We start from the raw sequence: 93,060 nt of genomic DNA, 5'->3' as shown, positions 1-93,060 counted from the left end.
TCAACTGGCCCGTCTGCTTCACTGCCATCGCGATTCCCTCAGACCGTCCACCTCAGAGAATCACAATCAGCGAATTACGCAACAGGCCCCTTGTGGGAGAAGGGGCGCCCGCAACGCTGGCGCTCTCTCCTCACGACGATCCGAAGCACGGGTTGAGACCCGCAGCTCAACCCCTTAAGGGTGGGGCAGCAGAAATCTCGAACGGAATGGTCTCTCATGCCGACAGTCGCCCCGCTCGATCTCGAAGGCCACTGCCTCGCCGCCGTGTTCCTTGGCGACGTGCCGCATTTCGCGCTGGCCGACGGCACAATCCATCGGCTCGACCATGGCCACAAGACGGTGCAGGCCAATGACGGGCTGCTCGCCGCCCTTCACGATGGCGCAAACGACCGGCTGATCACCGGCGGTGAGGACGGCAAGATCTTTGCCGTGACCGCAGGCGGCAATACTGCGGAATTGGCGACCGCAGGCAAAAAATGGATCACCAGCGTCGCCGCCGGGCCGCAAGGCGCTGTTGCCTATGCTTCGGGCAAAATTGCCTATGTGCGTTTTGCTGACGGCAAGACCAGGGAATTCTCGCATCCGCGCTCGGTCGAGGGGCTGGCCTTCTCGCCCAAGGGCATGCGCTTCGGCGTTGCCCGCTACAATGGCGCGACGCTGCATTTCCCGGCCGCCGACGGCAAGCCGGTCGAGCTCGAATGGGCCGGCGCCCACACCGGCATCACGTTTTCGCCGGACGGCGGCTTCGTCGTCACCACAATGCAGGAAAACGCGCTGCATGGCTGGAAACTCGCCGACGGCAAGCACATGCGGATGTCCGGCTATCCCGGCAAGGTCAAAAGCCTGTCGTGGAGCGCCAAGGGCAAATGGCTGGCGAGTTCCGGCGCGCCGGCGGCGATCGTCTGGCCGTTTTCGGGCAAGGATGGGCCGATGGGCAAGGCGCCGCTGGAACTCGGCACGCGCGGCAATGCGATGGTCACCTCCGTCGCCTGCCATCCGAGCCAAGATGTAGTGGCGGTAGGGTATGATGACGGCATGGTGATGGCGGTGCGCTTCGCCGACGCCAGGGAAGTGCTGCTGCGCCGGCCAGGCAAGGGCGCCATCACATCGATGATGTGGGACAAGGAAGAGCGCCGCGTCGCGTTCGGCAGCGCCGCCGGCGATTGCGGCGTCATCGACATTTCCGCCTAGCCCGTTAGTCGGCTCCGCAAGATACTTTGCCGGTCAATTCAGCCGGCTTGCCATCCTTTTCGGCATCGTCCGTTACATCATAGATTGAGAGCAAATAGCGGCCGTCATAGACGCCTTCGTCGCTGGCCTTGGTCAGGATCGCCAGTTCGACATAGTCGTAGGCGTTTTCGACCTGCCGTTCGCGATAGACGAGCAGCCGCAATTCCTTGTTGTCGAGCCAATATTGCGTGAGGTTCTGATCCTCGAACACAGTCTTGCGCAGACTGTCGCCGACTGGCCTGCCCAGAATTTCGAGCTCGCCGCGAAAATTGAAGGTCGGCCCGCCCATGCCTCTGGTGACCCCGGCATCGACCTCAAATTTGACCGCTGCATCCTCGGCGGAACACCAGATGCCGCCGGATGCCAAAGCCGCACCAACCGACGACAGCAGCGTTGCCGCGCAGATGATCGCCCGCACCATCGTGCCCCCTCCAGCCGAAGTGCCATTGGCGCCCGAAGGCGGCTCGCGGTCAAGCGCCTGTTCCATTCAAATGACCGCTGACCCAACACAGGGCAGCCGCCCGCCAATTGCGGTGGCGGATGCCGATTGTCTAAAGTGCGGCGGAGAGGGCCGCCATGAACGTCATCGACCATTCAAAGACCTCCATCGGCGGCATCGGCCCGGCCCGGATTGCCGAGTTGCGCGAGACCGAGGCAGAAGCCTTCCGCCAGGCGCGGCCGAAATCGATGGAGAAAATCGGCAATGGCCTGCCCGGCTTCTTCGGCGGCGTGCCGATGCACTGGATGAACGACTGGCCGACGCCGTTCCCGATCCTCGTTGATAAGGCCAAAGGCACCACCATCAGAGATATCGACGGCAACCGGCTCGACGATTTCTGCCTCGGCGACACCGGCTCGATGTTCGGTCATTCGCCGCCGCCGGTCGCCCGCGCCATCCGCCGGCAGGCCGGACGCGGTCTGACCTACATGCTGCCTGCCGAGGACGCGCTCGCCATCGGCCCGCTGCTGCAACAGCGCTTCGGTCTGCCGTTGTGGCAGATCGCGACGACGGCAACCGACGCCAACCGCTTCGCGCTGCGGGTTGCCCGTGCCGTTACCGGCCGGGAGAAGATCCTGGTCTTCAACGGCTGCTATCATGGCTCGGTCGACGAGACGATGGTCCGGCTGGTCGACGGCAAAGCGGTGAACCGACCGGGACTGGCCGGCGAATTCCGCGACCTGACGCGGGCAACTGATATCGTCGAGTTCAACGATCTGCCGGCGCTTGAGGCCGCACTTCAGGGCAACGATCTCGCCTGCGTCATCGCCGAGCCGGTGCTGACCAATTCCTGCATGGTGCTGCCCGAAGCCGGCTTTCATGACGGCTTGCGGCGTCTCACCCGTGCGACCGGCACGCTGCTTCTAATCGACGAGACGCATACGATCTCGACCGGTCCCGGCGGCTATACAAGCAAATACGGGCTGGAGCCGGACCTGTTCGTGCTCGGCAAGCCGATTGCCGGCGGCATACCGGCGAGTGTGTGGGGCATGAGCGAAGGCGTTGCGGCGCGCTATGCCGCTTATATCAGCCGGAAAGAGCCCGGCTATTCCGGCATGGGGACAACGCTGTCGGCCAATCCGCTGCAATTCGCGGCGATGCGTGCCACGCTCGAAGACGTCATGACCGACGAGAACTACAGCCATATGGACCATCTGGCGCGGCGGCTCGACGCCGGGCTGACTGCCGTTATCGATCGCTATCGCCTGCCCTGGCATGTTGCTCGGGTCGGCGCCCGCGTCGAGTTCATCTGCGCGCCAGGCCCGCTGAGGAATGGCGGCGAAGCCGAGAGGGCGCATGCGCCGGAGCTCGAAGCGGCGATGCATGTCGCGCTGGTCAATCGCGGCGTGCTGATCGCACCGTTCCACAATATGATGCTGATCTCGCCGGCAACTCGCGCCGCCCAGGTGAACCGGCTGATCACCGCCTTCGGCGCGGTTGCGGCAAAGCTTACGGCATGAGACAAGCTGGCAGCATGAAACAAGCGCCCAAGCAAAGTTTGAACCTGGTCACGGCATCCCCTTCGGGCTCGACGCCCACCGAGGCGCAGGCCTTTCTCGACGCCCATCCGGAGATCGAAGCGTTCGACATCGTGCTGACCGACGCCAATGGCGTGGGGCGCGGCAAGATCGTGCGCCGACATGAGTTGATGAGCATCTTCGAGGGCGGCCGGCACATGCCGATCTCGATCCTCGGCCTCGACATCACCGGCGAGGATGTTCACGAGACCGGGCTGATCTGGACGACCGGCGACGGCGACCTGCGGGCGTGGCCGATCCCCGGCACGCTGGTGCCGCTGTTCGGCACCCAGCCGCCGCGCGGCCAGGTGTTGATGGCGATGTACCATCTCGATGGCCAGCCGATGTCGTCCGACCCGCGGCTGGCGCTCGCCCGCCAGGTAGATATCCTCGCGGCCAAGGGCCTGCATCCGGCCGGCGCCTTCGAGCTCGAGTTCTTCCTGCTCGCCAATGAGCGCGATGCCGAAGGCAAGGTGCAGCCGGCGCATGCGGTGCTCGACGGCCGCCGCTCGGCCAAGACAGAGGTCTATTCCGTCGACCATCTGCACGGCATGGAGCCGCTGTTTTCCGACATCTATGCCGCGGCCAAGGTGCAAGGCATCCCGGCCGAGACGGTCATCTCGGAATATGCGCCCGGCCAGTACGAACTGACGCTCAATTACCGCAAGGACGTGATGCGGGCGGCCGACGATCTCGTCATGCTCAAGCGGCTGGTGCGGGCGCAGGCACGCCGTCATGGTGTCACCGCTTGCTTCATGGCCAAGCCGATCGAGAAGTATGCCGGCTCTGGCATGCATTTTCATGTCTCGCTGCTGGATGATGCCGGCAAGAACGTCTTTGCCGAAGCCGGCGGCGAAAGCTGGTCGCTTCCGCTGCTGCGCGGTCTCGGCGGACTGATCCAGACGATGGCGGAATCGATGCTGGTGTTCGCGCCGCACGCCAATTCATGGCGGCGCTTCGTATCGCAATCCTATGCGCCGGTGGCGCCGACCTGGGGCGTCAACAACCGTTCGGTGGCGCTGCGTGTGCCAGCCGGCGATGCCAAGAACCGCCGCATCGAGCACCGGCCATCGGGCGTCGACGCCAACCCTTATCTAGTCGCGGCAACGGTGCTGGCCGGCATCACTAGGGGTCTCGACGAAGGTCTTGACCCCGGCCCTGAAACCACCGGCAATGGCTACGAATCCGCCGTCACGCGCACGACGATGCCGGTCGACTGGCGTGCCGCGATCGAGGCGGCAAGGGCGTCGACCTTCCTCAAGGGCGCATTGGGCGAAGACCTGCACCGGACATTCGTGGCGATCAAGCAGTCGGAATATCTGCGCGTGGCGCGCACGGTCAGCGAACTGGATTATCACCTCTATCTGCACGAGGTTTAGGGCTTCACATCGTCGGCCATCTGCCGGTGAAGGCCCATGCGGAATAATTTCAGCGGAACCTTCGGCGGGCTTTGCTCATTGCGTGTCTGATTGCAGGAGCGAACAAGGCCGCCTTAGTCATGATCGCCAGGATGCAGACAACCCCGACGCCGCACCATGCCAAGGTGCAGTCGAGAGGCTTGCCTGCAAGCAAGTCCCCGGACACGACAGAAATCGACGCCAGGACGATTCCTGAACTGCGCGAAACGGCCAAGATCTGCCGCCGCTGTCCGCTATGGCGCGATGCCACGCAGACCGTGTTCGGTGAGGGTCCTGATAAAGCCAAGGTGATCTTCGTCGGCGAACAGCCGGGCGACCAGGAGGACCTGGCGGGCAAGCCTTTCGTCGGTCCGGCCGGCAAAGTGTTCGACGCGATCCTGGATGATGCCGGCGTCGATCGGCTGAAAGTCTACGTCACCAACGCGGTTAAGCATTTCAAGTTCGAGCCGCGCGGCAAGCGGCGCATCCACTCCAAGCCGAATGCCGGCGAGGTGCAGGCTTGCCGCTGGTGGCTGGACAAAGAGATCGATCTGATCAAGCCCAACCTGGCGGTGGCACTCGGCGCCACTGCAGCGCAGGCGCTGCTCGGCAAGGTGGTGCCGATCATGAAGATGCGCGGGGCGGTAGTGGAGCGCGACGATGGCTTGCGTGTCTTCGTCACCATCCACCCGTCCTTCATTCTGCGCATTCGCGAGCCGGCGGACAAGCGGGCCGAACGCGAGCGGTTCCTGCAGGATATGAGAGCGGTGAAAAGGCTGATGGCGGCCTGAGCTATTTGATCAATATCGCCCGGAGATCGTTGATGTTTGTGCCGGTCGGACCGGGTACGAAAAGGTCATCTACGGCATTGAATGCCGTCCAGGCGTTGTTGCCGGCAAGCATGGCCTTGGCATCGACGCCCGCCGCGCGCATCCGCGAAACTGTCGAGCCGTCGGCGAAGGCGCCGGCATTGTCTTCCGAACCGTCAATGCCGTCGGTGTCGGCGGCCAGTGCGTGCACGCCCGCCATGCCGGTGATGCCGATGGCGAAGGCGAGCAGGAATTCCGAGTTGCGGCCGCCTTTGCCTTTCGCGCGCAGGGTCACCGTCGTCTCGCCGCCCGACAGGATCAGCACCGGCTTTGCAAATGGCCGGCTGCGCGTCGCCACCTCGCGCGCGATTGCGGCGTGGATGCCACCGACCTCGCGTGCCTCGCCCTCGATGGAATCGGAGAGAATGACGGCCTGAATACCTCGGCGCTTCGCTTCGGCCGCTGCTGCTTCCAGCGAGACGCCGGCCGAAGCGATCAGATGCACCTCGTTGCGGATAAAACGCGGATCGTCCGGACGTGGCGCATCGGCCGCCGGCGACTTGATATGCGCCATGACCGAAGCCGGCAGCTTCATGCCATAGGCAGCGATCGACGCCAGTGCGTCCTCACGGCTGCCTATGTCCGGCACGGTCGGACCAGAAGCGACCAGAGCCGGATTGTCGCCCGGAATGTCTGATACCACCAGCGAGACCACCTTGGCCGGATATGCGGCGGCCGCCAGCCTGCCGCCCTTGATGGTGGAAAGGTGCTTACGGATCGTGTTCATCGCGGTGATCGGCGCACCGGAGGCGAGCAGCGCCTCGTTGACGGCGATCTCATCGGCCAGCGTCAGACCTTCGGCGGGTGACGGCAGCAGCGCCGAGCCGCCGCCGGAAATGAGCGCCACGACAAGGTCGTCCGCAGTCAGTCCCTGGACTTTTTCGAGCAGCCGCCGCGAAGCTTCCAGCCCGGCGGCATCCGGCACCGGATGCGCCGCCTCGATGATCTCGATGCGCCGGCAGACCGCGCCATAGCCGTAGCGGGTGACGACCAGCCCTTCGATCGGCCCGTCCCACGCTTCCTCGAAAGCAGCCGCCATCTGCGCCGAGCCTTTTCCTGCACCGATGACGATCGTGCGGCCCTTCGGCCTTGCCGGCAAATGATTCTTGATCGTCCTCTGGGGATCGGCGGCGGCAACGGCGGCGTTGAAGATGGATATAAGGAAGGATTTCGGGTCGAGAATGGTCATACTGAGCTGCCACCGACGTTCTGCGAACTTCTGCGGCGTCTGCGCTGCCCCTCACCCTTACCCTCTCCCCGTCTAGAGACGGGGAGAGGGGGTAGCCAGCGTTGGAGCGCTTCCCTTCTCCCAGTCGCTAGACGGGGAGAAGGTGCCGGCAGGCGGATGAGGGGCGGCGCCAACGTCACGATGTTGCTTCCGGCGGCAGGACCAACTCCTGGTTATCGACGCCCAAATAGGCACAGAGCGCATCGACGACCACACCATGGTCCTCACGCTCCGGCAGGCCCGAGACGGCGATCACGCCGATGACACCGGCGCCCTTGACAGTGATGGGAAAGCCGCCGCCGGCCAGCACGTAGTCGACAATGTCCAGCCCCTCGCCAGGCTTGAAGCTGCGGTCGGGGCGCTGCTGCTCCAGCACCATGCGGTAGGTGCTTTTCAGGAACCGCCGCACGACGTTGATCTTGCGCCGCGCCCAGTCCGGATTGGAAGCGTTCGAGCCGGGCATTGCCGCATAGAACAGCGGCCGATCGAAGGTTCTGATATCGATGATGATCGGCAGGTTCTCGGTCAAAGCCCGGTCGCGGATCGCCGAGCCGATCTCGAAAGCGACAGCCTCGTCGAAGGCGGAGAAAACAAGCGCGGCTTCCTGTTTCTTGATCAGAGCGATGTCGTCCGCAACGGCCATGTCGTTCCCCTGTCAATCTCGCCGCACGCTTTGGCCGATGGCTGCCGTTCGGTCAAGCCGGGACGCCGGGACCAGCTAGGTCGCCATGTCCGCCTTAGCTGCCCGACCGGCGACATAGACCTCGTGCATGGCGCGGTCGTCGCCGAGCGTCTGCAGCAGAAACAATTCCTCGGCGAGCGTGTCCGCCGTCTCCACCCGCAGCCGCATCGCCGGCGTGGCGCGGGCGTCGAGCACGACGATATCGGCGTCGCTGCCTTCCTCCAGAGTGCCGATCTTTTCCACAAGCGACAGCGCCTCAGCATTGCCGCGGGTCAGTTGCCAGAATGACTGAAACGGATTGAGCTTCTCGCCATTCAGCGCGATCACCTTGTAGCCCTCGTCCATGGTGCGCAGCATCGAATAGTTGGTGCCACCGCCGACATCGGTGGCGGCGGCGATGCGGAGCGGCTTCTCGCGGCGGCGATAGCGCTGATAATCGAACAGGCCCGAGCCGAGAAACAGGTTGGAGGTCGGGCAGAACACCGCCACCGAGCCGCTATCGGAAAGCGCATCCGCCTCGCGTTCCGACAGATGGATGCAATGGCCGAACAGGCTTCTGCGCCCGAGCAGCCCGTAATGCTCATAAACATCGGTATAGTCGCGCGCCTGCGGATGAAGCTGCTGCGTGAAGGCGATCTCGGCGTGGTTTTCCGACAGATGCGTCTGCATATGCAATTGCGGATATTCGCGGCAGAGCGCGCCCGCCGTTTCCAATTGCTCGGGTGACGAGGTGATGGCGAAGCGCGGGGTGATGGCATAGTGCTGGCGCCCCTTGCCGTGCCACTCCTCGATCAGCGCCTTGCTGTCGTCATAACCCGATTGCGGCGTGTCGAGCACGCCGTCCGGCGCGTTGCGGTCCATCATCACCTTGCCGGCGATGTTGAGCATGTTGCGGTCATGCGACTCGGCAAAGAACGCCTCGGCCGATTCCTTGTGTACCGAGCAATAGGCGGCGACAGTCGTCGTGCCATGACGCAATACTTCATCCAGGAACAGCCTGGCGATACGGCGGCCATGCTGAGCGTTCCCGAATTTTGTCTCTTCCGGAAAAGTGTAGGTGTTCAGCCAGTCGAGCAGCTCGGCGCCGAAGGAAGCGATGACCTGCATCTGCGGAAAATGCGCGTGCGCATCGATAAACCCGGGCAGCAGCAGATGCGGCCGATGGTCGACCTTTCTTGTTCCCTCGCCCGCCTTTTTCTCGACCTCGGCATAGGCGCCGGCGGCAATGATCCTACCATCGCGGAGCAGCAGGCCGCCATCTTGCTCGTAGCGCCAGGCGGAATGGTCGTCGACGGTTTCGGGCCAGCGCAAAAACGACAGCGTGCGGCCGCGCAGGAGCGTGCTGGTCATTTCCTTGCGCCTTCGAACCATGCCACCAGCAGCGCCCGTTCCTTGTCGGTGATCTGGGTGACGTTGGCGGGCGGCATGGCGTGGCTGCGGCCGGCCTGCAGGTAGATCTCGCCGGCGTGCTCGGCGATGCCGGCATCGGTGTCGAGCATCACGCCCTTCGGCGCGTGGTAGATGCCCTCGTAGGACGGCTCCGCGGCGTGGCACATCGAACAGCGGCCAAGCACCGTATCGCGCACGGCAGGGAAATGCGCCGAGGCAACGTAGACCTGGGCCGCCGCCGACGCCTTCGCCTCGCCGGTCAGCAACTTCGGCACCGTCGACAGCCAGATGATGACCAAGAACAGCACGGCCGCCGCCAGCCAGGTCCAGGTCGGATTGCCTTTGCGCGCATGCCTGGTGTTGAAATAGTGCCGGATCAGCACGCCGATGATGAACACCAGCGAGGCGATGACCCAGTTGAACTCTGTCCCGAACGCCAGCGGATAATGGTTCGACAGCATCAGGAACAAAACGGGCAGCGTCAGGTAGTTGTTGTGCAGCGAGCGCTGCTTGGCGATCTTGCCGTATTTCGGATCGGGCTTACGGCCGGCGATCAGGTCGGCGACGACGATCTTCTGGTTGGGGATGATGACCATGAAGACGTTGGCCGACATGATCGTCGCGGTGATGGCGCCAAGATGCAGGAAGGCGGCGCGGCCGGTGAACAGGTGGGTCAGTCCCCAGGCCATGAATACCAGCACCCCATACAGCACCAGCATCAGGCCGGTGTCGCTGTTGCCGAGCGGCGAACGGCACAGGAGATCGTAGACCACCCAGCCGACGCCGATCGTCGCCAGCGACAGCAAGATGCCTGTAGGCACCGACATGGCAAGCACATTCGGATCGATCAGGAACAGGTCCGCCCCGGCATAATAGACCACGCACAGCATCGCGAAGCCTGACAGCCAGGTGGCGTAGGATTCCCACTTGAACCAGGTCAGGTGCTCGGGCATTTCGGCCGGTGCCACCAGATATTTCTGCACGTGGTAGAAGCCGCCGCCATGCACCTGCCATTCCTCGCCGAAAGCGCCTGCAGGCATGCCCGGGCGTTGGCGCAGGCCGAGGTCGAGCGCGACGAAATAAAAGGACGAGCCGATCCAGGCGATGCCGGTGACGACGTGCAGCCAGCGCACGGCGAAACTCAGCCAATCCCAGAATATCGCGAAATCCATCATGAAAAATCGTCCCTGCCGATCGACTGACTTTACGGACTGGAGCGCAAACGGAAAGGGCTGAGGTGCACGATGACTTTCAAAAAAAATTGGAAAATACTAGGCTGATCATACGCAGCCACATGAGAGCCCCGAAAGCCGCATGGCCTATCTCGATAACATCGCCGTTTTTGTTCGCGTCGTCGAACTCGGCAATTTGTCGGCGGCTGGGCGCGACATGCGCATTTCGCCGGCGGTCGCTTCCAACCGGATCAAGGAGCTCGAGAAGCATCTCGGTGTCAGGCTGTTCAACCGCACGACGCGGCAGTTGATGCCGACCGAGCACGGCACGGTGTTCTATTCCGGCGCCAAGCAGGTGCTCGAGGCGGTCACCGAGGCCGAAGCTGCGGTCAGCGCGTTATCCGGCCAGCCGCGCGGCACCATAAAGGTGACAGCGCCGCTCGGCCTCGGGCGGAGACTGGTGGCATCCGGCATCCCGGATTTCCACGACAGATACCCAGATATCGAGGTGCGGCTCCGGCTTTCCGACCACAATGTCGATATCATGAAGGAAGGCATCGACGTTGCGTTCCGGCTGGGCATCATCGAGGATTCCAGCCTCAGGATGCGCGGCATCATGGACTGCGAGCGAGTGCTGGTGGCGGCTCCGCAATATCTGGAGGCGCGCGGCGAGCCGAGCGAGCCGAGCGAGTTGATCGGCAAGAAGCACGATTGCCTGATGCTGCGCTATTCCGGCGCGCGCGAATATGTCTGGACCCTGCAGACGCGGAACGGGCCGCAAAAGTTCGAGGTGCACGGCCCCTACGATACCGATGACGGCGACGTGCTGACCGGCTGGGCGCTGTCCGGCCGCGGCATCATCAACAAGCCGCGCTTCGAGGTCGAGCCGTTTATCCGCGACCAGCGGCTGAAGGTGATCCTGAGCAAAACGCCGCCGACGCCGGTGCAATTCGCCGCCGTCTACCCGCATAAGAAGCTGCAGGATCCGAAGGTGCGGCTGCTGCTCGACTTCATGGCCGAGCGCTGCCAGCGGCTGATCAGGGATATTCTGGCCGGCAAATGATCGCCGGCTGGCCGGTTGCTTTCCGTCCAGCCGGTGAAGATATTTCTTATGGAATCTCACTCACCAGGGAAGACCGATGGCCAGCGGCGCCACAATGCATCTAGCCGTTTCACTAGCTCCGGAAACTGCTCCCTCCTCTCCGTCCGACGTCGTTCCGGATTTCAGTCTGCTGACGCGGTCCGTGCAAAAAGCCGAAGCGGCCGGCCTGGATATGGTGTTGCTCGCCGATTCCGCGCCGGTTGCAGGCGGACCGAACCGGCAAATGCGCTTCGAAGCAACGACCTTGCTGGCAGCGCTGGCGACGGTGACAAGCAGGATCGGTCTCATCGCCGCGGCGTCAATGGTCGCCCACCAGCCCTATAATCTCGCGCGCCGTTTCGCTTCGCTCGACATTATCAGCCATGGCCGCGCCGGCTGGAACGCCAGCATGATGCCCGACCCGCGCGAGGCGGCCAATTTCAGCCGACCGGAAGGGTTTTCCGGCGACGCATTCCGCCTGCGCGCCGAGGAATTCGTCGGCATCGTGCAAGGCTTGTGGAAAGGCTGGGACGCAGACGCGCTTCTGTTCGACAAAAGTGGCGGCCGCTTCTTCGATCCCGAGAAGATGCACCTTCTCGACCACAGGGGCGAATATTTTTCTGTGCGCGGGCCGCTCAACGTGGCGCGGTCGCCGCAGGACACGCCGGTGCTGGTCATGTCCGGCCTGTCCGAGCCCGACATGGATATCGCAGCCCGCACCGCCGATGTTGTCCTGCTAGACCAGCGATCGATCGACTGGGCTGACGATCTGAAGCGCCGTGCGCTTGGCTTCGGGCGCAGGCCGGAGGGGCTGAAGGTGCTGATGAATGTTGTCACGGATGGCGAGATGGCCGCCATGCCGGATATGTTTGCGGATAGGCTCGAAGAGTGCTTTCGCTCGAAAGCCTGCGACGGTTTCAACATCGCCGTGCCGCTCACGTCGGCGCTCGACGATTTCATCGGTCTCGTGCTGCCGGAGCTTCGCCGCCGCGGCCTTGTCCGGTCCGGCTACAGCGCGGCGACACTGCGGGCCCATCTCGGGCTTGCAGGGGAGGATCGGCAATGAGCGCCGGTCGAGGCCAGATGAAGCTCGGCGCCTTCCTATGGGCGACAGGCCACCACATCGCCGCCTGGCGCCATCCGCAGGCGCATGTCACGGCTGGCATCGACATCGATCATTACATCCAGCTGGCGCGGACGGCGGAAGCGGCGAAGTTCGACATGATCTTCTGCGAGGACGCCGCCGGTGTGCGCGAGGCCAATGTCGACATCGCCAGCCAAACGTCGCGCTCGATTGGCTTCGAGCCGATCAGCCTGCTTGCGGCGCTCGCGGTGCAGACGGAGCGCATCGGCCTCGTCTCCACGGCATCGACGAGTTACAACGAGCCTTACGGGCTGGCGCGGACCTTCCTGTCGCTCGACCATCTGAGCGGCGGGCGTGCCGGCTGGAACCTTGTCACTTCGGCCAGCCAGATCGAGGCCGCCAATTTCGGCTCGACCGGTCTGCGCCCGCATGCGGACCGTTACGGGCGGGCGCGCGAATTCGCTGCCGTGGTTGCCGGCCTTTGGCGAGGCCAGGGTGGACACGAAGGCAGAAGTTTTTCGGTGCGTGACCCGCTCGATCTGCCGCGCTCGCCACAAGGTGCACCGGTCATGGTGCAAGCGGGAGCGTCGGACGAGGGTCGTGACCTCGCCGCCCGGACCGCCGACGTGGTCTTTACGGCGGCGCAGACATTCGAGGAAGCGAAGGCCTTCTACGACGACCTCAAGGGACGGCTGGCTGCCTATGGGCGCAAGCCGGACGACCTCAAGATCATGCCTGGGGTGGCGCCGGTCGTCGCGGCAAGCGAAGCGGAAGCCCGGGCAAAACATGATGAACTGCAGGAGCTGATACCGGACGATGTCGGCGTTGCGCTGCTTTCCAGCTATCTCAGCATATCCGATCTCTCGCGCTATCCCATCGACGGACCGCTGCCGCAGCTGCCGGCCAGCGAAGGCATGCAGAGCCGGCAGGCGCTCGTCATCGAGCAATCGCGCCGCGACAACCTGTCTATTCGCCAGCTTGCCCGTCATTTCGCCGGCGCGCGCGGCCATTGGCGCGTCGTCGGAACTCCGGCCCAGATCGCCGACCAGCTCGCAGCACGCTTCGAGGGCGGCGCGGCAGACGGTTTCAACGTGATGCCATCCTATTTTCCCGGCGAACTCGATGCCTTTGCCACGCTTGTCGTGCCGGAGCTGCAGCGGCGCGGTCTGTTCCGTACGGATTATGACGGCAGCACGCTGCGCGACCATCTGGGCTTGAAAAGGCCGGCGTAAACGACGAGCGGAACGAAAGTCGGAGATCGCCGTTTTGGGATGCTGTGCCGCGGCGATGAGGGCGTCTGCGCGCATGTTCGATTGACCTTCCACAAACTTCGCCCTCTTCAAACCACGCGGACGCAACCGCCACAGGAGCCGATCATGGATGCCATCGCCACCCGCAACGACCTGCAATCCAATGCCAAGAAAGAGTGTATCGATCTTCTCAACGCCCGCCTCGCCGACGCCATAGATCTGGCCTTGATCACCAAGCAGGCGCACTGGAACGTCAAGGGGCCGCAATTCATCGCCATCCATGAGATGCTCGACACGTTCCGCGAGGAGATCGACGGACATGTCGACACCATTGCCGAGCGCGCCGTACAGCTCGGCGGCACGGCGCTCGGCACATCGCAGGAGGTGTCGAAGGCGACTATGCTCGAGGCCTATCCGACCGACATCCACAAGACCCGAGATCATCTGGCGGCGCTGATCGACCGCTATGCCGCGACCGCCAAGCGGGCCCGCGCGGCGATCGACGAAGCGGCGGGAGCGGGCGACGCCGACACCGCCGACATCTTCACCGCCTATTCACGCTCGCTCGACAAATTGCTGTGGTTCCTCGAGGCACACACGCAGGAACAGGAATAGAAGGAAACGTCAGCCCGCCATCGCCTTGCCACGACGTGCTTTGGACGGAGCTGCCGGTTCTATCGCGTGGGCGGCCAACGCCGTCATGATCTCGGCTGCGGCGAGTGCGGCGATCACTTGCGGGCGCTTGTCCTTGACGGCATCGCCGCCGATCGGCGAGACGAGGCGGTCAAATTCCGCCTCGCTTCCGTCCGCCGACTTAAGGAACCAGTTCCGAAACGTCGCCTTCTTGGTTCTGGAGCCTATCATGCCGACATAGGCGGCATCCCGGCGTTTCAGCGCCTCGGCGACGATCAGGAAATCCAGCGCGTGGTCATGGGTAAGGACGACGAAGGCGGATCCAGCCGGGGCTTCGCGCACCATCGCCTCAGGCATCGGCGTCAAACAGGTTTCGACCGTGTCTGGCATGCCCTCCAGCGCTTCGGCTCGCGTCTCGACAATGACGACATGCACCGGCAGCAAAGCCACCGCCGAGGCCAGCGCATGGCCGACATGGCCGCCGCCGAAGATGTAGACATGCGGCAGCTGCGCCTCCTCGGCTTCCGCCGCCGCGACCAACTTGGCCTCAAGCGCGGCGTCAACCAGCCGGATCAGCACCTCGACCCTGCCGCCGCAGCACTGCCCGATCTCCGGGCCGAGCGCGACGTCGAGCGTCGCGACAGCGTTGCGGCCAGCCCCCTTCTCCCCGTAACTATACGGGGAGAAGGGGCCGGCAGGCGGATGAGGGGCGGCGCCAGCCTCGACAGATTCGCCAGAACCTGAGGCCGATCGACCAAGCATCTGCCGCGCTTTGTCGATCGCCATATATTCGAGCTGGCCGCCGCCGATCGTGCCGAAAGTGGCCGATCCTGAGACGAGCATGAAGGCACCCCTCTCGCGCGGCGTCGAGCCTTTTGTCCCGGCCACCTCAACCAAGGCGACCCGGCAGGCACCGGCAAGAAAGGCTTTCAGGCTCTGCATTTTCGCGTTCATCATTCGCGTTCCCTGTTGGGAAATATAGAGTTTTTCGGCCTGAATTGCACGTTTTCCGGGATTCAAGTGCCGGTCCTGGCTTCTCGCTTCAGCCGTTCGATCGCCATCAGCACCCGTTCCGGCGTGGCAGGCGGGTCAAGGCGCGGGCAGATCTTGTGGCCAGCAACGCTCGCCACCGCATCCGACAGCGCATGCAGCACCGACATTGCGAGCGGAAAGGGCGGCTCGCCGACCGCCTTGGAGCGGTGCACCGTCGGCTCGCCTGCTTCCGCCCAGTCGGCCAACGTGATGTTGAAAATCTTCGGCCGGTCCGAAGCGAGCGGGATCTTGTAGGTCGACGGCGCATGGGTGCGCAGCCGCCCCTTGTCGTCCCACCACAGTTCCTCCGTGGTCAGCCAGCCCATGCCCTGGATGAAGCCGCCCTCGATCTGGCCGAGGTCGATGGCGCGGTTCAGCGAACGCCCGGTTTCGTGCAGAATATCGGTGCGCTCGACGACATATTCGCCGGTCAGCGTGTCGACCGAAACTTCCGAGCAAGCCGCGCCATAGGCGAAATAATAGAAGGGGCGACCCTCGCCCTTGTCGCGGTCCCAATGGATTTTCGGCGTCTTGTAAAAGCCAGCCGCCGAAAGCTGGATGCGCGCCATATAGGCCTGCCTGACGAGATCGGCGAAGGCGATCTCCTGGTTACCGATGCGCACCCGGTTTGGCAGGAACAGCACCTGGTCGCGCGGCACCTGGAATTTCTCGGCGGCGAAATTGGTCAGCCGGTCCTTGATCTGGCGGGCGGCGTTCTGCGCCGCCATGCCGTTGAGGTCGGAGCCGGAAGACGCGGCAGTGGCCGAGGTGTTCGGCACCTTGCCGGTCGTCGTCGCGGTGATCTTGACCTGATCGAGGTCGATCTGGAACTCTTCCGCCACAACCTGCGCCACCTTGACATAGAGGCCCTGCCCCATCTCGGTGCCGCCGTGGTTCAGGTGCACTGAACCATCGGTATAGACATGCACCAGCGCGCCGGCCTGGTTGTAATGGGTGGCGGTGAACGAGATGCCAAACTTGACCGGCGTCAGCGCCAGTCCCCGCTTGATGAAGCGGCTGTTGGCATTGAAAGCATCGATGGTGCGGCGGCGCCTTGCATAGTCGGAACTCGCCTCCAGCTCGGCGACGATGCGGTGGATGATGTTGTCCTCGACCGTCTGGTGGTAGGGCGTGATGTTGCGGTCGCAGGTGCCGTAGAAATTCTTCTTGCGGATTTCGAGCGGGTCCTTGCCGACGGCAAACGCGACTTCGTCGATGACGCGCTCGGCGCCGACCATGCCTTGCGGGCCGCCGAAGCCGCGAAAGGCGGTGTTCGATACCGTATTGGTGTAGAGCGGCGCCGATTGCGCGTGCACCGCCGGCCAGAAATAGGTGTTGTCGCAATGGAACAGCGCGCGGTCGGTGACCGGGCCGGAGAGGTCGGCCGAGAAGCCGCAGCGCGCCGCGAACATGAAATCTACGCCGAGAATATTGCCCTCATCGTCGAAGCCGACCTCGTAGTCGACGAGGAAATCGTGGCGTTTGCCGGTGGCGATCATGTCGTCGTCGCGGTCGGGCCGGATTTTCACGGCCCGATGATGTTTCTTCGCGGCGATAGCGGCCAATGCCGCAAACTGATTGCCTTGCGTTTCCTTGCCGCCGAAAGCGCCCCCCATCCGGCGGATTTCCACCGTCACCGCGTGGCTCGGAACACCGAGCGCATGGCTGACCATGTGCTGGATTTCGCTCGGGTGCTGGGTCGAGGAATAGATGGTGACGTCGTGGTCCTCGCCAGGGATGGCCAAGGCGATATGACCCTCGAGATAGAAATGCTCCTGGCCGCCGATGCGCATCTGCCCTTTCAGCCGGCGTGGCGCTGCCTTGATCGCAGCCGCTGCATCACCGCGCTTCAGGGTCAGCGGCGGCGTGACCAGCTTGTCTTTCCGGGGATCGAGCTCGCCAATATCGGCGACGAACGGCAATTCCTTGTATTCGACCTTGGCCAGCCTCGTCGCCCGGCGCGCCTGCTCGCGGGTTTCGGCGATGACGCAGAAGATCGGCTGGCCGAAGAATTGCACCTTGCCGTCGGCAAGCACCGGCTCGTCGTGGCGGCCGGTCGGCGAAATATCGTTTTCGCCGGGCACGTCGCTCGCCGTCAGCACGTCGATGACGCCGGGTGCGGCGCGGACCCCCGACAGGTCCATGCTGGTGACGGTGGCATGCGTCGCCGCCGAAAGCCCAAGACAGCCGTGCAGCGTGCCGGCCGGTTCCGGCATGTCGTCGATATAGACGGCCGTGCCACTGACATGCTTGTGCGCGGAATCATGGCGCTGATCGGTGGCGACGCCGCCGGCGATTTTTTGCGCCTTCAAGTTCGGAGTGGCGTGCTTGTTCATCATGCCGCCTCGTGCCGTGATACCTGGATCGGCGCCCGGGTGCCCATGGTTTCGGCAAAGAAGCGCAGCAGCAGGTTGCGCGCCGCCAGCGCCCGGTATTCGGCGCTTGCCCGCATGTCGGTCAGCGGGGTGAAATCGCCGGCGTACGCGGCCATCGCCGCCTCGACCGTCGCTTCCGTCCAGGGCTTGCCAAGCAATGCCTTTTCTACGCCAAAGGCGCGCTTCGGCGTTGCCGCCATGCCGCCATAGGCGATGCGTATCTCCGCCACCGTGCCGTCCGCGGCCAGCGTCAGGAAAAACGCGCCTAGCGCTGCGGTGATGTCTTCGTCGCGGCGCTTGGTGATCTTGTAGACGGCAAATTTCGTCTCGCTGCCCGGCAGTGGAACATGCACGGCCTCGACGAATTCGCCGGGCTGCCGGTCCTGTCGGCCATAGGCGATGAAAAAATCTTCGAGTGGGATCGTCCGCCGCTTGTGGCCGCGACGCAGCGTCATGCGGGCGCCGAGTGCGATCAGCGGCGGCGGCGTGTCGCCAATCGGCGAACCGTTAGCGATATTGCCGCCGATGGTGCCCATGTTGCGCACCTGATCGCCGCCGATGCGATCGAACAGCGGGCCTAGCGCCGGGATGCATTTTGCCAGCGTCGAGAAGGCTTCGCTATAGGTGACACCGGCGCCGATCGAGATGACGCCCTTGTCCTCGGACATCCCGCACAGACCATCGAGATTGCCGATGAAAACCGCCGGCGAAATATCGCGCATGTGCTTGGTCACCCAAAGGCCGATATCGGTCGAACCGGCGACGATAGTGGCGCCCGGCTCCTCGACCAGCACGCTGGCGAGATCGTCGGCATTGGCCGGCACGATCAGCCGCTTGTTGCCGGAGCCGATCTCAATGCGCGAACCGTCCTTCATCGCGTCGAGCTTGGCCGTGACTGCCTTGCGCTCGGCCGCCAACGGGTCCTTTGCCGCCTTGCCGTAGCTGGAGATGGCACGTGCGGCGCGCATGATCGCCTCGTAGCCGGTGCAGCGGCAGAGATTGCCTTGCAGTGCCTTTTCGATGGCGGCGTCCGACGGCTCCGGCGACCGCATCCACAGCGCATAAAGCGACATGACGAAACCCGGCGTGCAGAAGCCGCATTGCGAGCCGTGGAAATCGATCATCGCCTGCTGCACGGGGTGCAGTTTTCCTGCGTCGCCGCGCAGATGCTCGATGGTCACGACATGCGTGCCGTCTAGCGAGCCAAGGAAGCGGATACAGGCATTGACGCTTTCATAGACCAGTGTTCCACCGGAGAGCCTGCCGACCAGCACCGTGCAGGCGCCGCAGTCGCCCTCGGCGCAACCTTCCTTGGTGCCGCGCAGCGAGCGGTCGAGCCGCAGCCAGTCGAGCAGTGTCTGGTCGGGTGCAACCGTGCCGAGCGCGACGTCCTCGCCATTGAGGATGAACCGGATTTCGTTGCGTGTCTTGATCCCGGCCATCTCAGCTTCCCCGGTAGGTCGAATAGCCGTACGGCGACAGAAGCAGCGGCACATGATAGTGCATCGGCTCGGCCATACCGAAGCGGATGGGCACATGGTCGAGAAAGGCCGGTTCCGGCAGTTTTGTCCCCTGCCGGCGCAGATAATCGCCGGCCGCAAAGACCAATTCGTATTCGCCGGTACGGAACTCCGCGCCGGCAAGCAACGGAGCATCGCAACGGCCGTCATCATTGGTGACGACCGTTTTCAGATGCGTCCGGGCCTGGCCGTCAAGATGATAGAGCTCAATCGACAGACCGGCCGCCGGTTTGCCGGCCGCGGTGTCGAGGACATGGGTCGTCAGGCGCCCGCCTTCGGCTTTCGACGTTTCCGCCACTGGCTGCTCCATTCCCTGCACAGTCGAACACTATTCATGAATTGTGCGCCAATTAAAGGCGATGCATAAGTCCCGGTCGAGCGGAGCGCGACAAAAACACTTTCAAAAATTTCGGGGGAATGCGCAGGCACTCCTTTCGACTATCCTGATCACAATTTCCGGCAGGAGCGAGAATGCGTTACGAACGAGACATGCGCGGCTACGGAGCCAATCCGCCGGATCCGAAATGGCCCGGCGGGGCGCATGTCGCGGTCCAGTTCGTCGTCAATTACGAAGAGGGCGGCGAGAATTGCGTCCTGCACGGCGACAAGGCCTCGGAGGCTTTCCTGTCGGAGATCGTCGGCGCCGCGCCCTGGCCCGGCCAGCGCCACTGGAACATGGAATCGATCTACGAATACGGCGCCCGCGCCGGCTTCTGGCGATTGCTGCGCCTGTTCAGCGCGGCACAGGTGCCGGTCACCTGCTACGGCGTCGCCACGGCCCTGGCGCGCTCGCCCGACCAGGTCGCAGCGATGCAGGAGGCCGGCTGGGAGATCGCCTCGCACGGGCTGAAATGGATCGACTACCGCGACCACGCGCCAGAAGACGAGCGCCGCGACATGGAAGCGGCGATACGGCTGCATTATGAGGTGACAGGCGCGCGGCCGACCGGCTGGTACACCGGCCGCACGTCGATCAACACGGTGCGTCTGGCGGCGGAAGAAGGCGGCTTCGACTATGTGTCGGACACCTATGACGACGAACTGCCCTACTGGTTCGAGCATGTGACACCGAACGGGTCGGCGAAGCCGCAGCTGGTCATCCCCTATACGCTCGACGCCAACGACATGCGCTTTGCCACGCCGCAGGGCTTCAACTCCGGCGACCAGTTCTTTGCCTATCTCAGGGATAGTTTCGACACGCTCTATGCCGAGGGCAAGGCAGGGCGGCCGCGCATGATGAATATCGGCCTGCACTGCCGCCTGGTTGGGCGGCCGGGCCGGGTCGCGGCACTGAAGCGCTTCATCGACTACGTCAAATCACACGACAAGGTCTGGCTGGCACGGCGCATCGACATTGCAAAACATTGGCAGGAGACGCATCCGTTCCGGTTGCCGGCATTGCGCCCGTCGAAAATGGAATTCGAGGCCTTCGTCCACGCATTCGGCGGCGTCTTCGAACATTCGCCGTGGATTGCCGAGCGCGCCTACGAGTTGGAACTCGGCCCGGCGCATGACAGTGCCGGCGGCCTGCACAACGCGCTCTGCCGCGTCTTTCGCGCGGCCAGCGAGGCCGAGCGGCTTTCCGTGCTCAATGCCCACCCCGACCTTGCCGGAAAACTGGCGCAGGCCAAGCGGCTAACCGCGGAATCCTCCAGGGAACAGGCTTCGGCCGGGCTAGACGCGCTGACCGACAACGAGCGCGAGCTGTTCGCAAAGCTCAATGCCGCCTACGTCACCGGTTTCGGTTTCCCGTTCATCATTGCGGTGAAGGGCAAGACCAAGGAGGACATCCTGGCCGAGTTCGAAACGCGTATCGGCAACAGCCGCGATGTCGAATTCGAAACCGCCTGCAGACAGGTCGAGCGCATCGCGCTGCTTCGTCTCAAGGACATGCTTCCACAATAGGCTTTGGCTGCCGCGATGGGCCCTGGCTTCCGCAACAGGCTTGAATTTATGGATATGATGAAAATGGCCGAGCGAACCTATTATGCGCCGCAGGGCGGACATCCCGGCCAGAGTGAATTGCTGACCGGACGCGCCGTGTTCACACAGGCCTATGCCGTAATCCCCAAAGGCGTGATGCAGGACATCGTCACCAGCGCCTTGCCGTTCTGGGATGGGACACGGGTCTGGGTGCTGTCGCGGCCGCTGTCGGGTTTTGCCGAGACGTTTTCGCAATACATCGTCGAGCTCGCGCCCGGCGGCGGCAGCGACCGGCCAGAACCGGATGATGATGCCGAGGGCGCGATATTCGTGGTTGAAGGCGAGCTGAGCGTGTCGCTAGCCGGAAAGAAGCATGTGCTCAGGCCGGGCGGGTTCGCGTTTCTGCCGCCAGCGAGCGGGTGGACGGTGCGCAACGAAAGCGGCGCTGCCGTCCGCTTCCACTGGATCCGAAAGGCTTACGATGCGGTCGACGGCATCGAGCTGCCGCAAGCGTTCTTCGCCAACGAACAGGATATCGTACCGACGCCGATGCCAGGTACCGAAGGCCGCTGGGCAACAACGCGCTTCGTCGATCCTGAAGACATCCGCCACGACATGCATGTCACCATCGTGACGCTCGAGCCGGGCGCGGTCATTCCCTTCGCCGAGACGCATGTCATGGAGCACGGGCTTTATGTGCTGGAGGGCAAGGCGGTCTACCGTCTCAACCAGGACTGGGTCGAAGTCGAGGCCGGCGACTATATGTGGCTGCGCGCCTTCTGCCCGCAGGCTTGTTATGCCGGCGGGCCAGGCAAATTCCGCTACCTCCTCTACAAGGACGTGAACCGCCACGCCAAGCTCGGCGGTGTGGGCATCGAGGGTCGCGCGCGGTGATCCGCATCGTCGCGCGGCCGCTGACCCGCGAGAATTTCGCCGAATTCGGCGACGTCATCGATATGGGCGGCGACAACCATTATCCGATCAATGGCGGCAAGGCCGAGCGCTATCACGATCTCGCCACCGCTGAAGCACGAGGGCCGAATGCGCACGTGCTGATCTCGATGGTGCGTGGCACGCCCTATGAGCTGCCGTTGAAGCTTACCATGGTCGAGCGCCATCCGTTTGGCAGCCAGGCCTTCATTCCGCTGTCACCACGGCCGTTCCTGGTCATCGTCTGCCATGACGGCGAGGAAGGCCCGGGCGAGCCGCATGCGTTCATCACCGCGCCCGGGCAAGGCGTCAACTATCCGCGCAATTTGTGGCACGGCGTGCTGACGCCGATCGGCGAGCCCCAGGACTTCCTGGTCGTCGACCGGGGCGGCGACGGCTCCAACCTCGAAGAGTGCCACTTCTCGCACGCCTATGAGATTCATCTTCCCGATGGGAGCCGGTGATGGCTGACATTTCGCTGATCGACCGCCTGCTCGACGTCATCGAGCACGACATCGTGCCGAAGACCGCCGAAGGCGTCGCGCACGGCAACAAGCTGTTCGGCGCGGCGATCCTGCGCAAGGACGACTGCTCAGTGGTGCTTGCCGAAACCAATAACGAGACGGGAAACCCGCTCTGGCATGGCGAGGTGCATTGTCTCAAGCGTTTCTACGAACTGCCGAAGGCCGAGCGCGTCGACACCAAGGAAGCCATTTTTCTCGCCACGCACGAACCTTGCTCGCTCTGCCTGTCGGCGATCACCTGGACCGGCTTCGACAATTTCTACTATCTGTTCAGCCACGAGGATTCGCGCGACAGTTTCGCTATCCCGCACGATTTGAAGATCCTGAAAGAGGTCTTCACCCTCGATCCCGGCGGCTACAATGCCGAGAATGCCTATTGGAAGAGCTTTTCGATCCGCAGACTGGTACGATCGCTGTCGGGGCCTGAGCGCGAGCGGCTGGAGGCGCGGATCAGCGCCATCTCGGCAATCTACGACGAACTGTCCGGCGCTTACCAGGCGAGCAAGGCCGAAAACGACATCCCGTTGAATTGACGCGGATTGACCAGCCGAATTCGTTGGCTGGCCCACGACGACATCCTGCGGACTCCATCATCTGGCGCTCCTGGAGTCTGCCGGCATGAAAATCGTCACTGAATTCCCACGAAAGATCGTCGAATTTCCGGATATGGGGATCGTCATGCCGGACGGCTGCCGGCTGTCGGCGCGGGTGTGGATGCCGGCCGATGCCGCCGACGATCCGGTGCCGGCAATCCTCGAACATCTGCCCTATCGCAAGCGCGACGGCACGATCTATCGTGATCAGCTGACGCATCCCTATTTCGCAGGCCACGGCTACGCCTCGATCCGCGTCGACATGCGCGGCAACGGCGATTCCGAAGGGCTGATGGACGATGAATATTCCGAGCAGGAATTGCAGGACGCTTGCGACGTCATAGCCTGGGCGGCGGCGCAGCCCTGGTGCAACGGCAATGTCGGCATGATGGGCATTTCGTGGGGCGGCTTCAACTGCCTGCAGGTAGCAGCCAAGCAGCCGGCGGCGCTGAAGGCGGTTATCAGTCTCTGTTCGACAGTCGACCGCTACGCCGACGACATCCACTACAAGGGCGGCTGCCTGCTGATCGAGAATTTCGGCTGGGCTTCGACCATGCTGTCCTATTCGTCGCGGCCGCCGGATCCGTTGCTGGCCGGCGACAACAGATGGCGCGAGCTGTGGCTGACCCGGCTGGAGAACCAGCCCTTCCTGGCGCCGCTGTGGTTGAAGCACCAGCATCGCGACGCCTATTGGAAGCGCGGCTCGATCTGCGAGGACTATTCCGCCATTCATGCCGCGGTGCTGTCGATCGGCGGCTGGCATGACGGTTATCGCAATACGATTTCCCATCTCGCCGCCAATATCGAGGCGCCGGTCAAGGGCATCGTCGGCCCGTGGATCCACAAATACCCGCATTACGCCGCGCCCGAACCGCGCATCGGCTTCCTGCAGGAGGCGTTGCGCTGGTGGGACCGCTGGCTGAAGGACCTCGACACCGGCGTAGAGGCCGACCCGGCCTACCGCGCCTATGTGATGGACAGCGTGCGTCCGGCGCGCTGGCATCCCGAGCGGCCGGGCCGCTGGGTCGCTGAAACGGAATGGCCGTCACCCAACATCAAGACGCAAGAGGTTGAGCTTATCGCTGAAGGCAACCACGCTATCGTCACTTCGCCGCAAAGCTGCGGCCTTGCCGGTGGCGAATATTTCCCCTTCACCTTTGGACCGGAACTGCCGGGTGACCAGCGCACCGACGATGCGCTGTCGGTGTGCTTCGACCAGCCGGTGCTGACCGAAGCGGTCGACATCGTCGGTGCTCCCGAAGTTGTGGTCAGGGTCTCGTCGGACCGGCGCCAGGCGAACATCGCGGTTCGGCTGTGCGACGTCCATCCGGACGGAGCGTCGGAGTTGATCTCCTACGGCGTGCTCAACCTGACGCATCGCAACTCGCACGAATTTCCCGAAGCGCTGGTGCCCGGCGAAACCGTCAGCGCCCGGGTGGTCCTCGACCAATGCGCCTATCGCGTGCCGGCCGGCCACCGCTTGCGTGTGGCCATTTCCAACAGCTATTGGCCGATGATCTGGCCGTCGCCGGAGCCGGTCCGGCTGGAATTGTCGGCCGCGACATTGATGCTGCCGCTGCGCCCGCCGGCGACAGGCGACGAGGTCACCTTCCCCGCCCCCGAAGGCGCCACGCCCTGGGCAACCGAAACGGTCCGCGCCGCCAATTCCGAGCGTCATGTCGATCGCGACGAAAAGACCGGAATGATCACGCTTTCCATCGTCGACGATTTCGGTGAGGTGCGCGACCTGGAACACAGCCTTGCCAATGGCAGCATCGCGAGAGAGACGTGGGCGATCCATCCTGACGATCCGCTGTCAGCCTTGGGCAAGACGCATTGGACCCAGACGCTGTCGCGAAATGAATGGTCGGTGCGCACCGAAACCTTCGCCGAAATGCGCTCCGACGCGCAAAGCTTCATGGTTAGCGCCAGAATTGAAGCCTATGAAGGCGAGAAACTGGTCTTCGAGCGCGACTTCGAGGAGAATATCCCGCGGGTACTGCTTTGAGCACTTATAGCGATTGGTCCAATTGCGACGCACGATTTACGCCACGGCATGTCGCATTCGGTCTTGCTTACCCCTTTCCCTTACGGTCATTATTCTCCCGATTGAAATGAGAAAAAACGACCATAAGGTCGGACCAACAGAGTGAGGAACTCAACATGTCGAACGAACTGGAATATCTGAGCCGGCGCGTTGCGTCCGGCAAGCTGAGCCGTCGCGATTTTCTCGGCCGGGCGGCAGCGCTCGGCGTCACCGCAACCTTCGCCAATTCGCTGCTTTCCAGCGCTTCCCGCGCGGCGGGTCCGGTCAAGGGCGGCACGCTCAAGGCCGGCCTCGTCGGTGGCGAATCCACCAACAGCCTCGATCCGGCGCTGTTCATGACGCAGGTGCCGTTCGCCTTCGGCAAGATGTGGGGCGAACTGATCGTCGAGCTGTCTCCCGAAGGCAAGCTCGAGAACCGCATTGCCGAGGAGATCGGCTCGTCGGACGACGCCAAGACCTGGACGCTAAAGATCCGCGACGGCGTCGAGTTCCACAACGGCAAGAAAGTGACTGCAGAGGACGTGGCCGCCACCCTCGAACGCCATTCGGACGAGAAGTCGAAATCCGGCGCGCTCGGCTATATGAAAGGCATCGAGAGCATCAAGGCCAGCGGCAAGGAAGTGGTGTTGACGCTGAAGGAGCCGAATGCCGATCTTCCCTATCTGCTTAGCGACTATCACCTGATCATCCAGCCGAACGGCGGCAAGGACAAGGCCGATGCCGGCATCTCGGCGGGTCCTTACAAGGTCACCACCAACGAGCCCGGCGTGCGCCATGGCGGCGAGCGCTTCGCCAACTACTGGCAGGGCGACAAGATGGGCCATGCCGACCAGATCGAGATCATCGTCATCAACGACGCCACGGCGCGTACGGCGGCCCTGCAGGGCGGCCAGGTCCACATGATCAACCGCGTCGAGCCGAAGATCGTCGACCTGATCAAGCGTGTGCCCGGCGTCACCATCCGCAACCATTCGGGACCCGGCCACTACGTCTTCATCATGCACTGCAACACCGCGCCGTTCGACAACAACGATTTGCGCATGGCGCTGAAGCTGGCGATCGACCGCGAGGAGATGCTGAACAAGGTGCTGCGTGGCTATGGCTCGCTCGGCAACGACTTCCCGATCAATGCATCGTACCCGCTATTCACCGAGATCGAGCAGCGCAAATACGATCCCGACAAGGCCAAGTTCCACTACAAGAAGTCGGGCCATGACGGTGCAGTCCTGCTCCGGACGTCGGACGTCGCCTTCCCCGGTGCCGTCGATGCCGCACAGCTGTTCCAGCAAAGCGCGGCCAAGGCCGGCATCAAGCTGGAGATCAAGCGCGAACCGGGCGACGGCTACTGGTCGGAAGTCTGGAACAAGCAGCCCTTCTGCGCCTCCTACTGGGGCGGCCGGTCGACGCAGGACCAGATGTACTCGACTGCCTATCTGTCGACGGCCGACTGGAACGACACACGGTTCAAGCGTCCGGATTTCGACAAGATGGTGCTGGCGGCTCGCGCCGAGCTCGACGAGGCCAAGCGCAAGGCAATGTACCACGACATGGCTGTGATGGTGCGCGACGAGGGCGGCCTGATCCTGCCGATGTTCAATCAGTTCATCGACGCGACGGGCGCCAAGGTTGCCGGCTGGGTGGATGATCCGCATCAGGAGTTGATGAACGGATATGCTCTCGCGAAGTGCTGGCTCGAAGCCTGAGCCCGGCCTTGCGGATATGTCCTCACCCATCGTGAAACTGGTGGCCCAGCGCATTGCGCTGGGCATCATCCTTCTATTGGCCGTTTCGGTCCTGATCTTCGCCGGCACCCAGATCCTGCCCGGCGATGTTGCGCAAGCCATTCTCGGGCAGTCGGCGACACCGGAGTCGCTCGCCAATCTGCGCGAACAGCTCGGGCTCAACGATCCGGCTTACATCCGTTATTTTCGCTGGCTCGGCGGCATTCTGACCGGTGATCTCGGCACGGCTATGTCGAGCGGTCAGGATATCGCAACCTCTATCAAGGGAAGGCTGTGGAACACGCTGTTCCTCGCCTTCTGGGCGGCGGTCGTCGCGGTGCCGCTGGCGATCATCCTCGGGCTGATCGCGGTGCGCTACCGCAATGGCTGGGTCGACAAGCTGATCTCGGGACTGGCGCTGGCCTCGACGTCCTTCCCGGAATTCTTCGTCGGCTATGTGCTCGTCTTTTTCTTCGCGGTGCAACATCAATGGTTTCCCGCCATTTCCACCGTCTATGACGGAATGCCGTTCGGCGAGCGCATCCAGGCCATAGCACTGCCGGCGGCGGCGCTGACCTTGGTGGTGCTCGCCCATATGATGCGCATGACGCGCGCCGCGATCCTCAATGTCATGCAGTCGGCCTATGTCGAAACCGCCGAACTCAAGGGGCTTTCGGCCTTCGCCGTCATCCGCAGGCATGCCTTCCCCAATGCGATTGCGCCGATCATCAACGTCGTCATGCTCAATCTCGCCTACCTCATCGTCGGCGTCGTCGTTGTCGAAGTGATCTTCGTCTATCCAGGCATGGGACAATACCTCGTCGACCACGTCACCAAGCGCGACGTGCCGGTGGTTCAGGCGGTTGGGCTGATCTTCGCCGCCGTCTACATCAGCCTGAACATCATCGCGGACATAGCGGCGATAGTCGCCAATCCGCGCCTTAGACATCCGAAATGAAGGGGTCGGGTATGCTCGTCATCAAACGCATCCCCATCCCGGCATTGATCGGCATTGTGCTGACGGCGCTGTTCGTTCTGGCGGCGATTTTTGCACCGTGGATCGCGCCGCATGGCAATGCCGAGATCGTCAGCGACGTCCCTTGGGAACCGATGTCGGCGGCGCATTGGCTGGGCACCGACAATCTGGGCCGCGATCTGTTGTCGCGCATGATCTATGGCGCCCGCATCACCCTGTTCATCGCGGTGCTGGCGACCGCGCTATCGTTCTCGCTCGGCGCCATACTCGGCTTCTCGGCGGCGGTTTTCGGCGGCTGGTTCGACACGCTTCTGTCGCGTCTCGTCGATCTCCTGATGTCGATCCCGACGCTGATCATGGCCCTTGTCGTGCTTTCGGTGCTGCCATCCAATCTGGTGACGCTGATCCTGGTCATGGGCGTTCTGGATTCGACCCGCGTCTACCGCCTGTCGAGGGCGGTCGCCGTCGACATCAACGTCATGGATTACGTCGAGGCGGCCAAATTGCGCGGCGAAGGCAGCGGCTGGATCATCTTCCGCGAAATCCTGCCCAATGCGCTGTCGCCGCTGGTTTCGGAACTCGGCCTGCGCTTCATCTATGCCGTGCTGTTCCTGTCGACGCTGTCCTTCCTTGGGCTTGGCGTACAGCCGCCGGACGCCGATTGGGGCGGTATGGTCAAGGAAAACAAGGATGGTATCGTCTTCGGCATAGGCGCCGCCCTCATTCCGGCGGCGGCGATCGCAGCGCTAGCGATTTCCGTCAATCTCGTCGCCGACTGGGTGCTCAACCGCACGACAAGCCTGAAGGGAGGACGCGGGTAATGGCTGACAAGCAACCTAAGCCCGGGCAACCGAGGTCCGGCGTGCTGCTCGACATCCGCAATCTGCGCATCGAGGCCACGGTATATCCGCCGGGCGAGGCGCCGAAGAACATCGTGCTGGTGCACGATGTCTCGCTGACGCTCGAAAAGGGCAAGGTGCTCGGATTGATCGGCGAGTCCGGCGCCGGCAAATCGACCATCGGCCTGTCGTCGATGGGCTACGGCCGCGGCGGCGTGCGCATCACCGGCGGCGAGGTCATCCTCAATGGCCGCGACATCCTGAAGGGCGGCAACGAAGGGTTCCGCAAATTGCGCGGCCGCGAGGTCTGCTATGTCGCGCAATCGGCGGCAGCTGCCTTCAACCCGGCGCACAGGCTGATGGACCAGGTGGTCGAGGCAGCACTGCTGCACGGCACGGCGACGCGGGCCGAAGCCGAAAAGCGCGCCGTGGCGCTGTTCAAGAAGCTCAGCCTGCCGAACCCCGAAAGCATCGGCGAGCGCTTCCCCCACCAGGTGTCGGGCGGTCAGCTGCAGCGCGTGATGACGGCAATGGCGCTGTGCTCGGAGCCCGACCTGATCGTCTTCGACGAGCCGACCACGGCGCTCGACGTGACGACGCAGATCGACGTCTTGGCGGCGATCAAGGATGCCATCCGCGACACGCATGTCGCGGCGCTCTACATCACCCACGATCTTGCCGTCGTCGCCCAGGTATCGGACGAGATCATGGTGCTGCGCCACGGCCGGCTGGTCGAATGGGGCGGCACGCGCCAGATCATCAAGGAGCCGCGCCAAGAATACACCAACGCGCTGGTTTCAGTGCATGAGATCGAACATCAGGAGCAGAAGCCCGGCACGAGCCCGTTCCTGTCGGTCAAGAACATCACCGCCGCCTATGGCCGCAGCCACATCAAGGTGTTGAAGAACGTCTCGGTCGATATTTTCCCGGGCCAGACGCTGGCGGTGGTCGGCGAGTCCGGCTCCGGCAAATCGACGCTGGCGCGCGCCATCACCGGCCTCTTGCCGCCCGAACAAGGCACCGTCACCTTCGACGGGCGGCCGCTCGCCAACCGGCTTGCCGACCGGCCGAAAGAGGATCTGCGCCAATTGCAGATGATCTACCAGATGGCCGATGTGGCGATGAACCCGCGCCAGACGGTCGGCACCATCATCGGCCGGCCGCTGGAATTCTATTTTGGGATGCGCGGGCGCGAGCGCGACAAACGCGTCGCCGAACTGCTCGACAAGATTGAAATGGGCAAAGGCTATATCGACCGCTATCCGGCCGAGCTTTCGGGCGGCCAGAAGCAGCGCGTCTGCATCGCCCGCTCGCTCGCCGCCAAGCCGAAGCTGATCATCTGCGACGAGGTGACCTCGGCGCTCGACCCGCTGGTCGCCCATGGCATACTGGAGCTGCTGCTCGGGCTGCAGAAAGAGGAAAACGTCGCCTATCTGTTCATCACCCACGACCTGGCCACGGTCAAGTCGATCGCCGATTCAATCGCGGTGATGTATCGCGGCGAGGTGGTGCGCTACGGCGCCAAGAGCACCGTGCTGACGCCACCCTTCGATGCCTACACCGATCTTTTGCTGTCGTCGGTGCCCGAAATGGAGATCGGCTGGCTGGAAAAGGCGATCAAGGGACGGCGCATGGCCAGCGCGGGAAATTAGACACTCCCGTGGCGCTCAAGACAAAACTTTTGGTCATCATCCTCGACGGCGTGCCTTACCGGAACTGGCGGCGGCTGATGGGCAATCTCGAAGGCTGGGTGCAATCAGGCGAAGCCCGCGTATGGAAAATGCGCTCCGTCCTGCCGTCGACCTCGGCATCCTGCTACGCCTCGATCCACACCGGCGTGCCGCCCCAAGTGCACGGTATCCTGTCGAACGAGAACCGGTTTCGCGTCGAACAGCCTGATATTTTTTCCGAAGTCAGCAGGGCCGGCGGCAAGACGGGTGCGGTCACCCATTCCTACTGGTCCGAATTCTTCCGGGCCTATCCGTTCGACCTGGTCGAGGACATGGAGTTCGACGAGCCGGGCGGGCCGATCGGCCACGGCCGGTTCCACACCATGACCGGCTATAATGCCAGGAACCAGATGACGCCGAGCGACGTCGACCTGTTCGCTACCTTGACCATGCTGACCAGGCGCTACGGCATCGACTACGGCATCCTGCACAGCTGCACGCTGGACTCGATGGGCCACCGCTTCGGCCATGACTGCCATGAGATGGATCATGCCGTCTATGCAATGGACGCCATGCTCGCCGGCTTCCTGCCGCGCTGGCGGGAGGCCGGCTACGAGGTGATCGTCACCGCCGATCATGGCCAGACCGATCGCGGCCATCATGGCGGCCACGACGAGGAGATGCAGGATTTCGCACTTTACTACTTCGGATCCGGCGAGGGTCCGGAAGCCAAGACGCTGCTCGATCAGCTGCAGCTCGCGCCAACGGTGCTTGCGCGCCTCGGCGTGCCGGTGCCGGCGACGATGAAGGCAAAGCCATTTCTCGACTGATTGGTGCCTGGCCTGCTTTGCTTGCGGAGAACATAAAGCCGGTCGAAATGCGCGACGCCAAATGGAGGCCAGATACAGGAGTCAAAGTTCGAGACAGACCTTGCCAAAATGCTTTTGGGACTCGTAGTGCTTGAAGGCATTGGCGATCTCCTGCAGGGGAAAACCGCGGTCGATCGCAGGCTTCAAACGGTTGGCCTCTATGGCACGGATCATGTCGTTCTGGTCTGCCCTGCTGCCAATCGAGATTCCGCTGATCCTGATCTGATTGGAAAACAGGGCCGGGATCGAAACTTGCCCGGCAAAACCAGTCAAGACACCGATCAGTGCGATGTGGCCGCCCATCTTGCAAGCTGTTATCGACTGCGCCAATGTGCCGGGCCCGCCAACCTCGATCACATGATCGACGCCGCGTCCGTCCGTCAATGCCCTTGCCTTCTGGCCCCAATCCGGCACCGCCTTGTAATTGACGACAATGTCGGCTCCAAATCGCTTTAACTTTTCCAGCTTCTCCTCCGATGAGGAGGTGGCAATAACCCGAGCGCCGGCAATTTTTGCGAATTGCAGCGCGAACAGCGATACACTTCCGGTGCCAAGGACCAGCACCGTATCACCAGGCTTCACCTGGCCGCACACCATCAGGGCTTTCCAGGCGGTGACGCCGGCACAAGTAAGCGTTGCCGCCTCCACATGCGTGAAGTCTGCCGGTGCCCTTGTGAAGGCATGCCAGGGCATGCACACATACTCGCGGGCATAGCCGTCAACATCATCTCCCAATTCGCCCTTCTTATTGGCCGGCGTCGGTTCGCCTGCCAGCCAATGGGGCCAATAGGTGCTGACGACGGCATCTCCGACCTTGAATTCTTGGACATCGTCTGAGACCGCAACCACCTCTCCGGCGCCATCGGACAGCGGGATACGGCCATCGGCGCACGGTTTCTTTCCCAGCGCCACCATACTGTCGTGGAAATTCAACGAACACGCTCGTATCCTGACAAGCAACTCACCCGGCCCTGGTTCTGGGCAATCTTCCTCGACCAGCTTGAGATTTTCCAAGCCTCCCGGCGCTTTCAGCCTAATCAATCTCATGGAAAGCTCCTTCCGACCGCGCAAGGCTTCATGCGCCCCACCACTCGCGTGGACGCTTGACCGCGTCGAACACCGCCATGGGCGACTGATCCACGAGAATCGCGGCCGCAAAGCTGTTGTTGGTCATAACATTTCGTTTCTTCAGGCTGGATTGCCATTTGCGATCGGGACCTTAGTCGCCCGGCAGCGGACTGTTGAGTTACAAAACTGTCGGGAATCCCTGCACGGCGATGGCGTCCAATTACGCCTCGCCCGAGGCTGAACGACTGCACCTTACCCGATGGTTATGAGCCGCCTTGTGGCCGCCGTCATTGCGAGCCTGACGGCCGAGACAGTATCGCTAAAAAGGGGGAGAACGGTACACTCTGGCAACCTCTCCGCTCTTCGGTTAGCCTCCGCAAATATCCGGCGGAGGCGGTGAATCCTTTTTGGGCCGATCAGCGACAGATGCCCGAAGTGGAGATCGGCGGGCTGGAGAAGGCGATCAAGGGACGGCGGATGGCAAGCGCGGGAAATTGAGCACCTAGGGATTCCCTCGCGTCACGGAAATGCCGAGGATCGGTGCGCGGATCACGTGCGAGAACGGGTACTTTCGGGAGGTCACGTCGCGGCGAGCTTTGCGAGCCGGCGATAATCGCAATCCACCAGATTGGGGAGGCGCTGAAGTTCCTCGACGTCAAACCACCGGATCTCGGTGTGTTCCTCGCAAATGTTGCTTGGATCCCCGCCTTCCCAGCCGATGACCTTGAAAACGTGGTGCAACGCCTTCCCATAGAGCTCGGGATGGCGCTCTCCAATGCACCGCATCCAACCGAAATCTGTTGGCGTCACTCCAATTTCTTCCTGAATCTCGCGAACGAGTGCCTCTTCCAGCGTCTCTCCGGCTTCAACGCGGCCGCCGATCGTGTCCCAATGCCCAGGCCACGCGCTCTTCCAGGCAGCGCGAAGACCCATCAAGACCTTCCGGTCGTGGTTCACCAGCAATGCACCGACCGTAACTGTGGGATTCCTGATCATTTGCGGAGCGTATTCGCTGCAGCGATGTTTGCAAAGGCGGCGTCTTCCCTCCCCCGCAGGGAGAAGGAGAAAGCGCACCTCTGGCAACCTCTCCGCTCTTCGGCTAGCCTCCGCAAATATCCGGCGGGGGCGGTGAACCTTTTTGGGCCGATCAGCGACAGAGCAGGCAGGAGCCAGGCGGCTCGACCGGCGATGACGGCCGCGGAGACCGATCGCGCGCTCGTCGAGCGGGTCGCGAAGGGCGACCGTGCCGCCGTGCGGCTCCTGTTCATGCGCCACCACGCGCGAGTCTACCGCTTCGTGGCACGCCAGACGGGATCGGAACTGATGGCCGACGATATCGCGAACGAGGTGTTCCTCGAACTCTGGCGGCAGGCGCCGGCCTTCGAGGGGCACTCGGAGGTCTCGACATGGCTGCTCGGCATTGCCCGCTTCAAGGCGCTGTCCCTGCTGCGCAAGAAGAAGGAAGACTGGATCGACGACGATGACGCGGCCCAGGTCGCCGACGGTGCCGACACGCCGGAAGTCGTGACGATGAAGGAAGACAAGGCCGCTGCCTTGCGACGCTTCATCGATGCCATGCCGGAAGAGCATCGCACGGTGATCGACCTTGCCTATTATCACGGGCAATCGGTGAGCGAGATCGGCGAGGTGCTCGGTATTCCGGTCGCCACGGTCAAGACCAGGATGTTCTACGCCCGCAAGAAACTCGGCGAAGCTCTCAGGGCCGCCGGTTACGACAGGGGGTGGCCATGAGCGCCGCTGAAAAAATGTCACGCCGCGACGAAATGGAAATGCTGCTGCCGTTTTATCTGAACGGCTCGCTGGAAGGCGCCGAGCTGGAAGCCATCGAGGAATGGCTGGAGAGCGATCCGGCGGCGATGGCCGCGCTTGGTGAGGCCGAGGCCGAATTCTCAGGCACTGCTGCCGCAAACGAGGCAATCCGCCCGCCGGCCGATGCGCTCAGCCGCTTTGCCAAGGCGCTCGACGCCGAGGCCGGCCCGGCCCGCGCGCCGGCGGCGTCGCCCTGGCTGGCGCAGGCCTGGAGCCGCTTCATGGCGGTGCCGGCCGGCGTCGCCTGGGCCGCGGCCGCGGTGCTGCTGGCCCTGGTCGTCGCGCAATCCTTTGTCCAGACCGGCAGCAGAGGTGGCGACTTCAAGATTGCCGGATCGGCAGACGATCTGGCCAAAATGCCGTTTGCACTGGTGAAGTTCAAACCGGATGCGAAGCTGTCCGACATCGTCGCTTTTCTCGACCAGAACCAGCTGAAAATCGCCGGCGGGCCGACCGCCGACGGCGTCTTCCGCCTCGGCGTTTCGGCCAAGACCGCCGCCGACTATCAGAAGCTGCTTGGCCTTATTGCCGCCCAGCCTTTCACCGAAGCTGCCCTGGAGGGAAGGAAACCGGCTGATGGCGGCTAAGGCGGTCATTCGATTGACGGCGGCGATGACAATCTTCGCCGCGTCCGCGATGGCGCAGACCAATGATCCGAACCTCACCCAGGCGGAGATCGACTGCCTGAACCGGGCAAGTGCTGCCGGCGCCGACTGCGCCAAGGACGGCGATGACGTGAAGGATAGCGGCGGCAAAACGCCGGCTAAGGCTTCAACGGCGAGTGCCGTGTTTCTTCCCGCGCTGATCGTCGACTTGTTCCCCAATCCTGCCGTGGTCGCCGAGGCGCCGATACCTCCCGGCAATACTGCGGCCCCGCCGACCGCTCCGCCTTCGGGCCTGCCGGCAATACCGGCGGCCGCGCCGGGCGGTCCGGTCGTAGCGCCCACCGATCTTGTCGCAACCGAGCCGCCGCGCGCCGTGATCGGCGATTTCGTGCCCGACGAGGTGCTGGTCACGGTCAATGGCGATGCCGGCGCGGTCCAGCAGATCGCCGCCTCGTTCGGCCTCGAAATACGCTCGCAGCGGCAGTCGCGGCTGCTCGGCAACACGCTGGTGCGCTTCGGCATTCCCGATGGCCGCCCAGTCGGCGTCGTGCTGGCGCAGCTTGCCGCCGACGGCCGCACTTTGCGGCGTGAGGCCAACCACGTCTATTCGCTGCAGCAGGCGGCCAGCATCGTCAATTATGCGTTCGAGCGCATCGCGCTCGACGCCAAGGAAGCCAGCGGCGAGAATGTCCGCGTCGGCGTCATCGACACCGGCATCGACGACAGCAATCCCGCGCTCTCCGGTGTCATCGCCGAGCAGTTCGATGCCATGCCCGACGTGCCGATCAAGGCGCGCGACCACGGTACTTCGGTCGATGGACTGATCGCCGGCACCGGCGCGTTCAAAGGCATGGCGCCGGGCGCCAGGATCTATCACGCCCGCGCCTTCGAGGGCGGCAAGTCGACCATGGACGTCATCCTTTCGGCGCTCGACTGGGCGGCGGAGCAGGATGTCCGTATCATCAATATGAGCTTCGTCGGCCCGAAGAACGACCTGCTCGGCATCGCCTGCCGCAATGCTCGCGCGCTTGGCATCGTGCTGGTCGCGGCCGCCGGCAATAACGGGCCGAAGGCGCCCTATGGTTATCCGGCCGCCTTCGACGGCGTGATCGCGGTGACGGCCACCGATGCCAAGGACGGGCTGATGCCGCAGGCCAATCGCGGCGCCTACGTCTTCATCTCCGCTCCCGGCGTCGAGATGGTGGCGCCAAGCGGCGCCGGCTCGGATGTGGTGACCGGGACGTCCTTTGCAGCGGCGATCGTGACCGGCGCGGTCGCCAACCTGTTGCATGCCGCGCCCGACCGTTCGGCCGACTGGGTCGAGAAAGCACTGGCCGCCACGGCAAAGGATCTCGGCCCCAAGGGGCGGGACAATGATTTCGGCTTTGGGCTGCTGGACACCAAGGCGGCCGAGGCGGCCAAGGACTAACTCTCGTGTTTGAACCGAGCCGTCTCATAACGCTGTCGCGAAACTTGTCTCACACCGTGCTATAATGACCAAGCCAACCTGCACTACGCCGCCGTAGGGAAAATGCTTCACCGCTGCGGGCGCACAGAATGTAGACCTGTGGTCGCCAGCCCGGATCAGAAATAAAAACGACAGGGAGGATGACGTGTCCCTCGACGCCAGTGGCTTCGATCAAGCAGTTGAAGAATACCACCTGGCTCTGGATGAGTTCATGAAAGGAAACCCCGCGCCAGCGAAGAAGCTCTTTTCCCAACGAGACGATGTAACACTGGGCAATCCCTTTGGCCCTTTCGCTCATGGATGGAAGCAGGTCGTTGAGACGATGGAGCAGGCGGCATCGAACTACAGGGACGGCGACGCTAGCGGCTTCGAGAACATAGCGAAGTGTGTGACGTCTGAGCTGGCATACATCGTCGAAGTGGAGCGGCTCAGGTCCAAGGTTGGCGGTCGGAGCGATGTCACGCCTCTTGCGTTACGCGCGACGAGCGTCTTTCGCCCAGAAGATGGTCTGTGGAAGATTGTGCATCGTCATGCCGATCCGATAACGACGGCTCAGCCGGCCGATTCGGTACTCCGATAGCGGTTGTGGTATTGGGGAAGCGATCGATCTCCTTTGCTGCTGCAGCGCGGCTATTCTTCAGTCCGTTTTCTGCTAAGGGTTGGCCAGCGTCATCGGGCTCGCAGGGTCGGACGGCCGCTCTGGGTCGAACTCGGTCGCCGGGAGTGATCGAGTTTTGACCTTTACATCGGCGCGCCGGCCCTGGATGCCCTGACCACTGGTCGAACGGCCAGACCTCGCCGCGCGCGGCCTGCTCCGGCCGGAGATTCGCGACGCCAGCCGTTCGGCAATGCGCGCCGGCCAGGCGGATCGACTACGATGGCTTAAGTCGCGTTTTGCCGAGGACGCGCCAGAAAATAGAATGCGGCGATGTGCGTTATCATCAGCAGCGGTACGTAGATGATCGGGATCGCGTAGGTTGCGCCCAGTTCCCCCGCGCGTGCAGGAAGGCCGATCTGAATGGCGTGGTAATAGTCGACGATGAGGTCGACCGTCCCGACGACGTTGAAGGCGACGACCAACGGCCAGAAGAGCGGGCGTATCCTCACTGTGAGCAGCGCCAGCATGGCCAGCACGCCAGTCGCGAAATCGCCGTAGGCGGCAAACACGGCGAAATCGGCGGGCAGATTGGGGCTTACGACGCCCGGAACGATGAAGACGAGCCCGAAGAAGCGGAAGCTGTGCAGCGTAGCGATAGCACGTTGCGCTGCGACCCGGTCCATCGACCTGAGCCACGGCAAACCGTATGCGCCGAAGCAAAGCAGCCACGCGACATAGCCGAGAACAAGATGGGTTTGGAACACTATTTCCGTGGACATTTGGCCTTCTCTCAACAGTTGATTCACGCGGCTTTAAGCCCGCTACCGCAATTCGACTATCCGGTGTAATCACAACAACCTATGAAGCAGAACTACACAGTCCGACATGGTGCGCTGGAGGGCGTCGAGGCGTTCCTGGCCGTCGCCAGGCGCCGCAACTTCCGCCGTGCTGCCGCCGATCTCGGCGTGACGCCGTCCGCTGTGAGCCAAGCGGTGCGCGCGCTGGAAGCTCGCCTGGGTACGGCGCTGTTCGTCCGCACGACGCGGAGCGTCGGTTTGACCGAGCCTGGCCAGCGGTTCCTAGACCGTGCCGGCCCGGCATTCGAAGAGCTTGTCGCGGCCGGCGAGGCCGCCCGCGATATCGGCCAGCGGCCGACAGGTCTGCTGCGCCTGTCTGTGCCCCGCGCTATCGTGCCGCTGATGTTGGAGCCGCTGTTCGCGTCGTTCTGCAAAGCCTATCCTGAGATCGAACTGGAGATCGCCGTGAGCGACCAGATGGTCGATCTGGCGACCGGCGGGTTCGATGCCGGCATCCGCCTCGGCCAGCTCATCGCCGCCGACATGGTCGCGGTGCGGCTGACAGCGCCGTTCTCGTTCGTGGTCGTCGGCAGCCCTGATTATCTCGAGCACCACGGCCGTCCCGAGCGTGTCGACGACTTGCGCCACCATGCCTGCTTACGCTTGCGCCGCTCGAATGGCGCTATCGCGCCCTGGTCCTTCGTCGACGGCAATGGCGCGATCGAAGCGATCGTCTCAGGCCCGCTGATCGCGCACGACTATTCGACATTGGTCGGGGCTGCGACGCGGGGCGTTGGGCTGGCGCAGACACCGCGACCACTCGCCGAAGGTCTGATAGAAGAAGGAAAACTCAAGTCGGTGCTGGACAGCATCGCCACGACGACGCCGGGTGTCTTCCTCTATCATCCAGGCAAGCGCCAAGTCCTGCCGAAGCTGCGCGCCTTCATCGATCACCTCAAATCTGCGGCCTGAGATCAGGACGCACTCGCTGGTGCTGGCCAACAGCCGCCAAGAGTCGACCTCGGCCGTTCAGAGTGATTGCCTCTAGGCCGGTGCGCCGGCGACCGATCCCCTGACCACCAGGTCGACCGGCCAGACCTCGCCGCGAGCCCCCTCCTCCAGGCCGGAAATCCGCGCCGCCAGCCGTTCGGCGATGCGCGCGCCGGCCAGGCGGATCGACGAACGCGTCGTCGACAGCGGCACCGAAAAATTCTCCGGCTTCAGCCAGGGAAAGACGTCGTCATGGGCGATCAGCGACAGGTCGCCCGGAATGGTCAGGCCGAGATCGCGCACCGCGCGCACCACGCCGAGCGCCATGATCAGGCTGGAGCAGGCGATCGCCGTTGGCGCGTCGCTTTGTTCCAGCAGACGCCTGGCGGCGCGGTAGCCGTTCTCCTCGGTCATGGTGAGGGAACAGACATGCTGATCACCAAGCACCAGGCCGCTTGCCGCTAGCGCGCGCCGAACGCCGCGCTCGCGGTGGATGGCGAATGTCTCGCGATCGTCGCCATTGATCAGCGCCAGACGCCTATGACCGAGCTGGACGAGAAGCCGCGCCGCCTCGTGGAAGGCGCCCTCATTGTCGATGTCGGTGAAGGGATAGTCGAAATCGAAGCCTTCGCTGCGGCCATGGACGATGAAAGGAATGCCGAGCGTATTGACCAGCGCCACCCGGCGGTCGGCCGGCCTCGGCGACGAGATATAGACCGCGTCGACCTGCCGGTTGGCGACAATACGGCGGTAGGTCGTCTCCTGGTCGTCGGCATCGGCCGGTGACAGCACCAGGTCGAGCTCGTGCGAACGCGCATAGTCGCCGAGGCCGGACAGGAACTCGACGAAATGCGGGTCGATGTCGACGGTCGTCCCCGTCGGCAGCACATAGCCGATCATGCCGGTCTTGCCGGTCGCCAGCCGGCGCGCGCTCGGATTGGGGCGATAGCCGTGACGCTTGGCGGCATCGACCACCCGCCGGCGCGTTTCCTCGTTGACTTCCGGGTAGCCGTTCAATGCGCGGCTGACCGTGGTCTGCGAAAGCGCCAGCATGTGGGAGAGCTGCTTGAGGTTCACCGGAGGCCTCCAAAACCTCAAAGCGCTTTTAATCTGAATCGAGCTGGCCGCTACGAACCGCCTTGCCGAGCGCAATGACCATACGCACGGTTCAGACCGGTTTGAAGCCGAATTTGCTGCTGCACCGCCAGAAAACTGTGCTGCAGCGCACTTTCGCTGGCACTCGGCCGCAGAAATCAAATCGATTAGCGTGGCTTTCTCTTGACTCCGGATCAATTCAGTGGCGTGATCAAAATCACCAAAGCGCTTTGGAAGACTCTACGAAAGGTTGCAGTTCCTTTCCGACTGAGTCACAGTCCTGCAGCGCCGGCGGACGGAATGGAGGTTTCGTTCGGTGTTTGTCACCACTGGGAGGGAATACCGATGAAGAAAATGCTTCTGCGGGGCGCTGCGTTTGCCACGCTCGCCCTGGCCATGCCGGCGCAAGCCGAACTGAAGTTCAAGCCGGGCGAAGATCCCCGTTTCAACTGGGCCAACTACGAGGAGCTCAAGAAGGTCGACCTCAAGGGCGAGACGCTGACGATCTTCGGACCGTGGCGCGGCGAGGACGAAGGGCTTGTCCGCACCGTTCTCGATTATTTCTCCGAAGCCACCGGCGCCGAGATCAAGTACTCCTCGTCGGAGAATTACGAGCAGCAGATCGTCATCGACACGCAGGCCGGCAGCCCGCCCAACATCGCCGTGCTGCCGCAGCCGGGTCTGATCCAGGATCTGGCATCGAAGGGGCTTTTGACGCCGCTCGGCGACGACACCGCCAACTGGGTCAAGGACAATTACGGCGCCGGCCAATCCTGGGTCGACCTCGGCACCTTCAAGGACAAGGACGGCAAGCCCGGTTTCTTCGCGTTCCCCTACAAGGCCGACGTGAAATCGCTAGTCTGGTACTCGCCGGATAATTTCGAGGAAGCCGGCTACAAGGTGCCGAAGACGCAGGAAGAGCTTGCCGAGCTGGAAAAGAAGATCATCGCCGACGGCGGCACGCCATGGTGCATCGGGCTTGGTTCGGGCGGCGCCACCGGCTGGCCGGCGACCGACTGGGTCGAAGACATCATGTTGCGCACCCAGACGCCCGAGACCTACGACAAATGGGTGAAGAACGAAATTCCGTTCAATGATCCGGCCGTGGTCAACGCCATCGACATTTTCGGCAAGATCGCGACCGACGACAAAATGGTCGAGGGCGGCGCCAAGGCGGTTGCGGCGACCGATTTCCGCGACAGCCCGAAGGGCCTCTTCTCGGTGCCGCCAAAATGCTATCTGCACCACCAGGCATCATTCATCCCGACCTTCTTCCCGCAAGGCACCAAGATCGGCGAGGATGCCGACTTCTTCTATTACCCGCCCTACGCCTCCAAGCCCGATCTCGGCACTCCGGTGCTGGGCGCCGGCACGCTCGCCATGATCACCAAGGATAGCAAGAGTGCCCGCGCGTTCATCGAATTCCTGAAGCTGCCGCTCGCTCATGAGATCTGGATGGCGCAGGGTGGCTTCGTGACGCCGTTCAAGTCGGTCAACAAGGACGCCTATGCCAGCGACGCGCTGAAGAAGCAGGGCGAAATCCTGGCCAACGCCTCGACCTTCCGCTTCGATGGGTCCGACCTGATGCCGGGCAAGATCGGCGCCGGCGCCTTCTGGACCGGCATGATCGACCTGGTCGGCGGCAAGTCCGCCCAGGACGTCGCCACCGATATCCAGAAAAGCTGGGACGCGATCAAGTAAGCGGCCGGCTTGCGTTCCCAATGTGATGCGGTCCGGGCCTCAAACGGCCCGGACCTTATCCGGTGCTTGGCGTCGCGTCGATTGTCGTGAGCACAACGCATTCCGGCATGATGCGCGCCCAGTGACCTGCTTTTCGGCTGGTCGCGCTCCAGACAACTGAATCGGCGCATGATCCCGTCGCCAAAGCCATTCTCGACTGGCGGATCCGTGCGCAGGGGGAGGGACCCATGGCGGCTCAGATTTTTTCGGCGATATTCGTCATCATCATCGGCGTGGGCGGCTGCGTCGCCTATTTCTGGGGCGCCAACAAGGCACTCGATACGATCTTTCCGGCACGCGGCGTTTCCGGCAAGGCGGCGATTAACAATCTGCGGCGGCAGGGGGTGATCCGGCCGTGGCTGTTCGTCGGGCCGGCGATGATCATCCTCACCATCTACCTGATCTACCCGGTGGTGGAGACGCTGAGGCTGTCGTTCCTCGATCGCGGCGGCGGCCATTTCGTCGGCTTGGCCAACTATCACTGGGCGTTCGGCGACCGCGAGTTCCGCAACTCGATCCTCAACAACATCATCTGGCTGGCAGTGGTGCCGGCCGCCTGCACCTTCCTCGGGCTGATCATCGCCGTGCTCACCGACAAGATCTGGTGGGGCACCATCGCCAAGAGCCTGATCTTCCTGCCGCTGGCCATCTCCTTCGTCGGCGCCAGCGTCATCTGGAAATTCATCTACGAGTATCGCGGCGACGGCCAGACGCAGATCGGTCTGCTCAACGCCATCATCCAGTATTTCGGCGGCCAGCCGCAGGTCTGGATATCGCTGCCGTTCTGGAACAACTTCTTCCTGATGGTCATCCTGATCTGGATCCAGACCGGCTTTGCCATGGTCATCCTGTCGTCGGCCTTGCGCGGCATTCCGGAAGAGACGCTGGAAGCCGCCGTCATCGACGGCGCCAATCCTTTCCAGATCTTCTGGAAGATCATGGTGCCGCAGATCTGGGGCACCATCGCCGTAGTCTGGACCACCATCACCATCCTGGTGCTGAAGGTTTTCGACATCGTGCTGACCATGACCAACGGCCAGTGGAACAGCCAGGTGCTGGCCAATCTGATGTTCGACTGGATGTTCCGCGGCGGCGGCGATTTCGGCCGCGGCGCCACCATCGCCATCATCATCATGATCGCGGTCATTCCGATCATGGTCTGGAACATCCGCCAGGCGAACAAAGAGACGGAGGGACATTGAGATGGCCGTGGCGACCGGAAAGTCCTTTGTCAGCCGTTTCGGCGTCCATATCGCCGTCTTCATCTTCGTTGCGATCTGGACGATCCCGACGCTCGGCATCCTGGTCTCGTCGCTGCGCGACAAGGACCAGATCATCGCTTCGGGCTGGTGGAACTCGTTCACCAGTTCCAGCCAGACGGAAGCCGGACGGCTGCCGCCCGCTTCGGCGCAGGTCGAGAAGGACGGCAAGTTCGTCCTGCAAGGCAATATCTTCGGCGACGGTCCTGCCCGCAACATCAGCGCCTTCGGCGTCAAGTCGGCAGCGCCGACGCAATATCCCGCCGGCACGACAGCCGATCTCGGGGACGGCGTGACCCTGCAGCTCAATGCCGACGGCAGTTTCGTCATGACCTCGCCGAAGGCTTTCGAAAGCGAACGCGGCCAGCGCGTCTATTACGCCTCGTCGGCGCCGCCGAAATTCACCACCGACAATTACGACACGGTGCTGTTTTCGGAAGGCATCGGCCGCTCCTTCATGAACTCGCTGACAGTCACTATTCCGGCGACCGTGATCCCGATCCTGATCGCCGCGTTCGCCGCCTACGCTTTGGCGTGGATGCGCTTTCCCGGCCGGGCGCTGCTCATCGCCGTCATCATCGGCCTCCTGGTCGTGCCGCTGCAGATGTCACTGATCCCGCTGTTGAAGCTCTACAACGGCGTCGGCAGTTTCTTCGGCGTGCCGTCGAAAACCTATCTCGGCATCTGGCTGGCGCATACCGGCTTCGGCCTGCCCTTCGCCATCTATCTGTTGAGGAGTTATATTGCCGGCCTGCCACGCGAGATCATGGAATCGGCGCGGATCGACGGCGCCAGCGATTTCGAGATCTTCGTCAAGATCGTCCTGCCATTGTCGTTCCCGGTGCTGGCCTCGTTCGCCATCTTCCAGTTTCTCTGGGTGTGGAACGATCTGCTGGTGGCGATGGTTTTCCTCGGTACCGAGGGCGACCAGATCGTGCTGACCGCCAAGCTCAATGCGTTGCTCGGTTCGCGCGGCGGCGACTGGGAGATCCTGACGACATCGGCCTTCGTCACCATCATCGTGCCGCTGATCGTGTTCTTCTCGCTGCAGCGCTATTTCGTCCGCGGGCTGCTTGCCGGCTCGGTGAAAGGAGGTTGAAATCATGCAATCCGCTTTGAAGGCGACCCCGAAGCCCGATCTCGCGATCGATCGCGACTGGTGGCGAGGTGCCGTGATCTACCAGATCTATCCGCGCAGCTATCAGGATTCGAACGGCGACGGCATCGGCGACCTCAGGGGCATCATCGGCCGGCTGCCGTACATCGCCTCGCTTGATGCCGACGCCATCTGGATCTCGCCATTTTTCAAATCGCCGATGAAGGATTTCGGCTACGACGTGTCGGATTATTGCGACGTCGATCCGATGTTCGGCACGCTGGCCGACTTCGACGCGCTGACCGCAGAGGCGCACCGGCTTGGCCTCAAGGTGATGATCGACGAGGTGCTCTCGCACACCGCCGACATCCATCCATGGTTCAAGGAAAGCCGTTCGAGCCGCAGCAATCCAAAAGCCGACTGGTATGTCTGGGCGGATGCCAAGCCGGACGGCACGCCGCCCAACAACTGGCTGTCGATCTTCGGCGGCTCGGCCTGGCAGTGGGACACCAGCCGCCAGCAATATTACCTGCATAATTTCCTGGCCGAGCAGCCCGACCTCAACTTCCACAGCCGCGCGGTCCAGGACGCGCTGCTCGATGTCACCCGCTTCTGGCTGGAGCGCGGCGTCGATGGCTTTCGCCTCGATACCATCAATTTCTACTTCCACAGCCAAGGCCTGGAAGACAATCCGCCGCTGCCGCCCGAGCAGCGCAACGACCAGACGGCGCCGGCCGTCAACCCCTACAACTACCAGGACCATCTCTACGACAAGAGCCGGCCTGAAAACCTCGGCTTCCTCGAACGCTTCCGCGCCTTGCTCGACGAATATCCGGCGACGGCCGCGGTTGGCGAAGTCGGCGATTCGCAGCGTGGGCTGGAAGTGGTGGCGGCCTATACGGCAGGCGGCAAACGCGTGCATATGTGCTACTCCTTCGACTTCCTGGCGCCGGAGAAGATCAGCGCGGCAAAGGTGCGCTCGGTGCTGGAAACCTTCGGCAAGGTGGCCAGCGACGGTTGGTCGTGCTGGGCCTTCTCCAACCATGACGTGATGCGCCCTGCCTCGCGCTGGGCTGCCGGCGAGCCCGACCCGACCGCCTACCTCAAGGTCATCTCGGCGCTGCTGATGTCGTTGCGCGGCTCGGTCTGCATCTATCAGGGCGAGGAGCTCGGGCTTAGCGAGGCCGAGCTCAGCTTCGAGGATCTGCAGGACCCATACGGCATCCGCTTCTGGCCGGAATTCAAGGGCCGCGATGGCTGCCGCACGCCGATGGTTTGGGACGGCGCTGCCCGCAATGGCGGCTTCTCGACGGCAAAGCCCTGGCTGCCGGTGCCCAGCAAGCATCTTGCGCAAGCGGTCAATGTGCAGCAGGGCGACGACGGCTCGCTGCTCGAGCACTATCGGCGCTTCCTGGCTTTCCGCCGCGCCCATCCGGCGCTGGCCAAGGGCGATATCGAGTTCATCGAAAGCGAGGGCGACACCGTCGCCTTCACGCGCCGCGAAGGCAACGAGCAGATCGTCTGCGCCTTCAATCTCGGAGCAAAGCCGGCCGAGGTCGATCTCGGCGGCCGCTCACTGCAGCCCTTGCCGGGACACGGGTTTTCGGGACAGACTGGCGCCGGCACTATCCGCCTCGGCGGCTACGGCGCCTGGTTCGGGCGTATCGACTGAATTCAAGGAAGAACTGGAGGGTACCATGGCCGATGTCACGCTAAGGCAAGTGAAGAAATCATACGGCAATCTCAACATTCTGCACGGCGTCGACCTCGACATAAAGTCGGGCGAATTCATCGTCTTCGTCGGTCCGTCTGGTTGCGGCAAGTCGACCTTGCTGCGCTGCATCGCCGGGCTGGAGGAGATCACCTCAGGCGAGCTCAAGATAGACGGCGAAATCGTCAACGACGTGCCGCCGTCGAAGCGCGGCATCGCCATGGTGTTCCAGTCCTATGCGCTCTATCCGCACATGACCGTCTACGACAACATGGCGTTCTCGATGAAGATCGGCAAGGAAAGCAAGGCCGAGATCGACAAGCGGGTGCGCCAGGCGGCCGAGATCCTGCAGCTGACCAAATATCTCGACCGTCTGCCCAAGGCGATGTCGGGCGGCCAGCGCCAGCGCGTCGCTATCGGCCGCGCCATCGTGCGCAATCCCAAGGTCTTCCTGTTCGACGAGCCGCTGTCCAACCTCGACGCGGCGCTGCGCGTCGCTACCCGCATCGAGATCGCCAAGCTCAAGGAATCGATGCCGGCCACAACGATGATCTACGTCACCCACGACCAGGTCGAGGCGATGACGCTGGCCGACCGCATCGTGGTTCTGAAGGAAGGCCATATCGAACAGGTCGGCACGCCGATGGAGCTCTACAAGCGGCCCGGCAATCTGTTCGTCGCCCAGTTCATCGGCTCGCCGGCGATGAACATCCTGCCGGCAACGATCGACAGGACCGGCGACCCCACCGTCGTCAGCCATGTCGGCGGCCGCAAGGCAACGGTGCCGATCACAACACCCGCCTCGGTGAAAGGCGCTGCGGTGAGCTTCGGCGTGCGGCCGGAGGATCTGATGATTGCCACCGGCGCCGACTATTTGTTCGAAGGGACGGTCGATTATGTCGAGCAGCTCGGCGAGGTCCAACTCGTCTATGTCGACATCGGCCGCGCCGACCTGCCGCTGGTGACCAAGCTGCCGGGCAATGTCGAGGTCAAGCGCGGAGCGACGCTGCGGCTGACGGCGGACGCAGGCGACCTGCATATTTTCGACGCCGACGGGCGCTCTTTCGCGCTCCATGAAGCAGAAGCAAAGGCGGCTTGAAGCAGGCGCTTTTCCGCCATGCAAAGACAAGAGCGGCGGGCATGGCCCGCCGCTCTTGTTTGGAATTCCAGTTCGGCTGTTAGAGCGGTTCATCGTTTCATGGAAACGCCGAACCGCTCTATCTCTTTGTTTTGACGCAATTCCGGACGGAAAACCGTTTCACACTTTTCCTGGAATTGCTCTAGTTGTTACCGAAGAGGTTGCGGTCGGCGCCCTGAGGCGCGGACTTGGGCACATCGCCAGACGAATTCAGCAGTTTGTAGATCGGCGAATTGCTGTCACGTACCGAAAACGTCTGCGTCTTGTCGACGTTGACGGTCGACTGCTTGTTGATGTCGGTCCCGCCAACATTGTCGTTGCGGGCATAGGCGCTGCCGGCGGCAATCAAGAGAGCGAAGGCAGTAAGAACAATCTTTTTCATTTGGGTACTCCTGGATTTTCGAATCAAGCGGCGGGCTCACCCGCCGCTTTGATGCTGGGATCGGCTATTAGTTGTTGCCGAAGAGGTTGCGGTCGGCGCCCTGGACGACCGGCTGCTTTTCAGCATGGTCCGACGTCTTGACGGAAGCCGTGTACGAGCTATCGACGGAAGGCGCAGGCTGGTTGGCACCGTTGGAACCATAATTGTCGCTAGCGGCGAAAGCGCTGCCGGTGATGGCCAGAACGGCGGCGGCAGCAAGAACGATCTTTTTCATTTTAATACTCCTGAATTTCTCGGGTCCCGGGCGGCGGATAATGCCCGCCGCCCTGATGCTGGGATCGGCTGTTAGTTGTTGCCGAAGAGGTTACGGTCGGCGCCCTGGACAGGCTGCTCGTCAGCATGAGCCGGCTTCTGAATGGAAGCCGTGTACGAGCTGTCGACCGAAGCGGCAGGCTGGTTCGCACCCTTGGAACCAAAGTTGTCGCTGCCAGCGAAGGCGCTGCCGGTGATGGCCAAAACGGCGACGGCGGCAAGAGCGATCTTTTTCATTTTAGTACTCCAGTATCTCAGTTTTTCCGTCCGGCGAGCGGCGTGTCTTGGGAGGAATTCGCGTCGTTCGGACAGCCCCGATGTGGGAAAGGCAATGGCCAGTTTCCAATCACGAAGTTGTTTGGTGTGGACCAAGAATCTACACCTTGAAATTGTGCCAGAGATTCCCTCCGCCACAATTTTATTGCTAAATATCAAGTAGATAGCCCATAGCATCGGTCTGGCTGCAAGGTGGCTTGGAGAGGCAGCGTTCACAGCGTCCTGCACGCATTGTCAACAGAAACGAACCGTTCGGTTCGATTTTTTAAACCGATAAAAGTAGCAGCAGCGGTTGTTTGTCGAATCGTTAACCATTTCAGCCAAACGCGACCTTGCCGTTCTACCTGTTTTCGGCCCGTTTATGCCGGGCAGCGAAGACTGCAACGGAGCAAGCAGAACCGGATCAGACCCCGTAGCGTTCGGTGCGGATGAGTGCCGCCGGGACGCCGGCATCGATCAGTGCCTCGGCGGCGGCCGTCACGAATGCGTTCGAGCCGCAGACGAAGGCCAGCTTCGGCGGCGCGGGCAGCCTCGTCATGGCTTGCACCATCATCGCGGCGTCGATCCGCCGCGCATAATCCGCCGGACGGCGGGCCGGCTCGCGCGTCAGCGTCAGCACCAGGTCGAAGCCATCCCGGCGCTCGGCGAGGTCGATCAACTCGTCGCGAAAGATCACCTCGTCCCAGACCCGCGCGGAAAATACCAAGGCGGCGGCGACCAGCGACCCCCGCATCGCCCGGTGACGGACCATCGACATCAGCGGCACTACGCCCGACCCGCCGCCGACGAGCAGGAGCGGTCCGCCATCGCTGTCGGACCAGACGAAATGGCCGCCGAGCGGCCCGCGCAATTCGACGTCGTCGCCCACCGCCGCAATCTCGTGAAAGAACGGCGAGACCTCGCCGTCCTCGAGTTTTTCAATCGCCAGTTCGATGGTCTCGCCGGTCTCCGGCGCCGAGGCGATGGAATAGGAGCGGCGCGCCTGATAACCGTCAGGCGCCGTCAGCCTGACGTCGACATGCTGTCCGGCACGGTAAGCGAAGGGCCGCGATGGCTGCAGGAAAAAGCTGGTGACGCGCGGCGTGCGCTTTTGGATGCGGGTGATGGTGACTGTCTGCCAGGGCGACTGCGCCGCCGGTGCGTCGCTCATGGATCGTTCGTGTAGCGCTGCTCGCGCCACGGGTCGCCATAGATATGATAGCCTCGCAACTCCCAGAAACCCGGCTCGTCACGCTCGGTGAACTGCAGCCCGTTCAGCCATTTGGCCGATTTCCAGAAATAGAGATGTGGAACGAGCAGCCGCGCCGGCCCGCCATGATCGGGGGTGATCGGCTTGCCCTCGTAAAGCAGTGCCACCATCGCCTTGCCGCCGGTGAGATCCTTCGTCGGCACGTTGGTGGAATAGCCGTCGAAACCCAGCGCCAGCGTGAAGGCGGTGGGCGGCTCGATGCCGGCGTCGGCAAGGATGTCGTCGACCAGCACGCCCTGCCACGCCGTGTCGAACTTGGTCCATGCGGTCACGCAATGGATGTCGCGCGTCATCTTGGTCAAGGACAGCGCATTGAACTCGGCCCAGTTCCACTTCTTGATCGGCCGCGGCCCGTGCTTAAGCGTGAACGACCAATCCTCGGTGCGCACATGCGGCGTCGGGCCGGCCGACAGGACCGGGAAACCTTGCTCGAGATACTGCCCCGGCGGGATACGTGCATTCGTATCCGTCGGGGGCTTTCGTCCGGAAGAGAAGCCTCGGGTAACCATCGAGAATATCCGTTTGCGCAAGGTCCAATCGACCCTTGTCAGTTTTCTCGAAGACGCGCCCGCGGGCAACCGAAATCTTGGCTCGGCCTGGCGGCAGTGCTCTACGTCGATCTTGGCAGCGCGGCGCGTGCCTCAGCCACTGGCAAAGGGCACGGCGACAAACATCTGGGCGTCGCCGCGCTCGACAAGCAGCAGCACCGATTTCTTGCCGGATTTGGCAGCCTGAGAAATCGCCTGGTTAGCCTGCCTGGCGCTCCTCACCGGATGCTGGTCGACGGCGACGATGATGTCGCCGGGCTGAATGCCGGAAGCCGATGCCGCCTTGTTCGGGTCGACGCGCTCGACCAGTGCGCCGTGCTGGTTGCCTGCCAGGTTCATTGCCTGGCGCACATCCGGGGTGACGTCCATCAGGCCGAGACCGAGCGTCGGTGCGCGAAGGCCCTGCCCCGTCGACGGCTGACCCTGATCGCCGGCCACCGATCCCGTCGCCATATCGTCTTCGTTGCGCCCGATCTCGACGGAGATCTGCAGGCCCTTCCCCTTGCGCCAGACATTGAGCGCTTCCCTCGTGCCGGGCGCAATGTCGGCGACGGCGCGTGACAGGTCCCTTGGATCCTTTATGTCCCGGCCGGCGAAGCTGGTAATGACATCGCCGGTCTCGATGCCGGCCTTGGCGGCCGGCGATCCGTCGCTGACCTGCGCGACCAGCACGCCGGCGGGGTGATCGAGGCCGATGGCGCTCGCCATATCAGGCGTCACCGGCTGGATCTGGACGCCGAGATAGCCGTACTGGATGGAGCCGCCCTTCATCAGCTTGGCGACGACCTTTTGCGCCTGGTCCGAGGGGATGGCGAAGCCGACGCCGACGCTGCCGCCATTCGGCGAAAAGATCGCCGTGTTGATGCCAACGACATTGCCGTTCACATCCGTCAGCGCGCCGCCGGAATTGCCCCGGTTGATCGGTGCGTCGATCTGGATGAAATCGTCAAACGGCCCGCTGTGCAGGTCGCGGCCGCGCGCCGAGACGATGCCGGCCGTGACGGTGGTGCCAAGGCCGAAAGGATTGCCGAAGGCGAGCACCTGATCGCCCGGCATGAGCTTGTCGGAATCGCCCCATTTGACGGTCGGCAAGGGCTTGCCGGCTTGGACCTCGAGCACGGCAAGATCGTTCTTGGCGTCATGGCCGATCAATTTGGCGGGAAGCTCGGTGCCGTCGTCGAGCGTCACCTTGATCGACTGGGCGCCGTCGACGACGTGATTGTTGGTGACGATGGTGCCGTCGGCGCCGACGATGAAGCCTGAACCGAGGGCCTCGGTGCGCGGCGCCTGCTCCGGCGGTGTTTTGGGGGCGGGCTGTCCCTGGTCATCGAAGAAATGGCGGAAATAATCGTCGAAAGGCGAGTTTCCGCCGAAGGGAGAGGCGTCGCTCATGGTGTCCGGCTGTTGGGCTTTCATGACCGTCGTGATGGTCACCACTGCCGGTTTGTCGGCCGCCACGACCGGAGCGAACGAACCGCTGGGAGCGGTCATGCCGGTGACAGGTGGCGTCACTGTTGCCGCCAGGACATCATTCAGCCTGGGAGCGAGAGGCAGGGCGAAGGGGCTGACGATCAGCGCGGCGCCCAGCAAAGCGGCGACGCGATGTCTGCGAAGGGTCTGGATTGGTGACATGGCCGTTGTCCGGGCGAGAGATTGATCGGGCGCCGCAGCGTTCCGTCACCGGAACGCTCCATCGGCGTGTCGGCCTTGCCTGTCTCGCCTGGCACGGCGGCCGACCGAATCGACAGCCCCGCATCTAGGGCGCCGATCGTGGTTTCCAGATAATATTACGAAGATTTAATTTCCGGCTGGCAGCCGCCTTGCCGGGCTGGCGCCGAAAGCCGAAAACAAAAACCCGCCTTGCGGCGGGTCGTTGGGGCAAATCAGCACCATACCCAAATTACTAGCATAGCTGCCGGCACAAAGCAAGAACAAAATAGCTACCCAAGAAAAATCGCCTCAGGTTTGTGCCGCCCCTCACCGCCCCTGCCGAGGCTTCCTATGCCGCTGTCCCGTCCGTTCGCCTGAGATACGCCGAGGCGATCTCGCGCATCCGCCTGCCGTCGAAGCTCGGTCCATGACCGCCATGGCCGATGCGGATCGGCAGATCGAGCAGCCGCTGCATCGTGTGGCGGTAGGCGGCACGATCCGAATCCGGCAGGTCGTCGATCAGCGTGGCGTCGTAGATGGCGTCGCCGGCGAAGAACAGGCCGTCGGCCTCGTCGAACAGCGCGATCGAATCAGGAGAGTGGCCGGGCAGATGCAGGACGCGGAATTGGCGGTCGCCGAGGTCGACCCTATCGCCCTCGTCCAGGGTCCTAGTCAGCGGCGCTGGCGGAATCCTGTAATCGGCGGCTTTCCAGCCCTCCGCCGGCAGCCTGGAGACAGCCCCTTCCAGATCATGGAACATGTAGGCGTAGGTCACTGCTTCATCCATGCTGCCGAACTGCGCGGCGCTGTGGCGCGGCCCTGCCCGCAACGGAAACTCGTGCAGCGAGCCGACATGATCGAGATGGATATGCGTGGCGACGGCGAGCAGCGGCTTGCCGGCCGGCGTGTCGATCTGCGGCGCCAGCGGGCAGATCCCCATGCCGGTGTCGACCAGCAGGTCGACGTCGCGGCCGCGCAAATGCCAGATATTGGCGCGCACGAATTCATGCACGAAGGGCTCGGTCAGCATGGTCGTCTCTGCGTCGACGATGGTTTTGCTGAACCAGTTGTCCATCAGATCAAGGCCGGCATCAGACGAACGGCTTGCCGACCTTGTATTTTTGCGGGACCAGCCGCTTCAGATAGGCCATCCCCGCATCGGACAGCCGGTTGACATCGGGCAGCATGAAATCATCCGGCATATGGCGCGTCTTGCCGGCGACGTTCTTCAGCGGCACCTTCTTCAGCACGGTTTTCTTGCCGTCATATTGCAGCGCCACCGAACCGCCGCCCTCGTCGGCGACCGTGACCGCGAAGGCGCCGGCGTCGAAGGCCTCCTGCGCGTCCACCGCGCTGATGGCGCCGACATAGCCGCGCGGCATGTAGCCGAGCGCATCGACGCGCGCCCGCTTGCCCGGCAATCCCTCGGCCAGCGCGCGCTCCAAGGCTGCCGGCAGGTCGCTGCCCGACAGCTTGACGTTGCCGTGCTGGTCGCGCTCCAGCCTTTCCGGCGGCACCAGGCTTTCGACCAGCGCCTTGCCGTCGGCGGTGCTGACGCCTTCGGAGACGGCAACGATGCAGCGCTTGTGGCGGTCGAGCGTGGCGCGCACGTCGTCGATGAAGCCGGCCGCCGAGAACGGCCGCTCCGGCACGTAGACGAGATGCGGGCCGCTGTCCTGGTCGAGCTGCCATGCCGCGGACGCGGCCGTCAGGAAACCGGCATGCCGCCCCATGACGATGCCGACATAGATGCCCGGCAGAGCGCGGAAATCGAGATCGACCGAAAGAAACGCCCCGGCGACGAACTCGGCCGCCGACATGAAGCCGGGCGTGTGGTCGTTCTCCTCGAGATCGTTGTCGATGGTTTTCGGCGCATGGACGAAGGCGATCTTGCCGCCGGCGGCGTCGGTCAGGATCTGCTGCGTGCCCGACGTGTCGTTGCCGCCGATGTAGATGAAGGCGTCGGCGCCGGCTTTCTTCAAGCCGTTGAGGATGAGGTCGCAATAGGCGGCATCCGGCTTGTCGCGCGTCGAACCAAGCGCGGCGCTCGGCGTCGCCGCGATCAGCCGCAAACGGTCCTCGGGGATGGCGGAAAGATCGACGTAATTGCCGTCACGAATGCCGCGCACGCCGTGGATGGATCCCAGCACCTTGGCGCCGGGATGCCGCTTGCGGATTTCGAGCGCGGCGCCGACCACCGTCTGGTTGATGACGGCGGTTGGGCCGCCGCCTTGCGCGATGACAAAAGTTCCGGCCATTGGTCACGTCTCCCGGGCGATGAAAATCGCAGGCACATTCGCCTGTCTTGCGGCATCGCGCAACGGCAGAGTGATCGCTGAAAGCGAAGCCGCCGGTCAGACGACGACGACCGGATTCTTCTTGGAGACGCGGCTGTAGAGATCGATGATGTCCTGGTTGATCAGGCGCACGCAGCCCGACGACATCGCCTGGCCGATGCTCCGCCATTCGGGCGAGCCGTGGATGCGATAGCCGGTATCGCTGCCGTTCTGATAGATGTAGAGGGCACGCGCGCCGAGCGGATTGTCGAGGCCGCCCGGCTGTCCGCTCTGCCATTTCACCAGCTCCGGCTTGCGGGCGATCATCTCGGGCGGTGGGGTCCAGACCGGCCATTCCTTGCCGTACTGGATGTTGGCGCGGCCCGACCAGCGGAATCCGTCCTTGCCGATGCCGACGCCGTAACGGATCGCTTCGCCGCCGGGCTGCACCAGATAGAGCAGCCGCTCCTGCGAGTGAACGACGATCGTGCCGGGTTGCTCGCCGGTCGGATCGACGACAATCTGGCGGCGGAACTCCGGCTTGACCTTGAGGTAGGGCACCTCCGGTACATTGAAGCCACCGTCGGTGAGCGAAGCGTACATCACGTCGGGGCTGGTGATGTTCTTGTCGACGCTGATGCTCGGACGCACGGGCCGGATCGAGCCGGTGGTGACGTCGTCGAGCTGGAGCGACGGCAGATCCAGCGTCTGGCTGCAGCCGGCGACGCCGAGCAGCGCCAGCGCACCGGCGCCGGACAGCACCGTGCGGCGGGAAAGCTGTATTTCGGTTTCGATTGCGTCGCCATTATGCGGCAGCGACAGACCGTGCGGCAACTCACGCATTTACCCAAACCCTACGCTATCGGCGGGAAACACGGTCCGGCCGGATAGCAGGCATTTTCACCAATCATGGTTGAAAAAGCGTGAAGGCCAGCCATCTGCCGTTAACGAGGGGCTTTTTCGGTTTTTGCCTCTTTACATCTTCGCGAGGCCAAGGATTTATCCTCTTCTTTGAGCTCAAGGAGAAGAAAATGTCCTTCGAAAACTGGGCCGCATTTGCCGCCGCCTCGGCAGTCCTTCTGGTCATTCCGGGCCCGACCATCCTGCTGGTGGTGTCCTATGCGCTCGGCCAGGGCTGGCGCACCGCGCTGCCGATGGCAGTCGGCGTGGCGCTCGGCGACTTCACCGCGATGACACTGTCGATGCTGGGCATCGGCGCGCTGCTGGCGGCGTCGGCCACCGTATTCACCGTGCTGAAGGTGATCGGCGCCGGCTATCTGATCTATCTCGGCATCAAGCTGTTTCGCGCCGGCGGCGCGCTGCGGGCCGAACCGCGCACCGATGCGGTGTCATCGGCCAAGATGACGGCACATGCCTGGCTGGTTACCGCGCTCAATCCGAAAAGCATCACCTTTTTTGTCGCCTTCCTGCCGCAGTTCCTCGACCGGCATGCGGATTTCTGGACACAGATGCTGATCTTCGAGACGACCTTCCTGGCGCTCGCCTTCGCCAATGCCTTCGGTTATGCGCTGATTGCGGCAAGGGCGCGCAACGTCGTGCGCAATCCCAAGGCGATCCGCATCTTCAACCGCACCGGCGGCACGCTGCTGGTCGGCGCCGGCATCGCCACGGTGGCGATGCGCTCGGGCAACTGAGGACAAGCCATGGCGGTCAGGGATGCATTTGGCCTAGCGCTGTCTGGCGCGACGGAGGCCGGGTTTTCGTCCTACAGCCAGGCTGTGCGCGAATTGCAGTGCTTCATCGGCGATCCTGTCGGTTCCGTTGACCGGGCAATCGCCGAAGATCCCGGCTTCGTCATGGCGCATGTGTTCAAGGGTTATCTCTTTGGCCTCGCCACCGAGCGTGAAGCGACGGCGGTGGCCAAGGCATGTCACGAGGCAGCGCTGCCGCTTGCCGCGACGACGCGCGAGCAGGCGCATGTCGCCGCGCTTGGCCACCTTGCGGAGGGCCGCTGGCACGAGGCCGCCCGCGTGCTGGAGGATATCGCCATCGAGTTCCCGCTCGATGCGCTGGCGCTGCAGACCGGCCACCAGATCGACTTCTTCACCGGCAACGCCCGCATGCTGCGCGACCGCATCGGCCGCGCGCTGCCGTCCTGGCAGAGCGGCATGCCGGGCTACCACGCCATACTCGGCATGCAGGCCTTTGGGCTGGAGGAAATGGGCGACTACGCGCGCGCCGAAAAACTTGGCCGCACGGCGGTCGATATCGAGCCGCGCGACGGCTGGGCCCAGCATGCCGTCGCCCACGTCATGGAGATGCAGAGCCGGCAGAAGGACGGCATTCTGTGGATGCGCGCCAACCCCGAAGCGTGGACGCGGGAAAGCTTTCTGCAGGTGCACAATTGGTGGCATCTGGCGCTGTTCCATTACGACCTCGGCGAGACCGACGACGTGCTGGCGCTCTACGACGGGCCGATCTATGGCGAGCGCTCGACGCTGGCGCTCAACATGGTCGATGCCTCGGCGATCCTGTGGCGCCTGCATCTCGGCGGCGTCGATGTCGGCGACCGCTGGACGGCACTGGCCGCCAACTGGTTGCCCAAGGCCAGCGCCGGCCATTATGCCTTCAACGACGCCCACGCAATGATGGCGTTTGTCGGCGCCGGCCTCGAAGCGCCGGCCCGCGGCTTGCTCGAGGCGCAGCGCGAGGCGATGCAGGGCAAAGACGACAACGCTGGTTTCACCAGGGATGTCGGCCATCCCCTGACGCTCGCCATCAAGGCATTCGGCGACGGTAATTATGCCGGGACGATCCGCCTGATCCGGCCGATCCGGGCGATCGCCCATCGCTTCGGCGGCAGCCACGCCCAACGCGACGTCATCGACCTGACGCTGATCGAAGCGGCATTGCGTTCCGGTGATGGCGCGCTGGCGCGGGCGCTTGCGGCGGAACGCGCGCTGGCACGGCCGGACAGCCCGCTATCGGCACTGTTTTCACGGCGCGCAACCGCTCTCGCGGCGAATTGACCAAGGCCACATCTTGCCTTAAAAACTGCCCCGACCAGATTTTTTCGAGCGTCGAAAAAATCTTCTCGTGTTGACCGGGGTGCGTTTCCGGCGGCACGATTGCCGGGATATCTTCGCCGCCCGTGTCACAGGACCGGGCGGGGAAGCAAGAAAGACCGTCGCCGCCAGGCATGACGGACATGGGAGGAAACATGTATCTCGGCCTCGATCTCGGCACGTCGGGTGTCAAGGCGCTGCTGATCGATGCAAGGCAGAGCATCGTCGGTTCCGGCCATGCGCCGCTCGACGTGTCGCGCCCGCATCCCGGCTGGTCCGAGCAGAACCCGGCCGACTGGATCCGCGCCTGCGAAGCGGCGGTCGGCGAGCTGCGGTCAATGCATGCGAAGGAACTCGCGGCGGTCAAAGGCATCGGCCTTTCCGGCCATATGCATGGCGCCACTCTGCTTGATGCCGCCGATCGGGTGCTGCGCCCTTGCATCCTGTGGAACGACACGCGAAGCCACGCCGAGGCGGCTGCACTCGATGCCGACCCGCGCTTTCGCAAGCTGACCGGCAACATCGTCTTTCCCGGTTTCACCGCGCCGAAGCTGGCCTGGGTCAGGAACAACGAACCGGCTGTTTTCGCCAAGGTGGCAAGGGTTCTGCTGCCGAAGGACTTTTTGCGGCTCTGGCTCGCCGGCGAGCATATTTCGGAAATGTCGGATTCGGCTGGCACGTCGTGGCTCGATGTCGGCAGACGAGCCTGGTCCGCCGAACTGCTCGCTGTCACGTCGCTCGACGAAAGCCAGATGCCGTCGTTGGTCGAAGGCACGGCCAAGGCCGGTGCCTTGCGCGCCGAACTGGCCGCGAAATGGGGCATGCAGGCGGGCATCCCGATCGCCGGCGGTGCCGGCGACAATGCGGCTTCGGCCTGCGGCATGGGCACGGTCGGCGCCGGGCAGGCGTTCGTCTCGCTCGGCACGTCGGGCGTGCTTTTTGCCGCCAACGCGTCCTATCTGCCCAATCCGGAAAGCGCCGTGCATACCTTCTGCCACGCACTGCCCGGCACCTGGCACCAGATGGGCGTCATCCTGTCGGCAACCGATTCGCTCAACTGGCTGTCGGGGATCGCTGGAAAAAGCGCCGGCGAGTTGACCGCCGAACTCGGCGATGCGCTGCAGGCGCCGACCGGTGTCTCCTTCCTGCCCTATCTCTCAGGCGAACGGACGCCGCACAATGATTCCGCCATTCGCGGCGCGTTTACGGGGCTTGCACACGAATCCGGCCGCGCGGCGCTGACCCAGGCCGTGCTCGAAGGCGTCGCTTTCGCTTTCCGCGACAGCCTGGAAGCTCTGGCCAAGGCCGGCACGACGCTGACCCGGGTGACGGCGATCGGCGGCGGCTCGCGTTCGCGCTACTGGTTGAAGGCCATCGCCACCGCGCTTGGCCTGCCCATCGATATTCCCGCCGACGGCGATTTCGGCGCCGCGTTCGGTGCGGCCCGGCTTGGCCTGATCGCGGCGACCGCTGCCGATCCGCGCGCCGTGTGCACGGCGCCGGCGACGGACGCCACGGTCGAGCCGGTCGCCGCCCTCGGCGATGCCTATGCGCAGGCCTATCAGCGCTACCGCCAGCTCTACCCGGCGATCAGGAGCGCCACGGCGTGAGCGGTTTCCCGCCCTCGCTGCGGCGTGCCGAAAAGGCCTCACTGCGCCGGCACCTTGTCGAGAAAGCCGGTGACGCTTTTCAGCCGGCCATTTTCGATGATGCCGATATCGGTGCCTTCGATGACGGACTCGACGCCTTCCGGCCCGAGGTTCCAGGAGAAACGGATGGTATCGGCGAAGCCGTCCGGCTTGCCTTTCAGCGAGAATCTGAAGCCGGCAAAGCGCTGCTGCACGCCGTCGATCAGCGCCGCGATGCCGTCATGGCCGTCGCCCTGCATGATCGGATCGCGGTAGCCGACATCCTCGGTGAAGATCGCCTTGAGCAAGGCTTTCCTGCGCGCGGCGTCGCTCTCGTTCCAGGCGGCGATGTAGTTTTCGGCAATGGTGTTGAGGTCGATCATGGTCTGTCTCCTTCGTTGGGTGGCTTTGACATGAGCCTTTTCGACCAGCGCCAGCGAGAAACCAATTACGCCTGAGGTAATCAGGCCGAACCATGCGAGAGGAAAAGAACATGACCAGCGGTTTTTTCGGCGACATCCAACAGATCAAATATGAGGGACCGGATTCGACCAATCCGCTGGCCTACCGGTTCTACAATCCCGACGAGATCGTCGCCGGCAAGCGGCTGGAAGACCATCTGCGCTTTGCCGTCGCCTATTGGCATTCCTTTGCCTGGCCGGGCGGCGATCCGTTCGGCGGCCAGACGTTTGACCGGCCGTGGTTCCCCAAGGCCGGCGGTATCGACACGATGGAGCTGGCCAAGCTCAAGGCCGACGTCGCCTTCGAGATGTTTTCGTTGCTGGGCGCGCCTTATTTCTGCTTCCACGATGCCGATGTGCGGCCGGAGGGCCGGGACTTTTCCGAAAGTGCGGCGCGGCTCGACGAGATCGCCGATTATTTCTCGGGAAAGATGAAGCAGACTGGCGTCAAGCTGTTGTGGGGCACGGCCAACCTGTTCTCCAACCGCCGCTTCATGTCGGGCGCCGCCACCAATCCCGATCCGGACGTCTTTGCCTATTCGGCCGCGACGGTGAAACACTGCATCGACATCACCAAGCGGCTGAACGGCGAGAACTACGTGCTGTGGGGCGGCCGCGAGGGCTATGAGACGCTGCTCAACACCGACCTTGCCCGCGAGCAGGAACAGGCCGGCCGCTTTCTCAATCTGGTCGTCGACTACAAGCACAGGATCGGCTTCGAAGGCACCATCCTGATCGAGCCGAAGCCTCAGGAACCGACCAAGCACCAGTATGATTACGACGTCGCCACCGTCTATGGCTTCCTCAAGCGTTTCGGACTGGAGAACGAGGTCAAGCTCAACATCGAGCAAGGCCACGCCATCCTGGCCGGCCATTCGTTCGAGCATGAACTGGCGCTGGCCAATGCGCTCGGCATTTTCGGCTCGATCGACATGAACCGCAACGACTACCAATCGGGCTGGGACACCGACCAGTTCCCAAACAATGTACCGGAGATGGCGCTCGCCTATTATCACGTACTGCAGGCGGGCGGCTTCAAGACCGGCGGCACCAATTTCGACGCCAAGCTCAGGAGCCAGTCGCTCGATCCGCAGGATCTGCTGATCGGTCATATCGGCGGCATGGATTGCTGCGCTCGAGGCCTCAAGGCAGCGGCACGCATGGTCGAGGACAAGGCGCTGTCGGCGCCGCTCGCCGAGCGCTATGCCGGCTGGGATTCGGCCGAGGCCAAGGCGATGCTTGCCGGCAAGCGCACGCTGGAGGAAATTGCTGATCGCGTCGTCAAGGAGAAGATCGAGCCGCAGCCCCGATCCGGCCGCCAGGAACTGCTCGAGAACATCGTCAACCGGTACGTCTGAGGCGTGCCGTTTCGCGGCCGCATTTTCAGCGGCCGCGGATAAAGGCGGCTTCCGCGGGGCCGAAACCGACAAGGTTTGCCCGGTGCGACACTTTCGGTCTGCTTGCTGACCGGGCCTGGCATATGTCCTAGCCGTGATCGAGGCCTCTTAGGTAGACGCAGAACATGTCGGCCATGGCGTCGGCGTAGGCTTCGATCTCCGCCGGGGTTCGGGGCGCCTCCGAGAACTGCTTCCCCACCGTGCTCAGCGTCGTCATGACCAGGTCGCCGGCCAATTCGCGCGTCGCTTGCGCGGCGTTGGGCAGCGCCTCCTGCATGAAGAGCTGGATGGTGCGGTCTCCGGACGCCCTTGCCGCCTGCGCCTCAGGCGCGTCGCGGTAAAGCGGTGCGGCGTCGTCAAGCGCCACACGCACCGCAGCCTCGTCACACTCCGAGCGGAGGAAGGCGTGGACCAGGCCGCGCAGCCGTTCAAGCGGCGGTTTCCTGATATCCTCGAGGATGTCGCGCAGCAAGTCGGTCGTCTGCCGCCATTCGTCGCTCTGGAGCCGAAACAGGATCGCCGCCTTGTTCGGAAAATACTGATACAGCGATCCGACGCTGACACCGGCCTTCTCGGCCACCCGCGCCGTGGTGAAGCGCTGCGCGCCTTCCCTCGCCAAAACCTGAACAGCAGCCTCCAAAATCGCAGCAACGAGCTCCGCCGAGCGGGCCTGCTTGGGCTGTTTTCGCGAGGAAATCCGCGGACTTCGGTGATCGCTCATTGAGAGGCGCGCCAATGCGATTAGTGAATGCGACTGATTAGTCGTATTTTGAATGCCGCACAAGAACGCATTCAATTTTGACTGGAGACCAATATGACCACACTGACGACAACGCCGCTGGCGCCCCTGCTGGACCGCCTGTTCGAGGAAGCCGCTGCGGCAACGAGCCATGCCGTGGCGGAGCTCTCCGCCGAGGAGCGGAGCCGCTTCATTCGGAGCAAGACCGAATACCTCGATTTCTACGGGCGGCTAAAGGATCTCTGGCTTCCCGTTTCGCGAGAGACCGGCACGCTGCTCTACATGCTGGCACGGAGCAGCGGCGCCCGGACGATCGTCGAATTTGGAACCTCGTTCGGCATCTCGACCCTGCACCTTGTCGCAGCCTTGCGGGACAATGGCGGCGGGCGCCTGATCACCAGCGAGTTCGAGCCATCCAAGGTGGCGCGCGCCAGGAGCAACCTCACAGCAGGCGGTCTCATCGACATGGTGGAAATCCGAGAGGGAGACGCGCTGCAAACATTAAGCGTCGATCTTCCCGAAACGGTCGACCTGCTGCTGCTCGATGGCGCCAAAGCGCTCTATCCCGAGGTCTTGACCCTAGTTGAAAGTCGCCTCAGGCCGGGCGCCTTGGTCGTTGCCGACAATGCCGATCTTTGCCCCGAATACCTCTCGCGGGTGCGCTCGACCGGAAGCGGCTACATGTCCACGCCGTTCGGCGAGGATGTCGAACTGTCCATGCGGCTCGGCTGACGCACCGCCTGATCTGTCGGAAAGATCGTGCCCAAGATGGGCGGCGGCGGACAAAACTTTGCCCGGCATCGCCCATCAATCGCCTCGCTCTTGCCTTCAAACAGCCGTCACGGAGTTCCTATAGTGTGGTTCGTGGCGGGAATCAGAAAGAAGGAGGCGAAACGATATGCAGCACGAACGCGAAATCGACGCCCTGCTCTCATCTGGCGAGGCCGGATCGATCATCGACCGGCTGATGGCGCTGCCGCACCCCAAGCATGGTGCGCTGAGTGCAAACGAATGGGATCGCGCGGTCGCCAGCCGCTTCGAGACCCATCTGGCGAGACAGATGCGCTCGCAGATCGACGGCAACAGCGTCCGCCAAGACGCTGCCTGATCCCCACTATCTCAGGCGCAGCCTGACCGGCGCTTCGCCGAACGCTCTTGAAAACGCTCTGGAAAATGCCGCGGCGGACGAAAACCCCGTTCGCCCGGCAATGTCCGCCATGGCGATGCGCGTATCGACCACCAGCCGGCGCGCGGCGCCGAGGCGCAGCCTGAGATAATAGGCGCCCGGCGTTTCGCCGATCGACTTGCGAAAGATACTTTCCAGCGTCCGCGCCGTCACCCCGGCGCGCTTGGCCACGGCGGCGACAGTCAGGGGCTGGTCGACATGCGCTTCCATCAGCCGGATGGCTTGCGCCAGCCTGGGATCGTAGCCGTCAAGACGGCCGAGCGAGACCAGCGGCTGCGCGTCCGTCGCGGCGCGCGCCTGGTCGTAGATGAAGACGCTCGCGACATCGAGCGCCACGGCCATGCCGAGCCGCGTGCGGATCAGATGCAGCATCAGGTCGAAGGTCGGCGAGGCGCCGCCAGAGGTGAATACGGGACCGTCGATGACGTAGCGGTCGGGGCGCACGTCGACGCCGGGAAAGGCCGAAGAAAAATCCTCCATATCCTCCCAGTGGGTGGTGGCGCTGCGCCCCTCCAGCAAGCCCGCGCGCGCCACCAGCCAGGTGCCGGCCTCGACGCCGCCGCAGGCGCGTGCCGCGCGCGCCGCCCGGCGCAGTCCGGAAAGCAAGGCTGAAGTGGCGTAGTTCTGCGTGCCGAAGCCGGCGACGACGACCAGCATGTCGGTTGTGTCAGCCGCATCGAAGCGGCCGCTGACCGCCACCGGCAGGCCGCATGTGGTGACCGGCGCCTCGCCTGTGACCGAGACCAGCCTGAAATCGAACAGCGTCTCGCCGGCAATACGGTTGGCGGCGCGCAACGGGTCGACGGCCGACGCAACACACATGATCGACGAGCCGGAGAATACCAGCAGCGTCACCTTGAGCGGCAAACGTTCGGCACGAAAGATCGTCGGTTTTTCGGTTTTGGTCACATGATCTTCCTAAAACGCAAAACAGTTTCCGGCAAGTCAGGCATTCTTGCCCTACGTTCTATTGGGAGAGAGTCCGATGCCGTTAGCGATGAACCGTGAGGTTTTCATTACCTGTGCCGTGACCGGGTCCGGCAGTTCGCAGGACCGCAGCCCGCACGTGCCGCGCTCGCCCAAGCAGATCGCCGATTCGGCCATCGAGGCGGCAAAGGCAGGGGCTGCGATCGTGCACTGCCATGTGCGCGATCCCGAGACCGGCAAGCCTAGGCGCGACGTGCATCTCTACCGCGAGGTAACCGAGCGCATCCGCGCGGCAAACGTTGATGTCGTTTTGAACCTGACCGCCGGCATGGGCGGCGACATGGTATTCGGCCCACCGGAAACCCCCCTGCCGCTGAACGAAAAAGGCACGGATATGGGCGGTGCGACCAACCGCGTGGAACATGTTCGCCAGTGCTTGCCGGAGATCTGCACGCTCGACTGCGGCACCATGAATTTCGCCGAAGCCGACTATGTCATGACCAACACGCCCGGCATGCTGCGCGCCATGGGCGGCATGATGACGGCGCTCGGCGTCAAGCCGGAGATCGAGGCCTTCGACACCGGGCATCTGTGGTTTGCCAAGCAGCTGGTCGAGGAAAAGGTGCTGGATCCGGATGCTCTCGTGCAATTGTGCATGGGCGTGCCGTGGGGGGCGCCAGATGATCTCAACACCTTCATGGCGATGGTCAACAACGTGCCGTCGAGCTGGACCTGGTCGGCCTTTTCCATCGGCCGCAACCAGATGGCCTATGCCGCTGCCGCGGTGCTGGCCGGCGGCAATGTCCGTGTCGGGCTCGAGGATAATCTCTGGCTCGACAAGGGTGTGCTGGCGACCAATGCGCAGTTGGTCGAGCGGGCGGTCAGCATCGTGTCGAACATGGGCGCAAGGGTCATCGGCCCGGACGAAGTCCGCAAGAAGCTGAACCTGACGAAGCGCGCACCGCTTTGAGCAAGGGCGGGAAGAACCCGGCTGGGAGGAGCCGCCGATGAAGACCGTGAAGTTCACCGCCATGAAGGACGGCGACCGCGAGGACTATGCCTTCCTCACCGAGCACGAGATCGACTATGCGGCAAAGACCGGTGAGCGTCTGCTCGACGCGCTTGTCCAGCTCGACGAAGGGCTGTCGGGCTACAAGATCACCCGGCTCGGCCATTCGGTGCAGGCGGCGACGCGGGCCTGGCGCGACGGCGCCGACACCGACTGGATTGCCTGCGCCTTGCTGCACGACATCGGCGACATCTACGCGCCCTATAATCACGACGAATATGCAGCGTCTATCCTGAAGCCCTTTGTACGCGAGCAATGCACCTGGGTGGTGGAAAAGCACGGCGACTTCCAGCGCCTCTATTACGCACATCACCTCGGCGGCAACCCGCACGCCCGCGACCGTTTCGCCGGGCACATCTACTTCGACGATTGCGATGAGTTTTGCGAGCGCTGGGACCAGTCGAGCTTCGACCCGGATTACGAGACATTGCCGATCGATTTCTTCCGGCCCTTCGTGCTCGAAGTGTTCGCGCGCAAGGCCTATGACGCGTCCGTGATCCGTGCCGGCGAGCGTGTCGCCCTCACCGACCCCGCAACAGCCAGCACAAGAACCGGAGCCTCCGCATGAGCATCATCAACAAGGCGGCAGCCATCGGCGGCGGCGTCATCGGCGCCGGCTGGGTCGCGCGGCTGCTGCTCAACGGCATCGACGTGTCGATCTTCGATCCCGACCCCGAGGCGTCACGCAAGGTCGGCGAGGTGATGAAGGGAGCGCGACGCGCCTACAAGCAGATGCTGCCCGGCGGCCTGCCGAAAGAGGGCAAGCTCACTTTCGCCAAGACGATCGCCGAGGCGGTCGCCGATGCCGACTTCATCCAGGAAAGCGTGCCGGAGCGGCTCGACCTCAAGCACCGCGTGCTGGCCGAGATCGACCTTTATGCGCCGGCCAACGCCATTGTCGGCTCCTCCACCTCCGGCATCAAGCCGACCGACATGCAGGTGGCGATGAAGAAGCATCCGGAGCGGTTGGTGGTCGGCCATCCGTTCAACCCCGTCTATCTCTTGCCACTGGTCGAAATCGTCGGCGGCGAACAGACCTTTCCCGAGGCGATCGAAGTCGCCAAGGAGATGTATGCCTCGATCGGCATGAAGCCGGTGGTGATCCGCAAGGAGATCGAAGCCTTTGTCGGCGACCGCCTGCTCGAAGCGGCCTGGCGCGAGGCGCTGTGGCTGGTCAAGGACGGCATCTGCACGGTCGAGGAGCTTGACGACATCATGCGCTATGGCTTCGGCCTGCGCTGGGCGCAGATGGGCATGTTCCAGGTCTATCGTGTCGCCGGCGGCGAGGCCGGCATGCGCCACTTCATGGCGCAGTTCGGCCCGTGCCTGAAATGGCCATGGACCAAGCTGATGGATGTGCCGGAGTTCAACGACGAATTGGTCGAGCTGATCGCGACCCAGTCGGACGACCAGGCGCACGGTCTGTCGATCCGCGAACTCGAAAAGATCCGCGACGACAATCTGGTCGCGATCATGGAGGCACTGTCGAAGCAGAACAAAGGCAAAGGCTGGGGCGCCGGCGCCCTGCATAAGGACTATACCAGGCAGCTGGCTAAGCTTGCGGCGAAGAAGCCCACCGCCTCCAAGGCTGCCGAGAAGGCCAAGGCTGAAAAGCCGAAGAAAAAGAAGAAAGGCTGAGACCATGGATTTTGGTCTTTCGGAGGAACAGAAGCTCATCGTCGAGACGACGCGGGCCTTCGTCGAGAACGAGCTTTACCCGCATGAGCGCGAAGTGGAGCGCACCGGCGTGCTGCGCCGTGAGCTGATCGAGGAGATCAAGGCCAAGGCGATCGAAGCTGGTCTCTATGCCGCCAACATGCCGGCCGATGTCGGCGGCGCCGGGCTCGATACGGTGACCTGGCTGCTCTATGAAAAGGAGCTCGGCCGCGCCAATTACGCGCTGCACTGGACCTGCGTGGCGCGGCCTTCCAACATCCTCCTTGCCGGCACGCCGGAGCAGCGCGAGAAGTATCTGTTCCCGTGCATTCGCGGCGAAAAATGGGATTGCCTTGCAATGACCGAGCCGGGCGCCGGCTCCGATTTGCGCGGCATGAAGGCAACCGCCGTGCAGGACGGCGACGACTGGGTGCTGAACGGCACCAAGCATTTCATAAGCCACGCCGACCTCGCCGATTTCGCCATCGTCTTCATGGCCTCGGGTGAAGAGGATTCTGCGCGCGGCAAGCGTAAGAAGATCACCGCCTTCTTCGTCGACAAGGGCACCAAGGGCTTTACCGTGCGCGACGGCTACCGCAACGTCTCGCATCGCGGCTACACCAATGCCATCCTCGAATTCGACGATTGCCGGTTGCCGGCAGGTCAGGTGCTCGGCGAGGTCCACAAGGGCTTCGACGTCGCCAATTCATGGCTCGGCGCGACGCGCCTGCAGGTCGGCGCCACCTGCCTCGGCCGCGCCGAGCGGGCGCTTGGCCACGCCATCGAATACGCCGCGCAGCGCCAGCAATTCGGCCAGCCGATCGGCAAGTTCCAAGGCGTGTCGTTCAAGCTCGCCGACATGGCGACCGAGCTGAAGGCCGCCGACCTGATGGTGTTCGAAGCCGGCTGGAAGTACGATCAGGGCACCGTTACCGACCAGGACATGGCCATGGCCAAGCTGAAGGCCACCGAGATGCTCGCCTTCGTCGCCGACGAGGCGATCCAGATCCATGGCGGCATGGGGCTGATGGACGATCTGCCGCTGGAACGCATCTGGCGCGACGCCCGCGTCGAGCGCATCTGGGAAGGCACCTCGGAAATCCAGCGCCACATCATCTCGCGGGCGCTGCTGCGCCCGTTCGGGGGCTAGAGCATGATCCCAAAAAGTGGAATCCGGTTTTTGGAAAAGATCATGCTCAAACGAAAAGATGACGATGCACAAACTTGAGCGGCTTTTGCGCCCACGAACGATCGCAGTCTTCGGTGGCGTGCAGGCTGCTGCCGTCGTCGCGCAGTCGATCAAGATGGGCTTTGCCGGCGAGATCTGGCCGGTGCATCCAAGCAAGGACGAGGTCGCCGGCCGCAAGGCCTATCGCTCGGTGGCCGAATTGCCCGGTGCGCCGGATGCCGCTTTCATCGGCGTCAACCGGCACTTGACCATCGAAGTGGTCAAGGCGCTGGCCGAGCGCGGCGCCGGCGGTGCGGTCTGCTTCGCCGCCGGCTTCCTCGAAACCGAGGCCTATGACGAGGACGGCGAGCGGCTGCAGGCCGAGCTGGTCGCGGCGGCGGGTCCCATGCCGATCATCGGGCCGAACTGCTATGGGCTGATCAATTACGCCGACGGCGCGCTTTTGTGGCCCGACCAGCATGGCGGCATCAGGCTGCCTGAAGGCGGTCGCGGCGTTGCCATCATCACCCAGTCGTCGAACATCGCCATCAACATGACGATGCAGAAGCGCGGCCTGCCGATCGCCTTTCTGATGACCGCCGGCAACCAGGCGCAGACCGGGCTTTCCGAAATGGCGCTCGGCCTGATCGAGGACGACCGCGTCACCGCGCTCGGCCTGCATATCGAGGCCTTCGACTCGGTAGCCGGCTTCGAAAGGCTGGCGGCACGGGCACGAGAGCTGAAGAAGCCTGTTATCGCCATGAAGGTCGGCCGCTCCGAGCAGGCGCGGCAGGCGACCGTCTCGCATACCGCGTCGCTGGCCGGCTCGGACGCAGCGTCCGGCGCGTTCCTGAAGCGGCTCGGCATCGCCCGCATCGATTCGATCCCGGCCTTCATCGAGGCGCTGAAGCTGCTGCACGTCACCGGTCCCCTGCCCGGCTACCGGCTGTCGTCGATGAGCTGTTCGGGCGGCGAGGCGTCCGTCATGGCCGACAGCGCCGAAGGCCGCTGGGTGACCTTTCCGCCTCTCACCGCCGAGCATCGCATTCAGGTCAAATCGACGCTCGGCCCGCTGGTCGCGGTGGCCAACCCGCTCGACTACCATACCTTCATCTGGAACAACGAGCCGGCGATGACCGCCACCTTCACCGCCATGGTGTCTGGCGGCTTCGACCTCAACATGCTGGTGCTCGACTTTCCGCGCCCCGACCGCTGCTCTGACACGGACTGGTGGGCGACGCTGCGCGCCTTCGAAGCAGCGCTGAAGACCAACAGCGCGCAAGGCGCGATCGTGTCCTCGCTGCCGGAGAACCTGCCCGAGGAATACACTGCAGGGCTGATGGCGCGGGGCATGGTGCCGCTGTTCGGCATTTCCGAGGCCATGGACGCCGCCCAGGCGGCAGCCTTCATCGGCTGGGCGTGGCGCGAGCCGCCGGCGCAGCCGATCGACACCTCGGCGTCCGGCGCGCCGGCCGGCGACCATGTCACCCCGGACGAGGCGGAGGCGAAAGCGCGGCTCATCGAGGCCGGGCTTTCGGTGCCGAAGGGCGAGCGCGCCGGCAATGCGGTCGAGGCTGTGATCTCCTCGATGGCGCTCGGCTTCCCGGTGGCGCTGAAGGCTCTTGGCGTCATCCACAAATCCGAGCTCGACGCGGTGCGGCTCAATTTGAGGGATGCCGAATCCGTCAGCACCGCCGCCCATGATCTCGGCCCGCTCGGCACCGGCCTTTATGTTGAGCGCATGGTGCGCGATGGCGTCGCCGAGCTGCTGGTCGGCTTCACCCGCGACCCGATGTTCGGCGCGGTGATGACGCTCGGCACCGGCGGCGTGCTGGTCGAGTTGTTGCGCGACAGCGTCACGCTCATGCTGCCGGCGACCCGCGATGATATCGAGGCCGCTTTGCGCGGGCTGAAACTGTTCCCGCTGCTCGACGGCTATCGCGGCCGGCCGAAGGCCGATGTCACGGCGGCAATCGAGGCGATATCGGGCATTGCCGGCTTCGTGCAGCAAAATGCCGGCGAGATCGAGGAACTCGACATCAATCCGCTGATCGTCTGCGCCGAGGGCAAGGGCGCCTGGATCGCCGACGCGCTGATGGTGCTGGGAGGCAAGAAGAATGGCTGAAATCATCACCACCCGCCGCGAGGGCACGATCTTCGAAGTCACGCTTGACCGGCCCAAGGCCAATGCCATCGACCTGAACACGTCGCGGCTTATGGGCGAGACTTTCAAGGCGTTTCGCGACGATCCCGAGCTGCGCGTCGCCATCGTCAAGACCGCCGGTGACAAGTTCTTCTGCGCCGGCTGGGACCTGAAGGCTGCTGCCGGCGGCGACGCGGTTGACGGCGACTATGGCGTCGGCGGCTTCGGCGGGCTGCAGGAATTGCGCGACCTCAACAAGCCGGTGATAGCCTGCGTCAACGGCATGGCGGTCGGCGGCGGCTTCGAGCTGGCCCTATCCTGCGACCTCATCTATGCGTCGGACCACTCCTCCTTCGCGCTGCCCGAAATCCGTGCCGGCACGCTGGCCGATGCGGCGACGATCAAGCTGCCGAAGCGCATCCCCTACCATGTCGCCATGGACCTTTTGCTCACCGGCCGCTGGATGGATGTCGCCGAGGCGCATCGCTGGGGCCTGGTCAACGAGGTGCTGCCCAAGGACAGGCTGGAGGACCGCGTCTGGGAGATCGCGCGGCTGCTCGCCAGCGGCCCGCCGCTGGTCTTCGCCGCGATCAAGGAAACGGCCAGGGTCGCAGAATCGCTGACGTTCCAGGACGCGATGAACCGGGTGACGCGCCGGCAGCTGCCAACGGTTGACGCACTCTACGGCTCGGAGGACAATCTCGAGGGTTTTCGCGCCTTCGCCGAGAAGCGCGACCCGGTGTGGAAGGGGAAGTGACGCTGCGGAGATGATGGCGATCCTTCACACCCCCCTCTGCCCTGCCGGGCATCTCCCCCGCAAGTGGGGAGATCGGATGTCGCATCGGATTTCGCCAATTTCCAGCGTTGCAGGACAAGCGGCAAGGCCAAAGCTGCCGATCTCCCCCCTTGCGGGGGAGATGGCCGGCAGGCCAGAGGGGGGTGTCCAAGCTCAACCTTGGCGGCCCATTCGGCGCCAATGACCAACTACAAAACCCTCATCGACGCCGAGACCTGGGCCTTCATCGAGCGGACCAATTCCTATTATCCACCCGATACGATCGACTACACCATCGCCGAGCAGCGCGAGATCTATAACCGGATGTGCCGCGAGTTCTTTGCCGGCTATCCCCAAGGCGTCACGGCGGAAACCACAGCCATTGCCACACCCTGGCACATCCCGACCCGCGTCTACCGCGCCCCGGCGCCGGAAGCGGCGGCGATGGTGCTTTATTTCCATGGCGGCGGTTTTATCCTCGGCGGGCTCGACAGCCATGACGACCTTTGCGCCGAGCTTTGCGGCCGCACCGGCTACGAAGTGGTTTCGGTCGACTACCGGCTGGCGCCGGAACACCTTCATCCGGCCGCCTTCGACGATGCCATCAGCGCCTTCGAATGGGCTTCGACCACTTACGAACGGCCTATCCTGCTGTGCGGCGACAGTGCCGGCGGCAATCTCGCCGCGTCCGTCAGCCACGCGACGCGTGGCCATGCGCGCAAGCCGATCGGCCAGATTCTGGTCTATCCCGGCCTTGGCGGCGACAGCTCCGCCGGCTCCTACGTCACCCACGCGGAAGCGCCGATGCTTAACGTGCGCGACCTCGTTTTCTACAGGGACATCAGGACCGGGGGCGAGGACCGCACCGGCGATCTCACCTTGTCGCCGCTCGCCGACGCCGACTTTGCCAATCTGCCGCCTACCGTCGTGATCACCGCCGAATGCGACCCGCTGTCGTCGGACGGCGAAGCCTATCGCGACCGCATCATTGCTGCAGGCGGGCGCGCCTGGTGGTTCGAGGAGCCGGGACTGGTGCATGGCTATTTGCGCGCCAGGCACACGGCCGGCCGCGCCCGCTCGAGCTTTACCCGGATTGTCGATGCGGTAGCGGTTTTGGGAAGGGGCGAGTGGATCTGGTGAGGGATGTCTTCCCGACCAGAACGGGCCTTTGTCGGCCGGTACAGCTCTATTTGCGGCGGCGTCGCCGGCCGGAAACCTGCTTCAGCCAAGGTCCTAAATGAAAGGCGCTCATCAGCAGGTACATCGGGACCATGCCGGCCAGCGGTGACGCCTCTTGCCCGGTCGAGCACATCATATCCGGCGCTCCGCCGAGAAGCGTCAGCAGCGCCATGGTTGCGAAGGTCGGCGCGGCGGCGAAGGACAGCCAGTCGGCTGCGCCAAGGGCGGCCGGGCTCGCATCGCCGCCGGATCCGCCTGCATGAATCTCGCTCATGTCCGTTGTCCCTGGTAGTGAGCGGGATGCGTTCGAACTGAACCGTGCATCCCGCTCCTCCATTTGTCTTAGCCGCATTTCTGCGACGCCAAAGATGTTCTATTCGGTGCGATTCCGGAACGCGGCCTCTCCGGCGTCCGATATCTCGACCCATTTTTTGTCGGGGACGGCTTCGGCACCGTAATTGTCGTGCCAGTTCCACCACTTGTACGTCGGCGTTTGCGGATAGCCCTCGGGCGAATCCTCCCAAACCTCCTGGCGGCCGAGCGGCGTCAGGTCGAGGTAGCTCCATACGGTCCCCATCGCCTCGTCGCCGCGGTTGTTGATGAAGTAGGTGCGGAACACGCGATCGCCGTCGCGGATGAACACGTTATGGCCGTGCCACTCGTCAACGCCGAAATCAGCATCGAAGCTGTCGGTGATGGTGTACCAGGGCATCTTCCAGTCCATCCGCGCCTTCAGCCGCGCAATGTCGGCCTGCGGTGCGCGCGAGGCGTAGGCAAGCGTGGTGTCGCGGGCATTCAGATGGGCAAGGTTGCCGACCTGGTCCGCCCCCAGCGAGCAGCCGCGGCAGGCGTGGTCGGGCCAGCCGAATACGCCGGGCTCGAAGAAGGCGCGGTAGACGACCAGCTGGCGGCGGCCCTCGAACAGGTCGAGCAGGCTCACCTTTCCGTCAGGCCCTTCGAACGTATAGGACTTCTCCACCGCCACCCATGGCATCCGCCGGCGCTCGGCGGCCAGTGCGTCGCGAGCCCGGGTCACGGTCTTCTCCTTCACGAGCAGCTGCTGGCGCGCGGCCTCCCATGCGTCAGGCGAAACGACCGGTGGTGTCTTCATCGCGAGCCGCGAGCCCTGCTCGCCTGTGCCATTCTGATGTGCCGTCATTGTGCATCTCCCTTGCTGGTTTGTCGCCGCACCGGCGCGACGTGTTGGGTCGTGAGATAGGATAGGGGCTGATAGCGGATTGGCGAGAGTGACAAGTGTGACGCGATTCCGACGGGTTCGCTGATCACGGCCAATTTCGCCGCCAGCGACGCCTCTGCGCTCATTCGCGCCCGGACTGCTGAATGGGCCGTGCGCCGGCCAGGTAGCGGTCATTGTCAAACGGCTCGGCCTGGTTGCTTTCCGGGCTCCACAGCTGCCGGTGGGTTCGTGTGAGATCGCCGAGGTAGACATGCAGCGCACCCGATCGCGCGCTGCCGGTATTCGCAACCGCATGCACGGTATTTGAGGCCATGTGCACCACGGCAGGCGCTGCGATGTCCTGCCTTTCCGGGACATCGAGTTCGCTGCCGGCAACAGGATAGATGAAGTTCGTCTCGCTGCCCTTGTAGATGCCGATCAAGGCATCCATCAGGTGGTTATGAGGCGGGTACTGCAGGCCGGGCGACAGCGTGATGTGATAGATCGTCAGGTTAGGGCTCGCATGCAGAAGCACCTCGTCGTCGTCTTCTTCGTGAGCGAGTGTTCCCGATGCGTGAAAACGGTTCGTGTAGTCGCCCAGGACCGTCCTTACCGCTTCGAGGGGATCTGGGCCTCTCGCGGCATTGACGATATCATCGGCAACGGCGTAGAGAGGTGAGTTGGCGGCTAAAGGCATATCAGTTATCCTTCCTGAGATGCTCAGATTATCAATCTGAGGTGCTCACGCTAGCGAATGCTGAGGCCAGCGTCAACGGGACAGCCAGACGGACAGAATATGAAAACGACGAAGTTGACCGCCGAACCGGCAGGGCCGGCCACCGTCGAGGCGACAGCACTGTCAGCCGCCGACGTCCTTCGCAGGGAACAGGCATATGAGCAGCTGAGGAACGACATCATTGCCTGCGTGCTGCGCCCCGGTGAAGCGCTCACCGAGAAACAGATCGGCGATCGATACCAGATCAAAAAGGCTACCATCCGCGCGGCGTTGGCCCGCCTGATGCAGGAAGGGCTGGTCAGGAGCGAGCCGCGCCGCGGCTACGTCGTTGCGACGCTCAGTCTGCGGGACGTCAACGAGATCTTCGATGTCCGCAGCTTGATCGAGCCGGAAGTGTTCAGGGTGGCGGCATCGAACATGACCGAGCGCGGGCTGGAGGATATCAGGCTGGCAGCGAAAAAAGTGCTGAAGCCGGAGACGCTACGCAGCCACATTGCCTTCCTTGCGGCCGATCGTGCTTTTCGCCTGGCCCTTGCGGAGCTCTCGGGAAATTTGCGGCTGGCGCATCTCCTGGACCAGATACTCGACCAGTCGGCGCGGGTTCTCCACCTCGGCTTCAAGTCGCGCGACTTCACCCAGTTGATCATCGCCCAGCAAAAGGAACTGGTTCTTGCCTGCGAGGCAGGCGACGTTTCCGCCATCGTGAAACTTGCCCGTGCGCAGTGCCTGTTTTTGAAGAAGCAGGTGCTCGAGGCTTTGCTTGCCGGTTCCAAGCTTCAAGACGTCAATTTGCAGCCCTTCGCTTAGAGGGCGGTTTGGCCACTCGGTGCGACCCGCCACCCTTGGCGCAACGACTGCCGGCGGGCCTTGTTTCACCCCACCGCGCGCGCCGCTGCCCGTCCGGCGCTGCGGCCGGAAAAGATGCAGCCGCCGAGAAACGTGCCTTCGAGCGCTGCATAGCCGTGCATGCCGCCGCCGCCGAAACCGGCGGCCTCGCCCACCGCGTACAGCCCCTCGACGGGTTGGCCGCCGGCGCCCAGCACGCGGCTGTCGAGGTCCGTCTCAAGCCCGCCGAGCGTCTTGCGGGTCAGGATGCCGAGCCTGACCGCGATCAGCGGGCCATTGGCGGGATCGAGCAGCTTGTGCGGCCTTGCGGTACGGATCAGCCGGTCGCCGAGATAGGCGCGCGCGCCGCGCAGCGCGGTAATCTGCATGTCCTTGGAGAACGGATTGTCGAGCTGCCGGTCGCGAGCGCGGATTTCGCGCTCGACCTGCGCCAGTTCGAGCAGCGGCTCGCCGCCGGCCAGTGCGTTCATGCGGGCGACCAGCGCCGGCAGTTCGGGCTCGACGATGAAATCCTCACCCTTCTCCATGAACGCCTTGACCGGCGCGGGCACGCCGCTGGTGGCACGGCCAAGCACCTGGCGCCAGCTTTTCCCCGTCAGATCGGGGTTCTGCTCGGAGCCGGACAGCGCGACCTCCTTCTGGATGATCTTTTTGGTCAGGATGAACCAGGAATAGTCGAAGCCCGTGCTCATGATGTGGCTGAGCGTCGCCAGCGTATCGAAGCCGGGATAGAGCGGCACCGGCAGGCGTTTGCCGCGCGCATCGAGCCACAGCGATGACGGGCCGGGCAGAATGCGGATCGCATGATCGGTCCAGATCGGTGCCCAGTTCCTGACGCCCTCGACATAGTGCCACATGCGGTCGCGGTTGATGAGCCTGCCGCCGGCGGCCTCGGTGATCGCCAGCATGCGGCCGTCGACATGATCGGGAACGCCGGTGATCATGCGTTTTGGAGGCGCACCCAGCCGCTGCGGCCAATTCTCCCGGACCAGCTGGTGATTGGCGCCGATGCCGCCGGAGGCGACGATGACGGCCTGCGCCTTCAACTCGAAATCGGCTGTGATCTCGCGCGAGCTCTTGCGGCCGCGCTCGGCATCACTCGCCGCCAATATGTCGCCGCGCACGCCGTCGACGGCAGCACCCGTCCGGCTCAATTCGTTGACCCGGTGACGGAACCTGAAGCTGATCAGCCCGCGCTTCTCGGCCTCGCGCACGCGCTGCACGAACGGTTCGAGCACACCAGGCCCGGTGCCCCAGGTGACATGGAAGCGCGGCACCGAATTGCCGTGGCCGACGGCGTTGCCGCCGCCGCGTTCGGCCCAGCCGACCACCGGAAAGAATTTCAGGCCGCGCTGCATGAGCCAGGAGCGCTTCTCGCCGGCGGCGAAGCCGAGATAGGCCTCGGCCCAGCGGCGCGGCCAGAGATCTTCCGTGCGGTCGAAGGCTGCAGTGCCCAGCCAATCCTCGAGCGCCAGCTCATACGAATCGCGGATGCGCATGCGCCGCTGTTCGGGCGAATCGACAAGGAAGATGCCGCCGAGCGACCAGAACGCCTGGCCGCCAAGCGACTGCTCCGGCTCCTGCTCGACGATGATGGTCTTCTTGCCGGCCTCAGTCAGTTCGGCCGCCGCGACAAGACCGGCAAGGCCGGCGCCGACAATGATCACATCCGCGTCGTTTGGCATCTATTTGGCCATGATCTCGTCCAAGAACCGGTCCCTCATTTTTTGGGATCATGGCCGGCCTAGACTGTCTCCCAGCCTTCCTTCTCGCCGGCGCGGAAGATGGCATCGATGACCTTCTGGTTGAGCACCGATTCTTCCAGGGTGAAAACGCGGTCCTTGCCGCCCTGTGCCGCCCGCGCGAAGGCCTCGACTTCCAGCCGGTATTGCTGCGTGCCGGGAAAGCGGAATACCTGCGCCTCGCTGTGGTTCTGGTTGTGCAGCTCGACGCGGTGATGGTCATAGAGCCCGGCGTTGAACGGTGAGAACACCTCGATGAATCCCTTCTCGCCGTGGAACACCATCACCTGGCGTGCCGCCATCTGCGTCGACAGGTAGAATGACAGCTCGAAATCGCCGAAATCGGCGCGGATCGAGGAATAGATGTCGGTGCCGAACGTCTTGTCGCGCTCGATCGTCGCCTGGACGCGCAGCGGCTCCTTGCCCGTCGAAAAGCGTGTCGACACCGTCGGGTAGACACCGATGTCGGGCAGCGCGCCGCCGCCGAGATCGAGCTTGTTGCGCATGTTGTTGGGGTCGACATTGTAATAGGAGAACGCGCCCTGGACATGGCGCAGCCGGCCGATGGCGCCGTTGGCGATCAGCTCGCGCACCTTGATCCATTGCGGATGGTAGACGACCATGAAGGCTTCGCAGACCAGCACCTTCCTGGCATCGCGCAGCTTGATCAGCGGCGGAATATCCTTGGCATCGAGCGCCAGCGGCTTTTCGACCAGAACATGCTTGCCGGCCTCGATCGCCTTGGCCGTCCATTCGACATGCTGCGAGGTCGGCAGCGGAATGTAGACGCCGTCGATGTCGCTGGAGGCGAGCAGCTCCTCATAGGAGCCGAAAGCGTGGCGCGCGCCGAAGCGTTCGCCCAGTGCCCGGGCTTTCGACAGATCGCGGCTGGCGATCGCCGACAGCACGCCGTTCTCCGCCTCGACGATTGCCGGCAAAAGCTGCTCGCGGCCGATCTTGGCCGTCGACAAAACACCCCATCGGAACATCAGGTTTCTCCTCTCGATTGCAGGCCTGGAGGTTTGCCCTAATTCAGGAGAAAAGCCAATGCGGGAGCCTGGCGGCGAACAGGGCGATCATCTGCGGCTTTTCCGGATGCCGGCGCTGCTCTTGCGGGGGCGACGAACCCAGGTCCTGCAAAGACTATCCCCTTCTACCCGTCAGCGTCATGTCGAAGTCGACGACGTTGGAGTAAATCGGCGTGCCGACATCCATGCCGTAGCGCGACCGCAACACCTTGCCGGTGACATGGAATTTTATCGTGCCCGCCCTGAGGCCGCCGAGCTCGGCCGTGAACTTTTCCTGAAAGGTCTTGCCGCGCGCCGTCAGCCGGCCGGTGACAAGGGCTGACGTGGCGCCGGTGCGTTTGACGCTGGTCGAACGGAACTGGATCTCCGGATTGTTGGCCGCGTCGAAAACCGCGTCCGAGCGAAGAAAGGCGTCGATGCGACTTTGGCCGGTACCGACGCTTTCGGGGAAGATGGTGAAATTGACCTGGGACCGGCCGACATCGCTGTTGTCGATGAGGATACTGCCCTTGAAGCGGGAGAAAGCACCGTCGAGCCCTCCGCCGCCGAGCTTGCCGATCGAGAAGTGGATGCTGGAACTCCCCGGGCTGATGGTGTAGCTGCCGGCCGCGTCGCCAAGGGCGACGGCGGCGAAAACAGGCATAGCAAAACAAGCGGCGGCTGCCGCAAATCCGAAGATGCGCGCGTACATGGAAATGGTCCTCTTGGCAGGCAACGCTTTCTTGCGTCCTCGCCCCATGAACGAATGAGCCGCCCGCTCTATTCCGTGTCGCGATGTGACGAAGCCGTGATCATGCGCATCAGCACGGTATCCCTCAGCCAGAAATGATGACGCAGCGCCGCGGCCAGATGCAAAGCGACAAGTCCGATGCCGGCATAGGCGAGATACCAGTGCGTCGCTGCCCAGAAGCTTTCAGCCACGTCCGATTCGCCAAGCGGCAGATTGGGCATAACAAACAGATTGAACGGCACGCTCGGGATCTCCAGCACCGAGACCGAGACCAGCGCCCAGCCGGACAGCGGCAGAGCGAGCTGAAACGCATAAAGCGCAAGATGGACAAGTGGCGCGATGCGGCGCTCGAACGGGCCGACCGAGCGCGGCAGCGGCGGGGCCGGTCTGCCAAGGCGCCAGGCGATGCGCAGGATGACCAGCCCAAGCAGCAGGAAGCCGAAGGATTTATGCAGCTGGATCAGTTCGAAGGCGGTGCGCTGGCTGGACAGTCGCACCATGACGAAGCCGAGCACGAACTGGCCGATAAAGAGCGCCGCGATCAGCCAGTGAAGGATGATCGCCGTCCAGCCGTAGCCGGTGGCCTGGTTTTTGGGCAGTGCTGACATGGTCGGTGAACGAATGCCAGGTCGGCTTTCTTCCACCTCTCCCTTATGGGGAGGGTTGGCTTACTCGCCGACCTTGAAGAAATCGACAAAGGCCCTGAGCGCCGGCCGCATCTGGCGGCGGCTTGGGTAATAGACGAAGAAGCCGTCGAAAAGCGGGCACCAGTCCTCCAGCACGCGAACAAGCTTGCCGGCGGCGAGCGCGTCGCGGACATAGTCCTCGAACACGAAGGCGAGCCCGGCGCCGTCGACCGCGGCGTTGGCAATCAGATGGTCCTCGTCGAGGATCAGCGGCCCTTTCACCGGGATTTCGATCTCCTCGCCGTTCTTCTCGAATTCCCAGCGATAGAGAATGCCGCTGGAGAAGCGGAAGCGGATGCAGCGGTGACCGGCAAGATCGCGCGGATGCTGCGGCTTGGGCATGGTCTCGAAATAGGATGGCGCGCCGACGACTGCGCCGCGAAGGTCCGGCCCGATGCGCACGGCGATCATGTCGCGCTGCAGGCTCTCGCCCAGCCGCACGCCGGCATCGAAGCCGCCCTCGACCACATCGGTGAAGCGGTCCTCGATGACGATCTCCAGCACGATGTCGGGATAGGCAGCGGCAAAGGCGCCGAGCCTTGGCGTCAGCGTCAGGTGGGCCGCGGTGCGCGGCACGGTCAGCCTGAGATTGCCGGCCGGCCGGTCGCGCGCCTCGATCGCCGATTCCAGCGCCAGGTCGATCTCCGACAGCGCCGGCCTGAGGCGCTCGAGCAGCTGCGCGCCCTCCTCGGTCGGAGCGACGCTGCGCGTGCTGCGCGCCAGAAGGCGCACGCCGAGGCGCGCTTCGAGGCTGGAAACCGCGTGGCTGACCGCCGATGGCGCGATTGCCAGTTCCTTGGCCGCGCCGCGAAAACTGCCGCATTGGGCGACCGTTGCCAGTACAGCGAGCTGTGAAAGATGGGTTCGCTTCATTGATCTATTTTTTGGAACAGCCTGTGCAAATTAGAGCCGATTATCGAACGCAGCGCAAGACGCTATCTCTGCGGCATCACAACCATCACAACAAGGAGATACGTGATGCAAACCCGCAAGCTCGGCAATGAACTTGACGTCTACCCGGTCGGCCTCGGCTGCATGGGGATGAGCTTTGCCTATGGTGGCCAGCCGGAGGCGGACGCGATCGCCACGCTGCGCCACGCTGTCGACATCGGCGTCAATTTCTTCGACACGGCCGAAGTCTATGGCCCCTACGAGAACGAAATCCTGGTTGGCAAGGCGCTGAAGCCGGTGCGTGACAAGGTGACGATTGCGACGAAATTCGGCTTCAAAATCCTGGAAGAAGGCAGCGGCATGGAGCGCATGGCCGGCGTCGACAGCCGCCCGGAACACGTCAAGGCGGTTGCCGAAGCGTCGTTGAAGCGGCTGGATACGGAGGTCATCGACCTCTATTACCAGCACCGCGTCGATCCCAACGTGCCGATCGAGGATACGGTCGGCGCCATGGCCGAGCTGGTGCGCGAGGGCAAGGTGCGGGCGCTCGGCCTGTCGGAGGCGAGTGCGGCGACCATCCGCCGGGCGCATGCGGTGCATCCGATCGCCGCGGTGCAGAGCGAATATTCGCTGTGGAGCCGCGATCCGGAGGAGGAGGTGTTTGCCGTCTGTCGCGAGCTCGGCATCGGCTTTGTCCCCTATAGCCCGCTCGGCCGCGGCCTGCTCACCGGCACGATCGCCAAGCCCGATGTTCTCGGCGCCGACGACTGGCGCCGCGGGTTGCCGCGCTTCCAGGCCGACGCCATGGCGGCCAATGCGGCGGTCGTCGCCGTGCTGGAAAAGATGGCCGCCGAGAAGGGCGTGACGCCGGCGCAGCTGGCGCTCGCCTGGGTGCTGCATCAGGGCGACTTCATTGTCCCGATCCCCGGCGCGCGAAAAATCCGCCATCTGGAGCAGAATACGGCGGCAGCCGATATTGTGCTGAGCCAGGCCGAAGTGGCGTCCATCGGCGACGCGCTGTCGCCGGAAAAGGTGGTCGGCAAGCGCTATACCGAGGAGCTGCTGGCCCTGGTCAACGGTTGAACGGCGATCGACGGCGTAATCGAAACGGGGCGTTTCGGCGCCCCGTTTTCGGTCGCACCGCAATGCAAATAATTGCGAGATATTGGCGCGAGGCACCCCCCTCTGTCCTGCCGGACATCTCCCCCTCAAGGGGGAGATTGGACGTCACCTCGGCTTTCGCCAATCACGGACGTTGCAGGAGCGAGCGGATCGCCGAAGCTGCCGATCTCCCCCCTTGAGGGGGAGATGTCCGGCAGGACAGAGGGGGGTGCTGTCCCGCCGACATTTCCTACCAAGGCACGACACTGATCTCCGGCCAGTTCTCCCTCGCACGCGCGCCCTTCATCTCGTGCGTCTGCTGATTATCTAGTGCACGGTTCGGGGTAACGCGAAACGAGAAGATGTCGTCGAGCCCGAACGGCGCCACGAGCGCGAGTTGCCCATCGGTGCCGAATCTAACGCCGACCGCATGGGTTTTCGAAGCGAAATAGGACAGCGCCTCGGCGGACGACGACAGTCTGGGATAGGAACCGCCAAAGCGCGCCTCAAACCACAGATGCACCCGCGCCTGGTTGCGCACTTCGACCGGCAGCGTCAGTCCTTCGAACTGCTTCGCCGCCCGGCGGATGACCGTGTCCTCGGCCTCGTAAGACAGATCGCTCTCATCGAAATAGAACAGATCGACATCACGAATGCCATATCCCGAAGGCTTCGCCGTCAGATGATTCCAGACGCTGTTGTAAAGCGCGCCGGACACGACCAGCCAGTCGGGGAGGTCGAGCGCCCGTACCCGCGACAGCGTCTCGCCGACCAGCGGATCGGCCGAGACGATATCGAGAAAGGCTGCACGCTGTTCCTCGAAGGGCAGCCCTGAATAGCGCAAATGGTTCATCGCCCTTTGGAGGGCGATTCGCCATGCGTCCGCAATCCCTCAGCCGCGCAGCACGCCGCCGGTCTGTTTGCCGACATTCTCGACGATGCGCTTGGCCAGCGCCTCGAAATCCTCGTCGGTCAGCGTCTTTTCGACCGGCTGGATCGAAACTTCGATGGCGATCGACTTCTTCGCCGCGCCGAGCGCTGCACCCTCGAAAACATCGAACACCGAGACGCCGGAAATCAGCTTCCGGTCTGCGGCAAGGGCGGCGCGAACGAGTGTGCCGGCTTCGACCGCCTTGTCGACGACGAAGGCGAAATCGCGCTTGACCGCCTGGAAGGCGGACAGATCGAGCCTCGGCTTTGTCCGCGTCGGCTTGGCCTTCGGCTCGGGCACGGCATCGATGAACACCTCAAACCCGCAAAGCGGACCGGAGACGTCAAGCCCCTCCAGCGTCTTCGGATGGAATTCGCCGAACGTGCCGAGCACGACCTTCGGCCCGAGCTTGATCGTGCCGGACCGGCCGGGATGATACCAGGCCGGGCCGCCGGCCTCGATCTGCAGCCGCTCGACCGGCGCGCCGCAGGCTTCGAGTGCAGCGATGGCGTCGGCCTTGGCATCGAAGACGCCGACGGCGCCGGCATTGCCTGCCCAATGGCGGCCGGAGCCCTCGAGCTTGGCGGTGCCGCGCCGAACGCCGGCGGCAACACGCCGCTGCTGGTCGGCGCCGTCGCCCTCGTAAGTGCCCGACACTTCGAACAGCGCGACATCGCCGATGCCCTTGTCGGCGTTGCGCTGCGCGGCCGCGATCAGGCCCGGCAGCAGCGACGGCCGCATGTCCGACATATCGGCGGCGATCGGGTTGGCAAGCTTCAGCGCCTGCTGGCCGCCGCCGAACAAATCGGCGTGTTTTGCCGGAATGAACGACCAGGTGACGGCCTCCATCATGCCGCGCACGGCAAGTGCCCGCTTGGCGGCGCGGGTGCGGATCTGCAGCACAGTCAGGATCTTGGCGTTGACCGCGTCGTGGCTGCCGAGCGGCTGCGGCGCGATATTGTCGACGCCGTGGATGCGCATGACCTCCTCGACCAGGTCGGCCTTGCCGTCGACATCCGGCCGCCAGGACGGGACCGCCACATTGACGACATCGCCCGTGCCCTCCGGCTTGAAGCCGAGGCGGGCAAGAATGTCGAGGCTCGTCGAGCGCGGCACTTCGATGCCGGTCAGCCGCTTCACGTCCGACAATGGGAACGAGACGATCTTCGGCCGATGGCCGGCATAGCCGACGACTTCGGTTTGCGTCGGCGTACCGCCGCAGAAATCGAGCACCAGCCTCGTCGCCAGCTCCACACCGGGAATCATCATTTCCGGGTCGACGCCACGCTCGAAGCGGTAGCGTGCATCGGTGATGATGCCGAGCGTGCGGCCGGTGCGGGCGGTGGCGATCGGGTCCCAAAGTGCCGACTCGATCAGCACGTCGGTGGTGTTCTCGTCGCAGCCGGAATGCTCGCCACCCATGATGCCGGCGATCGACTCGATACCATCCTGGTCGGCGATGACGCACATCTCCGGCGTCAGCGTGTATTCGCGGCCGTCGAGCGCCAGCACCTTTTCGCCGTCGCGTGCCCGGCGCACGGTGAGATTGCCGGTGACCTTCGCAGCGTCGAAGACATGCAGCGGCCGGCCGCGATCGAAGGTGACATAATTGGTGATGTCGACCAGCGCACTGATCGGCCTCAAGCCGATGGCGAGAAGCCTTTGCTGCAACCATTTCGGCGACGGTCCGTTCTTGACGCCGCGCACCAGGCGCAGCGCAAAGCCGGGACAGAGCTCCGGCGCTTCGATCGTCACCTTGACCGGCGTCTCGCCCTTGCCGGGGATCGGCTCTATCGGCGCGCTCTTCAGCGTGCCGAGCCCGCTCGCCGCCAGATCGCGGGCGATGCCATAAACGCTGGTCGCATCCGGCCGGTTCGGCGTCAGATTGATTTCGATCAGCGGATCGTCGAGATGGGCATAGGCGGCGAAACTGGTGCCGACCGGCGCATCGGCCGGCAGGTCGATGATGCCGTCATGCTCCTCGGACAGTTCGAGCTCGCGCTCGGAGCACATCATGCCGTGGCTTTCGACGCCGCGGATCTTGCCGACGGTCAGCGTCACGTCGATGCCGGGAATATAGGTGCCGGGTGCTGCAAAGGCGCCGATCAGGCCCGCGCGGGCGTTCGGCGCGCCGCAGACAACCTGCACCGGCGCCCTGCCGTCGCCGGTGTCGACGGTCAGCACGCGCAGCCGGTCGGCGTCGGGATGCTGGACTGCCGTCAGCACCTTGGCGATGACGAAAGGTTTCAAGCTCGCCCGGTCGTCGACATGCTCGACCTCGAGGCCGATCGAGGTGAGACGTTCGACGATTTCCGCCAGCGAGGCATCGGTCTCGAGATGATCCTTGAGCCAGGAGAGGGTAAGTTTCATGACTGTGTTCCGTCTGGTCTGGGCACGCTGGGCTTGAAGCTATGCGGCCGCGCGTCGGACATGTGCAGGAAGGCTAGCTGCCCGCGGATTTGCTGCGGCCCGGTTGTCACGCGCTTAGCCCGCCAAACAGCGTCGGCATGTCGAGCGGCCTAAAACCGTAATGCGACAGCCAGCGCACATCGGCGTCGAAGAAGGCGCGCAGGTCGGGCATGCCGTATTTCAGCATGGCGATGCGGTCGATGCCCATGCCCCAGGCGAAGCCCTGATATTCGTCGGGATCGAGCCCGCCGTAACGGAGCACATTGGGGTGGACCATGCCGCAGCCGAGGATCTCCAGCCAGTCTGAGCCTTCGCCGAAGCGCACCTCGCCCGGCCGCGAACGGTCGCACTGGATGTCGACCTCGAGGCTGGGCTCGGTGAACGGGAAGAAGGACGGCCGGAAGCGCATCTTGACGCTCGGCACCTCGAAGAAGGCCTTGCAGAACTCCTCCAGTACCCACTTCATGTTGGCGACGTTGGCCGATTTGTCGATCACCAATCCCTCGACCTGATGGAACATCGGTGAGTGGGTGGCATCGGAATCCTGCCGGTAGGTCTTGCCAGGAATGACGATGCGGATCGGCGGCTTCTGCATCTCCATGGTGCGGATCTGCACCGGCGAGGTGTGGGTGCGCAAAAGCTTGCGTTCGCCCTGCTCGTCCGGCTGGAAGAAGAAGGTGTCGTGCATCTCGCGCGCCGGGTGGCCTTCCGGGAAGTTCAGCGAGGTGAAATTGTAATAGTCGGTCTCGATGTCGGGACCTTCGGCGATGGCAAAGCCGAGATCGCCGAAGATCGCCGCGATCTCGTCGATAACCTGGCTGATCGGATGGATGCGGCCGCGCTCGGCCGGCGATTGTCGCACCGGCAAGGTGACGTCGACCTTCTCGGCGGCAAGCCGTGCCGTGATCGCCACATCTTTCAGCTCGGCGCGACGGGCCGAAAGTGCCTCGGTGACGCGGTTCTTGAGGCCGTTGATTGCCGGGCCTTTGACCTGGCGCTCCTCGGCGCTCATCGAGCCGAGTGTCTTCAGTATCTCGGAGACCGAACCCTTCTTGCCGAGGGCAGAGACACGCACCGCCTCGATTGCTTGCTCGTCGGCGGCAGAGGCGATCTCGGCCATCAGGGAATTTTCGAGAGTTTCCATGTCACTCATGTTCCAGACCCGATTGGAAGCAAAGAAAAACCCGCGCCAGCCCTGCCAGCGCGGGTTTCCCAAATCAAGTGTCGAATAGCTTGGGAAGCGCTGGTCTTAAGCGACAGCGCTTTCAAAAGCGTTCGGCGTGGTGTTCTTGAGGTATTCGAGCGCGACCTTGGCCTTGGCCACGAGTGCGGCAAAAGCCTGCGGCTCGTGGATGGCCATGTCCGACAGGATCTTGCGATCGATCTCGATGCCGGCCTTGTTGAGACCGTCGATGAAACGGCCATAGGTCAAGCCATGCTCATGCGTCGCCGCATTGATGCGCTGGATCCACAGCGCGCGGAACGAACGCTTGCGATTCTTGCGGTCGCGATAGGCGTACTGCAGCGACTTTTCCACCGCCTGCTTGGCGATGCGAATGGTGTTCTTGCGGCGGCCGTAAAAACCCTTGGCGGCTTTCAGGACCTTCTTGTGCTTGGCGTGCGAGGTGACGCCTCTCTTTACGCGTGCCATGTCATGATCTCCTTAAAAGCAATTCCAGGAAAAGTGCCTAGCGGTTTTCCGTTCGGAATTGCGTAAAACAAATGCGTGTCCAGACCGAATGCCCTTATTTGGCGCATGATGTTTTCCAAAAAGTTTGCAACTTTTTGGCATCATGCCCTAGAGGCCGTTCGGCAGAAAATTCTTGATGACCTTCTTGCCATCCGGTTCAGCCAGAACCATCGTGCCGCGGGCATTTCGAATGAACTTGTTGGAACGCTTGATCATGCCGTGACGCTTGCCGGCCGCAGCCGACAGAACTTTACCCGTACCTGTGATCTTGAACCGCTTCTTGGCGGCCGATTTGGTCTTCATCTTGGGCATTTTGCTACTCCGTTTATATGCGCACCAATGCGCTTTTTGTTCGCTTCAGGCCGACCAAAGCCCGAAAAGCAAATGAAACCGCCACGGCATGCCCTGCCGGGCGGTTTTTTTGGAACGCGGTCATATACGTCAAAGCGAGGGCGCGCGCAACACCCAGCGCTCAGCAACCTTGTAGTGCTCAGGGGAAACGGAACAGCACCGGTAATATGCCCGACTGCTGGGCGCCGTCGATCAGTTCGAAAGCCGGCAAGGCAAGGAGGAACACCAGCCCGTCCAGTAACGTGGTTCGCAGCAGGCGCGGCTTGAAGCTGCCGGTGTCGCCTTCCTGATACAGTGACAGTTTCGGGAAGAAGCGCGGCACTTTCGCCAGATAGGCCTGGTATGGCGCGCCGAGAACCTCCTTGAGGAATTTCTCCTCGCGCAGGATAACGATGTAAAAGGCACCCGCGCAGAGCGCTCCAAAGCCGATCGTGGCCGCGATGGAGCCGATCTGTGCGCCGACACCAGCGGCAGCTAAAGTGGAGAAAAGGTAGAGTGGGTTGCGCGTGATCGAATAGGGTCCGCCGGTCACCACTTCGGAGGATTTGCGTCCGCCGATGTAAAGCGTCGACCACAAGCGCCCGACGATGCCGAGAAAGATCAGCACGACGCCGACCATTTCGATCGTTTCATGCACTGGCGTATCGGGAGGGAAAACCGACTGGCCGAACAGCAGCGCCGCGAACATCACCATGATGAGAACGGCAAGTACCATCCTGCGCATATGCTGGTAGCTGCCAAGCCCGTGCTTAACTTGCGCGTATCTGACTTCATTGACCATGTCGGGAATCCGATCGTCGAGGGAACCAGAGCGTCGTTGCTCTCGCCGGCGATCGCAGCGTCTGGCCAAGAAAACAGGCGCCCCGCCGATCGCCGGGACGCCTTGCAACATGATTCAGGCGGATTTAATGCATGTCGCCCAAAAGTGCGCAGCGGTTTTGGGACAACGACATGCACAAAACAGAACTAAAGCGCAACGCGCTTTAGCGGGGCGCCAGCACCATCATCATCTGGCGGCCTTCGAGCTTCGGTTCGGCTTCGACCTTGGCGATGGGCGCCACTTCCTCGCGAACCTTATTCAGAAGCTGCATGCCGAGTTCCATGTGCGCCATCTCGCGACCGCGGAAGCGCAATGTCAGCTTGACCTTATCGCCTTCCTCGAAAAAGCGCCGGACGGCCTTCATCTTGGTCTCATAGTCGTGGCTGTCGATGTTCGGGCGCATCTTGATCTCCTTGATCTCGATGACCTTCTGGTTCTTGCGCGCCTCGGCCGCCTTCTTCTGGTTGGCGTATTTCAGCTTCCCGAGATCGAGGATCTTTACGACGGGCGGCACTGCATTGGGCGATATCTCGACCAGATCGAGCCCAGCCTCTTCGGCGAGCAGCAATGCGTCGTTGATGGAGACATCGCCCCGGTTCTGGCCTTCGGCGTCGATTAGCTGGACCCGGGGAACCCGGATATCACGGTTGGAGCGCGGGCCTTCCTTGGTGGGCGCCGCTGCTTTGAAAGGTCTGCGAATGGTCGTGGTCTCCTTGAGCCGTTTCGTTAAGGGGTTCTTCAGTTCAGAATTGCGAACGCGCAATGTGGTGAGTGCGCGGTCGGAGTCAATAGCACAGCATTCTCAGGAAATCACCTGCTCGATGAATGCTCCTCTGCACCAAGCGAAGAAAGTAACAGAGCACTTTTCGTTGAACCCCCGCTTGTGCCAAAAGACCGGCGCGAGGGAATACACCATGAGCACCACCACCCCGATCTTCCTAGACGTCGACGGGACGAGCATCGCCGTCAGGCATGCGGCAGGTGCCGAGCCCGGCATCGTCTGGCTTGGCGGCTACAAATCCGACATGCTGGGCACCAAGGCCGAAACCCTGTCGGAATGGACGCGCAAAGAAAGCCGGGCCTTCCTGCGCCACGATTATTCCGGCCATGGCGAATCGGGTGGCGCCTTTGCCGACGGCACCATCTCGAAATGGCTAGGCGAGAGCCTGGCGGTTTTCCGCCGCTTCACCCAGGGCAGGCAAATCCTGGTTGGTTCGTCGATGGGCGCGTGGATCGCGCTGCGCATGGTGCAGGAATTGCGTAAGGCGGGCGAGAACAGCGTCGCCGGCCTTGTGCTGCTGGCCCCGGCGCCCGATTTCACGTTCGAACTGGTGGAGCCGGTGCTGACCGGAGCGCAGAAGCGCGACCTCAGGAAAAAGGGTTTTTTCGAAGAGCCGTCGGATTATTCAGCCGAGCCTTACATCTACACGCGCGCTCTGATCGAGGACGGCCGCAGCAACCGGGTGATGACCGGGCCGGTCGACACGCACTGTCCGGTCCATATCCTGCAAGGCCTGGCCGATCCCGACGTGCCGTCGAGCCATGCGCTCAAGCTGGTCGGCCTGCTGCCGGCCGACGACGTCACGCTGTCGCTCATTCCGGACGGCGACCACCGCCTGTCGCGACCTCAGGATCTCGATATGCTGGTGCGGGCGGTGGACGCGATGGTGCGGCAGGCGGGATAGAGACATGCGCATTTCCATTCCGGTGTCCGCCTTTGTGGCGGCGATCGTCGGCTTCGGCGGTACGCTGGCCATCGTCATTGCCGCCGCCAAGGCGGTCGGCGCAACGCAGGTCGAGACCGCAAGCTGGGTGACGGCACTCTGCCTGGCGATGGCCATCGAGAGCCTGTGGCTGTCGTGGCGCACGAAAATGCCGGTCATCACCGCATGGTCGACGCCGGGCGTCGCGCTGATCGCCGCATCGACCGGCTTTTCGATGGGCGAGGCGGTTGGCGCCTTCATCGTCACCGGGGTCCTGCTGGTCGCCACCGGCCTGTTCGGGCCATTGACCAAGCTGATCGCCAGAATACCGGCTTCGGTCGCGTCCGGAATGCTGGCCGGCATCGTCGTAACCTTCGCCATCAATGCGGTGAAGACCGTGCCCGTCGACCCCTGGCTGATCCTGCCGCTGGTTGCGGTCTTCTTCGTCATCCGCCTGTTCAACCCGGCGCTGTCGGTGCTGTTGGTGCTGATCGGCGGCGGTCTCGCGGCCTTTCTTACCGACCGGGTCGGCGGTCTGCCGGCACCGGAACTCTCGAGCTTGACGCTGGTAATGCCGCAGTTCACCGCCGCTTCGATCATCGGCCTGGCATTGCCGCTCTATCTGGTCACCATGGCCTCGCAGAACCTATCCGGCCTCGCCGTGCTGAGGGCAGCCGGCTATCATCCCGAACCCGGGCCGCTGATCGGCGTCACCGGCCTGTTTTCGCTGCTGACGGCGCCGTTCGGCGCCTCGACGACCAATCTGGCGGCGATCTCGGCGGCGATCTGCACCGGACCCGACGTGCATCCTGATCCGGCCGAGCGCTGGAAGACCGGCCCGTTCTACGCGCTGGCCTATCTTGTCTTTGCCCTGTTCGGCGCCTCGCTGGTGGCGATCTTCGCCGTATTGCCGCAGAGCCTGATCGCGCTGGTCGCCGGCCTGGCGCTGATGGCACCGCTCGCCAATGCGCTGTCGATCGCCTTGAAAGACGAGGACGAGCGGATGGCCGCTACCGTCACCTTCGCCGTCACCGCATCAGGGCTGACGCTGTTCGGCGTCGGCGCGGCGTTCTGGGGCCTGATCGCCGGATTGGTCGTGCTTTTCCTTGAAATGCTCAAAAAGCGATAATCATTTCAGCCGCTTGTCCGGTTTTGGCGGTTGCTGTCTTGAATCGCCGTTTTCTCCATCCCATTTCGATTCCACGCAGCCGGATTTGGCTGTCTCCAACTGAAGGATTGGGAGAAATGAACACATCTGCATTGATCCGTCCGGCCTGGACGCCGGCGACCATCGCGCTGATGGTGATCGGGTTCATGGTGTTCTGGCCGCTCGGCTTCGCCATGCTCGCCTACATCATCTGGGGCGACCGGCTCGACGGCTTCAAGCGCGACGTCAACCGCGCCACCGACGGCATCTTCGCCGGCTGCCGCCGCGGTTCCGACAAGGCCGCGCGCTGGGGGCATGGCTCCGCCCGCACCGGCAACGTCGCTTTCGACGACTGGCGCGAAAAGGAACTCGAGCGGCTTGCCGAGGAACGCCGCAAGCTCGACGAGATGCTGAGCGAGTTCGACGAATATGCCCGCGAATTGCGCCGCGCCAAGGACCAGGAAGAGTTCGATCGTTTCATGGCCAACCGCAACAAGTCGACGTCTCCCACGACCGGGTCGACGACGAACAACAAAACCACCGGCAAGTCCACGCCAGGCCTGCTCGACGAGTAAGGGTCCCGTGCCCAGATAGATAATCCAACGGCGTCGCGTCAGCGGCGCCGTTTCTTTTTTGTTCTAGTCGTTTCCCTCGAATCACGTATCGTCCCGGAATGTCCTTCGGCTTCTTTCGCACCCCGACGAAACCCAAGCCCACGCCCGTCGTGGAGCGCGAGCATTGCGTTGCCGGCCGCACGCTGCCGCTCAAGATCGTCGAGAACGACAGGGCGCGGCGCCTGACGCTGCGCATCGACTCCGGCGGCCGCGGCCTGCGCATCACCGTGCCGCCGGGGCTGCGGCGCGGCGAGGTGGAAAGATTCCTCGACCGTCATCAGGACTGGCTGGAGCAAAGGCTGGCCAAGGTGCCCAACCGGCCGCAGGTGCGGCCCGGCATCAAGATACCGGTGCGCGGTGTGCCGCATCGCATCGTCCATGAACCGTCGAAACGCGGTACAGTCACGCTGTCGCGCGACGAGCGCGGTCCGCTGATGATCGTGCATGGTGAGCGCCTGCATCTGCCGCGCCGCATCGCCGATTTCCTCAAGCGCGAAGCCAAGCGCGAGATCGAGGCGCTGGTGACCAAGCACAGTGCTGCGGTCGGCAAGCGCGCCAAGGCGATCCGCTTCAAGGATACGTCGAGCCGCTGGGGGTCCTGCACGTCGGACGGCAATCTGTCGTTTTCCTGGCGCATCATGATGGCGCCGCGGCCGGTGATAAACTACCTCGTGGCGCACGAGGTGGCGCATCTCAAGGAGATGAACCACGGCCCGAAATTCTGGAAATTATGCGAGCAGCTGTGCCCGGACACCGAGCGCTGCAAGGATTGGCTCAAGCGCAATGGCGGCGCGCTGCAGGCGATCACGTTCGAGTAGTTGTCCGATTCAATCGTCGTTGGCGGCGTTCAACTCCTCCGGCCGCAATCCCTCGTCGACATGGCGCGGCCAGGGCAGGAAATCCTTCTCGAAGCCATCGTTGCTGAAATAAGCCAGCGCCCGATGCGCCTCCGCGCCGTTGAAGGCTGCCTTGTCCATCAAATGAGCGATGACCTCATGGGCCTGCGCCAGCTTTTGCCTGAGTTCCGCGACGGTCTTTTCCGGCATGGTCTTTGTTCTCCCGCCTTTGTGCCTGAGCAAGGTAGCGCGTTGCGCTCTTATATTAGCAAGGTGGCGCGTTCCGCTCTTACATTAGCAAGGTAGCGCGTTCCGCGCCGGCGGCAAACAGGATGCTTTTTCTCGACTCTTTGGTCGTTTCGTGCCAATCCCGCGCCATGGCGCTGGACATCAAGATATGCGGATTGAAGACTGACAAGGCACTGGCCGCGGCATTGGCCGGCGGCGCCAGCCATGTCGGCTTCAATTTCTTTGCCAAAAGCCCGCGCTATGTCGAGCCGGTGGAAGCCGGCCGCCTGCGCGAAGCGGCGCGCGGCAAGACCAAGGCGGTTGCGGTGACGGTCGACGCCAGCGACGCGTTCCTGGACGAGATCGTCGAAAAAATGCAGCCCGACATGCTGCAGCTTCACGGCGCCGAAACGCCCGACCGGGTGGCTGAGGTGAAGGCGCGCTACGGCTTGCCGGTGATGAAGGCACTGCCGGTCAGCGAGGCTGCCGATCTCGAGCGGGTTAAACCCTTCATCGGCATTGCCGACCGCTTTCTGTTCGATGCCAAGCCGCCTAAGGGTTCGGAACTGCCGGGCGGCAACGGTCTTGCCTTCGACTGGCGCATTCTGGCCGGCCTTGACGCCGGCGTCGATTACATGCTTTCCGGTGGGCTCAATGCCGGCAATATCGGCGACGCCCTTCGGCTGGCGAACCCGCGCGGAATAGATCTTTCCTCAGGCGTGGAAAGCGCGCCGGGCGTCAAGGAACCGGCGCTGATCGAACAATTTTTCCGGGCCGTCGGGGCAGCACGCGACAACCGCGCCGCCTGACCACGCTTCAAACCACAGACCAGGAGATCGGCGATGGATAAGCCGGCGATACCGAATTCCTTCCGCACCGGCCCCGACGAGCAGGGCATGTTCGGCATTTTTGGCGGTCGTTTCGTTGCCGAAACGCTGATGCCGCTGATCCTTGAGCTGGAGCGGCACTGGAACGAGGTCAAGAACGATCCGGACTTCAAGGCCGAACTGACCGATCTCTCGACGCATTACGCCGGGCGGCCGTCGAAGCTCTATTTCGCCGAAGGCTTGACCAGGCATCTTCGCGAGGTTTCCGCAGCGAAGGGCCTCGGGGGCGGCGCAAAGGTCTATTTCAAGCGCGAGGATCTGAACCACACCGGCTCGCACAAGATCAACAACTGCCTCGGCCAGATCCTGCTCGCCAAGCGCATGGGCAAGACGAGGATCATCGCCGAGACCGGAGCCGGCCAGCATGGCGTCGCTTCCGCTACAGTGGCGGCGCGCTTTGGGCTTCCCTGTATCGTCTATATGGGCGCGACCGATGTCGCCCGGCAAAGCCCCAACGTCTTTCGCATGAAGCTTCTGGGCGCGGAAGTGCGGCCGGTGACCGCCGGCCACGGCACGCTGAAGGACGCCATGAACGAGGCGTTGCGCGACTGGGTGACCAATGTCGAGGACACCTATTACCTGATCGGCACCGCCGCCGGCCCCCACCCCTATCCAGAGCTGGTGCGCGACTTCCAATCGGTGATCGGCACCGAGGCGCGCGCCCAGATCCTCGAGCAGGAAGGCCGGCTGCCGGACACCATCATCGCTTGTGTCGGCGGCGGTTCCAACGCCATCGGCCTGTTCCATCCCTTCCTCGACGACAAAGAGGTTCGCATCATCGGCGTCGAAGCCGGCGGCCGCGGCCTCGATGGCATCGAGCATTGCGCTTCGATGAGTGCCGGCGCGCCCGGCGTGCTGCATGGCAACCGTACCTACCTCCTGCAGAACGCCGACGGCCAGATCATGGACGGCCACTCGATCTCGGCCGGGCTCGACTATCCCGGCGTCGGGCCGGAGCACTCGTGGCTGCGCGATTCCGGCCGCGTCGACTATGTGCCGATCCTCGACGACGAGGCGCTCGAGGCGTTTCAGCTGACGACGCGCGTCGAGGGCATCATTCCGGCGCTGGAATCCGCCCACGCTATCGCGCAGGCGGTGAAGATCGTGCCTGATATGGACAAGGACCAGATCGTCATCGTCAATCTGTCCGGCCGCGGCGACAAGGACGTGCATACGGTGGCCAATATGCTGGGCATGGAGATCTGATCATGACCACCCGTATCGACCGCCGCATGGCGAAGCTGAAGGCCGAAGGCCGACCGGCACTCGTCACCTATTTCATGGGCGGCGACCCCGACTACGACACGTCGCTGTCGATCATGAAGGCGCTGCCTGGCGCCGGCAGCGACATCATCGAGCTCGGCATGCCGTTTTCTGATCCAATGGCCGACGGCCCGGCGATCCAGGCGGCCGGCCTGCGGGCGCTGAAGGGCGGCCAGACACTGGTCAAGACGCTGAAGATGGCCTCGGAATTCCGCGCCGGCGACAATGAAACGCCGATTGTCTTGATGGGCTACTACAATCCGATCTACATCTACGGCGTCAAGCGCTTCCTGAGCGACGCGCTGGCCAGCGGCATAGACGGGCTGATCGTCGTCGACCTGCCGCCGGAGATGGACGAGGAGCTTTGCATCCCGGCACTCAAGGCCGGCATCAACTTCATCCGGCTGGCGACCCCGACCACCGACGACAAGCGCCTGCGCAAGGTGCTGCAGAACACGTCGGGCTTCGTCTACTATGTCTCGATGACCGGCATTACCGGCTCGGCGCTGGCCGACACCGGCAAGGTGGCGGCAGCGGTCAAGCGCATCAAGAGCCATACCGACCTGCCCGTCTGCGTCGGCTTCGGCGTCAAGACAGCCGAGCAGGCGCGCACCATCGGTGCCTCGGCCGACGGCGTCGTCGTCGGCACGGCGATCGTCAATGCGGTCGCCAACGTGCTCGGGCCGAAGGGCGAAAAGACCGCCGATCCGGCAGAAGCTGTCGCCACGCTGGTCAGCGGGCTGTCGCAAGGG

Annotated in this window: 91 protein-coding genes (1 of these 91 cut by a window edge); 50 read left to right on the top strand and 41 right to left on the bottom strand. The window is 63.5% G+C overall.

Features of this window, described 5'->3' with window-relative positions; all coding sequences use genetic code 11:
• Window positions 1-216 precede the first annotated feature (216 nt).
• On the top strand, window positions 217-1,191 hold the full coding sequence (locus NKH37_RS24995) for a WD40 repeat domain-containing protein (protein ID WP_352817178.1): 975 nt from the start codon (window positions 217-219) through the stop codon (window positions 1,189-1,191).
• 4 nt (window positions 1,192-1,195) lie between these two features.
• On the opposite strand, the gene NKH37_RS24990 is transcribed toward NKH37_RS24995, so the two are convergent.
• Window positions 1,196-1,717: a hypothetical protein gene (locus NKH37_RS24990; protein WP_353005955.1), complete on the bottom strand. Its 522-nt coding sequence runs from the start codon at window positions 1,715-1,717 to the stop codon at window positions 1,196-1,198.
• Window positions 1,718-1,806: 89 nt separating this feature from the next.
• Between NKH37_RS24990 and NKH37_RS24985 the strand changes: the two genes are divergently transcribed.
• From NKH37_RS24985 to NKH37_RS24975, 3 genes are all read left to right on the top strand, one after another.
• Window positions 1,807-3,189: an aspartate aminotransferase family protein gene (locus NKH37_RS24985; protein ID WP_353005956.1), complete on the top strand. Its 1,383-nt coding sequence runs from the start codon at window positions 1,807-1,809 to the stop codon at window positions 3,187-3,189.
• 14 nt (window positions 3,190-3,203) lie between these two features.
• The gene (locus NKH37_RS24980; RefSeq protein WP_353005957.1) at window positions 3,204-4,625 is read left to right on the top strand and encodes a glutamine synthetase family protein; all 1,422 of its coding nucleotides are present in this window, start codon (window positions 3,204-3,206) and stop codon (window positions 4,623-4,625) included.
• Window positions 4,626-4,711: 86 nt separating this feature from the next.
• Window positions 4,712-5,434, top strand: coding sequence for a UdgX family uracil-DNA binding protein (locus NKH37_RS24975; protein WP_280940411.1), 723 nt, complete (start codon window positions 4,712-4,714; stop codon window positions 5,432-5,434).
• A 1-nt stretch (window position 5,435) separates the two neighbouring features.
• Here the strand turns inward: NKH37_RS24975 and NKH37_RS24970 are convergent, their stop codons facing one another.
• The 4 genes from NKH37_RS24970 to NKH37_RS24955 form a co-directional block, all read right to left on the bottom strand.
• On the bottom strand, window positions 5,436-6,701 hold the full coding sequence (locus tag NKH37_RS24970) for a glycerate kinase type-2 family protein (protein ID WP_352789371.1): 1,266 nt from the start codon (window positions 6,699-6,701) through the stop codon (window positions 5,436-5,438).
• Between the two features lie 175 nt (window positions 6,702-6,876).
• A complete protein-coding gene (locus NKH37_RS24965) occupies window positions 6,877-7,383 on the bottom strand; it encodes a heme-degrading domain-containing protein (RefSeq protein ID WP_352484371.1) in 507 nt (168 codons plus the stop codon).
• A 75-nt stretch (window positions 7,384-7,458) separates the two neighbouring features.
• Window positions 7,459-8,772, bottom strand: coding sequence for a guanine deaminase (gene guaD, locus NKH37_RS24960; RefSeq protein ID WP_353005958.1), 1,314 nt, complete (start codon window positions 8,770-8,772; stop codon window positions 7,459-7,461).
• The gene (locus NKH37_RS24955) at window positions 8,769-9,986 is read right to left on the bottom strand and encodes a urate hydroxylase PuuD (protein WP_023718072.1); all 1,218 of its coding nucleotides are present in this window, start codon (window positions 9,984-9,986) and stop codon (window positions 8,769-8,771) included. Before NKH37_RS24955 ends, guaD begins: the two co-directional genes overlap by 4 nt.
• Window positions 9,987-10,125: 139 nt before the next feature.
• On the opposite strand from NKH37_RS24955, the gene NKH37_RS24950 reads away from it, so the two are divergent.
• The 4 genes from NKH37_RS24950 to dps all read left to right on the top strand — a co-directional run bounded on the left by NKH37_RS24950 (window position 10,126) and on the right by dps (window position 14,013).
• Window positions 10,126-11,046 carry a LysR family transcriptional regulator gene (locus NKH37_RS24950; protein WP_023718073.1) on the top strand — a complete coding sequence of 307 codons (921 nt, stop codon included), beginning with the start codon at window positions 10,126-10,128 and terminating at the stop codon, window positions 11,044-11,046.
• A gap of 76 nt (window positions 11,047-11,122) precedes the next feature.
• Window positions 11,123-12,130, top strand: a complete 1,008-nt coding sequence (locus NKH37_RS24945; RefSeq protein WP_353005959.1) for an LLM class flavin-dependent oxidoreductase — start codon at window positions 11,123-11,125, stop codon at window positions 12,128-12,130.
• Window positions 12,127-13,380 (top strand): LLM class flavin-dependent oxidoreductase, encoded by a 1,254-nt coding sequence (locus NKH37_RS24940; protein WP_352547948.1) that lies wholly within the window; start codon window positions 12,127-12,129, stop codon window positions 13,378-13,380. The genes NKH37_RS24945 and NKH37_RS24940 overlap by 4 nt, the downstream gene beginning before the upstream one ends.
• A 144-nt stretch (window positions 13,381-13,524) precedes the next feature.
• On the top strand, window positions 13,525-14,013 hold the full coding sequence (gene dps, locus NKH37_RS24935) for a DNA starvation/stationary phase protection protein Dps (protein ID WP_023718076.1): 489 nt from the start codon (window positions 13,525-13,527) through the stop codon (window positions 14,011-14,013).
• A gap of 9 nt (window positions 14,014-14,022) precedes the next feature.
• On the opposite strand, the gene xdhC is transcribed toward dps, so the two are convergent.
• From xdhC to uraH, 4 genes are all read right to left on the bottom strand, one after another.
• Window positions 14,023-14,985 carry a xanthine dehydrogenase accessory protein XdhC gene (gene xdhC / locus NKH37_RS24930; RefSeq protein ID WP_353005987.1) on the bottom strand — a complete coding sequence of 321 codons (963 nt, stop codon included), beginning with the start codon at window positions 14,983-14,985 and terminating at the stop codon, window positions 14,023-14,025.
• A 62-nt stretch (window positions 14,986-15,047) separates the two neighbouring features.
• Window positions 15,048-17,399: a xanthine dehydrogenase molybdopterin binding subunit gene (xdhB, locus tag NKH37_RS24925; RefSeq protein ID WP_353005988.1), complete on the bottom strand. Its 2,352-nt coding sequence runs from the start codon at window positions 17,397-17,399 to the stop codon at window positions 15,048-15,050.
• A complete protein-coding gene (xdhA, locus tag NKH37_RS24920; protein WP_353005960.1) occupies window positions 17,399-18,880 on the bottom strand; it encodes a xanthine dehydrogenase small subunit in 1,482 nt (493 codons plus the stop codon). The genes xdhB and xdhA overlap by 1 nt, the downstream gene beginning before the upstream one ends.
• A gap of 1 nt (window position 18,881) precedes the next feature.
• Window positions 18,882-19,256 (bottom strand): hydroxyisourate hydrolase, encoded by a 375-nt coding sequence (uraH, locus tag NKH37_RS24915; protein ID WP_023676223.1) that lies wholly within the window; start codon window positions 19,254-19,256, stop codon window positions 18,882-18,884.
• Between the two features lie 173 nt (window positions 19,257-19,429).
• On the opposite strand from uraH, the gene puuE reads away from it, so the two are divergent.
• The 10 genes from puuE (at window position 19,430) to NKH37_RS24865 (ending at window position 31,011) form a co-directional block, all read left to right on the top strand.
• Entirely contained in the window at window positions 19,430-20,863 is a 1,434-nt protein-coding gene (gene puuE / locus NKH37_RS24910) for an allantoinase PuuE (protein ID WP_023718080.1), read from the top strand.
• A 63-nt stretch (window positions 20,864-20,926) separates the two neighbouring features.
• On the top strand, window positions 20,927-21,775 hold the full coding sequence (locus NKH37_RS24905; RefSeq protein ID WP_023718081.1) for a bifunctional allantoicase/(S)-ureidoglycine aminohydrolase: 849 nt from the start codon (window positions 20,927-20,929) through the stop codon (window positions 21,773-21,775).
• The gene (locus NKH37_RS24900) at window positions 21,772-22,275 is read left to right on the top strand and encodes an ureidoglycolate lyase (protein WP_023718082.1); all 504 of its coding nucleotides are present in this window, start codon (window positions 21,772-21,774) and stop codon (window positions 22,273-22,275) included. Before NKH37_RS24905 ends, NKH37_RS24900 begins: the two co-directional genes overlap by 4 nt.
• Window positions 22,275-22,868 (top strand): nucleoside deaminase, encoded by a 594-nt coding sequence (locus tag NKH37_RS24895; RefSeq protein ID WP_352895481.1) that lies wholly within the window; start codon window positions 22,275-22,277, stop codon window positions 22,866-22,868. Before NKH37_RS24900 ends, NKH37_RS24895 begins: the two co-directional genes overlap by 1 nt.
• A gap of 85 nt (window positions 22,869-22,953) precedes the next feature.
• Entirely contained in the window at window positions 22,954-24,936 is a 1,983-nt protein-coding gene (locus NKH37_RS24890) for a CocE/NonD family hydrolase (RefSeq protein ID WP_353005961.1), read from the top strand.
• Between the two features lie 155 nt (window positions 24,937-25,091).
• Window positions 25,092-26,678, top strand: coding sequence for an ABC transporter substrate-binding protein (locus tag NKH37_RS24885; RefSeq protein WP_352464554.1), 1,587 nt, complete (start codon window positions 25,092-25,094; stop codon window positions 26,676-26,678).
• A 16-nt stretch (window positions 26,679-26,694) separates the two neighbouring features.
• Window positions 26,695-27,654, top strand: coding sequence for an ABC transporter permease (locus NKH37_RS24880; protein ID WP_023718086.1), 960 nt, complete (start codon window positions 26,695-26,697; stop codon window positions 27,652-27,654).
• Between the two features lie 11 nt (window positions 27,655-27,665).
• Window positions 27,666-28,493, top strand: a complete 828-nt coding sequence (locus NKH37_RS24875) for an ABC transporter permease (protein WP_023718087.1) — start codon at window positions 27,666-27,668, stop codon at window positions 28,491-28,493.
• Entirely contained in the window at window positions 28,493-30,163 is a 1,671-nt protein-coding gene (locus tag NKH37_RS24870) for an ABC transporter ATP-binding protein (RefSeq protein ID WP_352847758.1), read from the top strand. Before NKH37_RS24875 ends, NKH37_RS24870 begins: the two co-directional genes overlap by 1 nt.
• Window positions 30,164-30,171: 8 nt before the next feature.
• Window positions 30,172-31,011 (top strand): alkaline phosphatase family protein, encoded by an 840-nt coding sequence (locus NKH37_RS24865; RefSeq protein WP_023718089.1) that lies wholly within the window; start codon window positions 30,172-30,174, stop codon window positions 31,009-31,011.
• 81 nt (window positions 31,012-31,092) lie between these two features.
• Here the strand turns inward: NKH37_RS24865 and NKH37_RS24860 are convergent, their stop codons facing one another.
• Both NKH37_RS24860 and NKH37_RS24855 read right to left on the bottom strand, forming a co-directional pair.
• On the bottom strand, window positions 31,093-32,097 hold the full coding sequence (locus NKH37_RS24860; protein ID WP_353005962.1) for a zinc-dependent alcohol dehydrogenase family protein: 1,005 nt from the start codon (window positions 32,095-32,097) through the stop codon (window positions 31,093-31,095).
• A 600-nt stretch (window positions 32,098-32,697) separates the two neighbouring features.
• Window positions 32,698-33,114 carry an NUDIX hydrolase gene (locus tag NKH37_RS24855; RefSeq protein ID WP_031193706.1) on the bottom strand — a complete coding sequence of 139 codons (417 nt, stop codon included), beginning with the start codon at window positions 33,112-33,114 and terminating at the stop codon, window positions 32,698-32,700.
• 192 nt (window positions 33,115-33,306) lie between these two features.
• On the opposite strand from NKH37_RS24855, the gene NKH37_RS24850 reads away from it, so the two are divergent.
• The 4 genes from NKH37_RS24850 to NKH37_RS24835 all read left to right on the top strand — a co-directional run bounded on the left by NKH37_RS24850 (window position 33,307) and on the right by NKH37_RS24835 (window position 36,601).
• The gene (locus NKH37_RS24850) at window positions 33,307-33,870 is read left to right on the top strand and encodes a sigma-70 family RNA polymerase sigma factor (RefSeq protein ID WP_352640563.1); all 564 of its coding nucleotides are present in this window, start codon (window positions 33,307-33,309) and stop codon (window positions 33,868-33,870) included.
• Window positions 33,867-34,535, top strand: a complete 669-nt coding sequence (locus NKH37_RS24845) for an anti-sigma factor (protein ID WP_353005963.1) — start codon at window positions 33,867-33,869, stop codon at window positions 34,533-34,535. Before NKH37_RS24850 ends, NKH37_RS24845 begins: the two co-directional genes overlap by 4 nt.
• On the top strand, window positions 34,525-35,982 hold the full coding sequence (locus NKH37_RS24840; protein ID WP_353005964.1) for a S8 family serine peptidase: 1,458 nt from the start codon (window positions 34,525-34,527) through the stop codon (window positions 35,980-35,982). The genes NKH37_RS24845 and NKH37_RS24840 overlap by 11 nt, the downstream gene beginning before the upstream one ends.
• Window positions 35,983-36,166: 184 nt before the next feature.
• Window positions 36,167-36,601, top strand: coding sequence for a YybH family protein (locus tag NKH37_RS24835; protein ID WP_023718345.1), 435 nt, complete (start codon window positions 36,167-36,169; stop codon window positions 36,599-36,601).
• Between the two features lie 302 nt (window positions 36,602-36,903).
• On the opposite strand, the gene NKH37_RS24830 is transcribed toward NKH37_RS24835, so the two are convergent.
• Window positions 36,904-37,398, bottom strand: coding sequence for a DUF8737 domain-containing protein (locus tag NKH37_RS24830; RefSeq protein ID WP_352484362.1), 495 nt, complete (start codon window positions 37,396-37,398; stop codon window positions 36,904-36,906).
• A gap of 81 nt (window positions 37,399-37,479) precedes the next feature.
• On the opposite strand from NKH37_RS24830, the gene NKH37_RS24825 reads away from it, so the two are divergent.
• Complete coding sequence (locus NKH37_RS24825; RefSeq protein WP_352910660.1) at window positions 37,480-38,388, top strand: LysR family transcriptional regulator; 909 nt, start codon at window positions 37,480-37,482, stop codon at window positions 38,386-38,388.
• Between the two features lie 72 nt (window positions 38,389-38,460).
• Here the strand turns inward: NKH37_RS24825 and NKH37_RS24820 are convergent, their stop codons facing one another.
• The gene (locus NKH37_RS24820) at window positions 38,461-39,483 is read right to left on the bottom strand and encodes a substrate-binding domain-containing protein (protein WP_352495219.1); all 1,023 of its coding nucleotides are present in this window, start codon (window positions 39,481-39,483) and stop codon (window positions 38,461-38,463) included.
• Between the two features lie 363 nt (window positions 39,484-39,846).
• On the opposite strand from NKH37_RS24820, the gene NKH37_RS24815 reads away from it, so the two are divergent.
• The 5 genes from NKH37_RS24815 (at window position 39,847) to NKH37_RS24795 (ending at window position 46,406) form a co-directional block, all read left to right on the top strand.
• A complete protein-coding gene (locus NKH37_RS24815) occupies window positions 39,847-41,202 on the top strand; it encodes an ABC transporter substrate-binding protein (protein WP_352817138.1) in 1,356 nt (451 codons plus the stop codon).
• Between the two features lie 227 nt (window positions 41,203-41,429).
• Window positions 41,430-42,443: a carbohydrate ABC transporter permease gene (locus NKH37_RS24810; protein WP_352640567.1), complete on the top strand. Its 1,014-nt coding sequence runs from the start codon at window positions 41,430-41,432 to the stop codon at window positions 42,441-42,443.
• A 1-nt stretch (window position 42,444) separates the two neighbouring features.
• On the top strand, window positions 42,445-43,599 hold the full coding sequence (locus tag NKH37_RS24805) for a carbohydrate ABC transporter permease (protein WP_023718340.1): 1,155 nt from the start codon (window positions 42,445-42,447) through the stop codon (window positions 43,597-43,599).
• A 4-nt stretch (window positions 43,600-43,603) separates the two neighbouring features.
• The gene (gene bglA / locus NKH37_RS24800) at window positions 43,604-45,268 is read left to right on the top strand and encodes a beta-galactosidase BglA (RefSeq protein ID WP_353005965.1); all 1,665 of its coding nucleotides are present in this window, start codon (window positions 43,604-43,606) and stop codon (window positions 45,266-45,268) included.
• A gap of 25 nt (window positions 45,269-45,293) precedes the next feature.
• Window positions 45,294-46,406, top strand: coding sequence for an ABC transporter ATP-binding protein (locus NKH37_RS24795; protein ID WP_352963138.1), 1,113 nt, complete (start codon window positions 45,294-45,296; stop codon window positions 46,404-46,406).
• 181 nt (window positions 46,407-46,587) lie between these two features.
• On the opposite strand, the gene NKH37_RS24790 is transcribed toward NKH37_RS24795, so the two are convergent.
• From NKH37_RS24790 to NKH37_RS24750, 9 genes are all read right to left on the bottom strand, one after another.
• Window positions 46,588-46,827: a DUF680 domain-containing protein gene (locus NKH37_RS24790; protein ID WP_352963136.1), complete on the bottom strand. Its 240-nt coding sequence runs from the start codon at window positions 46,825-46,827 to the stop codon at window positions 46,588-46,590.
• Between the two features lie 67 nt (window positions 46,828-46,894).
• On the bottom strand, window positions 46,895-47,101 hold the full coding sequence (locus NKH37_RS24785) for a DUF680 domain-containing protein (RefSeq protein WP_023718336.1): 207 nt from the start codon (window positions 47,099-47,101) through the stop codon (window positions 46,895-46,897).
• Between the two features lie 71 nt (window positions 47,102-47,172).
• The gene (locus tag NKH37_RS24780) at window positions 47,173-47,376 is read right to left on the bottom strand and encodes a DUF680 domain-containing protein (RefSeq protein WP_023718335.1); all 204 of its coding nucleotides are present in this window, start codon (window positions 47,374-47,376) and stop codon (window positions 47,173-47,175) included.
• 442 nt (window positions 47,377-47,818) lie between these two features.
• Window positions 47,819-48,565 (bottom strand): FAD-binding oxidoreductase, encoded by a 747-nt coding sequence (locus NKH37_RS24775; RefSeq protein WP_023718334.1) that lies wholly within the window; start codon window positions 48,563-48,565, stop codon window positions 47,819-47,821.
• Window positions 48,562-49,173, bottom strand: coding sequence for a molybdopterin-dependent oxidoreductase (locus NKH37_RS24770; protein ID WP_352817125.1), 612 nt, complete (start codon window positions 49,171-49,173; stop codon window positions 48,562-48,564). The genes NKH37_RS24775 and NKH37_RS24770 overlap by 4 nt, the downstream gene beginning before the upstream one ends.
• A gap of 132 nt (window positions 49,174-49,305) precedes the next feature.
• On the bottom strand, window positions 49,306-50,844 hold the full coding sequence (locus NKH37_RS24765) for a DegQ family serine endoprotease (protein WP_353005966.1): 1,539 nt from the start codon (window positions 50,842-50,844) through the stop codon (window positions 49,306-49,308).
• A 367-nt stretch (window positions 50,845-51,211) separates the two neighbouring features.
• Window positions 51,212-51,937, bottom strand: a complete 726-nt coding sequence (locus NKH37_RS24760; RefSeq protein ID WP_353005967.1) for an MBL fold metallo-hydrolase — start codon at window positions 51,935-51,937, stop codon at window positions 51,212-51,214.
• Window positions 51,938-51,953: 16 nt separating this feature from the next.
• Entirely contained in the window at window positions 51,954-53,120 is a 1,167-nt protein-coding gene (locus tag NKH37_RS24755) for a diphosphate--fructose-6-phosphate 1-phosphotransferase (RefSeq protein ID WP_352451606.1), read from the bottom strand.
• 96 nt (window positions 53,121-53,216) lie between these two features.
• Window positions 53,217-53,981, bottom strand: a complete 765-nt coding sequence (locus tag NKH37_RS24750; RefSeq protein WP_352484715.1) for a L,D-transpeptidase — start codon at window positions 53,979-53,981, stop codon at window positions 53,217-53,219.
• A gap of 188 nt (window positions 53,982-54,169) precedes the next feature.
• On the opposite strand from NKH37_RS24750, the gene NKH37_RS24745 reads away from it, so the two are divergent.
• The 3 genes from NKH37_RS24745 to xylB all read left to right on the top strand — a co-directional run bounded on the left by NKH37_RS24745 (window position 54,170) and on the right by xylB (window position 57,774).
• Window positions 54,170-54,793: a LysE family translocator gene (locus NKH37_RS24745; protein ID WP_023718327.1), complete on the top strand. Its 624-nt coding sequence runs from the start codon at window positions 54,170-54,172 to the stop codon at window positions 54,791-54,793.
• Window positions 54,794-54,802: 9 nt separating this feature from the next.
• A complete protein-coding gene (locus NKH37_RS24740; protein ID WP_352817113.1) occupies window positions 54,803-56,128 on the top strand; it encodes a tetratricopeptide repeat protein in 1,326 nt (441 codons plus the stop codon).
• A gap of 191 nt (window positions 56,129-56,319) precedes the next feature.
• Complete coding sequence (gene xylB / locus NKH37_RS24735) at window positions 56,320-57,774, top strand: xylulokinase (protein WP_353005989.1); 1,455 nt, start codon at window positions 56,320-56,322, stop codon at window positions 57,772-57,774.
• A gap of 38 nt (window positions 57,775-57,812) precedes the next feature.
• Here the strand turns inward: xylB and NKH37_RS24730 are convergent, their stop codons facing one another.
• Window positions 57,813-58,175 carry a nuclear transport factor 2 family protein gene (locus NKH37_RS24730; protein ID WP_353005968.1) on the bottom strand — a complete coding sequence of 121 codons (363 nt, stop codon included), beginning with the start codon at window positions 58,173-58,175 and terminating at the stop codon, window positions 57,813-57,815.
• A gap of 110 nt (window positions 58,176-58,285) precedes the next feature.
• On the opposite strand from NKH37_RS24730, the gene xylA reads away from it, so the two are divergent.
• Window positions 58,286-59,611 (top strand): xylose isomerase, encoded by a 1,326-nt coding sequence (gene xylA, locus NKH37_RS24725; protein WP_353041668.1) that lies wholly within the window; start codon window positions 58,286-58,288, stop codon window positions 59,609-59,611.
• Window positions 59,612-59,738: 127 nt separating this feature from the next.
• On the opposite strand, the gene NKH37_RS24720 is transcribed toward xylA, so the two are convergent.
• Entirely contained in the window at window positions 59,739-60,371 is a 633-nt protein-coding gene (locus tag NKH37_RS24720; RefSeq protein ID WP_353005970.1) for a TetR/AcrR family transcriptional regulator, read from the bottom strand.
• Window positions 60,372-60,464: 93 nt separating this feature from the next.
• On the opposite strand from NKH37_RS24720, the gene NKH37_RS24715 reads away from it, so the two are divergent.
• Both NKH37_RS24715 and NKH37_RS24710 read left to right on the top strand, forming a co-directional pair.
• Entirely contained in the window at window positions 60,465-61,121 is a 657-nt protein-coding gene (locus tag NKH37_RS24715) for an O-methyltransferase (protein WP_353005971.1), read from the top strand.
• A gap of 166 nt (window positions 61,122-61,287) precedes the next feature.
• Window positions 61,288-61,497, top strand: coding sequence for a hypothetical protein (locus tag NKH37_RS24710; protein ID WP_023718320.1), 210 nt, complete (start codon window positions 61,288-61,290; stop codon window positions 61,495-61,497).
• Window positions 61,498-61,503: 6 nt separating this feature from the next.
• On the opposite strand, the gene NKH37_RS24705 is transcribed toward NKH37_RS24710, so the two are convergent.
• A complete protein-coding gene (locus NKH37_RS24705) occupies window positions 61,504-62,484 on the bottom strand; it encodes a GlxA family transcriptional regulator (RefSeq protein ID WP_352591840.1) in 981 nt (326 codons plus the stop codon).
• A 76-nt stretch (window positions 62,485-62,560) separates the two neighbouring features.
• Between NKH37_RS24705 and bcoG the strand changes: the two genes are divergently transcribed.
• From bcoG to NKH37_RS24670, 7 genes are all read left to right on the top strand, one after another.
• Window positions 62,561-63,472: a 3-dehydrocarnitine:acetyl-CoA trimethylamine transferase BcoG gene (bcoG, locus tag NKH37_RS24700; protein ID WP_352716478.1), complete on the top strand. Its 912-nt coding sequence runs from the start codon at window positions 62,561-62,563 to the stop codon at window positions 63,470-63,472.
• A 37-nt stretch (window positions 63,473-63,509) separates the two neighbouring features.
• Entirely contained in the window at window positions 63,510-64,139 is a 630-nt protein-coding gene (locus NKH37_RS24695) for an HD domain-containing protein (RefSeq protein WP_352716480.1), read from the top strand.
• On the top strand, window positions 64,136-65,209 hold the full coding sequence (locus NKH37_RS24690) for a carnitine 3-dehydrogenase (RefSeq protein ID WP_352716482.1): 1,074 nt from the start codon (window positions 64,136-64,138) through the stop codon (window positions 65,207-65,209). Before NKH37_RS24695 ends, NKH37_RS24690 begins: the two co-directional genes overlap by 4 nt.
• 4 nt (window positions 65,210-65,213) lie before the next feature.
• A complete protein-coding gene (locus NKH37_RS24685) occupies window positions 65,214-66,377 on the top strand; it encodes an acyl-CoA dehydrogenase family protein (protein ID WP_352859921.1) in 1,164 nt (387 codons plus the stop codon).
• A gap of 64 nt (window positions 66,378-66,441) precedes the next feature.
• Window positions 66,442-68,520 (top strand): acetate--CoA ligase family protein, encoded by a 2,079-nt coding sequence (locus tag NKH37_RS24680; protein WP_352547966.1) that lies wholly within the window; start codon window positions 66,442-66,444, stop codon window positions 68,518-68,520.
• Entirely contained in the window at window positions 68,513-69,295 is a 783-nt protein-coding gene (locus tag NKH37_RS24675) for a carnitinyl-CoA dehydratase (protein ID WP_023718313.1), read from the top strand. The genes NKH37_RS24680 and NKH37_RS24675 overlap by 8 nt, the downstream gene beginning before the upstream one ends.
• Before the next feature lie 219 nt (window positions 69,296-69,514).
• Window positions 69,515-70,453 (top strand): alpha/beta hydrolase, encoded by a 939-nt coding sequence (locus NKH37_RS24670; RefSeq protein WP_353005972.1) that lies wholly within the window; start codon window positions 69,515-69,517, stop codon window positions 70,451-70,453.
• Window positions 70,454-70,499: 46 nt separating this feature from the next.
• Here NKH37_RS24670 and NKH37_RS24665 read toward each other — a convergent pair whose 3' ends face one another.
• From NKH37_RS24665 to NKH37_RS24655, 3 genes are all read right to left on the bottom strand, one after another.
• The gene (locus tag NKH37_RS24665; RefSeq protein WP_023718311.1) at window positions 70,500-70,766 is read right to left on the bottom strand and encodes a hypothetical protein; all 267 of its coding nucleotides are present in this window, start codon (window positions 70,764-70,766) and stop codon (window positions 70,500-70,502) included.
• A 99-nt stretch (window positions 70,767-70,865) separates the two neighbouring features.
• The gene (locus NKH37_RS24660) at window positions 70,866-71,651 is read right to left on the bottom strand and encodes a DUF899 domain-containing protein (protein WP_084642556.1); all 786 of its coding nucleotides are present in this window, start codon (window positions 71,649-71,651) and stop codon (window positions 70,866-70,868) included.
• Window positions 71,652-71,811: 160 nt separating this feature from the next.
• Window positions 71,812-72,366 carry an autotransporter gene (locus NKH37_RS24655; RefSeq protein ID WP_023718309.1) on the bottom strand — a complete coding sequence of 185 codons (555 nt, stop codon included), beginning with the start codon at window positions 72,364-72,366 and terminating at the stop codon, window positions 71,812-71,814.
• Window positions 72,367-72,465: 99 nt separating this feature from the next.
• Between NKH37_RS24655 and NKH37_RS24650 the strand changes: the two genes are divergently transcribed.
• Window positions 72,466-73,212, top strand: a complete 747-nt coding sequence (locus NKH37_RS24650) for a GntR family transcriptional regulator (RefSeq protein WP_023718308.1) — start codon at window positions 72,466-72,468, stop codon at window positions 73,210-73,212.
• A 65-nt stretch (window positions 73,213-73,277) separates the two neighbouring features.
• Here the strand turns inward: NKH37_RS24650 and NKH37_RS24645 are convergent, their stop codons facing one another.
• The 5 genes from NKH37_RS24645 to NKH37_RS24625 form a co-directional block, all read right to left on the bottom strand.
• Window positions 73,278-74,936 (bottom strand): FAD-binding dehydrogenase, encoded by a 1,659-nt coding sequence (locus tag NKH37_RS24645; RefSeq protein ID WP_353005973.1) that lies wholly within the window; start codon window positions 74,934-74,936, stop codon window positions 73,278-73,280.
• Between the two features lie 59 nt (window positions 74,937-74,995).
• Entirely contained in the window at window positions 74,996-75,982 is a 987-nt protein-coding gene (locus tag NKH37_RS24640; RefSeq protein WP_352484691.1) for a Gfo/Idh/MocA family protein, read from the bottom strand.
• A 154-nt stretch (window positions 75,983-76,136) separates the two neighbouring features.
• Window positions 76,137-76,712, bottom strand: coding sequence for a YceI family protein (locus NKH37_RS24635; protein ID WP_352484690.1), 576 nt, complete (start codon window positions 76,710-76,712; stop codon window positions 76,137-76,139).
• Between the two features lie 68 nt (window positions 76,713-76,780).
• Window positions 76,781-77,359 carry a cytochrome b gene (locus NKH37_RS24630; protein ID WP_352484688.1) on the bottom strand — a complete coding sequence of 193 codons (579 nt, stop codon included), beginning with the start codon at window positions 77,357-77,359 and terminating at the stop codon, window positions 76,781-76,783.
• A gap of 60 nt (window positions 77,360-77,419) precedes the next feature.
• On the bottom strand, window positions 77,420-78,310 hold the full coding sequence (locus tag NKH37_RS24625) for a LysR family transcriptional regulator (RefSeq protein ID WP_352484687.1): 891 nt from the start codon (window positions 78,308-78,310) through the stop codon (window positions 77,420-77,422).
• Window positions 78,311-78,415: 105 nt separating this feature from the next.
• On the opposite strand from NKH37_RS24625, the gene NKH37_RS24620 reads away from it, so the two are divergent.
• Window positions 78,416-79,411, top strand: coding sequence for an aldo/keto reductase (locus NKH37_RS24620; RefSeq protein ID WP_023718302.1), 996 nt, complete (start codon window positions 78,416-78,418; stop codon window positions 79,409-79,411).
• A 268-nt stretch (window positions 79,412-79,679) separates the two neighbouring features.
• On the opposite strand, the gene NKH37_RS24615 is transcribed toward NKH37_RS24620, so the two are convergent.
• The 7 genes from NKH37_RS24615 to infC form a co-directional block, all read right to left on the bottom strand.
• Window positions 79,680-80,282, bottom strand: a complete 603-nt coding sequence (locus NKH37_RS24615) for a nucleotidyltransferase family protein (RefSeq protein ID WP_352484467.1) — start codon at window positions 80,280-80,282, stop codon at window positions 79,680-79,682.
• A 39-nt stretch (window positions 80,283-80,321) separates the two neighbouring features.
• Window positions 80,322-82,730: a phenylalanine--tRNA ligase subunit beta gene (pheT, locus tag NKH37_RS24610; RefSeq protein WP_352484468.1), complete on the bottom strand. Its 2,409-nt coding sequence runs from the start codon at window positions 82,728-82,730 to the stop codon at window positions 80,322-80,324.
• Between the two features lie 106 nt (window positions 82,731-82,836).
• Window positions 82,837-83,922, bottom strand: a complete 1,086-nt coding sequence (gene pheS, locus NKH37_RS24605) for a phenylalanine--tRNA ligase subunit alpha (RefSeq protein ID WP_023718300.1) — start codon at window positions 83,920-83,922, stop codon at window positions 82,837-82,839.
• Between the two features lie 96 nt (window positions 83,923-84,018).
• A complete protein-coding gene (gene rplT / locus NKH37_RS24600) occupies window positions 84,019-84,420 on the bottom strand; it encodes a 50S ribosomal protein L20 (RefSeq protein WP_006201247.1) in 402 nt (133 codons plus the stop codon).
• A 147-nt stretch (window positions 84,421-84,567) separates the two neighbouring features.
• On the bottom strand, window positions 84,568-84,771 hold the full coding sequence (gene rpmI, locus NKH37_RS24595; protein ID WP_006201248.1) for a 50S ribosomal protein L35: 204 nt from the start codon (window positions 84,769-84,771) through the stop codon (window positions 84,568-84,570).
• Between the two features lie 178 nt (window positions 84,772-84,949).
• Complete coding sequence (locus NKH37_RS24590; protein ID WP_023718299.1) at window positions 84,950-85,591, bottom strand: methyltransferase family protein; 642 nt, start codon at window positions 85,589-85,591, stop codon at window positions 84,950-84,952.
• A 202-nt stretch (window positions 85,592-85,793) separates the two neighbouring features.
• Window positions 85,794-86,330: a translation initiation factor IF-3 gene (gene infC / locus NKH37_RS24585; RefSeq protein ID WP_023677573.1), complete on the bottom strand. Its 537-nt coding sequence runs from the start codon at window positions 86,328-86,330 to the stop codon at window positions 85,794-85,796.
• A 214-nt stretch (window positions 86,331-86,544) separates the two neighbouring features.
• On the opposite strand from infC, the gene NKH37_RS24580 reads away from it, so the two are divergent.
• The 4 genes from NKH37_RS24580 (at window position 86,545) to NKH37_RS24565 (ending at window position 89,912) form a co-directional block, all read left to right on the top strand.
• Window positions 86,545-87,315 carry an alpha/beta hydrolase gene (locus NKH37_RS24580; RefSeq protein WP_352484469.1) on the top strand — a complete coding sequence of 257 codons (771 nt, stop codon included), beginning with the start codon at window positions 86,545-86,547 and terminating at the stop codon, window positions 87,313-87,315.
• A gap of 4 nt (window positions 87,316-87,319) precedes the next feature.
• A complete protein-coding gene (locus NKH37_RS24575) occupies window positions 87,320-88,462 on the top strand; it encodes a benzoate/H(+) symporter BenE family transporter (protein WP_352484470.1) in 1,143 nt (380 codons plus the stop codon).
• A 116-nt stretch (window positions 88,463-88,578) separates the two neighbouring features.
• Window positions 88,579-89,055: a DUF2852 domain-containing protein gene (locus NKH37_RS24570; protein ID WP_352495238.1), complete on the top strand. Its 477-nt coding sequence runs from the start codon at window positions 88,579-88,581 to the stop codon at window positions 89,053-89,055.
• Between the two features lie 98 nt (window positions 89,056-89,153).
• On the top strand, window positions 89,154-89,912 hold the full coding sequence (locus tag NKH37_RS24565) for a M48 family metallopeptidase (protein ID WP_023718295.1): 759 nt from the start codon (window positions 89,154-89,156) through the stop codon (window positions 89,910-89,912).
• Window positions 89,913-89,921: 9 nt separating this feature from the next.
• Here the strand turns inward: NKH37_RS24565 and NKH37_RS24560 are convergent, their stop codons facing one another.
• Window positions 89,922-90,140 (bottom strand): hypothetical protein, encoded by a 219-nt coding sequence (locus tag NKH37_RS24560; protein WP_023718294.1) that lies wholly within the window; start codon window positions 90,138-90,140, stop codon window positions 89,922-89,924.
• A gap of 167 nt (window positions 90,141-90,307) precedes the next feature.
• Here NKH37_RS24560 and NKH37_RS24555 point away from each other — a divergent pair, with 167 nt between their 5' ends.
• The 3 genes in view from NKH37_RS24555 to trpA are tightly spaced (at most 33 nt apart) and all read left to right on the top strand, a layout consistent with a single transcriptional unit that may run on beyond the window.
• Window positions 90,308-90,967 carry a phosphoribosylanthranilate isomerase gene (locus NKH37_RS24555; RefSeq protein ID WP_352816658.1) on the top strand — a complete coding sequence of 220 codons (660 nt, stop codon included), beginning with the start codon at window positions 90,308-90,310 and terminating at the stop codon, window positions 90,965-90,967.
• 33 nt (window positions 90,968-91,000) lie between these two features.
• A complete protein-coding gene (gene trpB, locus NKH37_RS24550; RefSeq protein ID WP_023718292.1) occupies window positions 91,001-92,251 on the top strand; it encodes a tryptophan synthase subunit beta in 1,251 nt (416 codons plus the stop codon).
• A 2-nt stretch (window positions 92,252-92,253) separates the two neighbouring features.
• Window positions 92,254-93,060, top strand: the 5' portion of a protein-coding gene (gene trpA / locus NKH37_RS24545) for a tryptophan synthase subunit alpha (RefSeq protein WP_352484473.1). Its footprint extends 33 nt past the window's final position; 807 of the gene's 840 nt are visible here — the first part of the coding sequence; the start codon lies at window positions 92,254-92,256; its stop codon lies off the right edge, out of view.

Origin of the sequence: Mesorhizobium sp. M1217 (assembly GCF_040318275.1) — a bacterium.
Lineage (GTDB): Bacteria > Pseudomonadota > Alphaproteobacteria > Rhizobiales > Rhizobiaceae > Mesorhizobium.
This window is presented reverse-complemented; position numbering and strand designations above follow the sequence as displayed.

Coding starts and splice junctions, on each gene's coding strand:
- NKH37_RS24965 (WP_352484371.1), bottom strand. CDS start 7,383: ATGGCCGTTGCGGACGACATCGCTCTGATCAAGAAACAGGAAGCCGCG.
- NKH37_RS24695 (WP_352716480.1), top strand. CDS start 63,510: ATGAAGACCGTGAAGTTCACCGCCATGAAGGACGGCGACCGCGAGGAC.
- NKH37_RS24680 (WP_352547966.1), top strand. CDS start 66,442: ATGCACAAACTTGAGCGGCTTTTGCGCCCACGAACGATCGCAGTCTTC.
- puuE (WP_023718080.1), top strand. CDS start 19,430: ATGCGTTACGAACGAGACATGCGCGGCTACGGAGCCAATCCGCCGGAT.
- NKH37_RS24615 (WP_352484467.1), bottom strand. CDS start 80,282: ATGAACCATTTGCGCTATTCAGGGCTGCCCTTCGAGGAACAGCGTGCA.
- pheT (WP_352484468.1), bottom strand. CDS start 82,730: ATGAAACTTACCCTCTCCTGGCTCAAGGATCATCTCGAGACCGATGCC.
- xdhC (WP_353005987.1), bottom strand. CDS start 14,985: ATGAACGCGAAAATGCAGAGCCTGAAAGCCTTTCTTGCCGGTGCCTGC.
- NKH37_RS24875 (WP_023718087.1), top strand. CDS start 27,666: ATGCTCGTCATCAAACGCATCCCCATCCCGGCATTGATCGGCATTGTG.
- NKH37_RS24790 (WP_352963136.1), bottom strand. CDS start 46,827: ATGAAAAAGATTGTTCTTACTGCCTTCGCTCTCTTGATTGCCGCCGGC.
- NKH37_RS24760 (WP_353005967.1), bottom strand. CDS start 51,937: ATGGACAACTGGTTCAGCAAAACCATCGTCGACGCAGAGACGACCATG.
- NKH37_RS24870 (WP_352847758.1), top strand. CDS start 28,493: ATGGCTGACAAGCAACCTAAGCCCGGGCAACCGAGGTCCGGCGTGCTG.
- bcoG (WP_352716478.1), top strand. CDS start 62,561: ATGCCGTTAGCGATGAACCGTGAGGTTTTCATTACCTGTGCCGTGACC.
- NKH37_RS24950 (WP_023718073.1), top strand. CDS start 10,126: ATGGCCTATCTCGATAACATCGCCGTTTTTGTTCGCGTCGTCGAACTC.
- NKH37_RS24580 (WP_352484469.1), top strand. CDS start 86,545: ATGAGCACCACCACCCCGATCTTCCTAGACGTCGACGGGACGAGCATC.
- NKH37_RS24940 (WP_352547948.1), top strand. CDS start 12,127: ATGAGCGCCGGTCGAGGCCAGATGAAGCTCGGCGCCTTCCTATGGGCG.
- NKH37_RS24840 (WP_353005964.1), top strand. CDS start 34,525: ATGGCGGCTAAGGCGGTCATTCGATTGACGGCGGCGATGACAATCTTC.
- NKH37_RS24795 (WP_352963138.1), top strand. CDS start 45,294: ATGGCCGATGTCACGCTAAGGCAAGTGAAGAAATCATACGGCAATCTC.
- NKH37_RS24810 (WP_352640567.1), top strand. CDS start 41,430: ATGGCGGCTCAGATTTTTTCGGCGATATTCGTCATCATCATCGGCGTG.
- NKH37_RS24750 (WP_352484715.1), bottom strand. CDS start 53,981: ATGCGTGAGTTGCCGCACGGTCTGTCGCTGCCGCATAATGGCGACGCA.
- NKH37_RS24845 (WP_353005963.1), top strand. CDS start 33,867: ATGAGCGCCGCTGAAAAAATGTCACGCCGCGACGAAATGGAAATGCTG.
- pheS (WP_023718300.1), bottom strand. CDS start 83,922: ATGAGTGACATGGAAACTCTCGAAAATTCCCTGATGGCCGAGATCGCC.
- NKH37_RS24770 (WP_352817125.1), bottom strand. CDS start 49,173: ATGGTTACCCGAGGCTTCTCTTCCGGACGAAAGCCCCCGACGGATACG.
- NKH37_RS24775 (WP_023718334.1), bottom strand. CDS start 48,565: ATGAGCGACGCACCGGCGGCGCAGTCGCCCTGGCAGACAGTCACCATC.
- NKH37_RS24805 (WP_023718340.1), top strand. CDS start 42,445: ATGGCCGTGGCGACCGGAAAGTCCTTTGTCAGCCGTTTCGGCGTCCAT.
- NKH37_RS24995 (WP_352817178.1), top strand. CDS start 217: ATGCCGACAGTCGCCCCGCTCGATCTCGAAGGCCACTGCCTCGCCGCC.
- NKH37_RS24625 (WP_352484687.1), bottom strand. CDS start 78,310: ATGAAGCGAACCCATCTTTCACAGCTCGCTGTACTGGCAACGGTCGCC.
- NKH37_RS24660 (WP_084642556.1), bottom strand. CDS start 71,651: ATGACGGCACATCAGAATGGCACAGGCGAGCAGGGCTCGCGGCTCGCG.
- xylA (WP_353041668.1), top strand. CDS start 58,286: ATGACCAGCGGTTTTTTCGGCGACATCCAACAGATCAAATATGAGGGA.
- NKH37_RS24745 (WP_023718327.1), top strand. CDS start 54,170: ATGTCCTTCGAAAACTGGGCCGCATTTGCCGCCGCCTCGGCAGTCCTT.
- NKH37_RS24590 (WP_023718299.1), bottom strand. CDS start 85,591: ATGGTCAATGAAGTCAGATACGCGCAAGTTAAGCACGGGCTTGGCAGC.
- NKH37_RS24635 (WP_352484690.1), bottom strand. CDS start 76,712: ATGTACGCGCGCATCTTCGGATTTGCGGCAGCCGCCGCTTGTTTTGCT.
- NKH37_RS24755 (WP_352451606.1), bottom strand. CDS start 53,120: ATGGCCGGAACTTTTGTCATCGCGCAAGGCGGCGGCCCAACCGCCGTC.
- NKH37_RS24850 (WP_352640563.1), top strand. CDS start 33,307: ATGACGGCCGCGGAGACCGATCGCGCGCTCGTCGAGCGGGTCGCGAAG.
- xylB (WP_353005989.1), top strand. CDS start 56,320: ATGTATCTCGGCCTCGATCTCGGCACGTCGGGTGTCAAGGCGCTGCTG.
- NKH37_RS24955 (WP_023718072.1), bottom strand. CDS start 9,986: ATGATGGATTTCGCGATATTCTGGGATTGGCTGAGTTTCGCCGTGCGC.
- NKH37_RS24565 (WP_023718295.1), top strand. CDS start 89,154: ATGTCCTTCGGCTTCTTTCGCACCCCGACGAAACCCAAGCCCACGCCC.
- NKH37_RS24715 (WP_353005971.1), top strand. CDS start 60,465: ATGACCACACTGACGACAACGCCGCTGGCGCCCCTGCTGGACCGCCTG.
- NKH37_RS24855 (WP_031193706.1), bottom strand. CDS start 33,114: ATGATCAGGAATCCCACAGTTACGGTCGGTGCATTGCTGGTGAACCAC.
- NKH37_RS24630 (WP_352484688.1), bottom strand. CDS start 77,359: ATGTCAGCACTGCCCAAAAACCAGGCCACCGGCTACGGCTGGACGGCG.
- NKH37_RS24830 (WP_352484362.1), bottom strand. CDS start 37,398: ATGTCCACGGAAATAGTGTTCCAAACCCATCTTGTTCTCGGCTATGTC.
- NKH37_RS24570 (WP_352495238.1), top strand. CDS start 88,579: ATGAACACATCTGCATTGATCCGTCCGGCCTGGACGCCGGCGACCATC.
- NKH37_RS24690 (WP_352716482.1), top strand. CDS start 64,136: ATGAGCATCATCAACAAGGCGGCAGCCATCGGCGGCGGCGTCATCGGC.
- NKH37_RS24560 (WP_023718294.1), bottom strand. CDS start 90,140: ATGCCGGAAAAGACCGTCGCGGAACTCAGGCAAAAGCTGGCGCAGGCC.
- NKH37_RS24945 (WP_353005959.1), top strand. CDS start 11,123: ATGGCCAGCGGCGCCACAATGCATCTAGCCGTTTCACTAGCTCCGGAA.
- xdhB (WP_353005988.1), bottom strand. CDS start 17,399: ATGAACAAGCACGCCACTCCGAACTTGAAGGCGCAAAAAATCGCCGGC.
- NKH37_RS24980 (WP_353005957.1), top strand. CDS start 3,204: ATGAAACAAGCGCCCAAGCAAAGTTTGAACCTGGTCACGGCATCCCCT.
- NKH37_RS24905 (WP_023718081.1), top strand. CDS start 20,927: ATGGCCGAGCGAACCTATTATGCGCCGCAGGGCGGACATCCCGGCCAG.
- NKH37_RS24655 (WP_023718309.1), bottom strand. CDS start 72,366: ATGCCTTTAGCCGCCAACTCACCTCTCTACGCCGTTGCCGATGATATC.
- NKH37_RS24740 (WP_352817113.1), top strand. CDS start 54,803: ATGGCGGTCAGGGATGCATTTGGCCTAGCGCTGTCTGGCGCGACGGAG.
- NKH37_RS24990 (WP_353005955.1), bottom strand. CDS start 1,717: ATGGAACAGGCGCTTGACCGCGAGCCGCCTTCGGGCGCCAATGGCACT.
- NKH37_RS24970 (WP_352789371.1), bottom strand. CDS start 6,701: ATGACCATTCTCGACCCGAAATCCTTCCTTATATCCATCTTCAACGCC.
- NKH37_RS24685 (WP_352859921.1), top strand. CDS start 65,214: ATGGATTTTGGTCTTTCGGAGGAACAGAAGCTCATCGTCGAGACGACG.
- NKH37_RS24860 (WP_353005962.1), bottom strand. CDS start 32,097: ATGAGATTGATTAGGCTGAAAGCGCCGGGAGGCTTGGAAAATCTCAAG.
- NKH37_RS24555 (WP_352816658.1), top strand. CDS start 90,308: ATGGCGCTGGACATCAAGATATGCGGATTGAAGACTGACAAGGCACTG.
- NKH37_RS24765 (WP_353005966.1), bottom strand. CDS start 50,844: ATGTCACCAATCCAGACCCTTCGCAGACATCGCGTCGCCGCTTTGCTG.
- NKH37_RS24575 (WP_352484470.1), top strand. CDS start 87,320: ATGCGCATTTCCATTCCGGTGTCCGCCTTTGTGGCGGCGATCGTCGGC.
- NKH37_RS24880 (WP_023718086.1), top strand. CDS start 26,695: ATGTCCTCACCCATCGTGAAACTGGTGGCCCAGCGCATTGCGCTGGGC.
- NKH37_RS24985 (WP_353005956.1), top strand. CDS start 1,807: ATGAACGTCATCGACCATTCAAAGACCTCCATCGGCGGCATCGGCCCG.
- NKH37_RS24620 (WP_023718302.1), top strand. CDS start 78,416: ATGCAAACCCGCAAGCTCGGCAATGAACTTGACGTCTACCCGGTCGGC.
- NKH37_RS24815 (WP_352817138.1), top strand. CDS start 39,847: ATGAAGAAAATGCTTCTGCGGGGCGCTGCGTTTGCCACGCTCGCCCTG.
- NKH37_RS24645 (WP_353005973.1), bottom strand. CDS start 74,936: ATGCCAAACGACGCGGATGTGATCATTGTCGGCGCCGGCCTTGCCGGT.
- guaD (WP_353005958.1), bottom strand. CDS start 8,772: ATGACCAGCACGCTCCTGCGCGGCCGCACGCTGTCGTTTTTGCGCTGG.
- NKH37_RS24730 (WP_353005968.1), bottom strand. CDS start 58,175: ATGATCGACCTCAACACCATTGCCGAAAACTACATCGCCGCCTGGAAC.
- xdhA (WP_353005960.1), bottom strand. CDS start 18,880: ATGGCCGGGATCAAGACACGCAACGAAATCCGGTTCATCCTCAATGGC.
- NKH37_RS24885 (WP_352464554.1), top strand. CDS start 25,092: ATGTCGAACGAACTGGAATATCTGAGCCGGCGCGTTGCGTCCGGCAAG.
- NKH37_RS24710 (WP_023718320.1), top strand. CDS start 61,288: ATGCAGCACGAACGCGAAATCGACGCCCTGCTCTCATCTGGCGAGGCC.
- trpB (WP_023718292.1), top strand. CDS start 91,001: ATGGATAAGCCGGCGATACCGAATTCCTTCCGCACCGGCCCCGACGAG.
- NKH37_RS24785 (WP_023718336.1), bottom strand. CDS start 47,101: ATGAAAAAGATCGTTCTTGCTGCCGCCGCCGTTCTGGCCATCACCGGC.
- dps (WP_023718076.1), top strand. CDS start 13,525: ATGGATGCCATCGCCACCCGCAACGACCTGCAATCCAATGCCAAGAAA.
- NKH37_RS24890 (WP_353005961.1), top strand. CDS start 22,954: ATGAAAATCGTCACTGAATTCCCACGAAAGATCGTCGAATTTCCGGAT.
- NKH37_RS24675 (WP_023718313.1), top strand. CDS start 68,513: ATGGCTGAAATCATCACCACCCGCCGCGAGGGCACGATCTTCGAAGTC.
- NKH37_RS24825 (WP_352910660.1), top strand. CDS start 37,480: ATGAAGCAGAACTACACAGTCCGACATGGTGCGCTGGAGGGCGTCGAG.
- NKH37_RS24895 (WP_352895481.1), top strand. CDS start 22,275: ATGGCTGACATTTCGCTGATCGACCGCCTGCTCGACGTCATCGAGCAC.
- bglA (WP_353005965.1), top strand. CDS start 43,604: ATGCAATCCGCTTTGAAGGCGACCCCGAAGCCCGATCTCGCGATCGAT.
- NKH37_RS24665 (WP_023718311.1), bottom strand. CDS start 70,766: ATGAGCGAGATTCATGCAGGCGGATCCGGCGGCGATGCGAGCCCGGCC.
- NKH37_RS24720 (WP_353005970.1), bottom strand. CDS start 60,371: ATGAGCGATCACCGAAGTCCGCGGATTTCCTCGCGAAAACAGCCCAAG.
- NKH37_RS24650 (WP_023718308.1), top strand. CDS start 72,466: ATGAAAACGACGAAGTTGACCGCCGAACCGGCAGGGCCGGCCACCGTC.
- NKH37_RS24670 (WP_353005972.1), top strand. CDS start 69,515: ATGACCAACTACAAAACCCTCATCGACGCCGAGACCTGGGCCTTCATC.
- rpmI (WP_006201248.1), bottom strand. CDS start 84,771: ATGCCCAAGATGAAGACCAAATCGGCCGCCAAGAAGCGGTTCAAGATC.
- rplT (WP_006201247.1), bottom strand. CDS start 84,420: ATGGCACGCGTAAAGAGAGGCGTCACCTCGCACGCCAAGCACAAGAAG.
- NKH37_RS24640 (WP_352484691.1), bottom strand. CDS start 75,982: ATGTTCCGATGGGGTGTTTTGTCGACGGCCAAGATCGGCCGCGAGCAG.
- NKH37_RS24780 (WP_023718335.1), bottom strand. CDS start 47,376: ATGAAAAAGATCGCTCTTGCCGCCGTCGCCGTTTTGGCCATCACCGGC.